This is a genomic window from Rickettsia tamurae (genome assembly GCF_000751075.1).
Taxonomy (GTDB): Bacteria; Pseudomonadota; Alphaproteobacteria; order Rickettsiales; family Rickettsiaceae; genus Rickettsia; species Rickettsia tamurae.
Genome location: NZ_CCMG01000014.1, coordinates 1 through 115,343 on the forward strand (window position 1 = coordinate 1; position 115,343 = coordinate 115,343).

The window sequence follows — 115,343 nt, forward strand, 5'->3', positions numbered from 1 at the left end:
TATTTACAGATAACCTCTTATACCGATAAAAATTTTTATTAGGTTTTATATCGATGAATAATCAAGGTAGAAGTATTTTAGCTTGGGCAGCACTTTTTGTTTTTGTAATATTACTTTTTAATGTTTTCCAATCTGACGGTTTACTTGGCGGAAGAAATAATATAACTTTCTCGGATTTTTTAACACGAGTTGATGAAAAGACCGTTAATTCGGTAAAAATTCAAGGTAGAGTAATTGAAGGCACTTCAAATGACGGCTCTACTTTTAACACTTATGCTCCTGATTATCCTGATTTAGTAAATCGTCTTAATAGCAATGACGTTAATATTGAAGTAGTGCCTCTTGAAACAAGAATGAATACCTTTTTAGGCTTTTTAATTTCTTGGTTTCCTATGCTTTTATTGATAGGTGTTTGGGTTTTTTTCATGCGTCAAATGCATGGAGGCGGGAAAGCCATGGGGTTTGGAAAATCTAAAGCTAGGTTGCTATCAGATAGAGGACCAAAAATTACCTTTAAAGATGTAGCAGGTATCGATGAAGCAAAAGAAGAATTAACTGAAATAGTAGATTTTTTAAGAGATCCAAGCAAGTTCCAAAAACTTGGCGGTAAAATACCGAAAGGCTGCTTACTTATAGGTCCTCCTGGAACCGGTAAGACACTTCTTGCTAAAGCAATTGCAGGTGAGGCTAATGTTCCGTTTTTTAGCATATCCGGCTCTGATTTTGTTGAAATGTTTGTAGGTGTCGGTGCAAGCCGTGTGCGTGACATGTTTGAACAGGGTAAACGTAATGCTCCTTGTATTATCTTTATCGATGAAATTGATGCGGTAGGTCGCCATAGAGGTATCGGTATGGGCGGCGGCAATGATGAACGTGAGCAAACCTTAAACCAAATGTTAGTCGAAATGGACGGATTTGAAGCAAACGAGGGAGTTGTGATCATTGCAGCTACAAACCGTCCTGATGTTCTTGATCGTGCATTACTACGTCCCGGTAGGTTTGATCGTCAAATTGCCGTTGCAAACCCCGATATAAACGGTCGTGAGCAAATTCTAAAAGTACATTTAAAGAAAATTAAATATAATAGTACGGTACTAGCACGAATTATTGCTAGAGGTACTCCGGGCTTTTCCGGTGCCGAACTTGCTAATTTAGTTAATGAAGCTGCTCTTATTGCTGCAAGGCTTGGTAAGAAAGAAGTAGATATGCATGATATGGAAGAGGCAAAAGATAAGGTGCTGATGGGAGTTGCACGTCGCTCTATTGCAATGTCGGAGAAAGAAAAAAGGTTGACTGCATATCATGAAGGAGGACATGCATTGGTTGGGCTTTATTGTCCTGCAGCATCGCCTATTCATAAGGCTACGATTATACCGCGCGGTAATGCTCTTGGGATGGTGCAAAGACTTCCTGAAACTGATGAATATTCTCAGAATCGTGAACAGATGGAATCATCTATAGCAGTTTATATGGCAGGAAGAGTAGCGGAGGAAATTATTTTCGGTAGAAATAAAGTTACCTCAGGCGCTTCGTCGGATATAAAAGGTGCAACTAATATTGCAAGAGCGATGGTTACAAAAGCAGGTTTAAGCGATTTAATAGGACCTATATTTCACGGTTCAAGTGGTGACGATATGTATGGTAGACAACCTAATAATGAAACCTCGGAAGCTACTGCAGAGTTAATCGATGCCGAAGTTAAAAGAATTATTACACAAGGATATGAATTTGCAAAAGATATTTTAACAAAACATATAGATCAACTTCATACCTTAGCAAATGCTTTAATTGAATATGAGACATTGTCCGGTCAGCAAATTAAAAATTTACTTAGCGGTAGAGCTTTAGATTCAGAAGAGGAAAATAAATTTCCTTTTAATGATTCATCTACTATAAAAATAGATAAAGAAAAATCACCTGGGAAAACAAAAACAACTAAAGCTAAAAAAGAGAGTACTTAAATGGCAGAGTTAAGATTACCGCCAAATTCAGTAGTAAAAAAAGGTAGAGAGCATAAAGAAAACGAGGAAATGCTAAAACCTCGTAAGATAAAGATTTATAGATATAATCCTGACCTCGACGAGAATCCTACTATCGATAGTTTTGAGATAGATTTAAGTAAAACCGGACCAATGGTTTTAGATGCTTTAATTAAAATCAAAAATGAAATCGATTCGACTCTAACATTTAGACGTTCTTGTCGAGAAGGAATTTGCGGTAGCTGTGCAATGAATATTGACGGTACAAATACTTTAGCATGCATAAAACCAATAGAAAATATATCAGGCGATATCAAAATCTATCCGCTTCCTCATATGAAAGTAGTGAAAGATTTAGTACCTGATATGTCGCATTTTTATGCACAATACGAATCTATAGAACCTTGGCTCAAAACCGATAGCCCTACTCCTTCAAACTCTGAAAGGTTACAGTCGATTAAAGACCGAGAAAAGCTTGATGGTTTATATGAGTGTATATTATGTGCTTGCTGCTCTACTTCCTGTCCTAGCTATTGGTGGAACGGTGATAAATATTTAGGTCCTACGATTTTACTACAAGCATATAGATGGATTGCCGATTCAAGGGATGATCATAACGGTGAACGTCTTGAAGCTTTAGAAGACCCGTTTAAGCTTTACCGTTGTCATACGATTATGAACTGTACTAAAACCTGTCCTAAAGGCTTAAATCCTGCTAAGGCTATAGGTAAAATAAAAAGTTTAATTGCAGAACGTCATGGCGTGTGATTCTTGGCGTTGTTGCATGGATCTAAAAATGCGTTCGGTGTCATACCGTGGCTTGACCACGGTATCAAGAAAAACAACTTAAAATGCTAAAATTTTAGTATTTTAAACTGGATCCCGCGATCAAGTAGCGGGATGACACCGGAAAAACTGATCCACGCAACAAAGCTGTGATTCTTAATTAATTATTTTTAAAAATGATAAAATAATGAAAAAAGCAATTATTTTCTGTTGGCTATTTCTTAGTTCGATATCTTGTACTTTTGCCGTTGATTGTAATAATGCCCTGACACAAGGTGATATGCATTATTGTGCCGATGAAGAATATAAGAAAGTTGATAAGGAACTAAATCAAATATACCAAGAAATATTAAAACATATTTCAGACAAACAAGAACAAGTTAATTTACTTAAAAAATCTCAAAACTTATAGATTAAGTACCGAGAAGCTGAGTGCGAATTTCAAAGCTTTGGGGTTTATGGCGGTTTTGTATATCCAATGATACTGCTTATGTGTTTTACAGAAAAAAACCGAAGAGCGTATCAAAGAATTTGAAGCCATGCTGAAATGTGAAGAAGGCGACTTAAGTTGTCCATTTATAATCAAGACTCAGAACCTAGATTAATTCATAATTTGTAATACTTTAAATAATGTTCCCATTTGTTTCGGTGATATTAGTCTTTCTAGCTGTCTTTCTATTATTTGTGCTTGCTCAGACATCTTTCCAAACTCTACTTCTAGAGGTAATTTATACGTCGATTCGATACTCGCATCCTCACGTACTAAAGTGTACGCTGCGGTGCTGCGTTTCGTGTCTCCTTTAAATTGCTCTCTATAAGCGAGTTTGGAAAGATGTCTATCATTAAGCTTGTCTTGCAATGTTTGCTTGCGTAATAAGATTCCGTTTTCTATTAAAAAATCTCGTTGCGATATTGTATCTATTACGTTTATTTTATTATTTTTAGCTACTGTTTTTAATGTATAAAAATCCACATGTGCCGATAAATCGGCCTCTCCAAGATTCTCAAGGATGGGACAATATTTATGATTTTTGACCGCTTGTAATGTTGGATTATATTGATATCTAGTTCTACCATTCGGAGCTATATCATAACCGTAATCTATTGTTAAGCAACTGCCGCTCTGTGTTTTTAGATGTTCAGCTATAAATTTTATAATTTCTATAGATTTATAAGATTCTTCAAGCACTGCTCCGGCTTTTGCTTCAATATGAGTTCTTAGTAAATATTCTTGTAATGGTTTATTAATGCTTATTTTGTCGTATTTAATTCTCCCATCTACCGGTTGCACCACAAATATTCTTTCATACCATAATTCCTTGACTTTAACATATTGCCTTATCGGCATAGCATCAAAGAATTCATTAGCTATTATTATAGTAGGTTTTTTGGGTATATCTTCTATAAATGATAGGTGTTTAATCGGTAAATCAATATCTTGTAAATTAGCCTTTTGATGAACAATAAAATTTTGATTAATTTCTATTAGTTCAATTGATAAAGCTTTATAAAATTCCGGTACTAATTTTGCAGTACGTAGTAAATCACGCATTAATAGACCTCGACCTGGACCAAGCTCAACCAAACTAAGACTTTTTGGGCAACCGATTCTTTGCCACTCTTTGATACACCATAAGCCGATAATTTCACCGAATAGCTGCGAAATTTCAGGAGCCGTAACAAAATCACCTTCGCTAGCCAAAGATTTTACTTGCTTATAATAGGAATTAGGATTTGATTGTAATACTTCCTGCATGAGAACATCGCAAGTAATATAACCGTTTTGATCAATTAATTGTCTTATTTTGGATTCGATTGACATATTAAATAACTTCCTAAAAGTAACATAGGTACAGATAAGATTTGTCCCATAGTTAAGCTATCTAAAATAAACCCGATTTGTATGTCTGGTTCTCTAAATATTTCAACAGCGATTCGGAAAAGAGCGTAAAATGTTAAAAATAGTCCTGAGTTTAAACCGCACTTTTTAAGAGTTTTGTGCTTAAATGTTGCATATGCTAGGATAAAAAATAATACTAAACCTTCAAAAAAAGCTTCATATAACTGACTAGGATGTCTTGGCATCAAATCACTATTCGGAAAAATCATACCAAAAGAAGAATTCGTAATACGTCCGTATAGTTCGCTGTTAATAAAATTAGCGATTCTACCTAAAAATAATCCGATAGGTACTACAGGGGCTGTTATATCCGTGAGACTTAAAAAATTAATTTTATATTTTCGGCAAAACAAATAAGCAGCAATAATCACCCCTAAAGCTCCGCCATGGAAAGACATACCGCCTTCATAAGTTTTTAAGATATCTATTGGATTTGAAAAATATCTAGAAGGGTTATATAATAAAACAAACCCTAGTCTGCCTCCGACTATTATGCCTATAACGGCATAAGTAATGAAATCTTCTAGATTTTTTTTGGTAATTTGAGGCTTAAATTTTTCTATAATTTTGTTTGCATAGAACCAGCCTAGCAAAATTCCTACTACATATGAAAGAGAATACCAAGAGACAGCAAGTGGACCTATAGAGAAAATAATTGGATTGATATTAGGAGATGTCATAGATAAATAAGTTATTTAATTCATTTAATGTCTGAGTTACGGAAAATTACGTAAGTAATTGACGAGGCAATCCAGTTTTTTATTATTTTTATGGGTTGCCGCAGTTGCTTCGTGGCTTCGCAATGATAGTATCTATATTTGGTTAGCAATACTAAATTCTTTTGAGTTAAAATTATTGATAAAAATAAAATTTTTAGTAATAATAAAAAAGATTTATATTTTATAATAATAATGATAGGTAAAATATGCAATATTTAATGGATCTATATCATACCTCAAGTACTGAGTTAGTATTATTGTTTGTTATGTTAGTATCTCTTATACCGGTGATATTTCTAATTAAAAGATTAATTTTTATTCCTGTAAAAAATTATTTAACTAGACATCATTATGATGATTATGAAAGGATACTAAAAAAATATCCTATATTTCGTTATTTATTACACACTTTATTAGCAATTTACTTTGTATGTTGGGGAAATATTTTCCATCCTACTTCTTTTAAAGCACATATATTACTAGGAATCAAAGATACTATAGTAATCTTATATACTAGTATATCCGTGACGATGTTATTATTAACGCTTATAGATGCTTTTGCAGATCTGTATCACAATAGGATCAAAGCCGTTACAAAAAATGCACCGCTTAGCTTATATTTTCAAATATTAAAAATTATTGTCATAGTTATTGCAGCAATGGTAACTATTTCATATATATTAAATATTTCACTTAGTACATTCTTAACAAGCTTAGGTGCAGCCGCAGCTCTTTTAACATTTATTTTCAAAGATACCGTTTTAGGATTACTTGCAAGCTTGCAACTAACTACTCAAGAAATTATTAATATTGGAGACTGGGTACGTATAGGCGAAATTGAAGGAACAGTTGAAAAAATTACTATTTCTGTAGTAACAATTAGGAATTTTGACCAATCTATTTCTACAGTTCCTACTTACAGCATTTTAAATTCTAACGTAACTAATTATAGAGGAATTAGTGAATCAGGAGCAAGAAGGGTAAAGAGAGTATTTAATATTAATATGGCAACTATTAACTTCTGTGATGCTACTATTTTAAAAGAACTAAAAAAATCTCCTTATATATCAAAGGATGTAATAGATAAAATCACTCTTGATAAAGAAGAGAAAGATTTAACTAATATTAAACTATTCAAATTATATATTCAGGAATATCTAAAAAATAATCCGGCAGTTTATACCGAAGGGTTTACTTTTCTAGTAAGACAGCTTGAACCTACGATTAATGGGTTGCCTATAGAAATATATCTCTTCGTTAAAGAAGTGAATTTAGTAGGTTATGAAAATATACAGGATAATATTTCTGAACATTTAATTTCTATACTTCCTGAATTTAAATTAAAAATATTTCAGAATGTGGGAGTGGTATAATATATCCGAAGTAAAATGAAAAGTAGTAAAAATAAAAAAATAAATTAAATTTGTATCCAAGATGAAGGGCGACTTCCATCTTGGATATTCACTACTTTTGAAAGAAAAGAAGTATATATACTACTTGATTATTTTCTCTAAATGCTTTAAAACTTAAAGCTTTAAAAATATGAAAATTTAAGACCTAGGAATGAATGATAATATAATTAATTTAATAGCCGCTATTATACTGTCTTTAAGTATAATCTTCGGTTGGCAGTATTTTGTTGTAAAACCTGAACAAAAAAAACAGCAACAGCAAATAGCAGTGCAGAAAGCAGAAAATTTAAAGAAACAACAGTTAAAAGCTTTAGTAGAACCTGCAACTGATATTGTTGTTCAAGAAGAAAGTCAAGTACAGCGTATTAAAATAGAATCTGAATCACTCACCGGTTCTATTTCATTAAAAGGACTTAGATTTGACGATTTAATATTAAAGAAATATAAACAAGATTTATCTAAAAATAGTCCTGAAGTGAGATTATTTTCACCGGCTAATACAGAAAATGCATATTTTGCTGAAATTGGTTTAGTTAGTAATTTATCTAGTGTAAAACTCCCTAACAACGATACTATATGGAATAGTGATAGTGAAATATTAAGCCCTGAAAAACCCGTTAATTTATTTTGGGTTAATGAAGACGGAGTTAAATTTTTAGTTACTATTACTGTCGATGAAAACTATTTATTTACTATAGAGCAAACCATAGTTAATAATAGTGATAAAGAACTTCCTGTCCAATCTTACGGTTTAATAAACCGTAAATATATTGCTGTAGAGAAAGCGGTAAATATATTACATCAAGGACCTATCGGGTGTATAGACGAGAATCTTAAAGAATATTCATATGATGATATTAAAGATAAAAAAAGCGAAAAATTTGCTGCAGGTAAGGTCGATTGGATAGGAATTACTGATAAATATTGGTTATCTTCCTTGATTCCGGATAAATCAAGTAATTACAGCTCGAATTTTAATTATGCTCTTAAGCAAGGGGCTGAAAGATATCAGGTAGATTTTATTTCACCGGTACAAATAATAAAGCCCGGCGAAAATTTTTCTATTAAAAGCAGAATTTTTACTGGAGCAAAAAAAGTAGATTTGCTTGATAAATATGAAAAGCAATATGATATCAAATTATTTGATAGAGCTATTGATTTCGGCTGGTTTTATATAATTACCAAACCGGTTTTCTACGCCATGAATTTTTTCTATGGCTATGTCGGTAATTTCGGTGTTAGTATATTAATTGTTACGGTTATAATTAAGCTATTAATGTTTACTTTAGCCAATAAGTCTTATCGTTCGATGAAAAAAATGAAAAATTTACAGCCGGAAATCGATAGGATAAAAAATTTATACAGTGATGATAAGGCACGTTTAAATCAAGAAATTATGGCTTTATATAAAAAAGAAAAAGTAAATCCGGTAGCAGGTTGTTTACCTATACTTTTTCAAATTCCAGTATTTTTCTCCATCTATAAAGTATTGTATGTAACTATTGAAATGCGGCAAGCACCGTTTTACGGCTGGATTAAAGACTTATCTGCACCTGACCCTACTACTATTTTTAATTTATTCGGCTTATTACCGTTCTCGCCGCCGTCATTTTTAATGATTGGAGCATGGCCTATTTTAATGGCTATTACTATGTTCTTACAGCAAAAAATGAGTCCTGAACCTGCGGATCCGATGCAAGCTCAAGTAATGAAATTTATGCCGCTAATTTTTTTATTTATGTTTAGTAGTTTTCCTGTGGGACTTTTAATATATTGGTCTTGGAATAATATTCTATCCATAATTCAACAATATTATATTAATAAATTTAATTAATTAATGAGAATAGATAAAAATTTACCTAATTATCTAACTATTGCTCGAATAATGGTAATTCCGGTTATTATACTGGCATTTTATATAAATAATTCACTTGCACGTAAACTTGGGGCATTATTATTTGTTTTAGCTAGTATTACGGATTTTTTTGACGGTTATATTGCAAGAAAATATAATTTAGTTACAAGTTTTGGCAAGATGTTTGATCCTATAGCAGATAAGTTACTAGTAGGTTGCGTTATTATAATGCTACTAAAAAAGGATAACGTAGATGAGATACCTTGCTTATTAATTTTAGCACGAGAATTTTTAGTTAGCGGTCTTCGGGAATTTTTGGCTATAGTAAAGGTTAGTGTGCCTGTATCGAGACTTGCTAAGGTAAAAACGTTTTTACAAATGTTTGCTTTATCGATATTGATACTAGGCTCAAAAGGTTCAGGAATTATTTATTTAGATATAGTAGGGGAAATAATTTTATGGATTGCCGCTTTTTTAACAATCATTACGGGCTATTCTTATTTTAAAGCATGTAAGAAATATTTTTAAATAGGAGAATTTTATGATATATGTAAAATGTATAATTTTAGGTTTTATTATGGTGTCTAGTTTAAATCTTTACGCTGCTAACAATGATATAATTGCCGATAAGAAAGTTGTAAAGGTAGAAGTAAGTAATGAACATTTAAAAACATTAAATGAAGCTTCTACTCTTTTAATTAGTTGTGTAGATTTTAGATTAATAGACGAAACAGATAAATTAATGAAGCAATTAGGATTAGAAGATAATTTTGATAAAGTATCACTACCGGGTGCATCGCTTGCCCTTGTTAACGACAAATATACTTATTGGGGAAAAACAATAGAAGATACTATCGAGATTTTACAAGAATTACATAACATCAAACAAATTGTTTTTCTTGATCATAGAGAATGTGGAGCTTATAAAATACTTATAGGTCAGGAACAGCTAAATACCAAGGAAAAAGAAACGGCAGCCCATGCAGAAATTTTAAACAAAGCCCGTGATATAATAAAAGAAAAATTTCCCCAATTAAAAGTTTATACTTTTTTAATGGGTCTTGATGGTGTAGTAGAGCAAATTTATGAAGATGTAATTCCTAGCTAAAAGCAGCTTTGTTGCATGGCTCTGATGTCATTCCTGCGAAAGCAGGAATCCAGAAAAAAAAAGTATAAATATAGCAAATTTTTAAAATTAAAAGCTCGATTTATCTCGCTTTATGCTGGATTCCTGCTTTCGCAGGAATGACGTCAAGTAGATTTTTCGATCCATGCAACAACACCTGCAGTCGCTCGCAATGACAATTTTGGAGTCACGCAACAACGCTGAGAAAAATAATTTATTTTGTATCTTTGTTCTTATTATCATTAGAATCAGCAGTATTATTCTTTTGGTCGTTTTCTGCCGGTAGTTTAGAGATAGATAGTTTTTGTTTATATTTTTGTTGCTTTGCTAAAAAATTTTGAGCCTCTTTGGAAAGGCTGTTATATAGTTCACGTTTCTTCTTATTAATATCGACTATTTCTACTCTATATTTTTGTACTTCCTTCCGTACTTCCGGTTTTATAGTACCGGCGTAAGCAGAAAAATCATCTATAATTTTTTGTGTTGTAACATCGTTAGTTTTTGCACCGTCTTTTTTGGAGCCGTCAGAAGTTGTACTATTGGCAAAGCAGCTTGTACTAAGTAAAATAGCTATTCCAAATATTATTTTTTTTATCATATAAACCTTAAGCCTTATTCTTGATAAGTAGACCATTTTTAAGTCTAATAGTCAATAGACTTCTTTTGGAACTCTGCTTCTAGGGGTAATTTGTACGTCAATTCGGTACTCCCATCCTCACGTACTTTTTTGTACGCTGCGGTGCGAAGTGAAGTGTTTCCTCCAAATTCCTCCCTATAAGCGAGTTCGAAAAGAAGTCTAATATATAATAGAAATTATATGTATTTTCTATTTGTATTTTATTGTTTGGTGAGTATAAATATACTAGGTTCTGTGAAGGAAAATTAAATTAATCTATTTTTGCTATTTTTTGCTGTAAATCATAAGATTTTTTTAAAATAGGAACAACTATTACTGCAAAAATCTTATTAATTTTCGCTAAAAAATATCTGAAAATATAATTTAATTTTCCTTCACAGAACCTAGTAGTTGGGAATAAATATAAAATTATGAAAAATATACAATATTATAATAATAATGCTCAAGAGTTTTATAACAGAACAATCAATGCAGATTTATCTGATAACTATAAAGCATTTACTAGCTATTTACCTGAAAAAGCTCATATTTTAGATGCAGGTTGCGGAGTTGGCCGTGAATACAAAATATTTTTTAAGTCAAGGATATCAAGTTACCGCTTTTGACGGCTCAACCGAAATGGTCAAATTAGCCACAAAAGAAACCGGAATAGATGTACTGTACTCAACTTTTCAAGATATCAATTTTAAGAAGTCGTTTGATGGAGTTTGGGCTCAAGCAACTCTCCTTCATGTACCTTATAATGAAACAATCAATGTTTATAAAAAAATTCATGCTGCATTAAAGCCGGAAGGGATTTTTTATGCTTCTTACGGATACGGTTCAGATATTATACAACGTGATGATCGCGATTTTTACAATATGAATGAAGATACAATAAAACCTTATTTTAACGGGCTTTTTGAGGTAGTTAAAATATGGATGGAAAAGAGTAAGAGATTCTCTCCAAGTAAAGAAGCATTATGGTTAAATTTTATTGTAAAAAAAAGTAAAACAATATGATCAGATTAGTTTATTTATTTCTCACTTTAATAATCAGTTTTAAAATATACGCTAAGGAATATAAAGGCTTAACCTATAATCGTTATGAAAAAGATAAGCATGTTATTCATGTGTTAACTATTGATCCTAAGAATTTTGGGCTAAAACTAGTTAAAGCACATAATCAGGTTATAGGCAGAGAAACAGTAGATGCTATAGCACACCGCACTAATGCAGTTGCATTAATGGCGGATTCTTTGAAATCGCCGGTAGCGATGACGGCAGACCAAGCCTTACTTTAATGATTGACGGCAAGCTATTTAGTCTTAGAACAACTACAAAGCTTGTTAATCATAGATCAAAATAATATCCAAATTACCAAAGCATCAGTAAAAATTTCAGTAGAAATAGGTGATAAATCGATTATTCCAAATCAAGTGAATTATTTTTCAAATCCAAAAGATATTACTTTCTATAATGATGTTTGGGCGTCCTCCACATTAATGCCGTATGCTAACAAAGAAATTTTGATTGACCGGAATTTTATTGTTACGGAAATAAGCAAGCATGGTGATAATCAAATTCCGCAAAAAGGCTTTATATTGTCCTTTCCACAAGAAATAAGTTTACCGGTAGTAAATATAAATGATTCCGTAAAGCTAAATTTAGAATTTATCGATAAAGACGGTAAGCCTATAAATTCAAGCAAAACCGCTTCAGTAGTAACCGGTATTCCGTTGTTGGTTCAAAACGGTAAAAATGTTATAGATAATCCAAAGCAAAATGATTCGGCTCATGCTCGTACCGCTCTAGGGGTGCGTAATGACGGTACTATAGTGATAGTTGTAGTAGAACAGATATATAAGCAGCATATAAAAGACATTAAGTTTGAACAAGTTAGATCAATTCTACGAAAAGAAAAAGGTATAACTTTTGAAAAATTAACAATTCCCGAAGCGTTAAAAATTCTAGAAAAACATCTTGTTAATGATACTGTGATAGGGCTAACTAAAACAGAACTTGCAGATTATATGTTAAGCCTTGGATGTGAACCAGCAATCAATTTAGATGGCGGCGGCTCTTCCACGCTATTTATGGACGAAAAAATTATAAATAATGTTACAGGTGATGAAGATGAAGCTTTAGGCGAATACAATACGCCCTGTATCTGATGTAATAGTTATTATACCAAATAATATAGAATAAATTTACGCTGCCTTAGCATGGAACGATGTCATTCCTGCGAAGGCAGGGATCCAGTAACTAAAAGATACAAATATATTTAATTTTTCATATTAAAAACTCAAATAATTTCGCTTTTTTCTGGATTCCCGCTTTTAGTTGGAATGACATACTAAAATTTTAGCTAGAATGATATTTGAGATTTAGAGAACTCTAAGATTTTATATTTTCCTGCTCCATAACTTTTTTACGCATTTCTAAATATTCTTCTTTAGTCATTATTTTTTTTGGGAGCTACATAATCTAAAAATACTTTTCCATTTGGATGATCGATTTCATGTTGGATAACTCTTGCTAAAAATCCTTCTGCGATACCTTGAATTTGATTTCCATTTATATCATATGCGTGATAATGAATTTTCTTGAATCTTGCTACCGGTCCTGTAGCATTTTCAATAGAAAAGCACCCCTCGTAATCTTCATGTTTATCAATACCTATCGGTTTATATGAGGGGTTAATCCAAATAGTTTTAGGCATTGTATCCTTAAGGTCAGGACGCTATTTTTTTAACTCTTCATTTTCATGTACTGCAAATATTATTATACATTTTGATATACCTATTTGCGGTGCAGCAAGCCCTGCACAATTTTCTTCTTGATCATATTTCTTTTCTAAAATAGATATATCACGTAAATCTTCTGAAGATAACGGAAAGTTTAAAGTTTTTGCCTTTATTCTAATAGTTTTATCCTCTGAACTATTTAAGGTTTGAAGTTCAAAGTTACATATTGCGGTAATGAAATATTGTTTTCATTTTTCATATTACTTTTACAACCTGTTATAAAAATTATAGCAGTTAATAATAGAGCTGTTTTTAATTTGGACATATATTTTATTATAATAATTTATAAATAGAAAATTATAGATAGAAATTAAAATCAAGTAAATAAATTGTCATATTTCTTTTACGCATCCTATAGTTAATAATTTTATTTAATTTCTTTTGAGAAAAAATCAATAGGTTTGACTTTTCTAACATATTCTAGTACAATGTTTATCTTCAAAATAAATAGAAAAATTTAATTTATGAGTACTCCCAAAAGTGACAATTATCTCTCGGAACTAAGAAAGGTAATTTGGCCTATAGAAAGATATGAAAATAAGAAGTTTCTTCCTATGGCGTTTATGATGTTCTGTATTTTATTAAACTACTCAACGCTTCGTTCAATTAAAGACGGGTTTGTAGTAACGGATATAGGGGCAGAAGCAATAAGTTTCTTAAAAACATATATAGTACTACCTTCTGCCGTAATCGCTATGGTAATTTATGTTAAGCTCTGCGATATTTTAAAGCAAGAAAACGTGTTTTATGTTATTACTTCATTTTTCTTAGGGTATTTTGCATTATTTGCATTTGTTCTTTACCCCTACCCTGATTTAGTTCATCCTGATCCTGAAACCATAGAATCTTTAAGTTTAGCTTACCCTAATTTCAAATGGTTTATAAGAATAGTTGGGAAATGGAGTTTTGCATCTTTTTATACTATGGCAGAGCTTTGGGGAACAATGATGCTTAGTTTATTATTTTGGCAATTTGCTAACCAAATTACTAAAACCGATGAAGCTAAACGTTTTTACTCAATGTTTGGTTTACTTGCTAATTTAGCATTGCCTGTAACATCCGTAATTATTGGATATTTCTTGCATGAAAAAACTCAAATAGTTGCAGAACATCTAAAATTTGTGCCTTTATTTGTTATAATGATAACAAGTAGCTTTTTGGTAATATTAACATATAGATGGATGAATAAAAACGTTCTAACCGATCCTAGACTTTATGATCCGGCATTAGTAAAAGAAAAGAAAGCTAAAGCTAAAATGTCATTAATAGACAGTTTTAAAATGATCTTTACTTCTAAGTATGTAGGTTATATTGCATTGTTACTTATTGCTTACGGTGTTTCAGTAAATTTAGTTGAAGGGGTTTGGAAATCCAAAGTAAAAGAATTATATCCGACGAAAGAGGCTTATACTATATATATGGGTAAGTTCCAATTTTATCAGGGTTGGGTTGCAATTGCTTTCATGCTTATAGGTAGTAATATTTTAAGAAAAGTATCATGGCTAACTGCAGCTATGATAACTCCATTAATGATGTTAATTACCGGTGTAGCATTTTTTGCATTTATCTTTTTTGATAGCGTTATTGCTATGCATTTAACAGGCATTCTTGCTTCGGGCCCTTTAGCACTTGCTGTTATGATCGGTATGATTCAAAATGTTTTAAGTAAAGGTGTAAAATATTCTTTATTTGATGCCACTAAAAACATGGCATATATTCCGCTTGATAAGGATTTACGAGTAAAAGGACAAGCTGCTGTTGAAGTTATTGGAGGAAGATTCGGTAAATCAGGCGGTGCTATTATTCAATCTACATTCTTTATTTTATTTCCTGCATTTGGTTTTGTAGAGGCAACTCCTTATTTTGCTTCTATATTCTTTGTAATAGTAATATTATGGATATATGCTGTTAAAGGTTTAAATAAAGAGTATCAAGTTTTGGTAAATAAAACTGAAAAATAGAATTCGTTAAAATTTAATATTATAAAAAAGCAAGTTTCTTAGAAGCTTGCTTTTTTTATAGTCGGAGAGTTTATAATATGACAAATACAAAACCCAAAATTAAAACTCCAAGATCGCCATATGTAAAAAAATATAATAGTTGGCGAATAAGGATTTTGTATTCTATTATTATAGGTTATGCGACTTTCTATTTTTGTCGTCAGAATTTTAATATAGCAACTCCTGCTATAAGAGAATATTTTGGGGTTACTAAAACACAAATTGGTTGGATATTAACTGCTTCATCTATTATGTATGGAGTCAGTAAAGCTTGTAACGGGTTTATTAGTGATAAAGTTAATGCTCGAATATTTATGATTTTGGGTCTTTTATTTGTCGGGATCATTACTATTCTAATAGGTTTTTCAGATTCTTTATGGCTTATAGGAATTTTATGGATAGCCAGTAACTGGTTTCAATCTATGGGTTGGCCTCCTGCAACAAAAATGCTTACTCACTGGTTTGCTTCAAAAGAACTTGGAACTAAATGGGCTATGGGTGCAACTTCTAATCAAATAGGTGGTGCCCTTGCTATGATAAGTTGCGGTTATTTAATCGATAAATTTGATTGGAGAGCTGCTTTTTTCGTTCCCGGTGTAGTTGCTTGTATAGTATCGCTTTTTTTATATAATAGGCTTCGTAATTCTCCAAAAGAAGTAGGTTTATCTACCGTAGAGGAATATAAAGAATATCCGCCTGAAGCTGTAGGGGATTATGAGAAGCTATTAACTCCCCAATTACTTAAAATGGTCTTTTGTAATAAGCTAATATGGTATGTTTGTTTAGCAAACATGTTTGTTTATATAATACGTTCCGGAGTAATTTATTGGGCTCCAACATTTTTAAAAGATTTACGTAATATAAGTCTTGCAAATGCAGGCTTACAAATCGGTTTATATGAAATGATAGGTATCCCAGGGGCATTAATAGCAGGTGTTTTATCTGATAAACTATTTCAAGGTCGTCGAGGTCCTGTTGCATCCATATGTATGGTATTGCTTAGCTTATTGTTAGTCTTGTTTTGGAAAATTCCTATTCAAAGTGAATTATTAAGTATAGTAATTCTTTCTTTAATAGGCTTTTTTGTTTCAGGACCTCAGCTCCTTGTAGGTATAGCAGCTGCTGATTTCAGTACCCGTCAAGCTGTCGGTACAGCTAATGGATTATCAGGGTTATTTGGTTATTTAGGAGCGGCTATTGCGGGAGTCGGCGTAGGATGGATTAGCGATAATTACGGTTGGAATGGGGTATTTATATTTTTCAGTATTTCTGCTCTTTTAGGAGGAGTATTATTTGCTTTAACATGGAATCGTTCAGCTAAAAAATAAATTTAATAATTATATAAAGGTTACAAAATGACAATACAATATACTTTTTCAATGATTAAGCCTGATGCTATCAAGAGGAACAAAATAGGACAAGTTAATACTTATTTGGAAAATGCAGGCTTAAAGATAGTAGCTCAGAAAATGAAATTTTTAACTAAATATGAAGCTGAGTGTTTCTACGATGAACATAGAGCAAGACCGTTTTTTAATAGCTTAGTTGAATATATTACTTCAGGAGCGGTAGTACTTCAAGTTCTTAAGGGGGAAGATGCTATAACTTTAAACCGCACCGTTATTGGTGTAACTAATCCTGCTGAAGCTGAAGCAGGAACTATTAGAAAAGATTTAGGCGAATCAATTGAGGCTAATAGTATTCATGGTTCAGATAGTGAAAATAGTGCGAAAAGAGAAATCGAATTTTTCTTTAACAAATCTGAAATTATAGAATAATTAATGCTAAAATATGACGTAATAGTTATAGGCGGTGGACATGCAGGCGTAGAAGCAGCAGCCGCTTCTGTACGTCTTGGAGTTCCTACTCTCTTAATTACGTTAAAACCGGAAAATTTAGGTGAAATGTCTTGTAATCCAGCAATCGGTGGAATTGCAAAAGGCACATTAGTTAAAGAAATCGATGCACTTGATGGGTTAATGGGTTATGTTATAGACCAAGCCGGTATACATTATAAAATGCTGAATGAGACTAGAGGACCGGCAGTTTGGGGACCTAGAGCTCAAGCTGATCGAAAGCTTTATAAAAAAGCGATGTATCAAATATTAACAAATTACCCTAATCTAGATATATTATATGGAAAAGTGGAAGATATAGAAATTAAATCTTCTAAAATTGAAGCGGTTATTTTAAATAACGGTAGCAAAATTCTTTGTCAAAAAATTATATTAACTACAGGTACTTTCCTATCAGGTCTTATTCATATTGGACAAAAAAAAATTCCTGCCGGTAGAGTAGATGAAGAGCCTTCGTATGGATTATCAAATACATTAAAACAAATAGGTTTTAAACTGGCTCGTTTAAAAACAGGTACACCGCCTCGAATTGACGGACGTACTATTGATTATAGTAAAACAATTTTACAACCCGGCGATAAAATTCCTCGTCCTTTTTCTGAATTAACAAATGTTGTTAATGTTCCTCAGATAAATTGTTTTATCACAAAAACAACCTCAGAAACTCATGATATTATACGTGAGAATCTTGATAAATCCGCAATGTATTCAGGGCAAATAGAAGGAATAGGACCGCGATATTGTCCTTCTATTGAAGATAAAATAGTCAGATTTAGTACAAAATCAGAACATCGTATATTTTTAGAACCTGAAGGGTTAGATGATTATACGATTTATCCAAACGGTATTTCTACTTCTTTGCCTGAAGATGTGCAACACAAATTAATCAAAACAATACCAGGATTAGAAAATGCAAAGGTTTTACGTCCAGGTTATGCTATAGAATATGATTATGTTGATCCACGTGAAATAAGTGTTACGCTAGAGACAAAAAAAATAGCTGGATTGTATTTTGCCGGGCAAATTAACGGTACTACAGGATATGAGGAAGCCGCAGGGCAAGGTATAATAGCCGGTATAAATGCTGCTTTAGCAGTAAAAGATCAAGCACCGTTTATGTTAACAAGAGCAAACAGTTATATTGGAGTAATGATTGACGATTTAACAACATTTGGTACTATAGAACCTTATCGTATGTTTACTTCTCGCTCAGAATATAGATTATCTTTAAGAGCAGATAACGCTGATTTACGTTTAACAGAATTAGGGATGAACATTGGAGTTGTATCAGAAAAACGTAAAAAAATATTCACAAAAAAATGTGAAGATATAGAAAAAACAAAATCATTATTAAATACCTTGTCTTTAACTACTAGTAAACTTGCTAAAATGGGTATACAGGTTGCACAGGATGGTACATATAAAACAGTATTAGACTTATTTAAAATACCTAATTTTAATGTTGAACAAGCTATTAAAATTTTTCCTATGCTTAAAGAAACGCAAAATAATAACATTTTGCAATTACTCTATATTGAAGCAAAATATGCTTCATATTTAACTAGACAACACGCAGATATTAATTTATTTCAAAGTGAAGAGGCACAGTTAATACCTAAAAATATTGACTATTTTAAAATACCAAGTATATCATTAGAGATACAGGAAAAACTTTCTTCCCATAAACCTGCTACTATTGGTGTAGCACGTCGAATTCCAGGGATTACACCTGCAGCAATTACGGCTATTATAATTTATTTAAAAACTAAATATAGTGATGGAAGTTCCACGTGAAATAATTGAAAAGTTAGAAATTTTTCAAAAGTTAGTTAAAAAATGGAATAAATCAATCAATCTTGTATCGGATAATAGTATACATAATTTTTGGCAACGCCATATATTAGACTCATTACAATTAATACAATATATTGATAATAAAGAAATACATTTAGTTGATATAGGAAGCGGTTCTGGTTTTCCTGGTGTAGTATTATCTATAGCAGGGGTAGCGAAAGTAAGTTTAATAGAAGCTGATTTACGTAAATGTATATTTTTAGAAAAAGCATCAAAGATATCAAATAATAACATACAAATAATCAATCAAAGAATAGAAAAAGTGGAAATAGATTGCAGTATATTAACTTGTAGAGCTTTCTCTAACTTAAATACAATATTTAATTGCATAAAAAATATTTCAGTACGAGAAAAATTTTTGTTATTAAAAGGAAAAAATTATTTAATTGAAATAGTAGAAGCTAAAGAAAGATGGTTATTTGATTATTTAATACATCAAAGTATTACTTGTGAAGAAGGGAAAATTCTAGAAGTTAATAATTTAACAAAAATTATATGAAAGTAATTGCTATTGTTAATCAAAAAGGAGGGGTAGCTAAAACTACAACTACTGTAAATTTAGCTACAGCTTTTGCTGCTGTAAATAAAAAAATTTTAGTTATAGATCTTGATCCTCAAGGGAATAGTAGTACCGGTTTTGGAATTAGTCAGCAACAACGCAAAAATACTATATACCAAGTATTAACAAATTTAATAGAATTGAAAGATGCAATAATTTCTACAGATATACCAAATTTAGAAATAATTACTTCAAACACTAATCTATCTGCGGCTGAATTAGATTTAACAGAATTAAAGGACCGAGAATATATTTTAATGAAGCTATTGGAAGAAATAAAAATATTATATGATTATATAATTATTGATTGCCCTCCTTCATTAAATTTATTAACGGTAAACGCTTTAGTTGCAAGCGATGAAGTGCTGATTCCAATGCAATGTGATTTTTATTCTTTAGAAGGATTAAGTCACTTGCTAAAAACAATTGAAATTATAGAGAAAAAATTAAATCCTAAGATAAAGATTGCAGGTATATTATTTACAATGTATGATAAGCGTAATCGTTTAACTGAGCAAGTGGAAGATGATGTTAGAAAATGCTTAGGAGAATTAGTATTTAAAACCGTTATTCCAAGAAATATTAAACTATCTGAGGCTCCTTCATATGGAAAACCGGCTATTGTATATGATTATAAATGTTCGGGAGCAGTTGCATATATAGAACTTACAAAAGAAATCTTAGAAAGATATGGCGAAAAATAAAGGATTAGGAAGAGGATTATCTTCATTACTTGGAGAAGAAGTTATTTCTATAGAATCAGAAATAATACAAATAATAAATATTGATAAAATAAGACCAAATGAGAATCAGCCTAGAAAAAACTTTGAATATGATAAAATAAAAGAATTAGCAGATTCTATATTGAATAATGGTTTATTACAGCCTATTATTGTTGATAATAATTTCCAAATTATAGCAGGAGAGCGGCGTTGGCGTGCATGTAAATTAGCAAAAGTTTTAGAGATACCAGTAATTATAAAAAATTTAGATGCTAGAGAGAGTATGGAAATAGCATTAATTGAGAACATACAAAGAGCTGATTTAACAGTTATGGAAGAAGCTCGTGGCTTTAAATATTTAGTAGAAAATTTTAATTATACGGCAGAAAAATTAGCTGAAAGGCTTGGTAAAAGTCGTAGTCATATAGCTAATTTATTAAGGCTTAATAATTTGCCGCAGTCTATTCAAGATAAAGTAAATGAAAATATACTAAGCATGGGGCAAGCTCGATGTTTAATAAATCACGAACATGCAGAAGTAATAGCCGATCATATTATAAATAATGATTTAAATGTACGTCAAACAGAAGAACTAGTAAGACAATGGTATAAGAATGAGTATACAAAATCCCCTAACAATAATAACAAAGTAGGAAAGCGTTTTTTAAAGGACAACGCTACGGATAATGATCTAGAATTATTAGTAAAAGCTTTATCAGAAAAATTTGGTATAAAAATAACAATAGAAAATTATCCATTAGGCGGAAAATTAATATTTCATTATAAAGATTTGGAAGAATTAGACTTGATAGTATTAAAATTAAATTAAAAAAACTGTTAAAATTAAAGTATATATACAGCATTTTATTTCTTAAGATAAATATCTAAACGAGAAAAACAATGATAGAAATTACAATGTCTGATTTTGAATTATATGAACATAGAGCAATAAATTCATACAATACAGTAGTAAATATATATCGGTGCAAAATAATAATATAAGGAAATAAGTAATTTATGTCATATCAATATGTTTATAAAATGGTTGGTTTAAGCAAAATTATAAATGGTAAACGAATTTTAAAAGAAACAAATTTATCATTTTTACCAAAAGCTAAAATCGGTATAATAGGTCCAAATGGAGCAGGCAAATCGACTTTATTAAAAATAATGGCAAGTATTGATAAAGAGTTTGAAGGTAAAGCAACAGCTAAAATTGGTATAAAAGTAGGATATTTACCTCAAGAACCGTATCTTGATGCTAGTAAAAATGTTTTTGATAATATCATAGAAGGTCTTCATGAAAAGAAAAAACTTATTGATGAATTTAATTATATAAGTAACAAATTTGCTGAAATCACTGATGAAGAAATGCAAAAGCTTTTTGATAAACAAGCAGAATTGCAAGAAAAAATAGACAATTGTGATGGATGGAATCTAGAACGTGAAATAGAGATCGCAATGCTTGCTTTACATTGCCCACCAAAAGAAGCAGATATTACAAAAATTTCCGGTGGAGAAAAAAGAAGAGTGGCTTTATGTAAATTGCTTTTAGAGAAACCTGATATGTTGTTACTTGATGAACCTACAAATCATTTGGATGCAGAATCAGTTTCTTGGCTTGAAGATTATTTAAAGCATTATGAGGGTACTGTAATAGTAATTACCCATGATCGTTATTTTTTAGATAATGTTACAGAATGGATATTAGAAATAGATCGTGGAAATTGTATACCGTGGAAATCAAATTATAGTTCTTGGCTTGAGCAGAAGCAAAAAAAATTAGCTTTAGAAAGTAAAGAAGACGATGATAGAAAAAAACAATTGAATCGTGAACTTGAATGGATTCGTCAAACTCCAAAAGCTAGACAATCAAAAAATAAAGCACGTATTACAGCATATCAAGAGTTATTAAATAAACAACAAGAACAAAAAACTGATCCTACTCAAATAATTATACCTAACGGACCTCGTTTAGGGGATCTTGTTATTGAAGCAGAACATATAGCTAAAAAATTTAATAATAAAATATTATTATCAGATTTTAGTTTTAAAGTTCCACGTGGAGCTATTGTAGGAATTATTGGACCGAATGGAGCAGGTAAGTCTACTTTGTTTAATATTATTACAGGTAAAATAATGCCAGATAGTGGTTCTATTAAAATTGGTCAAACGGTAAAATTAGGTTATGTTGATCAATCACGGGATCATTTAGATGATAATAAGACTATATGGGAAGAAATTTCAGAAGGTCTAGATGAATTACAACTTGGTAATAGAATAATTAAAAGTAGGGCTTATTGTGCAGCTTTTAATTTTAGAGGTGGTGATCAACAAAAAAAAGTTGGACAACTTTCAGGTGGAGAACGTAACAGAGTACATTTGGCAAAATTACTAAAAGAAGGAGCAAATGTTATATTATTAGATGAGCCGTCTAATGATTTAGATATTGATACGTTAAGAGCACTTGAAGATGCTATTTTAGACTTTGCAGGTTGTGTATTAGTGATTAGTCATGATAGGTGGTTTTTAGATAGAATAGCCACTCATATTATATCATATGATAAAGAAAATAATGCTACATGGTTTGAAGGAAATTATCAAGATTATCATGAATATATGCTAAGTACTAACGGGAAAAGTATTTTAAATCCAAAATATAAACATAAGAAATTAATATAAATATGTCTTTAACACAAATATTATTAATTTTGTTTGTAGGAATATTGGTAACAAAACCGCATGATATTTTTATAATTATTAAAGAATTTAAAAAAATAAAAGCGTATTTAATTAATATTAAGTCGTCTATTATAAAAAATATAGATGAACCGTTAGAAACAGAGCAGGTAAATTTTTATTTAAAAAAAATTATTAACCTAGAAGGTTATTATCATGGTAATTATGATTTAACGACAATAAAAGAAAAATATTATACGCTAATAATTAACAATGACTTAATAGAAAATGAATCAGCGCCTGATATAACAGAGAAACACTAATTCGTGCCTCAATTAATTAAATCTAAGAATTATGCAAAAAGTAGTAAAACTTAACAATATCAAAATAGGAAATGATTTACCGTTTGTTCTAATTGCAGGGCCTTGTCAGATTGAAGGAAAAGATCATGCGTTGTTTATGGCAGAAAAACTTGTTAAATTAACTAGCAAGCTTGAGATTCCGTTTATTTATAAATCTTCTTTTGATAAAGCTAATAGAACTTCCGTAAATGGGATTAGAGGACTTGGTATTGAGAAAGGTTTAGGAATTTTATCAAAAGTAAAATCTGAATTCGATTGTCCTATTGTTACTGATGTTCATTCAGAGAGTCAATGTACCGAAACAGCCGAAGTAGCAGATATTTTACAAATTCCGGCATTTTTATGTAGACAAACCGACTTGCTTCAAGCTGCAGCAAAAACAGGTAAAATAGTAAAAGTAAAAAAAGGACAGTTTCTAGCTCCGTGGGATATGAAAAATGTACAAACAAAACTAGAAGCTTTTGGAGTAAAGGATATATTATTTACAGAGCGAGGAGCGTGTTTTGGCTATAATAACTTGGTATCTGATATGCGTAGTCTTGCAATAATGGCAGAGTTAAATGTACCTGTAGTTTTTGATGCCACACATTCCGTTCAGCAACCGGGAGGACTAGGAGGTAGTACCGGCGGAGAAAGAAAATATGTAGAGTTACTTGCAAAGGCAGCAACTTCTGTAGGTATCGCTGGTATGTATATGGAAGTACATCAAGACCCCGATAACGCTCCAAGCGATGGTCCATGTATGATTAAGTTGGATAATCTAGAATCCATTCTTATCAAACTAAAAAAATATGATAAAATTACAAAAGAAAAATAACCTCAAATTTTACCTTTCAAAATATATATAAATATCCCCTATTAATTCAATTTTAAAATAGAAGTGATAATTTTTACAACATAAATAGAACTTTCTTATCCTCAGAATTCCATCAATTCACCTTTAAATCCTTGTTGTAAATTTACTTATTCAAAAAAATTTTTTAAGTAGTGTTAATATTTATTTATTCAACTTACGGAGCAAAAATGTTTTTATTTGGAGTAATATAAATTATTTTAGGTAAATATATATGTTTAATTGGTGGAAGTCCCAAACAGGAACGAGGTTTAAAAAATATAAATGATTTTTTGACGGAGTATTTTAATAATATTTTGGAACAAAAAAACACTCCAAACTTAACTGTTCTTGAAGAATGTAATATATTAATGAAATTACGTAATATTAATATTAAGGATATATTAACTTAGCGGGCTTGCAGAGTTTATCCACGTGGCTGCTTTGGATTTTAGTCTACCCCTTTATAACGGAAGATATACAATATATAGCAAATTATTTAAGGAATAATAAGACTATCGAGCGAGTATTTTGGGACAATTGCGGTATAAATGATAAGCAAATAAAAATTTTAGCCGAAGTGTTTAGACTTAACAAAACAATAACTAAACTTTCTTTAGTAAGTAATAAAGCAATAACTAATATCGGAATAAAAACTTTATTAGAGATAAAACATAATAATCAACATAAGCTAGCAGAATTAAAAATCTCTCCTAATTTTAATGATAATTCAGAATTTCAGCTCATTTCCGAAGTAGATATTTTAAATGAAAATTCTGTAAATGCATATTTAAAGAAAACAAAAGTTCAAAACATCGAAGATGAAATCGAAAATAAAAATTTGCAACCTCTTACAAATTTTTATGAACTGGAAAGACCGGTCATAAAGAACGGTAATAAGCTTTTAAAATGATTGCAGAAAGTCATAATGAAATTACTAAAACAGGAAATAATATAAATAAACTAATTGCGATGATAGGGATGAACGGAGTAGGTACCACTACTCTTAGTTGTTTTTTAAGCGGACAAAAATTAGAAGAAGATGAAGGCCGCTCTTCATATGTGAAAGAACCGGAATATGATGAAAAAATACATCATGAATCAGACAATGGATATAAGCGTGTTAATAATTTCTTTATATCTGATGATGAAGGTGGAATTAATATTATAGAATGTCCAGGGATTCATAATAAACCCATAGATACTATTCAAACAATTCTTAATTCATATATTTACTGGCAAATATTAGAATTAGCCGAAAAAGTTAAATTTTCAGTCGTAATTAGCGATAATAGTGTAAAGGGTGTTTTTGATTCTACATATAAACAATTTACTAATATTTTTAGAGACGGTAACGGTCAGTTAACTCTGGAAATTAAAGAACAATTAGAAGATGCTGTATCTTATATAATTTCTGTTGCTGATTATAAAAATGAAAGAGAGAAAAATACTAAGATTAAGGAAGAAAAAAGTAAACTCAGTAAGCTTTTGAAGAGTAAAAACTTAGATGAAGGACAAAAATTTATAATTACAGAGCTAGGAAAATCTGTAAATTTATTTAAAAAACCTAGCGGTGATACTAAATCTTTTTTAGAAACACTTGAGACCAAAGATTTTTTTATTGTTATATCTGCTATTTCGTTATTAATTAGAACAATCGCAAATAATGAAATACAAGTAGAGCGGGAAAAAATCTTTTCTTATATCGAGGCTATTTCTCAGAGTAAAAATGAAGAAGAAAAAAACACTAATTTACTATAATAGATGAACAGAAACACGCTAACTTGGATGCATTTGCTTCTTCTACCAAAGGTAAAGGAGATGTTCTACTTAATTCCGGTTCCGATGCAAATCCTCTTATAACTGAGGAACAAAAGAATCTTATAAATATTGCGTTGAAATTAGAGTTACAAGATATTTTGAGTAAAAAAAACTCATATGAGCCATTGATCATCAAACATGTAAAGAAACTGATAAACCTATGTGTAAGACCCTTTTCGGATACACTTAATATTAAGGACTTAAGTCAAGGTAAATGGGCTACAATAAAAGAAGTATATATAAAACCTCAAAAATCAGATGCAAATAAGATAATTTTACCGCAAGTTTTATCTAATCAAGTAAATGAAAATATTTTAACTATAGGTAAAATTATTATAAATTTTCTTCAAGTCAATAAGCATAACATAATAAGCCCGTTTATTTCTCTTGATTTACGCCAACCGTTAGATTCAGACACGTTCTCAAAAAATTATTCGTTAATTCAACCTTATTTGCCAAAAAAATATTAAATAAATCACCGGTACAAAAAACCAAAGAAACTTTTTTTCTGTTTTAAAAGAAATAGAAGAGCTTGAAGATACATATATTAAATATTCTAATGATCAGCTAAAAAATCCAAATGATCACCTAAATATGGTTTGTTCATTTTTAGAAACTATAAGAAAATTTTATAAGGCAGAAGATATAAAAGATAAAATTCATTTCCAAGGAATATTAGGTAACTATGTATATTTCTTAAATCAGCAATGGAAGGCTTTATCTTTTTGTAAAAAACTTTATCCGCAATCGCAAGATTTACAACCGCTGATGGGGGCAGTTGAAGAAGCAAAAAAATCTTAATTGAAGAAAATTTATTAGATAAAGCTATATTAGATATGAAATTAAAACCTTATCAGGTAACTGATAATGTAGAATCTAATAAAGAACAAAAAAAATATTATAAAGAAGCATTAGAATGGCTTGATAAACTTACGGGACCGCAAGCTGAGCATATTGTTATATCTATAAATGAAATAAAAGCCAATGCTCATTATTATTTAGGTATGATCTATGAAAATAGTAAATCGGAATTAGACTGGTTTAGAGCGATAAGAGAATATATTAATGCCCTAGAAATTGATAAAGATTTTAACTTTCTCTATGGTCATGATACCATTCCGTATATTTTTAGCAATATTTGTAAAAAAATAGGTGACTTATTTTTAACACTAGGGAAATGGTATAGAAGTAAAAATGAAAACGGAAGTGCTATAAAGTTAATTCATGAAGCAATGAAATATTTTAAAGTAAGTTTAAGTATAGCCGATATTGAGGAGAGTAGTAATATTCTTCATGAAATTTTTAGTATTTTAAAAAGTAAAAGAGAAACGAAAGCACATTATATATCTTTAGAAAAAGATCTTCATATATCTGTAGCAGAATTTTTGTTTAAATTAAATTTAATGTCAAAAGCAGGACTTGAATATTTGAGAGCTGCAAGTAGAGTTGACAAAAATGAGAAAGAAAAACAAGAATTAGTATCAAAGGCTTTAAAAGCTTTTGATACGGATATGGCAAAAAATACTGCTTTTATACGTGCAATGCTTGACAAAGGCAAAATAGAGGATCTTAGTATGTTTGCCAAGGAGGCCGACAGAACAAAATTTTTAAGTGATACACAGACTATAATAAATGATTTTATTCCACTGCCGGAGCCGCAAGCCAAGGGGTGGCCAAAAGTACAACAAAATCAAAATGAGCAATTGACTAATGAACAAAAAGAAGTAAACAAACAAAATGATACGCAGCCTCAAAAACAAGAAGAAGCTTTAATTCAGCCGCAGCAAAAGCATCAACAACAACCGCCGCTAACGAAAAGTACCCCGCTTCACACTATAGAAAATATACAAGAATCGGATTACTGGTATAGTGAAGATGATATAAAAAATATATTAGAAGCAAATATAGACAAAAATAAATTCTCTATAGTTACCCACGTTGATTTAACAAGCCCTGAACAAGTAAGAGATGCACTTAGAGAGGGAGTGCATGAGGATTTGAAGAACAAAGGTAAAGTTGTACTTATGCCGATTAATACAGGACATGGGCATTGGGTAAGTATGATGATTAGTAAAGATAATGATACAAATAAGATAATATTTACTTATAATGATCCTTTGGGCAGATTGTTAAATGATCGTCCTGACTTAGTAAAACTTATTACCGAGGTTTGCTCTGATGCAGAAATAATAGATTTAAAAACTCAACAACAAGAAGAAGGAAATACTTCGGACTGCGGGGTTTTTGTATGCGATGATTTAATAAGACAATCTCAAGGCCTTAAAATTCTCTCTACGGAGCAATGTAAAGGACAAGGACTAAATTTAAGAAAATCTCAAGCTGAAACATTAAAACAAAGTTTAATAGCTCAACAAGCCCAAGAACAACATTATTATATTAATGGAGATAGTGCTTCAGAAGAAGAGGAGGAAGAGAATAATAACGGCAATAATGAAGAAGTAATTCCTCCTCTTTATGGTGATAATGACGAAGTTGAGGTAGGTGGAGCAGCTATGCAACCTAATGATCAACATTAAAGTTTGATGTTACGAGGTCATTCCTGCTTTCGCGAGAATGACCTCGGCACTCTAATAACAATGCCCACTCGCAATACTTGGATTTACACCGAGAAAGAATTACCGCAGCCGCATTTTGCTTTAGCTTGCGGATTACTAACGTTGAAATATGAACTGCCTAGCTCTTCTATAAAATCAAGAGTACAATCCAGCATAAATTTTTGAGAGATAGAATCAATAATAATTGTAGCATTATGTTTAGTAATGACATAATCATCTTGCTCTATATTATCTTTTGAGACTAGTTCGTAATTATACATAAGTCCTGAGCAACCGCCGCTATCAACCGAAACTCGCAGTACTAAATTCTTATCTTTTTCTAGCTCTACTAACTCGCAAACCCGTTCAAAAGCTCTATCCGTAATTGTTATCGTCACTTAAAATTACCTTGTAAAAGTCTCATAAATTATATAGTATATCTTGATATTTTTCAAGTCGGTGTTGTTGTGTGGTTTAGAAATTGTCAAATTTGTCATACCGTGGCTTTACCACGGTATCCAGCGTAAAGCGAGATAAATCGAGCTTTTAGTTTTAAAAACTTGCTGTATTTGTATTTTTTAATTACTAGATACCGTGGTAAAGCCACGGTATGACAACCGGAAAACCAAAGTCACACAACAACGTCTTTCAAAATAAAGGATAACGATGCTTGCTTCATACGCTTCTGATCCTCTTAAAAGTAGGGGAAGATTATATAAGGAAATCCCGACCTCTTATAGAAACGAGTTTGAACGTGATCGTGATCGCATTATACATACTAATGCATTTAGGCGTTTGCAATATAAAACTCAAGTTTTTATTAATCACGAGGGAGATCATTACAGAAATAGGCTAACTCATTCTCTAGAGGTTTCGACTGTTGCACGTTCGGTTGCTAATACTTTAAATTTATCAAGTGATTTAGCTGAGACAATAGCACTTGCTCACGATCTTGGTCATACGCCTTTCGGTCATGCGGGAGAGAGAGCTTTAAATGAATGTATGAAAGAGTATAACGGTTTTTCTCATAATGCTCAATCTTTAAAGATACTAACATTACTTGAAAAAAGATATGCGGCTTATAATGGAGTAAATTTAACATGGGAAGTTTTAGAAGGAATCGTAAAACATAACGGTCCTATACTAGGTGAGATAAATGAATATATAGCAGAGTATAATAAGCAAAATGATTTAGAACTTAGTACTTATGCATCAGCAGAGGCTCAAATAGCAGCTCTTGCCGATGATATTAGCTATATTTCGCATGATTTGGAAGATAGTATCGGTGCTAAAATTATCGATTTTAATAGTCTTGCTGAACTTAAATATATTGATCAGCATGTTTTTGAACTCAAATCAAAATTTAAAAATATTAGTTCCTCATGTCTGATTTATGAGGTAGTACGTAAGCTAATACATGAGTTAATTACCGATTTATTATGGCAAACAAAAGAAAATTTAAATAAAGAAAAAATTACTAATATAGACAAAATACGTAACTTGAATTATCAGATAGTGGATTTTACAGAAAAAACTAATGAAAATATTAAGGAAACTAAAAAGTTTCTCCATAAGCGAGTTTATAAAAGTAATAAAATTACGGCCATCAGCCTTAAATGTACTAAAATCGTACAAGGTTTGTTTAAGGTTTATATGGATGATATTAATTTATTGCCGGTTAATTGGAAAATGCTAATAGACTCTAATGAAACATATAGTAAAGCTAGAGTTGTTGCTGATTATATAGCAGGGATGACTGACCGTTTTGCCATTCAGGAATATAATCAGCTTTGTTCGACTTCCTACATAACTTGCTTCTAAGGGTAATTTGTACGTCAATCCGGTACTCGCATCCTTACGTACTAAAGTGTACGCTGCGGTGCTGCGTTCCGTGTTTTCTTCAGATTCCTCCTTATTAGCAGACGTTTGCAAGAAGTCTATTCGCTGAATTTTAATAACATTTAATAATTATGAATATATTTAATCAATTGAAACAAGATATAATTGCGGCAAGTCAGCAATTATATAATAATCAAGAAATAGCAAATACTGCTACTATTGAAACACCGAAAGATAGTTTTAACGGTGATTTATCAAGTAATATTGCAATGATTATTGCAGCTAAAGAAAGTATTTCTCCTCGGGAAGTGGCTTTAAAGTTTAAAGAAGTCCTTATAACATTACCTTATATTGCAAGTATAGAAATAGCAGGACCGGGCTTTATTAATTTCACTATAAAAGCTGATAGTTGGCAGGCATCAATAAAAGATATTTTACAGCACGAAGAAAAATTTTTTGAAATTGATATAGATAAAAGCAGAAATATTAACATCGAGTATGTTTCGGCAAATCCCACCGGTCCAATGCATATAGGGCATGCTAGGGGTGCGGTATATGGTGATGTGTTAGCAAGGATTTTGCAAAAGGTAGGTTACTCCGTTACAAAAGAATATTATGTTAATGATGCAGGCTCACAAATAAATGATTTAGTTAGTACGGTATTATTACGTTATAAAGAGGCTTTAGGTGAGCAAATTACTATCCCTGCCGGGTTATATCCGGGAGAGTATTTAATTCCGCTCGGGCAAATTTTAGTGAAAGAATACGGCAATAAATTATTAACGATTAACGATGCTGAAAAGTTCAAAATAGTTAAAAATTTTGCCGTAGAAAAAATGCTTGATTTAAATAGAAAAGATTTAGCAGATTTAGGGATTAAACATGATATATTTTTCTCTGAGCAATCATTGCATGATAAAGGTGAGATAGAGAAAACAGTTAAACTACTGGAGCGTATGGGGCTAATTTATGAAGGTACGTTACCTGCCCCTAAAGGTAAAGTTCATGAGGAATGGGATAATAGAGTTCAAAAATTATTTAAATCTACTAAGTACGGTGATAGTCAAGATCGTCCTATAGAAAAAGCTGATAGAAGTTGGTCTTATTTTGCTTCCGATCTTGCATATGCTAAGGATAAAATAGAGCGGGGAGCGAATCACTTAATTTATGTACTTGGTGCCGATCATAGTGGATATGTTAAAAGAATTGAGGCAATAGTTAAGGCTCTAGGCAAAGAGCAGGTTAAAGTGGACGTTAAAATCTGTCAATTGGTTAATTTCGTTGAAAACGGTGTACCGGTTAAGATGTCAAAACGCCTTGGGAGCTTTGCTAGTGTGCAAGATGTAAATCATGAGGTGGGGAAAGATATTATAAGATTTATGATGTTAACAAGGCAAAATGATAAGCCGCTTGATTTTGATTTAGTAAAAGTGAAAGAACAATCAAGGGAAAATCCTATCTTTTACGTACAATATGCTCATGTGAGAACGATATCTATTTTATCAAAAGCTAGAGAATTAATGCCGGAATCTTATAATAGCTTTGAAGCAGGTAAGTATGATTTATCTTTATTATCGTCAGAAGAAGAAATTGAGATTATAAAACTTTTAGCTGCGTGGACAAAAACATTAGAAGCATCTGCAAAATATTTTGAACCACATCGCATCGCATTTTATTTAATAAATTTAGCTTCAAAATTTCATTCTATGTGGAATTTCGGTAAAGAAAATAGCGATTATAGATTTGTAATTGAGAGCAATAAAGAATTAACTCTAGCACGTCTTGCTCTTGCAAGTGCCATACAGAAAGTTATAGCTAGCGGTCTCGAAGTGATAGGTGTAGAACCAATGAACAAAATGTAGTTAGGTTTTCATCGTCATTGCGAGGAGGTATTGCTCGCGTGGATCGATAAAACCCATTGTGTCACCTCATGGCTTGACCACGGGGTCCAACATAAATCGAGATAAATCGAGCTTTTAGTTTTAAAATTTTACCTGTATTTAGATTTTTTATTACTGGACCCCGTGGTCAAGCCATGGGGTGACATCTCAAATATTTTATATATCATGATCAATAATATTTTTATTAAAATATTTCTAGTATTTTTAATATGTATATCCGCTATTTATTTTGGTTATCAATATTATCAGAATAGCAAGCCGGTAATTACTATTTATCCTGATGAGTTGCCTACAAAAATAAAACCGTCTATAATAGAAAATAACCAAATAGTAGCAGTACATAGTACGATATATGAAAATCTTATTGCTAAAGATACAAATATTAAAACCGTAAAATTGCTTCCTGATCCTGAGAAACCTATGAATATAGATTCTCGTAACCAAAGTCAAAGCGATGAATCTTTTGATGAAATATCCAACCTTATTGCATTAATAGAGCCAAGTAATAACGCCAAAAATGAAACTGATTTAAATATCATAAAGCTTGAAAAAGGAAGTAAGGATAAGGTTAGTAATGCTAAAAATTGTAAAAATAATGAAAGTTATAAAGTACAACTAGGTTCGGTAAAATCTGAAGCAGAAGCAATGCAAGAAGGGGAAAGAATAAAAAAGAAATTCCCAAAAATTCTTAAAAATGTTGTTATCACAACCAAAAAAGTTAAATATGAGGACGGCAAATTTTTCTATTTAATCTTAGCCGGTGATTATGGTAGTCTTAGTCAAGCCAAAGGGGTTTGTAAGAAACTAGCTTATAACAAACAGAGTTGTGTGTTAAAGTGATATTTTAGTGTCATACCGTGGCTTGGTCCACGGTATCCAGAAAAACAATAAAAAATACTAATGATATTAGTATTTTTACTAGATCCCGCGATCAAGTCGCGGGATGATAGTGGTGAAACTGATCCATGCAACAACGATTGCTTGCAATGACGATGACAATAAATAAAAAGCCCTTCAACATCAACAAATATTAAATAACTTATGAAAGAAGCTAAAATAGAAAATATTGACTTTGGTAATGCATTATCGGAGCGTTATCTTGCTTATGCGTTGTCAACGATTATGTCACGTTCGCTTCCTGACGTACGTGATGGACTCAAGCCTGTACATCGTAGGTTATTATACGCAATGCTACAGCTAAGGCTTGAGCCGAATTCCGGTTATAAGAAATGTGCAAGGGTGGTTGGTGACGTGATCGGTAAATATCACCCGCACGGTGATGTAGCAGTGTATGATACTTTGGTACGCCTTGCTCAGCACTTTTCATTACGTTATCCTTTAATTGACGGGCAGGGCAATTTCGGCTCTATCGACGGTGATAATGCAGCGGCTATGCGTTATACCGAATCACGTATGACGGAAATATGTACTTTATTAATGATAGACATCGATAAAGATACGGTAGATTTCCGCCCTACTTATGATGATTCCGATTTAGAACCGGTAATAATGCCGGCAAGTTTTCCGAATTTACTAGCTAATGGTTCTGAAGGGATAGCAGTCGGTATGGCAACCAATATACCGCCGCATAATTTACATGAGTTATGCGATGCTTTGGTGCATTTAATCGACCACCCGAAAGCTGAAATTAACGATATAATGAATTTCATTAAAGGTCCTGATTTTCCAACCGGCGGCATAATTATTGATAAAGCTGAAGTTATTAATGCTGCATATACTACTGGACGCGGTAGTCTTAGAGTAAGAAGCAGATGGGAAAAAGAGGAGCTAAGTTACGGTACATATCAGATAGTCGTAACCGAGATACCTTATCAGGTTCAGAAATCAAAACTTATAGAACAAATAGCGATATTACTAAAGGATAAAAAAATCCCGCTTGTTAGCAATATTAGAGATGAATCAACCGATATTATTAGATTAATTATCGAGCCTAGAGATCGTAGTTGTGATCCACAAATAGTTATGGAATCTCTATTCAAGCTAACGAATTTAGAAAGCCGCATTCAGTTAAATATGAATGTGATCGGCAGTAATAACGTGCCGAGAGTAATGAATATTTTAGAGGTTTTACAAGAGTTTTTAGCTCACAGACAAAATATTGTTACTCGGAGGGCAACTTATCTTTTAAACAAAATCAAACATCGTTTAGAAATTCTAGAAGGTCTGAGAATAGCTTATCTAAATCTTGATGAGATAATTAAAATCATTCGTGAAGAAGATGAACCGAAAGCGATAATGATGGAGCGGTTCAAGCTAACCGAAATACAGGTAGAAGCGATATTAAATACCCGTCTTCGCTCACTTCGTAAACTTGAAGAGCAGGAAATTATTAATGAGCATGGTAATTTGCAGAAGCAGCAAGCTATATTAGAAGAGATTTTAAATAATCCAAAAGAATTATGGAAAGTAGTAAAAAAGGAAATAAAAGCAGTACAAACAAAATTCGGATTAAATACGGTAATAGGAGCTAGACGTACAAGTTTTGAAGAAGTAACGCTTACGAATCAAGTAGTTGATATAACGGCGTTTATTACTAAAGAACCGATTACTATTATTTGTTCAAAAATGGGGTGGGTGCGTTCGTTAAAAGGTCATAACACCGATTTATCGACTATCAAATATAAAGAAGGTGATTCAGAAAAATTTATTTTAGAAGCTTACACGACTGATAAAATATTAATAGTTAGTTCAGAAGGCAGGTTTTTTACTTTGCTTGCCGATAATATTTCCAAAGGTAAAGGAACAGGAGAATCTATAAAGCTACTTGTGGATATAGGCAATAACGATATTACAAATATTTTAATCTATAAACCTGATCAGCTTTTATTACTCGCAAGTAGTGTAGGTAAGGGATTTTTGGTTAATTCAAACGAAGTAATGGCTCAAACAAAAACAGGAAAGCAAATTATGAATGTACCGGATGGTCATGCATGTATAGCTTGTTTACCTGTAAACGGGGATAGTATTGCTTGTACCGGTGAAAGTCGTAAATTACTGGTATTTAATATAGATGAAATACCTGAAATGAAAAAAGGGCAAGGTGTAACGCTGCAAAAATTTAAGAATGCAAAACTTCTAGATATTAAAATATTCAATAAAGAAGACGGATTAGGTTGGAATAACAATGGAAAAGTCAAACTTGAGAAAAACATTGTTGCATTTTTAGGAAAAAGAGGTAGTACCGGTAAATTACCTCCTATGGGCTTCCCAAAAAATAATAGATTTTCATCATAATTATAATAAAGATTGAGTGTATACAAAAAAATAGCATATTTTATATGGTTTGATACAAGCGAATTATTTATAAATTCGCTTGTACCGTTCTATTATTAAAAGTTTTTATAGGCTTTTAAATTCATCTTACCTATTTAAATTAATAGATGTTACTATCTCCTACTCCTATAACATCAACCTGATCATCATGATGACCTTCCTCTAACTGATAATATGTAAAATCTTCATTATTATTACCGAAAAGGTTATAAACACCAGTTAATAACTTATTACTATCTTTGAAAAATTGAATTATAGTAGAACAATCCTCTCTAATTGTATCTATTAAAGGTTTTCCGATAGCGGTAGCAGCAGCCATAAGTGCTGGTACCTTTTATTGCATCAAATTTGCTTATAACGTGGTTGGGGCTTGAAATTTTTTTTAAGGTAAAACCTATACTCATTAAATGAGGGATTGCAGTAATATATTTATCTATAATGTTACTTGTTTCCATCATGTTTTTAAATACACTTAATATAGGAGAGAAAAGATTTTCATTGTCCTCTGATGCTGGTTTTTCGATGTTCTGAGTTACATCTATCTTTATCTTTAGAGAATTATCCTGTTTCATATTAAAAAACTTCAATGCTGCCTCAAAATCCCCGCCTTTTGTATAGACTTTCTGAATATTTAAAGCATGTAATATTGTAAATATTTTTTTAAGTTGGAACTAGAAACAAAATTATATGCATCTTTAAATAATAATTTAGAAGCGGTTGCATATCTTGTAACTGCTTTTAATCCATTTACAAAGGAATATCCTGAGCTTGTAAATTGAGCATGATTCATAGTGTTACTCCTGTTTTAAAATAATAAGAATCATATATCGCATGATTACCATATATTATGGTTTGATTGCATCACAATATATGGTAATTAAAGAAAGTCAATATCTAAAAATAAAAAAGTAAAATATATAATTTCATTTAATTAATAGGCAGTATAGTACAAATTTTTCATGATTCGCCGATACTTATGTAATTTATGCTGTGTAGGCTCAACTTTAAATTCATCTTGACTGCAGCTTTTTAAGTAAATGAAGTACAAAGCTAAGTATAATTTGACAAGAATTAGAGAGCTGTAAGCTAGTAGAATGGTTTAAAGATTTAACAGAAGACAAGACTATTGCAACGATGGAACTATAAAATTTATTGATAGTTTAATTAAAAAAATGAAATAATCAAGGCATAAGATTGCTCTAAGCCTTGATTATAATAGTAATTAATTTGTAAATAATTAAAACTTAAGTTTTGTACCTATAAGAGCAACAGTACCTCGTGTTGTTTTACTAGGTGCTTCAGGGTAATATACAGGTTTACCTTTAGCTTGGAAATGAGAAATTTCAGCATATGGTAATAAACCAGGCATGATCTTATATTCAGTAGCGAGGCTTACAGCATCAACGGTGTTTTTATATTTTGAAGTTTTAAGATATTCAAGACTTGTTTTTATAGGTCCTTGTCCATAAGCAACTGCTCCATTGTAATAATAGGTATCACGACCGACTTTATAATATTCCTTAGCGGTTAAGCTTTTACCTAAATTACCGTAAGAAGCCCCACAAGAGAAATTACCGTAAGTAAATACAGCTCCAAGATTATATGCTTTTAAATTAGAAAGCTTATAAGTATTAAGCACTTGGATTGTAGTTCCTTCTCTTTTAGCATGAATAAGACGACGAGCAGGTTTACCGTATTCTCCAGTAACGGATAATTTTAAGTCTGCATCTTCACTAATTTCATGTTCATAAGTTAAGCCGGCAGAAAAAGCATCTCGAATATTCTGATTTATAGTCATAGTTTCGCCGTTTCCTAAGGTAACCGTTTTTATTCCAGTTTTAGAAACACTCATCCCGTTTCTTCCTGAACTTTCAAGCGTTAAATTATTTATATCTTTATTACCGCCTGTATTAGCAGTGTCCGGAGTATAAGAGATACCAGTTTGGAAGCCTTTCATTTTAGGCGTGAAAAAGTTGAGTCTTCTAGCTTTTTCAGTTTTTTCATTGATTTGATCAAAAGAGTTTGAGTATGATTCAAGATAAAAGCTAGCACTAGTATCAAAATCCGGTTTTAAACCTTTATATCTCATATACTGACCGTCAAGTAGAGCATATCTACACCATCCTCCGGTACCTGCGGTTACTTGAGAGCCGGCAACACGCAACTTAGCACTTGCATCGACAGGAGAGCCTAATTCTACTTTACCGTAACTAGTTTCAATAAAGATATGTGATCCGTTATAACTTGCAGAGGTTTTTGCTCTTGTAGTAGGCTGAAGCACTATTTTAGCACCTGCTATTACATCATTGATAGTTTTAGCAATAGTTGCCGCAAACGCTGCTTCCGTGTAAAACCCTAGCTTTTTCCTGTTATCAGTTACATTTTTATCAAATAAAATTAAATGATCCTGTTTAATATAACCGCTTTCAAATAAATAGAATCCCTCTAATTTTATTTCAGTATCAGAATTAGAAATAACAGGTGTTGGATTTTCTTCGGCAAGACCAGCCGATGCAAGGCAAATAATACTTGCAGCTAATAATAATTTTTTCACTTTAATAAAGTCCCTATAAACTTAAATAATAAAATTTACTAATACAAAATAAATTTTTAGTATTAATAAATATAAATCAACTATGTTAGAATATAATAATACTTTTCAGAATTGACAATAAAAAACTATTTTAATTTGTAATAATTTAAAGTATATAATGTTGTATTATTATCACTATCATTATTCAAGTAGTCTCAGACTTATAGTTTTAAAGAAAAATTTTGTATTGTAAATGATTATGAGTTATAATCATTAGTTTATTAATTAAATTAAGTTTTGATTATGGCTATAATGTCAGATAAGTGGATAAAAGAAGCTGTTATAAATCAAAGTATGATAAGGCCCTTTGCGGAAAAGCAGGTAAGAGTTCATAATAAAGAAAAGATTATTTCTTACGGTTTATCTTCTTACGGCTATGATGCTAGAGTATCTAATGAATTTAAAATATTCACCAATATAAATTCTACTACGGTTGATCCAAAAAATTTCAGTGAATATAATTTAGTTGATAGAGAGGTAGATGTGTGTATTATTCCACCTAATAGTTTTGCCCTTGGCAGAACTATAGAATATTTTAAAATACCGCGTGATGTATTAGTTATTTGTGTCGGCAAGTCCACTTATGCGAGATGCGGTATAATAGTAAATGTGACTCCGTTAGAACCGGAGTGGGAAGGACATGTAACTTTAGAGTTTTCTAATACTACTCCATTACCTGCTAAAATATATGCAAATGAAGGAGCTTGTCAGTTTTTATTTTTAAAAAGTGATCAAATTTGTGATACTTCATATGCCGATCGACAAGGAAAATATATGAAACAAGTAGGCGTAACTTTACCGTTAACATAACTTTTTTATGTAAGAGCCTGTTCGCGATCTTAATTTTAAAGCTAATTAAAATCTTTTTAGCTGCAAATTATAAGATTTTTTGAAATAAGAATACTATTCCTACAAAAATCTTATTAATTTTCGCTTAAAAACCTGTTTAATTATCAATCAAAATAAAATCGTGAACAGGCTCTAAAAAATTATATTAAATTTTTAATAAGGATTTTTATGAGTACAATAAACACCGATACTAATGAGGCAATGCCGCATATTTCCGTTAATGCACAGTATGTAAAAGATTTATCTCTTGAGAACCCTTCTGCCCCGTCTTCTCTTGCGTCTTTGGATCAACGCCCTCAAATTGATTTATCTCTAGATATAAATATTACTAATTTATCGGAAGAAAATTTCTATGAAGTAGAGTTAAATATCGAAGCAATTGCAAGAAATGAGAAATATAAATTATTTCAGATAGAATTAAAATATGCCGGAGTATTTAATTTAATTAATATTGATTCTGAACAACATCCGATTTTATTATCCGTTCATTGTCCGGCAATGATATTTCCATTTGCTAGAAAAATTATAGCTAGCTGTACTCAAGATGCAGGATTCCAGCCTTTAATGATTGATCCTATAGATTTTGGTGCCTTATATCATAAGAAAATGTCGGAGCATCAAAACTAAGAAAATCATTTAATTATTTAATAAATTTCGTTTTAAACGCCATGGTTTTTAAATCACAGATAGAGCTTAATAGTAAATATTTTACCAATTTGATTAAATATTCTTTACTTATGTTATTAATAAATGTATAAAGCACTAGATAAAAAATTATAATTTAGTTAACAATAATTAACTGTAATTAAATTATAGCACAATATAAAAATTGAATTTTATGGAGAAAAATAATGAGAGTTTTGTTAATTGAAGACGAGCCGGAAATGGCTAACTTAATTGAGCTAACTTTAGCTTCAGAAGGGATAGTTTGCGATAAAGCTTCAGTTGGTGTGGAAGGTTTAAGACTTGGTAAAGTCGGTGGTTATGATCTAGTGATTTTAGACCTTATGTTACCGGATATTAATGGTTTTGAGATATTACTAAGATTGCGTGCTGCCAAAATAAAAACTCCAATCTTAATTTTATCTAGCTTAACGGATACCGATCAAAAAATTACCGGTTTCTCTTCCGGAGCCGATGATTATCTAACCAAACCGTTTGTAAGAGAGGAATTAATTGCTAGAATTAAAGCTATAGTTAGACGTTCTAAAGGGCATGCAGCATCAGTATTTAGGTTTGATAAGGTTAGCGTAAACCTAGATACTAGAAGTGTAGAAGTTGACGGCAAAAAAGTACATTTGACGAACAAAGAATATGCTATTTTAGAGCTATTAATACTCCGAAGAGGAACTATCTTAACTAAAGAAATGTTCTTAAATCACTTATATAGTAGTGTTGACGAACCGGAAATGAAAATTATTGACGTATTTATTTGTAAACTTCGTAAAAAGTTAAGTGATGCTGCCGGCGGTAGAGATTATATCGACACAGTATGGGGACGCGGTTATATGCTAAAAGAATATGATGAATTACAACAAAAAGAAATTTTAGCACAAGGAGTATAATTAATGCCTTTATCGACTTCTTTACTTGGTAAAAAAAGTACTTATAAAGATAGTTATGATGCGACTTTATTATTTAAAATTCCACGTATAAATAATCGAAACGAACTTGGAATAAATAGTAATAATCTTCCGTTTTACGGGGTAGATGTTTGGAATACATATGAACTATCTTGCCTTAATAAGAACGGTAAGCCATGGGTTGGAGTAGGCACTTTTTATATACCGACGGATTCTGAAAATATAGTAGAATCAAAATCATTTAAATTATATCTAAATTCTTTTAATAACTTTGTTGTTGAATCAGTAGAAGAACTAGAAAGAATTATCTTACAGGATCTAAGTAATGTTACACACGCTAAAGTAACAGGACGTATATTTCCTATAAATACAAAAATAGAATTTGGTGTTCCAAGTGGTAAAAATGTCGATGATTTAGATATAGTATGCAATAATTACGGTCCACCCGATAATAGTTTAATTGAGTATGAAGATGTTTTAGTAGAAGAAGAGATTAATTCTAATTTACTAAAATCAAATTGCTTAGTAACAGGTCAACCGGATTGGGGTACAATCGTTATAAAATATAAAGGAAAAAAGTTAAAACATGATTCTTTCCTGAAATATCTAATATCTTTTAGAAATTGTAATGAGTTTGCAGAGCAGTGTGCCGAGCGTATTTTTACAGACATTAAAAACGCTATAAATCCTGATTTTCTTTCTATTTATATAGTATATACTAGGCGTGGAGGAATTGATATTTGTCCCTATCGTTCTACCGATAAAAGTTATACTTTACCTAGCGATAAACGACTTATTAGGCAATAATCACTTTTCTAATCCATAAAAAAATCCGTTTGCGAGAAAAGCATTGTCCGTGTGGATTGAAAAACGCATCTGTTGTCATTCCGTGGCTTGACACAGTGGATTTTACCGGTCCATCCAGCAATGTTCCGACTATATGGAATGACATAAACGAGCTACGCAATAACGCTGATTAAGGCGGATAACAATCAAAAAATAACTCACGTAAGCAAGCTTTTCGCAGGATAGAAGTTAGTATAATTTTATGATTCTTTTGTAGGATTTTGTGGAGGCTTTAGGCTTTCTACTATTTTATTCAGGTCTATTTGACTACAGATCCCCAGTAACACGGGATCACGAGGACGAATAGAATTCATATTCCAATGGCTACGGGTTCTAATAGCATCTATAGTAGTTTTAGTAGTACCTATTAATTTAATTATTTGATGGTCTTGGATGTTCGGATAATTAGACAATAACCAATATATAGCATCCGGTTTATCTTGACGTCTTGCTATAGGAGTGTATTTAGCACGCTGTTTTTTCTGATTTTTCATCAATTCATCAGCAGGGCTATATGAAATTTGTAAATTAGCATTAGGATCTTTACTGCAACGCTCAATTTCCTCTAAAGTTAACTGACCGTTTACAATTGGATTTAAACCTTTTATAGATTGTGCTACTTCATCGTCAGCCATGCCTTTTATTTCAAATTCATGAATACCGCAAAAATCGGCAATTTGTTTAAAAGTTAAAGAAGTATTTTCAATTAACCACATAGCCGTGGCTTTTGGCAGAAGCGGTAATGTTTTTTGCGAATTCATGATAATTGTTTTTTGGCTTAATTTAAGAAATTATAACAAATAGAGTTATTTAAGTCAATCTTCATTTAGAAACTTAACTATCTCCTCAACTACTTTCTTAGCATCGCCGAATAACATAAAAGTATTATCGTGATAAAATAGCTCATTTTCTATACCTGCATATCCTGATGCCATAGAGCGTTTAATAAACAAAATCGTACGTGCTTTTTCGACATCGAGTACCGGCATGCCGTAAATTGGACTATTCGGATCATTTTTAGCAGCAGGATTAGTTACGTCATTTGCCCCAATCACAAGCACTACATCAGTGGTAACGAAATCTCTATTAATTTCTTCAAGCTCAAGTACTTTCTCATAATCTATATTAGCTTCTGCAAGTAAAACATTCATATGTCCAGGCATTCTACCGGCTACCGGATGTACGGCAAAACGTACATTAATATCTGAACGTTCTAATATATCAACCATCTCTTTTATTATATGCTGAGACTGGGCTACTGCCATACCGTAACCAGGGACAATTATCACCGACGATGCATTAAGTAGTAAATGTGCCGCATCTTCAGGACAGCTTGTTTTTGCTATTTTATCGTCGTCTATATCCTTGTTAATTCCAGTAGGTGCAGGCAAAAACGCCCCAAAAATAACCTTAATTAATGAGCGATTCATCGCTTTGCACATTATATAGCTAAGTATAGCTCCGCTACTGCCGACCAATGCCCCGGTAATAATAAGTAGGCTATTACTAAGCGTAAAGCCGATACCTGCTGCTGCAAAGCCTGAATATGAGTTTAGCATCGATACTATAACCGGCATATCTGCACCGCCTACCGGTATTATTAGTAATACTCCGATTAACAGCGATAAAAAAACTATTAGATTAAATAAAAATATATTTTCTGAACGAATAAATAATATTATCAGAAGAACTAATATTATTGCTGTTAATAGGCATATATATTGCTGACCGTAGAATTTTAGTGGGTTACTTTTCATTAAGCCTTGTAGTTTTAGGAAAGCTATTACCGAGCCGCTAAAAGTTAATGCCCCTATAGAAACTCCAAGTGATATTTCTATTAGCGAATTAATAGGTAAACTTCCTGCTATTCCTATAGAAAAATTTTCAGGAGCAAGTATCGTAGCGTAAGCTACAAATACCGCAGCAAGACCAACGAAAGAGTGAAATCCAGCAACTAATTGAGGCATTGCCGTCATGGAGATTTTAAGTGCAATAATCCCTCCGATTATACCGCCTAATAATATAGTTGCTACAATGGGTAATTTATGAGTAAAATCTGGGAGGAAAAAAGTAACGCCGACTGCTATCACCATCCCCAAAATACCTATGGTACTGCCTAAACGTGCTTGCTTTTGTGAGGATAAGAATTTGAGTGATAGAATAAAGCAAACAGCCGCAACTAAGTATAATAACTGGATAATTTGTAGGGACATAGGTGAATTTATTTAATAATTTGGAAACGTCATTGCGAGCAGCCGTAGGCTGCGTGGCAATCTCATGAAATAATAATAAACTCCTGAGATTGCTTCGTCAATTACTTCGTAATTTCCTTGCAATGACGGCTCAGTTATCCATACAACAATGTCTCTTCGCAATGACGAGAGATTTTTAAAAAGTAAATCCTATACCTACGGAAACTATTAAAGGATTAAGTTTAACTTTAGAGGTCACGGTTTTATTACCTACTAAATTCGGTTTATACTCAAGTTTAGGATTTAAGAAAAATTGTCTTACGTCAATATTGATTAAAGTATCATCTTTAGCATAAAAATCTACACCTATTTGTCCTACGGCACCGTGTCCGTTTTTAATTTTAAGACCGGTAGCTTGCGTAAGCATATAAGAACCGTGATAACCTATACCTATATACGGTCTTATTCCACCGTAAGGAGCTATATGAAATTGTCCGGTAACTGTTGCAGGAATCATATAAATAGGTTTGTTTTTTCCTAGTTTGACATTATCAACGCCATAATTATGAGCAACGGCTGCAAGGGATGTATATTTAGTGCGTAAAACATTAAAGCCAAGCGATAATTCAGTAGCTAAATAATTATTAAAGAATATAGTAGTGGACGCATCACCTCCATAACCGTTTTTTGCAACTTCTCCTACTGAAACAGGTTGAGGAGAGGTAGGAGTAGGTAATCCTTTTTGCGTAGTACTTGAAAAAACACCACCTAGACGCATCTTGAAAACTAAACTTCCTTCATTTTCGTAATACGGTGTACTATCATAGTCAGGAGCAGAATCTACATCATCATACATGCTTTTAGCAAAACTATTAATACTTATGCTGGACACAAACAAAATTATCCCTAATTTTTTCACTATTCTTAACATATAATTATAACCTTTACTTGCTTAAAATTGATTACCGTATTATTATACAAAGTTTTTGTTTATATATTTATACCATTGTCATAAAAGATAGAATTCTTTTATGCTAAAAGTCAAGACATTTAAGTAAAATTATAGAAATTATTGGAGCATATTAATGAATGATGCATTAAAAACATATTTAACCGGTATAGGTTGGTTTTTACTTAGTTTAGTAAGTAGTAGTGCCAATGATGTAATGTCTAAATATCTTGGGACTCGTTTACATAGCTTTGAAGTAGCTTTTTTCCGCTTCTTTTTCAGTAGCATAGTTTTACTACCTTTTGTTGTTTATTACGGTAAAAATACCTTAAAAACAAGTCGTCCTTTTGTACATATATTAAGAGGGTTATTATTATTTTTCGGCATGACTTCTTGGACTTACGGTCTGACTATAGCTCCCGTTACTACTGCAACCGTTGTAAGTTTTTCTATTCCTTTATTTACTTTAATACTTGCCGTATTTTTTCTGAACGAAAATATTATTTGGCAAAGATGGGTAGTTACCGTAGTAGGATTTATAGGGCTTGTTGTTACGCTTAAACCGCATGCCGAGGATTTTAACCCCGAAATTTTGTATTTTGTATTAGCGGCTAGTTCATTTGCTATGCTTGACATTATTAATAAAAAATTCGTAATAAAAGAATCGATGATTAGCATGCTGTTTTATTCGGCAATAGTAACTGCTATAGTGTCGCTACCTGTAGCATCGCAGTATTGGCTAACCCCTAGTAGTTTTGAATTAGCTTTATTGTTTGTACTCGGTAGTAGCGGAAGCTTAATATTATTCTTCCTACTTAAAGCTTTTTCCATGGTAGATGCAACCGCTACCGCTCCTTATAGATATTTAGAGCTGGTGATTTCGGCAATAGCGGCATATTTCATATTTAACGAGTTTCCCGATAAAAGCACACTTTATGGAGCAGTAATAATAATTCCTGCCACCTTATTTATAATATACTCCGAAAAAAAAGCTATGAGTAGAAAACATGAATCGCAGTAAGCTAGTATTTTCAAGCGGTATCGCTAACACTTTTGAATGGTATGATTATGTATTATTCGGTTATTTTGCACCCATAATAGGAGCAAAATTTTTCCCGAATGATGATGCTAATACTTCTTTACTGCAAGCTTTTTTAGTCTTTGCTATAGGTTATTTGGCAAGACCGTTGGGTGGCATATTTTTTGGTGTTATCGGTGATAGATTTGGACGCAAAGTAGCCTTAACTAGTGCGTTATTTTGCATGTCTGCCCCAACCGTATTAATAGGAATATTACCAACTTACCATACTATCGGTATAACTGCGACTATATTAATGATTTGTGTACGAATTCTACAAGGATTATCAATGGGAGGAGCTTTGACCGGCTCTATTTCCTTTGTTATTGAGCATACTAGCCATAAACACCGAGGCTTCACCGGTAGTATTTCAATGTCTAGTATATGCTCCGGTTTATTGCTTGGTTCTTTTGTTTCTTATATAGTCAAGAATATTCTAACAGCTTCACAATTTGATAGTTTTGGCTGGAGAATACCTTTTTTACTTGGTTTTTTTATTCTTTTTGCAGCATTTTATATTAAAAAAAATACACACGAAACACCGAATTTTAAAAATCTAAGAGAGCAGAAAAAGATTTTACAATCACCGTTAAAAAAAGTCATTACCAATCATTGGTTTGATATATTAATCTCGATTTTTATCAATGCTCCCGGTTCGATAATATTCTATCTAACTACAATTTACTTGGTATCGTTTTTAAAAATCAGCCGCAACTTTACTGAAAATGAGGTAAATAGCCTCGCTAGCGTGTGTTACGTGATTATGATAGCCGTAACTTTATTAAGCGGTTATCTATCCGATATTATAGGTCGCAGGAAAATTTTCGTAATTAATCTGATAATAATTATTGTAACAACGCCGTTTTTACTTAATAATTTTGAGAACGGGGACTTCACAAGCGTAATTATCTCACAATTTATACTCGCTATACTTGCCGCTAGCTATATCGGTCCTGAACCGGCATTACAAGCAGAATTTTATCCTACAAATATACGTAACACTGCTCTCTCTATTTCATATAATACTGCTACAAGTATTTTTGGCGGTACTACGCCTCTTGTCTTTGAATATTTAGTACAAAAAACAGGGCATGTAACCTCGGCAGTTTATTATGTCATATTAAGCTGTATTTTTGCATTGATTGCCGTATCTTTTTACAAAAATAGAAGTTTAGATAAAATATGAAAAAAATTACAAAACCTGCAAACCTAGTTGAATTTAATGATAAAATTGTAGTCTTGACACCTAAGAGTTCTTACTATGGCAATGCTTACGAACACAAAATAACTAAAAAAGGATTAGTTTTTGCTAGTATCTCACAGGATAGAGTCACTCCAAAACTGTTGAAAAAATAACTAGTAACGAGGCAATTTCAAGGATATATATAGACTTATTCGGTACGTGCCATAGAGTTACTACGACTGTAACGACTGACCGACTACAGCAAGAAGAAAGCGGATCTTTAGAAATGAGACCTGCTTCTGCAAAAGAGATAGCCCAATTACAAAAGTTAGTACAAGATAATAAAATGATATTAGCATGCCAAACCAAAGAAAAAACACTAAAGATTTTAAGTGATTATTTACAGAAAGAATTTGGGATGCATGCTAATGAAACTACAGTAGCATCTTATGATGAGGTACATATAAGTGGAGCGAATGAAGAGCTAGAATAAGAGCTTTTTTGTAAATAGTAAACGAATTTCCAAAATTCTTCTTGATTTAATAACAAATATATGGCAAAAAGAGTTTGAAATAATCTTGCTACTATAGCTCAGGGGTGGAGCACTTCATTGGTAATGAAGAGGCCGGGGGTTCAATTCCCCCTAGTAGCACCACCACACATCCTAAGCTTTGTGAGTTTTTAACCTTTCTTGAAAAGCTCATATGCTAATTTTAGTCTAGTTTCTGTCAGATACTATTATAGTATTACGTTTATTTTATAAAGCTAAGTTGCAAATAATATAAAACTAATGTATGATTTACATTTAAAATACGGTAACGATTATTTTATTATATGATAGACATCCTTCTTTTTGTACATATTACTATTGCAATATTGCTAATTATAGTTATTCTGATGCAGCGTAGCGGATCGGATGGAATTAGTAGTATAAGTGGTGGTAATAATATGGGAGTAGTCAGTGCTAGAACAGTCGGTAATTTTCTTACTAAAAGCACTATAATACTTACAACATTATTTTTAATAAACGCAATAGTACTTGCTAACCTTTCCTCAAAAAAGAAATCTGATTTAGTTTCTAAGATTAATGAAATTGAAGAAAATCAAGCAGAAAATAGTTTACCTATAGCTAAATAGTTACAGCTTTATCTTAGTAATATCTCTAATACTTGTCATTGTCTACCTTTGTTTGCATTGTTGTGTGGATCGGTAAAATACACTGTGTCACCCCGTGGTTTGACCACGGGGTGACAGATAAAAGTACTGGATTCCCGCTTCTGCGGGAATGACATAACAGGATTCATGCAACAACACCTATGGATCAACGGAATGACATCAGAGAATTTAGTATAGTTTTCAGAACTCCCAATATATATTATTAGAGTACAGCAATATTTTTGCACCTAAAATAATTTTAAAAATGTCTATAGAATTTAATATAAAAGAAAAAATTTATATCATTTTATGTACGTTTTTTACAGTCCTTATTATAGTAGGAAACTTAATATATCAAAAATTTGTTTACCTTAATATTTTTAATTTTTATATTCTTGAATTATCTATAGGAGCAATTTTTTACCCGTTAACTTTTTTATTAACGGATTTAATAGCTGAGTTTTACGGTAAAGAAAGAGCCAATTTTTGTGTAAAGCTTGCTATTATTTTTAATATAGTAGTAGTTTTAATAATAAGTCTTATGGATAAATTGGAAGCTACTAATTGGTCTAATGTTGATAACATAACTTTTCATAAAGTCTTTGGTTTATACCATATATCTTTTTAGCATCAACTTTTGCCTGTTATATAGCTCAACTTGTTGATATTAATATCTATTTATGGATACGTAAAATTACTAAAGGTAAATATTTATGGGTAAGAAACAATTTTAGTACGGCAATTTCTTTATTTATCGATACTTTTATTGTAATTAGGATTATGAGCTTATTTAATATTTTTCCTTTTGACCAATTAGGTCATCTTGTACTTAATAGCTATTCATTTAAACTATTTTTTACCGTATTTAGTACACCGATATTCTATTTGGCAGTTTGGTTAATACGCTTATCTATCAAGAGATTTGATAAATAAGGATAAGATTCTCAAAAAACCCTATCCTCTATTTATTTTTACAAATTGATTTTTAGTTTAACAAGTCCTTGATGGCTTTGATATTTTCTATGAGTATAATAATTATACTCAAGTAGAACATTTATATTCTTTCTGCTCATAAGTATATTACTACCGATATTATATCCAAGCTTAGGTTGTTTTGGTATAATAATTGTTTCTTGTAATGTTTGTCCTTTAAAAGTCGCTTTTGCATTAACTTTTGTATTTTTATTATTGAAGTGGCGCTCAATATTACCGTACAAACTTGGTGTTAATACTATATTACTTGTGGTCGTTATAGGCTTAAACACTATTTTACCGCCAAGGCTACTTTCAAATAATTGATTTGATTTCTTTCGAATCATCAGATTTTCTATATCTACATTATATTCTTTATAGTTGCTAGCTCTTGAATAATCATATTTAAAACCGATATTAGGAATAAAATGTAAATCGTATTTTGTACGATATTTATAATTTAATGAAGTTTGAAAACTTAAATTATTGTTTTGATATTTTCCAATTATATTATTAATACTTTTAGATTTATTCTTAATATAATTATGACCGTAAGATGTTATAGTCTGCAACGAGAAACCTTTAATTAGTTCTTTTAGACCGTAAATGCTTAAAAGATGACCGTTAACTGCTGTTTTTCCTAGTTTTTTATTATATTTAATTTGGGATTCCAAACGGCTATAAGCTATTCCTATAACATCATGGCTATTGATGAATTCAGCATCGGCCCCGATAGTTACGCCGGTTGTACGACCTTGATATTTTGGAATATTTTTCCAAGTTTCTTGTTTGTTGATGCCGTATAAGCCGCTAATCCATACTCCTCTGTTTATACTAGCTTCTTCATCACCAGCCCCTATTGCAGCAACCTTTAATCTATCACTTAAAATATTATAATGAACAGGTTTGTGAAGAGTTGAAGTCGCCTTAACTAATATTGCTACTTTCCTACTGGTGTCATCAGATACCTGTTGTCTCTGTGTTGCCTCATCTTGTTCTGCAATTGCTTCAGTTTTGAATGACACATCGATAGCCTCATCTTGTTCTGCAATTGCTTCAGTTTTGAATGACACATCGATAGCTTCATCTTCGCTTTCTAAAGCTATATCTTTTTTTAATTCTTCGTTAGTGGTGCTATTGCTTTCTTCTAATTCTTCTTTATCAGTTTCATATCCTTTATCGTCTTCATCACTAGATCTTAATGCTAGAAGTGATTTTTTGTCATCTGATGATTTATCATTTTTGCTATCGTTAGAACTCAATAACCTCGGTGATAAAGCAGTTTTTGAATCAGGTTTCTCTGACTTTTTATTGCTATCTTCAGGTTGTGTATCATCCTTTGTTGAGGATTCGTCATTTGCATCTGTTTTTTTTGGTTGTAATAATCGTAATTGTTTCGGATCTAAATGTCCTAGTTTCTTTTCCTGGTTATTATTTTCTGATTGAACATTACTACCATATTTTTGTTCTAGTTCAGCAGACTCTGCTAGTAATTGTTCAACAAATAGAAACAATTCTTTATTTTTTGCTAACTCTAAAAGTTTGGATTTATAAATATTATGTACTTCTTGCCCTATTTCAGTTCTAGGACCTATAAAATCAGAGTTAGCAGTATTAAATGCCTCTTTTACCGCTTCTTCTGGATATTTTGTCAATTGCTGTGTATAAATATTATGTACTTCTTGTCCTATTTCAGTTCTAGGACCTATAAAATCAGAGTCAGCGGAAGTAAACGCCTCCGTTAATTTTTTGTTAAGTATAATATCATCTTCAACATATTTAATAAATTCTTTATCTTTTGTTAATTCCAAAAGTTTAGAAGTATAAATATTATGTATTTTTTGTCCTATTTCAGTTCTAGGACCTATAAAGCTAGAGTGCATAGTGTCGACTGCTTCTTGAATTTTTGCAAAATACTTATTATTTTGATGAACTTTAGATAAATTTTTTGAATGCTCAAATGCTACTGATTCCGCTATAGCTTTTTTAAACAAATTGGCATCAGAGTATTTTGCTTTATGTCCTACTGATTTTTGTCCTAATAAAGCAAATTCTTGATATCTTACAGCTATATCGGAGCTAAAGTTATAAGTTTTTGGAGTTGTTTTAAAAGTAGATGTACTTGCATTTAATTTAGTAATTCTACTTATCCAATCTTTAGTAATCCCTAAATTTGTTAGATAAGCTAATTCCAAATTTTTTGAACCAGGCGGTGGCGGTGGCGGTGGCGGTGGTGGTGGCATGTTTCCGGTATGGGTGTGTTTTTTAGCTTTTTCTTGCGAGTATTTTTCTTGCGAGTACTCTTTAAGAGCTTTTAATATTATAGGCATATTTAATTTATTAGCAAGAATTCTTACTTGTTCATTGCTCATGTCTGTAAATGAAGGCAAAGCTAATCTTAATTGATCTAAATTATTATTACCTTCTAGTTTGATAGTAGTAGCTTTTAAAAACTCTTTTAATAATTCGGGTTCTTTTTCCTTTACTATATCAATAAACTCATTTTGAGATAAATTTGCTGTAATTAATTCTTCAAATTTTATTGTGCTTAAAATAGCTGTTCTTAAATCATCAAGTTTAGCCTGTGCTTGATCAGCATTAATTGTTTTTCTTAAGTTTGTATCTTCTGTTATTAAAAAAGTAGCTTGTTGTGTTATAGTTAATATATTAGGGTCGTTAATTAACTCTTCGACGCTATTGCCAAATATATCTTGATCGAAGTTTTTTGCATTAGTATAGGCAAATTTTAATTTTTCAAACGGAGTTTGTTTGCTATTTAACTCTCTAATCAATTCTGATTTATTTAATTCAAGTTTAATAGGTCTCTTTAATTCTTCAGATATTTTACATGACGATAACAAAATACGGTTTACTGCATTATCAGTGTCTTCATTGAAAAGATTTTTAATTATTTCTTCGCTTGTTGTTGCTTTCTTACCATTTACGGTTATATCTTGTATATACGGGTCTTGAACAAGTTTGTTAAAAGCTTCTTTAGCTTTTTCTTCGATTTCAGGGGTTGAAATGCTAAATAAATTTACAAGAGTTTTCTCGTCAGCTCCTTGGTTGGCGTATGATTCTGTTAATATTTGACGTATAACATTTGTAAGATCAGCTCGTCTTTTTATAAGCTGGTCCTGTAAATCATCAGCTTTTTTACCTCCTGTCTCAGCTCTATATTCTGCATATAGTTTTGCATAAGCTGTCTCTGGCTTGCTTCTTTCTGTGCTGGTTGCACTGGAAGTTGTAGGTTGAAGTGACACTTTTGATTGAACAGTAGTATTACGAGTAAACTGAGTATATAATGAATGTATGTGAGGATATTCTGCTTGTAACTTATTTAAATCAAAATTGTTAGAGTTGCTACTAAAGCCTTGAGAATTTAAGGGAGGTGGTGGGGGTTGCATACTCCCATTTAGCGGTAGAGGTGGCGGATTCGGAATGCCACTTTGTGTTTGTTCTAAATTATTTGCGTTATTACCTACTGCTAACCCTAAAATTTTATTGGTTTCATTGCTTAGTACGTTACTATCGGATAATATTACTTTAATTACTGAATTTAATGTTTGTTTATTTACTTCTTTGGCTAGTTTAATCATATAGTCTTTAGTTAAACTATTTATTATTAGCCCTTTATTTTTTAGTTCTATATTTATTTTTTCTACTATTTCCGGTGTTAAAATATAGACGCTTTTTACAATATATGGTTGCATTCTGTTTTTTAACTCTAATTGCAGAGCTAAAAAGTTTTCTACTGCACTCTTATCTTTACTTGTTGCTAGTTTGATAAGATCTAATCGTGCCTTTTCTTCAAATTGACTATTAGATATATTTCGTGTCGCATAGTCTTTAATTCCTTCAGCAAATTTAGTTTTTTCTTCAGAAGAACTATTTTCTAATAATTTTTTTAGAATAGGTCTATTTTTAACGTCAATATTGGTATTGAAATCTAATTGTCCCTTATCGTTGCTAAATAATACCCTTTGAATAGTATCATCATTAAAATCACTTAAAATAGTAGTTACTGCTTCTTTTTTATAACTACTATCTACTTTAAGATTTAATGCTGCTATAGGATCTGTTTTAATAAGATTTGTAAATTCTTCAATATTTTCTTCTTGTTGTATTATTCTATTTATATTGTGTTGAGACTGCGTTAAATTACCCTTACTTTTTTTAGTATTAAAGTGAGTTTTAAAAGTACTTATAGGATCAAAAAAATATGGTTGTTTCTCTTCTCTACCCGTAGAAATCCACGAAGGTGTTTCTGTATTATTTGTACCTTGATTTGGCATATACCAATTATCACTTTTGGTCCCGCTCTTTTTTTGAGAGTGTCCGGCAGACGGTTTAGTAGTATCATTGTTGTTTAAAAGCTGGTTTGCATTTATTCCGGCTGTTATTTGCTGTATATAAGAATTTGCTTTTATTGTCCCTATCTTAAATTCTTCCTTTAATTCTGCAACTGTAGGGATAATATTATTATCTATATAATATGCTTTTTTATTAAGCATCATCTGAGTTGCTATTGATGCGATATAGTTTGTTGCCTCACCTTTATTAGCACCGAATTTCTGCTCTAGCTCTTTTTCTGTAGGAATACTATTGTCAGCTATATATTGTGGCTTTTCTTTGTCCATAACTTTAAGTCTTATTGACTTAATATAGCCGTCTCTATTATCATCACGAGATATACCAAACCTATTTGTTAACTCTTTTTCTATAGGAATATGGCTATCCGCTATATATTGTCCCTTTGCGTTTTCCATAATTTCAGTTCTTATTGACACAACAAAAGATTCTGCATCATCTTTATTCATGTTAAGAGCAGTCCTTACTTCTTTCATTTCAGGGATAATATTATTATCAACATAATGTTTGTATTTAATATCTCTGTTTATTGAGCTGATATATAGATCGATTACCGCTTTTTTGTCTTTTTCTGCATGACGTACCTTTTGATCTTTTTCTACATTATTGTCTATTTTGCTAGGGTCATAACTTATTCCAAGATTTGTTGCTGCTTCTATATCTGTAGGAACTACACCTTGATTAATATATTCTTGTTTTTTTGTATCAAAATCCTGTTGTTTTACTCTTTCGATGTATAATAAAATTTCAGCTCTTGCTTGTCTTGCTTTATATCTAGTATTATCTAAAAAGCTTGATAAATCTGTTTCCTTATACTTTATTCCTAGATCATCTTGTGCTTGAGTAAAACTAGGAACTAAATCTGCTTCTTGCCATTTTTTGATTTTTTCATTTGGAGTAAAATCTTTCCAAATATTTTGTTGCTGTTTTGAATTGTGCTTTTCCCATGCCGGTGTTTTACTAACTAAATCTTTGAAGCTTGCCGCTCTAGCACTTGTACTTAAAAAGCTACTAGTCAACAAACATGTTGATATGAAAAAAGTTAAAACATATTTTTTTAAGTGGGAATTTTGTAAATTCATTCAAACCTCGATTAGTTATTATTTTTTAAATATAAACGAGGCGGATCATATAATGTTTGTTAATTTATGTAAACTATTAATCATTAATTTTTATTAATTAATAAGAATTTAGCCAAAATGTGTTTAATATATCGCACGCTAATGTATACTCCGAATTTTAAACTTTTTTCAAAAGGAGTATGTAATACTATTTTTGAAAGGAATGTATTTCAGTTTTTGGTAAATAAAATATGCAAATTCAATTTCACTTATATAACACTCTTAGCCGTACTAAAGAGGTTTTTAATCCTCAAGATCAGGCTAACGTAAAAATGTATGTATGTGGACCGACTGTTTATGATAATCCTCATATAGGCAATAGTAGGTCGGTAGTAGTATATGATTTACTTTATCGTATAGTTATAAAAATATTCGGCAGTAGAGCAGTAAAGTATGTACGCAATATTACCGATGTTGACGATAAAATTATTGATAGAGCTGAACTACTTGGTATTACTATTAATGAGTTGACTGATAAAGTTACGCAAGAGTTTCATACAAATATGGCATATTTAGGTTGCATGCTACCGAGTATTGAGCCGAAAGCTACAGAGCATATTGATGTAATGATCGAAATAATAGAACGCTTAATAACAAAAGATCACGCATATATTGCTGATAATCATGTTTATTTTGATGTTTTATCAGCTCCAAATTATACGGAATTATCTAACCGAAATTTAGAAGAAATGTTTGAGGGAGTACGTGTAGAAAATAGTAAAACCAAAAAAAATCCACAGGATTTTGTATTATGGAAACCGGCAAAGCAAAATGAATCGGCAAATATGAATTTTGAAAGCCCTTGGGGACTTGGTCGCCCGGGATGGCATATTGAATGTTCAGCCATGAGCTACAAATATTTAGGTGAGAATTTTGATATTCACGGAGGCGGAGCAGATTTAATCTTTCCGCATCATACCAATGAGATTGCTCAAAGTAGATGTGCTTTTCCAAGTTCTACCTATGCTAAATACTGGATACATAACGGTTTTTTAACGGTTAATGGTGAGAAAATGAGTAAATCTCTTGGTAATTTTATTACCGTAAGGGATTTAATGGATAAACAAATTCAAGGAGAAGTAGTAAGGTTATTTTTATTAAGTAGTCATTATAGACGTCCCCTTGATTATAATGATAAAGCTATAGAAGATGCTAAGAAAACTTTAGATTATTGGTATAGAGCTATAGAAAATATTAATGTGCAGAAAATAGATTTACCTCATAATTTCATGCAAAGCTTACTTGATGATATGAATACGCCGCTTGCCATAAAAATAATTAATGACTACGCTAAAGGGGTATTTACTTCTACAACTGAAGAAGGAAGGCAGCTTAATGCCTCTGCTCTTATTACTTGTGCTAATTTTATTGGTTTAATGAATAAGACTTCACACGAGTGGTTTAATAGCGGTGTGGATGAACTCTATATAAATGAACTTGTAAATAAACGTTTAGAAGCAAAAAAACAAAAAAATTGGTTATTAGCCGATCAAATTCGAAGCCGTCTATTAGAACAACAGATAATTCTAGAAGATAAACCTGACGGTACTACTATTTGGCGAAAAGAATAAAAGCTTGTAAATTGCGCAATATGCGTATATAATCTGTAGGCTTGTAAGTCGTCATTGCGAGAAGGCGTTGCTACGTAGATCGTTTTTCCGTTGTCATCCACGCGACTTGATCGCGGGATCCAGTTAAAAATACTAATATTGTTAGTATTTTTAGTTGTTTTTTGGATCCCGTGGACAAGCCACGGTATGACACCGAATGGGTTTCCCAGTCCACTCAACAACACCGCTACGGTATGACACTTTGTAAGCAAAAAATTCACACGTAAGATATATGTTAGTTCATGTATGTCATGCCGTGGCTTGTCCACGGCATCCAGTTAAAAATACATTAGTATTTCTAGTTATTTATCTGGATACCGTGGACAAGCCACGGTATGACAGTCTTACGGAGGTATAAACTAACAATTAGGAGAATTTAAAAATGTCAAAAATACCATCTGTTAACATTAAAGAATTATTAGATGCGGGCGTGCATTTCGGTCACAAGACCTCACGCTGGAATCCTAAAATGGCATCTTATATATATGGTGAACGTGATGATGTTCATATAATCGATTTAAGACAAAGTGCCGCTTTAATGAGCGTTGCTTTGAATGCAATATATGAAACCGTAAAAAAAGACGGTAAAATATTATTTGTAAGTACTAAAATACAGGCAAGTGATATTATAGCGGAATATGCCGAGAAATGCGGGCAGTATTACGTAAATCATAGATGGCTTGGCGGTATGCTAACTAACTGGAAAACTATTGCGGGTTCAATAGAAAAACTAAATAAGTTAGAAAAAACCTTAGAAAGCGAAGAAGCCCTTATGGGTTATACTAAGAAAGAGATACTCGATATGAGCCGTAGGAAAGATAAGTTACTTCTATCTCTTGCCGGTATTAGAAATCTTAATTCTAAACCTGATCTTCTAGTAGTTATTGACACTAATAAAGAGCATATCGCAATTAATGAAGCGGTAAAGCTTAATGTTCCTATAGTTGCAGTAGTCGATACTAATTCTAATCCTGATAATGTGGATTATCCGATTCCGGGTAATGATGATTCTATAAGGTCAATAAGACTTTATTGTAGTTTATTTGCAGATGCGGCATTACAAGGACTTGAAGAATCAATGAAAGCTTCAGGAGTTGATATGGGGGCTATGCAGGAGCATACAGATAAGGCTTTAACTTCTAAAAATGTTTCTAAATTAAAACAAGCTAAAAAATTCTCTAAAACGAAAAATATTGATGGAGAGACAAATACAGAATTTGAGCAAGCATTAAATGATGCCGATGAAAATAAAAATTCTGATAATGCATAAATGTTGTTGCATGGATACCAGAGTCGTCATTGCGAGCGCAGCCGTAAGGCTGTGCGGCAATCTCATGAAATAATAACAAACTCCTGAGATTGCTTCGTCAATTATTTCATAATTTCCTCGCAATGACGATTAGGTGTCTACACAACCCAAGCCAAATATAATAATTAAGGAGAAAGTAAGGATGAGTGAAATAAATATAAGTGCTGCAGCGGTTAAAGAATTAAGAGAAAAAACCGGTGCAGGTATGATGGACTGCAAAAAAGCATTAATAGAAACCAGCGGTAATTTTGAAGAAGCTATTGATTTTCTGCGTAAGAAAGGTTTGGCTGCTGCTGCAAAGAAAGCCGGACGCATTGCTTCTGAAGGTTTAACGGTTGCAAAAGTTGATGGGCTTACCGGAGTGATAGTTGAAGTAAATTCCGAAACGGATTTTGTTGCTAGAAGTGAGCAGTTTCAGGATCTAGTTAAGGATATTGCAAATCTTGCAGTAATTGCAAAAACTATAGACACGCTAAAAACATCTAAAATGCAAAGCGGTAAATCAGTTGAAGAAGAGATTATAGAAAATATCGCTACAATCGGTGAAAATTTAACATTACGTCGTATGGATATATTAGAGATATCCGAAGGAGCAATCGGTTCGTACGTGCATAATGAAGTTGTACCGAATCTAGGAAAAATTTCCGTATTAGTAGGTCTTGCGTCTAACGCAAAAGATAAAGCAAAACTAGAAGCTTTAGCTAAACAAATTGCTGTTCATGTAGCAGGAAATAACCCGCAAAGTATAGATGATTCAAGCTTGGATCAAGCACTCGTAGAGCGTGAGAGAAAAGTATTTTTTGAGAAATCTAAAGAAGAAGGAAAGCCTGATAATATTATAGAAAAAATGGTAGAAGGTAGAATACGTAAATTCTTCTCTGAAGTTGTATTGCTTCAACAAAATTTCTTATTTGAGCCTAAACTTACCGTTGCGGAAGTAATTAAAAATGCTGAAAAAGAACTCGGTGCAGAAATTAAAATCGCCAAATTTATTAGATACGAACTTGGTGAAGGTATAGAACACGAAGAAAAAAACTTTGCCGATGAAGTAGCTGCTATTACGCAGGGTTAACGGTCTTGTTTTTTTCGTCATTGCGGGGAAAATTACGAAGTAATTGACAAAGCAATTTAGTTAAAAATGCTAATTTATTACATTTTTTGGATTGCCACGCTCCTTATAATCGCGGTGTTGTTGCATAGCTCGTTTTATGTCATTCCCGCATCCACGGGAATGACATCGAGTAGGTTTTTCGAGCCATGCAACAACGCTTATAGTCGCTCGCAATGACGATTTTAGATTCATGCAACAAAGCTCTACTTTTGTGGGGATGACATCAAGTACTTTTTGAATAACACCAACTCAGTTCTTCTTTACTCTCCTAAAAGTTCTATAGTAAATTCGCGATCGAGGTGATCTATATTTACACTACCTTCATTTTGTTGTACTAGTTTATTTAAATACTTATAGTATCCACTACTTACCGGTAAGAAATATAATTTACCTTTATAAACAGTTAAGGCTGGGTACCATTGGTTCTCAAAAATTATAGGAGTATTTGGTAACGATAACCATTTTAATTTTCCGTCTATATCATAACTTATCTTTAAATGAGAAAGATCCACATTTCTCCCCTATGAATCTTTTAAAACTAGCGAAATATCAAAAGTTTTTCCTGTATCTTGTGTAGTGTCAGGTAGAACAACGCTTCTAAATTCTTTAAACTTAAATACAAGATTATTGTTTAATCTTAAAGTCAAAGAAGTGTTAATGATCTCTTCCCACGCGATACCGCATGTATAACCATCTTCAAGTTTAAATTCTTTTGTAACAATCTTACGTTCAGTAGGTTCAGAAAATATAAATTTTTCTTTGCCGTCTCTAGTGAACTCGCTAGACAATCCTAGTACTTCTACTTTACCCGTAGTTAATTTATAAGCAGTCGAAAGAATTTTAGCACCGGTTTTTGCATTTTCTAAAATTTGTTTTTCTAATATTTTAACCTTTTCTCTTTTAGATCTAGGAGAAACTTGTTCAGTAGAATCTAAAGATTCGGTGGTACTAGTAGTACTGCAAGGAGAAGGATTTCTTGCTATATAGGTTGTTTTACTTTCGGGATCGGTACCTAAAACTTCTATTTTCCCTGTATTTATCTTATAAGCATTTACCAAAATTTTACTTCCAGTAGTTGTAACTTTTACCGCCCATCCCACTGCTTTATAGCATACATAATCGGTAATTATTATTACGGCTCCTAAAAATTCTCCATCTCCGCTATCAGATGACTTTCCGTATTTTTTAGCTCTTTTTCTTGCCTCAAGGTCATCTGTTGCCTGTTTATTTGCAATTCTGCATATGGTCTCCGGATCTTGCGTAAACATAATACCTCCTCCATGATTAAATAAGGCTTATTTAATCATATTGCAATTAGAAGTCAAATATTATTTTAGAAGTTCTATTTTTATTAACCGAATTCAGCTATCAAAGAAACTTTGTAATTACTTTTAAATATTCATCTAGGATTTTTTGGTTGTCCTCAACAAATTTTAAAGCATTTTCACTATAGGCTTTAAGTTCTAGAGAATTATTAGATCTAAGTAGATATGTTAGTTTGGTTAGTAAATCTTCACCGTTTTTGATTTGGATAGCTGCTTCATTTTGCAGTACGCCTTTAGCGATATTGGTGTTTTTATTCATATCGGGACCGAATATAATACAATTAGAGAAATATGCCGCTTCTAAAATATTATGCCCGCCTTGTTTAAAAGAACCGCCGATAAAAGAAATTGTAGCTACGGAAAAAAACAACCCCATTTCACTGAATCTATCAACTATATAAAGGTCATCGCTTAAAACAGGTAAATCATTTTGTGATTTAGTGGTAGCGGATAAATTATGTGACTTACAATTATCGATAATTGATTTAACTCGCTCAGGATGTCTTGGAATTAAGATAATATAGCAATCTAAAAACTGCTCTTTTAGGTTTTTGATTATAGGCAAAATTACTTCTTCATCTTCGGGGTGAGTGCTAGCAAATACCACGACTCGCCTATTTTCTAAATGTAAGCTTAATTTTGATAACTCTTCTTGATTGACCGGAAGTTTTTCATTAGCAAATTTAATATTGCCTAAATTAACTGCATCCGATACTCCAAGTTCATTGAATTTTTGTAAGTCACGCTCGCTTTGTGCGATAATTTTACTGAAATTTTTGAGAATAAGCTGAAAGAAGCTTTTTCTTTTTAGCCAAGCTTTAAACGATTTATCGGAAATACGAGCATTTACTAGCAGTAATTTACACTGCCTCGCTCCCTCATTAATAGTACACGGCCATAATTCCGATTCTATAAAAATACCTAAATTAGGTTGCCAATTTCTTAAAAATTTTCGAGTAAAAATAATATTATCTATCGGTAAAAATTGGTGAACTGCTATTTTAGGTAATTTGGCAGTTAATATTTTAGCGGAGCTGTTAGTCCAAGAAGTTACTAAAAAACGAACGTCAGGATAGCGTTTACTTATATTATATATTAATGTTAAAGCTGCCATAGATTCGCCGACGCTTGCTGCATGAATCCATATTAGACTTCTTGCATAACTTGCTTCTAAAGGTAATTTATACGTCGATCCGGTACTCGAATCCTCACGTACGCTTGTGTACGCTGCGATTCTGCGTTCCGTGTCTCCTTTAAATTCCTCTTTATTAGCTTTGTTATGCAAGAAGTCTAATGAATAGTCTTGTCTGCTTTTCCCGATAGCAAAACGTTCTTGGATGCGTCTTATATCTTCTTTACCTATTAATAAGCGGATAAGAATTATAATGAAATAAATAGGTAATAATATAAAGCTTAAAGCATAATATAATAGCATCATTTCTTTAAGCTCTCTGTTAAGCTTGCTAATTGTTTTTCAAGGCTTATATGGTTTTGTATTTTATCATTTGTGAGTTCTAAAGGTGAGCCAACTATGATTTTAATAGTACCAAACGGTAGGGGTATTATTAATTTATCCCAACTTTTTAGTCTAAAACATTTAGAGGTACTACTTACTATCGGAATAAGTTTTTTGTTATATCTATAGGCAATTTCAGTAATGCCGCTATTTACTTTATATACCGGTCCTTTAGGACCATCCGGCGTGACTATTATATTTGCACCTTGAGATAGCTTACCTATAATATTACGTAAAGCTCCAATTGGATTTTTATTAGTAGAACCTACTATAACTCTGCAACCGAATTTTCCTACTAGATCGTTTAAAATTTTTCCGTCTAAATGCGGGGATATTAAAGCATAGATATTTCTATGTCCTATAAACATAGCCGGACTTAAGGCGAGCATATTATGCCAAAATGCAAAGATTACACCTTGTTCGTTTAGGAATTTTTCCTTATTGCCGTTATCGTAAAATATAAATTTCTGCCTTGAAGTAAAGTAAACAAAACGCAAATACCAATATAGTAAAATAGTAATTATACTAAGTACGTATTTATTATTTTTTAAAAATTTTTTAAAAACTTTCCGCATTGATTACCTTATTTGTCATACCGTGGCTTGTCCACGGTATGACAATGAGAAAACTGAAGCCATACAACATAATCAACCTATAGAACTACAAGCTCTCTCAATTCTAATACAAGCCTCTTCTAGCTCTTCCATAGAAGTAGCATAAGAGATTCTAAAATATCCCTCTAAGCCGAAAGCAATACCGGGTACTACGGCAACTTTTGCTTCTTCAAGTAAATATTCGGCAAAATCATTACTATTTGCAATAATTTTTCCTGATTTAGTTTTATGCCCAAATATTTTATCGCATTTAACAAATAAGTAAAATGCCCCTTCCGGCTTATAGCACTCAAAATATTCTACTCTTTTCAAAATTGATAAAGCAAGATCACGCTTTTTTTGAAAATTTAAAGCATTAGGCTTTATATAATCTTGAGGACCGTTTAATGCTTCAATAGCAGCCATTTGACTTATTGAACAAGGGTTTGAAGTACTTTGCGACTGAATAATAGTCATTGCTTTAATCAAAGCTTTAGAGCCTGTACCGTAGCCTATACGCCAACCCGTCATAGAATAAGCTTTAGATACTCCGTTTACGGTAAATATTCTCTCTTTTAAATCAGGTGCTATTTGGGCTAATGTATAAAATTTAAAATCATCAAAAGTAATATGCTCGTAAATATCATCGGACATTAAGTTTACATGGGGATATTTTCTTAAAACTTTAGCAATATTTTCTAGTTCTTCAAAATTATAGCTTGCACCTGTCGGGTTACTAGGAGAGTTAATAATAAGCCACTTAGTTTTATCTGTAATTGAACGTTCTAAAGCTTCTGCACTTAATTTAAAGTTATTTTCAATTCCGCAATTTACAAAAACAGGTGTTCCTGTGCTAAGTGCAACCATATCAGGATACGAAACCCAATAGGGTGTCGGAATAATTACCTCATCCCTTTTGTCTAAAGATGCCATAAACAAATTATATATAACTTGCTTACCGCCGGTGCTTACTATTATTTCATCAAGTTCGTAATCTATATTATTTTCACGTTTGAATTTGTCTTTTATTGCTTGCTTTAAAAGAGGCATACCCTCAACGTTAGTATATTTAGTAAAGCCATCTTTAATCGCTTTAATCGCCGCTTCCTTAATATTGTCAGGCGTATCAAAATCAGGCTCACCGGCACCGAGTGCGATAATATCAACTCCCGCTTTTTTAAGTTCAAGAGTTTTTTTAACGACTGCAAGGGTCGGCGATGGCTTTATAGAACTTAGCCTCGTAGAAATAATTGACATAATTTGAGTCCGTATTAATGCATTAGGTGTTGTTGCATGGATACTAGAGTCGTCATTGCGAGCAGCCGTAGGCTGCGTGGCAATCTCATCAAATATCCTGAGATTGCTTCGTCAATTGCTATGCAATTTCCTCGCAATGACGTTTACCCTTTTGAGCCGCACAACAAGCTTTATTTATAAAAGCGATAATACAGCAATTTTAATCGCAATAAAATTATTTTATTTAAAAATTTATCAAGATATGCTTTATTATAGTAAGTAATATTAATTTAGTAATTAAACTATGCTCGGTAAAATAAAAGACAAAATCAAACATTATTGCTTAACTATAATAAATATACCAAATTTTATTAAGAATAAAATTTTAGAATTTAAGAATTATATAAGTGATTGTAAATATAAATTCTCTCATTTAGCCGAAACTAATTATCAGCTTGGACTTGATCATTTATATAGAGGTAATTTAAATGATGCATTGCTTAGGTTTAAACTAGTCGATAAATTTTTTAATCCTAATGATTCTAAAGTATATTATCAACTCGGATGGGTTTATTTTTTAAAAAATAATTACAGACAAGCTATAGAATATTTAGAAAAATCTAATGAAAAATATAAAGCTATATTTATAAATTTTTTGAAAAATTATAAGGATATTACTGAAATACCTCAAGAAATTTGGGGAAAATATCGTGATTTAACAGCACAATATTATCCTACTATTTTTAATAACGATAAAAATATCCATCTTCCGTATAGGTTTGTTAATGAAGCACTTAAGCAGATATCTGATTTACCGGATAATTACTCTATTTTGGAACTTGGAAGTAATATAGGGCTTGTAGGTTATGAAATACAAAAACGTTTTCCGGAAAGTTTTACTTTAACCGGTGTAGAAATTTCTACTTTAATGAATGATTTACAAGAAACATATTATCCGAACACTAAAATTTACGATCAAATATATAATATTGCTATAGATGAATTTTTAAAACAAAACACTAATAAATTTGATATTATTTTTAGTTTTTGCGGATTATCGTTTACTAACAATTTAATAGAATATTTTAATTTAATATACTCATCTCTTAGTAAACAAGGGTATTTTGCCCTTTGTTTACCGAATGCGGCGAAGACACAATTTTCAGTAAAACGTAAAGAATTTATTTTTAACTTGAATGAAATAAATAATATTTTGCAAAAAAATAATTTTACTATATTAACTTCGGAAGAAATAATACTAGCGGAAAACAATAAATATAGTACTATTGTTTGTAAGAAAACAGCATAAATCAATGAGAATATTAATTATATTATCCATTATTTTATGTTCATTATCGATAAGAGCTGATCTTGAATATGTTGATAATGACATATATAACTACAATGGTGGAAGAAATGAAAACGGTTGCTTGGAAGTTTATGATCCATACGAAAAATTTAACCGTAAAGTGTTTGCATTTAATTCTGTGTTAGATTATATAATATTGCGTCCTTTAGCGATAGGTTATAAAAACATCACGAATGATTACGTAAAAGCACGTGTTAATAGTTTCGTCAGTAATGTCGATACACCGCTTACGGCGGTAAATTACGGGCTTCAGTTAAATTACGATAAAACTATGAAAAGCGTTTGGCGGTTTCTCATTAACACGACGCTTGGCATAGGCGGTTTATTTGACGTAGCAGGTAAAGTAGGTTTGCCGTCTGATCGTCAAACTTTCGGTAGTACCCTCGCACATTATGGGGTTGCCCCAGGTCCTTATTTAGTATTGCCGATAATTGGTAGTACTAACGCAAGAGACATGACGGATTCGGTAATTACTAATTATGCTCTTAATCCATTAATGTACTACACTCATAATGATTTTGACTTAGGAGTACTGGCAGTTAGTAAAATAAACGATCGATATGTTGTGTTACCGTTTAGTGATTATGTGATGAAGAATTCTACCGATCCTTATGTGGCTATTAGATCAGCATTACATCGTGCTCGTGAAGCATCGGTTCAATATCCTGAAAATTTTAAATGTCCTAAACCCAAGAATTAATTAAATTAAAGAGGATTATATGCAAAAAATTATTACAGGTTTATTTCTATTAGTTATAACGTTTTCCGCTTATTCTAATGAAAAAGTGCCTGCCGGTTTGAACAGTTACGTTACTAATTTAGTAAATGAAGCTTCTAGTATATTAAACGATAGTAAGCTATCTGAGCGAGTAAAAATTGCTAAAGCACGTGAGTTAATGTCTCAGAACCTAGATTTTGATTGGATGGCTAAATATACATTAGGCAGAAATGGGATAAAAACTTTATCAGGTGGGCAGGTTCAGGAATTCATCAAAGTTTACTCTAAATATGTTACTAAATCTTATACTGATTTAATAAAAGATTATAAAGGTGAACAGCCTAAAATAGTAGGAGTTCGTCCTTTAAGCTCGACCGATTTTATGGTTGCTATGAATATCATTAGTAATAAAGAGCAAGACCCTATTAAAGTAGAATATCTTGTACGTGAAATGAAAGGAAACGGAAAAGACGTTTTTAAAGTTTCTGATATAATTACGGAAGGTGTAAGTCTTATTGGAGCTCAACAAGACGAGTTTACTGATACTTTAAAAAATCAAGGTTTTGAGGCACTAATACAAAAATTAGAAAGTCGTTCTTAAGCTTATTTCACTGTCATCTTAAATCGTCATTGCGAGGAAAATTTGGCGTTGTTGCATGGTTCGAAAAACCCACTCGGTGTCATGCTGTGGCTTGACCACGGTATCCAGAAAAACAATAAAAAATACTAATAATATTAGTATTTTTAACTGGATCCCGCGAACAAGTCGCGGGATGACAGAGGTGAAGCGAGCCATGCAACAATGCCTTCAGTCGCTCGCAATGACGTTAAACAACATAAATCACTCACATGAAAATCTTAGCAGGCAGTAGTAATAAGTTACTCGCATCTCGTTTAGCTATAGCATTAAATGTTAAATATATTGAGCCGAGAATTACCTATTTCAATGATTCCGAAATAAAAGTAGAAATTCAAGAATCGTTTCATAATGAAGATGTAATCATAGTACAATCCACATCAAAACCCGTTAATGATCGTTTAATTGAGCTGTTCTTGCTAGTAGATGCAGCAAAAAAAGCGGGAGCAAATCGAATAATTTTAGTAATGCCTTATTTCGGTTATGCAAGGTAAGATAATATAAATTTTCAAAATATAATTCCTGCTAAGTTAATAGCAGATTTTTTAGAGAAGCTCGGAGTAAACCATATAATTACTATTGATTTACATTCCGATAAAATAGAGAAATTTTTTAATATTCCTGTTTCTAATCTTGAACCTATAAATTTATATATCCCGTTTTTAAGAACTTATAGCAATTTCGTTATAGTTGCACCTGATAAAGGAAGTATCAATCGAGTTCAAAAAATTAGTAATTTACTAAATATAGATTCAGCTTATATAAACAAAGAAAGGGATATAAATAATAATTGCGAGATGATATCAATAACAGGTAATGTAGAGGGCAAAAATTGCATATTAATTGATGATATTTATAGATAGCGGTGAAACAATAGTAAAAGCAGCGAGATTTTTAAAAGAACATTCGGCTTTATCGGTTAGTGCTTTTATAACTCATGCAGTGCTTTCTGCCGGTTCTAAAAATTCGGTAATAGACCTCTTGGAGAACGAAGCTAATAGAGAGGAATTTGTAGGAAACACGGAACGCAGCACCGCAGCGTACACTTTAGTACGTGAGGATGCGAGTACCGGATTGACGTACAAATTACCTTTAGAAGCAAGTTATGCAAGAGGTCTAATAGACAATATTTTTATCACGGATACTATAGAAACAAGTGACTTATCTACAAAATTTCATATAATACCTGTGTTGCCTATCATCGTAAAAGAGTTAAGAAATATATTATGAGTTTATGTACTCTAGAAATAAATCTATCTGCAATAAAAAATAATTACCTTTTATTACAAGATATTTGCAAAACCTCATTAGTCGGTGCTGCCGTTAAAGCTAACGGTTACGGTCTTGGAGCAGTACAAATTTCTAAAGCTTTAATAGAAGAAAATTGTAGGCATTTTTTTTTAGCCTCAAGTGAAGAGGGAGTGAATTTACGCAAAGCTTTAGGAGTAGATGTTAATATTTTAGTGCTTAACGGCGTTTTTGAACATGATGCTTTAGAGCTGATAGAATATAATTTAACACCTGTTCTAAATAACTTAAAACAAATAGAAATTTGGCAAAAATTTAGTAATTTGAAAAACCGATTATTGCCTTGTTATTTACATTTTAACACAGGGATTAATCGCCTTGGATTAACTTATGATGAAATAGAGCAGTTAATTAATAATCGTGATTTATTAAAAGGGCTAGATTTACAATATATTATAAGCCATCTAGCTATATCCGAGGAAATAGATAATCCTTATAATCTAGAACAATTAAACAGATTTAAAGCTTATTTACGATATTTTCCAAACGTCAAAGCAAGCCTTGCTAATTCCGGCGGCATATTTTTAGGACAGGATTACCATTTTGATTTAGCAAGACCGGGGGCAGCCTTATACGGTCTTAACCCTGTAATGAAAAATCCTGTAAACTTAAAAGCTCCTATAATCCACTTACAGAATTTGACACTAGATAGCCATATCGGTTATAATATGACTTTTACAACTAAGCGTGATAGTGTCATTGCAACGTTACCGCTTGGTTATGCCGACGGGTATAGCTGTAACTTTAGTAATCAAGGCGAGGTGTTTATTAACGGTTGCAGCGTTCCTATAGTAGGGCGAATATCGATGGATTTGATAAATATCGATGTTACCGATCTACCACCGTCCGATATTTTTTTAGGGCAGGAAGCGGAAATTATCGGAAATCATTGCACGCCCGATAAAATAGCGAGTATTATAGGTACTATCGGGTATGAGGTATTAACTAGTCTCGGTAATAGATATAAGAGAATTTATAAGTAAGCGTCATGAGCTACGGAAATTACGAAATAATTGACGAAGCAATCTCAGGAATTTGTTATTATTTCATGAGATTGACACGCAGCCTATGGCTGCGGCTTTGTTGCATGGATCGTTTTATGTCATTCCCGCGTAGGCGGAAAAACTTGTTTTTATATGTTTATTTTATCAAATATGTAACTTCTATATCAATATTTGAAGTTATTTTTCTGGATCCCCGCCTATGCGGGGATGACATCGAGTAGGTTTTTCGATCCATGCAACAACGCCTACGGCTGCTCGCAATGACGATTTAGATAATAATTATAAAACAAAAAAATATACACAAATGTTATTAAATATAGCTAATTCGGTCGGTAAACGTACTATAAAGTTTGCACAAAGTGTAGGCAGTTTTTCTCTATTTAGCTTTGCTGCCGTTAGCAGTATCATAAGACCGCCTTTATATTTGAGTTTAATCATCAGACAATTATTATTTATCGGGTTTCACTCGCTTCCGGTTGTTGCGATGACAACTTTCTTCTCAGGGGCGGTACTTGCATTACAGAGCTATACTGGTTTTTCCCGTTTCTCAGCTGAAAGTTCCATTGCAACGGTAGTAGTATTGTCGCTGACTAGAGAGCTTGGACCTGTCTTAGCCGGACTAATGGTAGCGGGAAGAGTCGGGGCATCAATCGCCTCCGAAATAGCAACAATGAGAGTAACAGAGCAGGTAGATGCTTTATATACTTTATCTACCGATCCTATTAAATATTTAGTTTTTCCAAGAGTAATAGCAGCTATTATTACAATGCCTTTTCTTGTTTTAATCGGGGATATAATTGGTGTTATGGGCGGTTATTTGGTAGGGGTATATAAACTTGATTTTAATAGTGCAGCTTATTTAACCAGTACTTTTCAGTATTTGGAGCCGATTGACGTAATTTCCGGTCTTGTTAAAGCGGGAGTTTTTGGATTTATTATTTCTATAATAAGTTGCTATAGCGGCTATTATTCAGGTAAAGGGGCTAAGGGAGTTGGAAGAGCTACTACCTCGGCAGTAGTAAATTCTTCTATCCTTATCTTAATCAGTAATTATTTAATAACCGAATTATTTTTTAAAGTATAAATATGAGTGAAAAAGAAGAATTTAAAATTAAAATTCGGTCATTATATAAATCATTTGCTAATCATAAGGTGTTAGACGGAATAAATTTGGATGTAAAAAAGGGCAGTTCATTAGTTATTTTAGGTGGTTCCGGTAGCGGTAAATCCGTTCTAATTAAAAATATAGTAGGACTGATTAAACCTGATAAAGGTAAAATTTTTATTGATAATGTAGAAATCCAAGATATCTCAAGTAAACAAAAATTTGAGATTATGGACGGTATAGGTTTTTTATTCCAAGGTGGAGCATTATTTGACTCCTTAAATATACGTGATAATATTACTTTTGAGACTAAAAAATTATCTAAGAAGGAAAAAAACGACCTTGCCGGTGCAAAGCTTAATTCTGTCGGTTTGTCCCCTAGAATACTCGATCTTTACCCTTCCGAATTATCGGGAGGAATGCGAAAAAGAGTAGCCCTTGCTAGGGCTATTTGTAGTACACCGTCGATTTTATTCCTTGATGAACCGACCACAGGGCTTGATCCTATAATGGCAAATGTTATCAACGAATTAATTATAAAAATCCAAGAAGAGTTAGGGGCAACTACGATTACTATAACTCATGATATGATTAGTGCCGAAAAAATAGCTAAAGAAGTAGCTATGATTTATCAAGGAAAAATTAAATGGTACGGTAGTAAAGATGAAATGCGTAATAGTGATAATCCTTATTTAAAACAATTTATAAATGGATTAACTACCGGTCCTATAGAGGTATAAAATGTTTAAGAACTTATTATGTATAGTAATATTTCTAGGTACAAACCTAAATGTTTATGCTATAAATTCTAGCTCTTATACGACAGACGATATAATAAAAATAGTAATTATTCTTGGAATAGTTATTTTAATTTTTAGTCCTGCAAAATTCCGTATAATCGTTATCGGTACTATGTTAGGCTTGGCTTGTGCCTATTTTACATATAAATATATCATACCTATCTTTATTTCTTCACTAAATGGACCATAATTATCTCTTGACACTAGGGGAGTATTACTTTATATTTTTTATCTATTGTATATTTATAAGTTTTAAGGTATTTAGCTTATGTCTCGTAAGTGCGAACTCACAGGTGTGGGTGTTTTATACGGCAATAACGTATCACATTCTCAACGTAAAACTAGAAGACGTTTTGAGCCTAATTTAAGGTCAGTTAAGTTTACAAGTGATATAACAGCCGGGGAATATAGATTATCGGTTAATGCTAGATGTATTAGTTCAGTGGAAAAAGCTGGCGGTTTTGATGCATATATTCTAAAAGCCGATGATAATGTTTTATCAAGTAACGCTAGAGCTATTAAGAAAAAAATAATTCAGACTAAAACGGCAAAATCATTATGAAAAGCGGTATACATCCAGAATATAAAAAGTTTTTGATTAAAGTAGGAAGCGATGTTTTTGAAACAATGTCTACTCATCCTACAGGTGAAATTTTAATGGATGTTGATTTTAGAAAGCATCCGGCATGGAATAAAGATTCCGGAAATGTAGTAAATCAATCGAACAAAAGTGTTAGTGATTTCAATAAAAGATTCTCAGGTCTTTCTTTCGGTAGTAAGAAAGAAGCTAGCTAGGCTTTGTTTGTGGATAACAAATCATCATTGCGAGAAAATTGCATAGCAATTGACGAAGCAATCCAGTAAAAAATTCTGTAAATCAGAATTTTTTTATTATTTTTTCTGGATTGCCGTGTGGTCTACGGCTACTCGGTATCTACGCAAGAATGACACTAACAATATTCACATAGTATTGGATTAAGTCAAAATATAACACAGGTAAATCGTCAATTCTCAATTATTGCGGGGTGGAGCAGCTCGGTAGCTCGTCAGGCTCATAACCTGAAGGTCGTTGGTTCAAATCCAGCCCCCGCTACCATATTTTTTTAATGTCATTCTAGCTCACTTATAGCGTTATTGAAGTCTGCTGATGCCATTCTCTAACTCAGTGTTGTTGCATGGTTTGGTTTTCCTGTTATTGCGAGAAGAATTACGTAGTAATTCGACGAAGCAATTTAGTCAAAAATTCTGATTTACAGAATTTTTTTTATTATTTTGCTGGATTGCCACACTCCTCCACACTCCTTTTAGTCGCTCGTAAGGCATTGTTGCGTGGACCGGTAAAACCCACTGTGTCATCCCGTGGTCAAGCCACGGGGTGACAGAGGTGAAATTGAACCACGCAACAATGCCCGCTCGCAATGACGACTCGGTATTCACGCGGGCAATGCCTAATTACATCCAATACGAAAGCAAATTATGACTACTCAGAAAATAGTGCCTACAAAATCGACTGATAGCAGTAAGCTTTTTCGTCATCAAGCTAAATTTGTAGCCGGTGTTATGAATATAAATCAAATCCCCAATTTTTCATTGCCGGAAATTGTTTTTGTCGGTAAGTCAAATGTCGGCAAATCAAGCCTAATAAATACGATATGTAATAATAAAAATCTTGCTAAAGTTTCTAATACTCCGGGGCGTACTAGGCAAATCAATTTCTTTAACCTTGCAGATAAACTTATTATAGTTGATCTTCCCGGTTATGGTTTTGCTAATGTTCCTATATCAGTCAAAGAGCAGTGGGAAGTGTTAATTAGTTATTATTTACGAAATAGTCATAATTTAAGGTTAGTTAACTTATTGATTGATTCAAGAAGGGGTATAAAAGAAAACGATAAGAAAGTAGCTGAGCTATTATTTGCAAATAAAAGAGAATTTCAAATTATTTTCACAAAATCGGATAAAGTTACGGATCATAAAAACCTTAACGATGAAGCACAGAATTTTCTTGCAACTTTAAACTACTCATGTAATGTTATGTATGTAAGTAGTAGGAGTAAAGAAGGTGCAAGAGAACTTAAAGCTAGTTTGGTAAAATGCATCAAACCTCAAAAATAAAGAGGTAGATAGTATTTCTTCATTAAATAACATTGCTATAATTAAGAATATAATAAAGTGTAGTAGTGAGCTGAAGAGTCGAGCAATAGTTCTAAAATTACCTGCTACTATTATTATTGACGATAAATTATTTACGGCTTTTATTGAATCTGTTAGATTGCTTGAGATGTGCGGTGCTAAAATATATAATATATAGTACATGATCATATTGATTTACGAAGTTCCTCTTTAATATCACAAATAGATGAAAATTTTAGTCAAAAAATTAGTAAAATAAGCGACTATAGTTCTCTAAATGATCCTATTATTATGGAAATTTTATCCAGTTACGTTAACAAGCTTATAGTAACAAAGTTAAGTAGTATAGGTTGTTATGCAGTTGGTATTTCAGGTAAGGATGCTAATTTACTGCAAGCAAAAAAAATCAAAATTATCTCACCGAAAAATTGTAAATCATGAAGTGAGCCTATTATGATTAATCCGGAAATTTTATTAAATTTTGAAGATAATAATATTATACCCGTGATAGCACCGTTTGCGAGCGACGATCAGGAGAAAACACATTTATTAAATGTTAACTTAACGGTAGCAACAATTGCTTCTGCATTAAGTGCAGAACATTTAATATTGCCATATGAGATATTGCAGGTATCCGAGACGTTACCGTATAATATGAAAATACGAGATATTAACTTGTTGAAATCAATGTTAGATGATAGTAATAATTTCATCGAAGAAGAATTAATTAAGATAGCAGTTAATGCACTTGAAAATAATAACGGTTACGTACATTTTGTGAATAGTGAAGCACCGAATTCAATATTGTCAACTATGTTTGATATTAATATAAATTAATAGAGGTTTTTTATGGCAGGAGCATTAGCATCCGATCTTTTATTTGTAGGGTTAACTAGACCGCCGATGATATTTGGAGTAAGTATTAAGTTTGCTGCATTAAATATGATAATGACGATGATAGTATTTATTTGGAATAACGGTATTATGATTTTGTTCGTTGCAGCTGCTTTGCATTTGGTAGCTTATATTATATGTTTTAAAGAACCAAGATTCATAGAGCTATATTTAAATAAAATGTCAAGAACTAGCCAATGTCCTAATAAATTTTACTACGGAGCAAATTCGTATAATATTTGAGTTTTATGTCATTCCCGCGTGGATACCAAGTCGTCATTGCGAGCAGCCGTAGGCTGCGTGGCAATCCAGAAAAAATAATAAAAAAATTCTGTAAATCAGAATTTTTAACTGGATTGCTTCGTCAAAATTTGCAGTTTTTCCTCGCAATGACGACTTGGTATCCACGCGGGAATGACATAAAAAGAGGTATAACTGATAAAATAAATCAAAATAGTTAAATCAGGTGAGGTAATGAAGTTATTTAGAACTAGAGCAGCTAAAGAATTAAGGTCTAAACAAGAAAGACCCACTTCGCATTTTATTCCTTATAAATGTCATTGGGATAGTAATACTATTTTAACGAAAGATAATTCTTTATTACAAGTTATTAAAATAAACGGATTTTCTTTTGAAACTGCTGATGATGAAGATCTAGACATTAAAAAGAATATCAGAAATGCCTTACTTAAAAATATGGCTTCGGGAAATATCGTTATGTATTTCCATACTATTAGAAGACGTAAAGCAGTAATATTTGACGATACGGAATTTACTTATGATCCTACCATAAAAGTCCCTAATGATTTTATTGCTTATTTAGGTGCAGAATGGCGTAAGAAACATGCGGGTGCTAGGTCGTTTTTTAATGAATTATATGTTAGTATTTTATATAAGCCTGATACCGGCGGTGCTGCTATAGTTGAGTATTTTCTAAAGAAGCTTAGACAAAAATCTAATAAAACCGCTTGGGAAAATGACATGAAAGAGATGAAAGAAAATCTTCAAGAAATGTCAACTAGAGTGGTTAATACATTCAGAAGTTACGGAGCAAGATTACTTGGAGTTCGTCAAACGCAGTCAGGTAGTTATTGTGAAATTTTAGAATTCCTTTCATCTTTAATCAATTGCGGTGATTCACCAGGTCCTATAGCATTACCGCGTGGTACTATTGACGAATATTTACCGACTCATCGCTTATTTTTTGGTTCTCGTACTATTGAAGCAAGAAGTCCGCTTGGCAAGAAATATGCCGGAATAATCAGTATACTTGAATACGGTCCTAATACTTCGGCAGGAATTTTTGACGGATTCCTGCAAATGCCTTTTGAATTTGTCATGACTCAAAGCTTTATCTTTGCTAATAGAACAGTAGCGATCGGTAAAATGCAATTACAGCAAAATAGAATGATACAATCTGGTGATAAGGCTACTTCACAAATTGCTGAAATTAATACGGCCCTTGATATGGCCACTAGCGGTGATATCGGTTTTGGTGAGCATCATTTATCGCTTTTATGTTCCGCAAATAATATTAAAGCTTTGGAAGATATATTGTCAATGGCAGCAGTTGAGCTTTCTAATTCAGGAATTCAGCCGGTTAGAGAAAAAATTAACATGGAACCTAGCTATTGGGGACAGTTGCCGGGAAATATGGATTATATAGTGCGTAAATCCACTATAAATACTCTTAATATGGCTAGCTTTGCCTCACAACATAATTATCCGCTCGGTAAAATTAGAGATAACCATTGGGGAGAATATGTCACAGTACTTGATACTACTTCAGGTACGCCGTTTTATTTTAATTTCCATGTAAGGGATGTTGGACATACTCTAATTATCGGTCCAACCGGTGCCGGTAAAACAGTTCTTATGAATTTCTTATGTGCGGAAGCACAAAAATTCAAACCTCGTATGTTCTTTTTTGATAAAGATCGAGGAGCAGAAATATTTATACGTGCTTTAAACGGAGTTTATACAGTAATTGATCCGGGTTTAAAATGCAACTTTAACCCTTTACAGCTTGAAGATACTAGTGAGAATAGAACGTTTATTTTAGAGTGGCTTCGCGTGCTTGTAACTTCTAACGGTGAAAGTTTAACTGCACAAGATAATAAAATCTTATCTCAAGCGGTAAGCGGTAATTTTAGATTAGAAAAAAAAGACAGAAAGCTTAGTAATGTTATAGCATTTCTTGGTGTTGATACACCAAATAGTTTGGCAAGTAGGATTGCAATGTGGGTCGGTAAAGGTTCACACGCTAAGATATTTGACAATGAAATAGATGATATTGATTTACAAAAAGCAAGGGTATTCGGTTTTGATATGACTGAATTACTTAAAGATCCTATAAGCCTTGCACCGGTATTGTTATATATTTTCCATCGTATTAATATCTCTTTAGATGGGCAGAAAACTATGATAGTGCTTGATGAAGCATGGGCTTTAATCGATAATCCGGTATTTGCACCTAAGATCAAAGATTGGTTAAAAGTGTTGAGAAAATTAAATACTTTTGTTATATTTGCTACGCAGAGTGTTGAAGATGCCGCAAAAAGTAGAATTAGTGATACGTTGATTCAACAAACAGCTACGCAGATTTTTTTACCTAATTTGAAAGCTACGGATATTTATCGTAGTGCATTTATGTTAAGTCAGCGAGAATATATTTTAATTAAAACTACCGACCCTACTACACGTTATTTTTTAATAAAACAAGGAATAGATGCCGTAGTTGCAAAGGTTAGCTTAGATGGCATGGATAACATAATCAGTGTTTTATCTGGTAGAGTTGAGACTGTAATATTGCTCGATCAAATTAGAAAGAAACACGGCAATGATCCGGATAAATGGTTACCTATATTTTATGAAGCAGTTAAAACATTATAGATTCCTGTCTGTCATCCCACGGCTTGACTACGGGATCTTGTCTCACAGACTGTATCCTGAGATCACGTGGACAAACCATGGGATGACATTTTTACAATACGACGCAAGTAACTAGTTATGAAATTATTTCCTCGTAGTATGCTTATAACATTAGTACTAAGCTTTATCCTAAATTTAGGGCTAGTTACTAAAACTCATGCTAAAGATACTCTTGATGGCATTGTAGATGTTTTAAGCGGTTTAACTTGCGAAACTCAAGGCGTAGGTGATTTATTACGTAGTGAATTCTCTCATACATGTATTGTTGCTCCGTTCTTTACTTTTGCGGTAATGAATCTTGTTTCTCCCGTTTTATACATGAATACACTTTTAAAGCTTAAAATAAATGATAAAGATTTATTTAACGATAGTAAGTTTGGAAATTTTCCAGGAGGTCAATGTACTCGTGAAAACAGAATTGATCCTAAAAATCCGGAATTACGTTTTGCTTTATGTAGTAATGCTAAACTAATTGTAGCCAGGGCAACTGCCGTAGCAAAATCGGCACTTGCGATCGCTAAAGCCGTATTAACAGGGAGTGATCCTTGGGATGATATAAAAGAAGTGTGGAAAAATAATAAGAAAGATTATTATGTTCCATATAGCGGTAAGCCTGGTGATGACGGTTTTGCACTTGATTTAGGCTTCCCTGTAATATATTGGAAAGTTATTCAAGATAAAGATAGAATATGTGTTTCAACAAAAGGGTTTACAGGATACGTTCCCGTCGGCTGTAAATATATGAAAGAGCCGTTCCCGAAATCCATGTATAATAGCTTTATGGATGTAGCAGATAAGGATTTTATTGAAGATCCAAATGAAACGCCTACCGATCCTTTAGCCTTAGTTTCCTGTAGTGCGGCAGGCGACGGATGTTATCAAAAAGCTTATAATGCTTCAAAAACTGCAGTAGTCATGACTTCTCCTCTTATAGAATGTATGAGGCAAATGATTGCTAGATTACTAATTAGTAAAGATGTTTGTAGTTTTGATAATGTAAGCCAAGTGGTTAATTTGGCTTCAAGGCAAGATAGTGCATTATTTCAGTTCCAAGTAGGAATGTATAAAATAGTTACGGCTTTTCTAACTTTATATGTTATGTTTTTTGGCTTTAAACTATTACTTGCAGGTGAAGTACCGCCAAAAAGTGAGTATATAAATTTTATATTGAAAATGATATTCGTAACTTATTTTTCAATAGGAATTAATATAACCCCTGGTAATGGCTCTCCGTATGACCGGTTAGACGGTATGATTCAGTGGGCGTTTCCTTTCTTACTTGACGGTATAAACGGTTTAGCAAGTTGGGTTATGAATGCTGCTCCGTCCGGTTTATGTAAATTTAATAATCTTTCTTATGACGGTACCGTTTCTTATATTGCATTGTGGGATGCATTAGATTGTAGAGTAGCTCATTATTTAGGACTTGATATATTATCTACGTTACTTGTCGAAAATACTTATCGAAGCCATGATTTTTTAAATTTTGATTTCTTTAGTTTTAGTGCTCCACCATATATTTATTTGCTAATTCCGGCGATAATCTCCGGTAATATGATGTTGGTGTCACTCGCTCTTTCTTATCCGTTACTTGTGATTTCGGTTGCTGCCTTTATGGTTAATGCAACGATTATGTGTATGATATCTATAGTAATACTCGGTATTTTAGCTCCTCTTTTTGTACCTATGTTTTTATTCACATATACAAGAAATTATTTTGATAGCTGGGTTAAACTAATGATCTCGTTCTTGCTACAGCCTATGGTGGTAGTTACTTTTATGATCACGATGTTTTCGGTATATGATTATGGTTTCTACGGTAAATGTCAATATAAGAGCAAGTTAATTCACAATAGTATAGAAGACAAAATTCAAGGTGGTATTACCTCTAAGAGGGATGTTTTAATATTTTACATTAATAATGATTGGGATGATACGTTACAATATCCTGATAAGGATGCCGTAGAAAGTTGTCAAAATAGTTTAGGTTATATGTTAAATAACCCTATTACCACGGCATTTAACTTTGCAAAAGATAGTGTAAGTGAAATTGTCGATAGTAAACCGGGTGATACCCCTACCGATAAATTTCTTGCTAAATTCCAGTTTTTATCGGGAGTAGTTTTGAGTCCCGGAATGTTTTTCATGTCTCCAAAAGTGCTTTTTGAGAAAATTAAAAATATTTTGCTTGCGTTAGTTACGGCATGTTTTACATTGTATTTGATGTATAATTTTAGTAGTCAGCTAGCTGAATTTGCTGCAGATATGACGGAAGGAGTAGCTCTTAGTAATGTTACTATAAAACCGCAAGCAATATTTAAGGCAGCTATGGCAGTACTTGCTACTGCGGGTGCTGCAACTAAGGGGGGCGATCAGATAGCAAGTAGAGGAGGAGCAAGTGATTTAGAGGTAGGTAAAGGCGGACTATCAAATGATAATATTGCTGCAAGCGGAGGTACGTCGGCACCTGCGGTAACAACGCCGACAGCTTCGTCTTCTGTAGCAACTTCTAGCTCAAAAACTGTAAGTAGTGGAGCAAGATCAGATGTTGTTACTCCTCCTCCTGCTCCTACAGAAGCTGTTTCACCACCGCCTGCTAGTATTAGAACTTCTATTTCTACACCTGCACTGCAAAGTAATATTGAAGCTGAAAGTGTTGGAAAAATCATAAGAGATAATAATCAAGAAAGTAAAAAAGAGATTGATAATACTCCGCCTTTACAGGAAAAAGTTGACAATACAAGTAAAGGTACGGGAGTAATTGATTATAGTTTTAACTTAAAGGAACATGAAAATCCGACAGGAGTAAAGCAAATACGGGAAAATGCAGAGATTCGGGATAAACGTGCAGAAGTAGAGAAAGCACGGAACGAATTAGTAGCAAGCGGGGGAGGAAGAATAAGAGATCAGCAAGGTGAAGAAACATCGGAACGACGTGCGAATGTAGAAAAGAAATGGAATGAATTAGTCGATAGCGGTGTAGTAACTGAGATAAGAGAAAGGGATAATAGTGTAACTAATAAATTTGATAAATTAGCTGATGAACTTAATAAGTCAGAAAAAGCAAAGGTAGAAGAAAATAAAAATATAGAAAACGACAGAAAAGAAGATAATACTACTACGTCACCGCAAGAAAAAGTTGACAGTACAAGTAGGGGTTCAGGAGTAATTGATTATAGTTTTAACTTAAAGGAACATGAAAATCCGACAGGAGTAAAGCAGATACGAGAAAATGCAGAGATTCGAGATAAACGTGTAAAAGTAGACAAAGCATGGAATGAACTAGTAGCAAGCGGAGGAGGAAGAGTAAGAGAACAAGAAGGAGGAGAAGTATCAGAACGACGTGCAAATGCTGAAAAGGCATGGGATGAGTTAGTAAAAAGCGGCGTAGTAACAGAAAAAAAAGATAATAGTTCTAATGAAAACTCTTAAAACCTTAAAGATATTTATTATAGTTTATATAGCGTTTGTAAGCTTAGCTAGTTTTGCCGGCTTTGGAGAATCATGTTCTAGTTTACCGACTACTTCAGATGGGTATTTAGAAACGGACACGGCATATGGCTATATAATTCGTAATATTGATATGAAAGATCCGAGAGGTAATTGTAACTCAGTTGCGTCTAGTATAACGTTTTGTTTTAAAAATGTAGAAGGTAGTAGTAGTCCTTGTACCATGTATACTTTAAATGAAGGTGACTCTAAGAAGATTAGTGATTTAAGTACTGATAATAATCTTGATCTTGGAGCAAATCCTGTATTAAAGAATATCGTTTTAACGGTTAAAAAATGGGATAATGATCTATGTTTAGTTATGCCTACGTCAAGGGGACCGATGCCGGTAGCATGTAAATCTTTAAGTGCTACTTCGCCGCCTACTCCGCCTGATGGTGAAAATTGTAATATAGGAAAAAGTTGCTATACGGGAGCAAATTATAGTCAATCGTTAATTAATTTTTCCGGTCTTGCGGTTCAGTGTTTGAGCGAAACGCTTAATAAAATATTTTTTGCCGGAAATGGTTGTAGTTCTCAAGATCAAAATTCTAGGATAACTAATCTTGCTGCTTTTTCTACGTTTCAAGGTTATTTAAAGAGAATTATAGGTGCGGCACTAATTCTTTATACTATGTTTTTTGCCTTTAATATGGCTCTAAATAAAGAATATGCAAGTACTGAAAAAATAGCTCTTTTTGTAATAAAATTCTTATTCGTTGCTTATTTTTCTATCGGTCTTGGACCTTTAGATTTTAGTGGCGGTCAGCCGACAAAAGAAAACGGTATGTTAAAATATGGATTACCTCTTTTGACGGGAGCGGCACCGGACTTTGCACAGATGATCTTTAATGCAGCAGGTTCTAGAGGATTATGTCAATTTGATAATTCAAAGTATAAAGACGGTTATAAATTTTATGGTTTATGGGATGCTATTGATTGCCGTATAGGTTATTATCTTGGCTTGGATTTACTTTATAATATAGATAAGAATGGAGTTTTAGGGAATTCGATCGGCAATGGTCCCGGTGGTAATAATACACCTATACCTAATTTTGATCCTGATGGCAAAAATGACAGACCAAAAGATTTAAGTAAAGCAGGAGCACTGAGATTTTTTGCCGTTATGTTTGGATTCTTTATGGCCGGAAACGTTATTATACTTGCAGCAGGTTTAGTATTTTCTGTAATATTTTTATCTATACTTTTATATTTTATTACGCATTATTTAGTTTGCATGATTACTATTTACGTTATGACATATATTTCTCCTATATTCATTCCTATGGCTCTATTTACTCGTACAAAATCTTATTTTGACGGGTGGTTAAAAGTATGTATCTCATGTGCATTGCAGCCGGCAGTAATAGCAGGTTTTATAGCTTTATTAATAACTATGTATGATTCTGCAATATTTAAAAATTGTGAATTCCTTAGATATGATTATGAAAAAGGGGATATTAGATTTAGTACTTTTGAGTTAAGGCTTCCTGTCGGTGGGGCAGATAAATGTCAGGAAAGTTTTGGATATAAAATGTTACGATATTATGCGGGTGAAGGTTGGGAGGAGCATTTATTAATACTTTTCCCAATAAAATCAATTGTTAGAGATGTTGTATCTATTTTAGCGGAACTTTTGTGCGTATTAGTATTCTCGGTTATTTTTTATTATTTCTCTAAATCTATAGGGCGTTTTGCCGCTGATTTAACTAACGGTCCTAATATGGATGCAGTAACGGCAAGTCCAACTAAAATCGTTGATTTAGTAAAGAAAGGAGCAGCTTTCCTTAAGGATGCTGCTATGGCTTCGCAAGGTAAGCCGCCGGTAGGAGATAAGCCGGATGTTGGAGGTAAGCGTAAAGAGGGAGAGCAGCAAGGCGGGGATTCAGAAAGCGGTGCAGGCGGAGGTAAATGATAGAATATGCAGGGTAACTTATTAAAAGTTTTAGGAGTACTCGCTGTAGTAGCAACGTTAGTTTGCTTTATTTTTGCAGCACTTGGTATGATAGGAGCAGTAAAAGTCGGTGACGGCTGTTACATGAGATATGCTCCGGACGGTAAAGGAGGTTCGGATTCAATAACCAATACTATAATCCTTAATGCTAATGCTAATTATGTAAACACTTCTAAGATGTTGCCCGACGGCACAATTCAGTTTATTCCTGATCCTAATCGTTACGGTGAATGGTTAAATACTCAGGTACTAGTAGAAAACAGTCAACCGGTGAATTTACAAGTGGTCGGTCAGGTTAGTTTGTGTTTAGCTTATGTACCAAAAGACAATTTACAACGTACAGGGGCTGGATCTAATTTAGATGATAGTGGTAAAATGATTCCGATCCCTCGTATTACCGATGCAAATAATAAGCCTGTCTCTCTAATAATAGATGCAAGAAATAATGAATGGCGCAATATTGCCGAATTATACGCCAATGATAGAGTTTTAGTTTCCGTATCTCCTAATTTTGTCGGTACGGAGGCGACAGTTAATGATGCCTTTAAAGGTACTGCGATTACAAAAGATTGTTCACAAGGCAAAACTTCTTATGAGCCGATTTGTGGAAAATATTCTATTTATTCCGGTCAATATGTTAATGCTTGTGAATTGAAACAAAATTATTGGCAAGGTAATAAGCATAAGGAAAAATGTTATTGTGCTTTGGGATGTATTCATAAAGAAGCAGTTGCTAAGTGGTTATGTGATGGCGCTAATTCAGTTTTTCATTGTTGCATTGGTTTAATATGTGACTCCTTACCTGCTTGGATAAATCACTATGGCACAATGCCAGAATCTTATAAAGACGATGGTAGTTTTACCTTTAATTGGTCAGATAATTCAGATAATTTATTTATTGATTATTCAAATCTTCAATGTTCCATTAATGCTAATATTTTACCAAGTGGTCAATGTCCTGATAGTGTCGATAATCGTAGTCCTAAAGATAAAGATTATATTGGAGGTGTAAATTGTACTTCAGGAATATGTAACGAAGGAGATTTTCAAAAGCATCGGAGATTTTGGTATACGGCAGATGGTAAAGGAGGCAAAGGACCAACCGGATTAATATATCAAATGAATGATAAGGGTTCTGTAAGTCAAGCTTTGCCTTCTAATCTAGAATTTGCTAAGTTTGTTGCAGATTCAGATCAACCGCCTGAATATAAAGATAAAGACGGTAAATATATGTATAAAGTTATATATAATATACCTTTTAACAGCAATATTGAAAAAAGTTATTTACAATATAGACTTTGGTCTCCCACCTCACAAGATGCTAGTAAGAATACGGGAGGATACGTTTTAAATATTAAACAGACTAAATGTTATAGAGAGAACGGTAATAGTTTTAACGATACTTTTGATGATCGGGGACGAGTGCAATACATAATAGTAAAGCCTTCGGAAAACCCGAATACTAGCGGTAAAACCTATTCGCCTCAAGGAATTAACGTTGATAGTGAAGGTAAATATAACTTTAACGCAAATGAGGCGGGTTATATATGGATGAAAATTCTAAATGATCCTGGTAATAATTTAAGGGACTATAAAGATAGTGAAGGTAGCTATGAAGTACATTTCTCAACATCCTTAAAAGTAGGAAGTTTTACTATTAAAGTAATGAATCCGTTACTTCAGTTATTTAAAACTAAAGTGCAAGGGGCTGCTACTTCTATTTTTAAAAATATGGTATGTTATAAAGCTAATGATAGTTCGTCCTGTACTAACTTTTTTACCTATATTAAAGCAATTTTAATTCTGTATGTGATGACTTACGGAGCAATGTTCTTGCTTGGTTTTGCTAAGATAAACCAAAAAGAGCTAGTAATTAGAATAGCAAAAATCGGGGTAGTTAGTGGACTTATGAACGGTAATACCTTTGAATTTTTCAATAACTATCTTTTTGATGCAATTACCAATTTTTCAGACGCAATTATTGCTAATATGAGTGGATATAGTTTGTTTACTTCTACTAATACTATTTCTAATCCTTTCATGTTTTTAGATGCAGTAATGAGTAAAATATTTTTTAGTCAAACTTTTATCGCTCAATTACTTTCACTTCTTTCTCTTGGGCTTAGCGGTATTATATATTTTATAATTACTTTTATTGCGGTTGGTATAGTAATTATTACGGCACTTAGAGCTGTTGCCGTTTATATTATGGCATTTATGGCAACTTGTATATTAATCGGTATAGCCCCTTTATTTATTAGTTTCTTATTATTTGATTTTACTAGGTATTTATTTGATAATTGGGTGAGGTTTACGATCCGCTATATGATAGAACCGGTAGTTATGATGGCAGGTATTATAGTGCTAACACAGCTATTTACCATTTATCTAGATTTTGTTTTAGGTTATAGCGTTTGTTGGAAATGTGCTTTACCGATAAAAATTCCTTTTATCGGTACTATTTTACCTATTGCATTACTGAATGTACCAATCTTCTGTATTAATTGGTTTGCCCCTTGGGGGATGGATTATATGTCAGGTATGATGGGGGTGAATATGCAAAATATCGTAGCTTTAGTCATTATTGCTTACGGTATGTATGGTTACGTCGAATTTTCAGGACGTATGGTAGCAAAATTAACTAGTGCTGCTGGACCTTCGGCTACTGGAATTGGTGGTAAAATGTCTCATGATGCAGGACAAAAAGCATTAAGTCAAATAGGAATGGATGATAAAACAAGAAAAGGTATTACCGGCAGAGCGGAAGCACGATTGAAACAACGCAATAAGACATTAGATCAGGTTGAGAAAAATAGGAAAAATACGCCAAAAGAAGGGGGTGAGAAGACAAATGAAGAACCGCCTAAACCTGAAACACCGAAATAGAGGGCTGGAAGTGTCATACCGTGGCTTGACCACGGTATCCATCTTACAACGTATATTTTTTGACATTTTTACTGGATACCGTGGACAAGTTACGGTATGACGTGTTGGATAACAATTTAAAATTATGAAAATTCTTAAAAGTTTAGTTTTATTAGTTTTGTTTATGGCGATGCCAGCTAAAGCCGATGATGCTTTTTCATGGATGTCAACCAGTTTTGGCGGGTTAAAAAGCTTATTCGGTTGTTTAGAAGTGCCTGAATTTACAAGTTTTCAGGAGGGTAATATAGGAATTAGTTTATCTACAGCCGGAACTTGGCAATCAACAGGTAATACTGTTGAGAAAGGTAAATTGTTAAAAATAAATTGGTCTACTTCAGGTGTTACTCCTGAACCTAGAAAATATCTAGTATTATATAGAATTGATCCAAGGTTTAGTACGCCGCAAGTTTTTATTAAAACTTATAATTATTCTAAATTACAATTTGAAGCTTTAGGGTTTCCTCGTTTTGTTACGGACAATAACAGTGAAGCACCGGGGGCTATAACGCCTGATAAAGACCTTGATGCACTTTCATTTATTAAAATGTCTGATTTTGTTAAATATTTTAACTATTCTAACGGTAATTCAAGAATTGAAGTTAAGGCCGGCGATGTAGTAAATATTAGTTTAGTTGGTAAAGATAATTTTTTTAGCCCTAATACTCTAAAACTTCCTAATACCGTAGATAATATTTTAACACAGGAACTTGATAGTTCGATATTCGCTGCTTCTGCACTTTATACTCAAAGTAACCTTGGAAATTTTGATAATAGAATAATTTACTCTTCTGCAGAGCAGGTGTGTAATATGATAGATGAGGAAAGAAAAAGTGTATGTAGCGGCACGGGTACTGCTACAAAGTATAAAAATACCGATAATGGAGTAATAGTCGGTAAGCCTATGATAACGGGAGCGGTACAGAATTTCATGGACTTAATTAATTCTTGTCCTGCTAATGCCGGTATAAATACTAGCCCTGCTTGCTATTATGATCAAGGTAGAGGGATGATAATTAAAGTAGGCGGGCAGGTTATTAAGGGACGAGATCAGAGTTTTGTAAATTCAGGCAGCACTAAAAGTAGCTTTATATATTATCAAGCCACTATCGGCGGTACTATGGATTTTACTAGCGATTGGCAAGTTAATAACATGTTTAGTAATTCAGTTTTAATGAGTGATTGGAGTAATGGCAGATTTCCTGATTATAATAGTTTTGTAAACTATATAAATACTAGCGATTGGTCAGCCAATTTTTTATATTTCGGTCGTTATTCGATGATTGTTGAAATAGGTAACGGGACAAATTCAATTAATCCGGGTGATCAACAAAATATAAAGTTAGAATATTTAATAACATCTTATGGTGCGTTACCTGATTCATCTGTTCGTGGTACGCCGGTAGATTATAACTTTGCGACTGATGCACCGCAAGATGGATATTTATGGTTAAGGGTAGTAAATCCTAATAGTAATATACAAGGGGTAGTTAGTGTAAATTATGCTAATTATACTGGTACAACTTGGTTTTCTGATATAATATATAACGGTGCTATTAAACCTATTACCGATCAGTTTAGAACTTTTAGTCAAAATTTTTATATTAAGTTAGTTAAAAATTCTGCAGTGCAGAATATAGCTAAAGCTGCATTAACCCTTTATGTTACTATATTTGGGCTAATGTTCGTTGCAGGAGCATTAAAATTAACTGCCGTAGAAGTAATAACACGTATATGCAAAATAGCTATAGTAGCTTTTTTAATTAGAGAAGAAAGTTGGAGCTTCTTTAATACATACTTCTTTAGTGCATTTACTGACGGTATTGATTTCTTTGTAACTAACGTAGTAGGTGCTACAAGCTCTAGATCTAATATTTTTGGTTTTATTGATCCTATATTTGATAAATATACTAACGGTAGGATTTGGGGATTACTATTTATTGAATTATTACAAATACATAATGGTTTAGCATTTATCGCTATTATAACCATTTATTCACTTATTACTTATTTTAGAGCTATTTTAGAAGTTATAATAGGCTATGTTATTGCATTCATAGGGGTAACTGTTATGATTTCATTAGCACCGTTTTTCATAATATTAATGTTATTTGAAAAAACTAAAAGTTTATTTGATAATTGGATATCGACATTGCTTAGCTATGTAGTGCAGCCGACAATATTATTGATTTTCTTTTTATTGATAGATCAGGTTTTATCTGAGCAGCTTTTAAAAGTGGTAGTTAGAGCCTGTTGGGATACTCTTATACCGATAAAAATAGGGCTTGATTTAACAAATCTTGGTATTCCGATTAATTTCTCTTTTACATTACCGTTCTTACCAGGAATACCTTTCTATGTACCGGATGTTCCGGAAATTAGTAGCTCTAATATTCTAACGAACAACGCTAATACTTTCTTAGTATTATTTACTACGGCTTTATTATTTTATTCATATTGCTTGATGTCATATGGTTTAGTAACTTTTGTAAATGTAGTAGTCGGAATGCTTACAAATGTTACACCGGCACGAATATCAGGAAATTATCAAGAACGTTCTGATCCTGTGGGAGCTGTTATGCAGGATATAGGTTCGGTAACAAAACCGATTAAAAAGGCTGCAATGGCTCCGGCTAGAGTTTTCAAAGACAAGATAATTGATCAAAATTATAAAGCTAGAAAACCGGAAGGGGGTGGTGAATTTACAAATAAATTCCTTGCTGAGCGTAATGATGTGGAGAAAGAGGAAGGAGAGAGGAAAGAATAATTGTAAATATTTTCACCGTCATTTGCGAGGAAATTGCATAGCAATTGACGAAGCAATCTCAGGAATTTAGTACTGCTTCATGAGATTGCCACGCTCCCTACGGTCGCTCGCAATGACGTTGAAATTGAGACATATGGAAATAACACATAAAAAATAAATGAACAAAAATATTTTTATTACATTATTAATATCGCTATTGCTGCTTTCCGGTTGTACCGGCGATACTTGTATTGACCCTGATGATTTCGGTTTTATCAAATTCAATGTCTCTTCTAGATATGATCCGGAAGAAATTACTTCAAGACAGGAAGATGATCAGGTAGCACCATGGCGTGATAGTGCTTATAAAGTAAACGGCTATCCTTTAACAGTTGTGGTAAGACCGTGGAGTTATATACTTGGCGATAAAAATACTTCAGGTCAGTTATCTGCATGGTGTCCATGGTATGGTCAAAAAAATAACACAACTACTTTGGCTGCTTTTTGCGTTAAGCTACAACCGTGTACTTTTTGGGATAATGCTAGACTTGATATGTGTACTCCTAATCCCGCAAATCAAAATGATGCAATGATTAGTAATGCTCCATGTATAATGACAGACGGTGTCGGGCTTTATTTTCTTATTGCTGCTAAAAATACCGATCCTAATATTTCACCGGACTCACAGCGTAAACCGCAAGGTATAACTCAGCATTTAGGGGAGCTTACTTCGAGTGTAGGCTATGAATTTTATAGTATTAGTAGTACAGGACAATTCTTGAAAGCCGGCGGTATAAATTATCAATATAAAGGTGAAGATAAGTCAAAATATGCTCAATCTCCTCTTTATTTTAAGATTATAGATAAATTTTATGATGATAATAGCGGGCAATATAGATTAGTAATAAAGTCTGGAGTTACTGATACTAGACCCGATCCGCTACAATTTTTAACGGATTTAATAAAAGGAGTATTATTTGGTAAGGATGGGATTATAAAGAAAACTTATCAACAAATAATTGATACGTCGGGTTATAGGATGAGTGTCTCGGCTATTTTAACTCTATATATAATGTTTACGGGCTTTTCCTTTTTAATAGGTAATATAAACCTTACTCATGTCGAACTTATAGTTAGAATATTAAAAGTTAGTATAGTCTCAATATTATTAAGTACGGATAAAGCTTGGACATTTTTTCATGATTATTTATTCGTATTTTTTATTGATGGGGTTCAGCAAATACTGCAAATAATTAATGAAGCTTCGGCTACCGGTCCCGGTTCTCAAAGCTTGCTTGGGTTACTTATTTCTCCTCAAACTTTATCTAAATTATTTTCTTTACTATTTGTTGATTGGCTTGGTTTTATATATATCATTCTATATTTAATAGCTCTGTATTTTATTTTCTTTCTTATATTTAAAGCTACTATTATATATCTAACCGCTCTTATAACTATCGGTATGATTATAATTATGGGACCGATATTTATTTGTTTCATGTTGTTTAATATAACTCGTTCATTATTTGAGAATTGGTTAAGACAATTAATATCATACGCATTACAGCCTATAATTTTATTTGCCGGTATCGCTTTTATTTCAATGATCATCAGAACCGAAATATATTCAACGCTTGGTTTTGCGGTATGTAAACATGATTTTCCTAATTTAGGTCCGATAAATGAAATATTCGGTAGTTTTCTTGAGGATATAGATCCAAGCCTTGGTAATTCAATATTTTATTGGTGGTTTCCCGTACCAATGAAAGGCGGTATAAATAATTTCCACAAAGCAAAGATATTAGTTCCCGAAGATCATATAATAGTAGATGATTCTTGTAAGAATGACCCTGATAAATGTAAGCATTGTGCTGCGTACGAGTGTATAGATGAACGCTATATTGAATTACCGTTTTTAGATTTAGTTAAAGATGCAAAAAGGATTAGTAATTTTATAAACGGGAAATTTGTCCAACTTGATGGGATATTACTAATTTTTGTGTCTATTTATTTGCTAAGTAAATTTAACGATACTGCTATATCGACGGCACAATTTATTGCCGGTACTTCAGGTAATTTAACAGACATACAAAAAGTTAGTCAGCAATCTTATGAATCTGCAGCGAAGCAAATGAATAGACCTCTAAGTTATGTGGCTAAGACGGTAAGTGCACCTGTAACTACCCGTGTAAGTGCGAAGTTAGAAGAAACTAGTATGTTCTTTGCTAAAGGATTTGAGGGTATAATGATGGGAAGGCTTGAAAAGCAAGCTCTCGGTTCTTCAGCAAATAAAGCCGTACAAAATGAGGTTAAGAGAAAATACGGTATAGATTCTAAAGATGTAAAAATGAATGCTATTACTGATTATGAAAATGGTATTTCAGGATTATTAAAGAATTTACCTAAGGGGAATGAATTAAAAGCAAAAGAACTATCGCAAATGAAATTTACTCAGCTTCGAGATAAAATTGCTGCAAATAAATATGGAGTAAAAGATTACGCTGCTTTAAGTAAAGAACAAAAAGCTGAGCTTGATAAGTCATTAAAAGATGCTAACTTACGTGAACTCGCTAGTGATGCGAACTTTACTAGAGATTATCAAGATGCTTATAAGCATGCTCACCAAGAAATGTCAGGGCGAGGTGTTGGTCTGTTCGGTAAGAATATAGGAGTGCTTAGAGGTTGGCAAGAGATGGAGCATTGTGTTGATACAAAACGTAAATTAAAAGAAGAAAAGCGTGTAGGTATAGGCGAAAAAATATATGCAGGTTATACAGGAATAAAAAGAGGAGCTTTAACTGCAATAGTCGGTAAAGATTTACGCGATGCTTATGAGGGTAATCTAACCAGTGCCGAATGGCATGATTTTGAATATAACGATCCAAGGCTTAGAACTTATAGCGAAAAATTAAAAGATGATGAAAAAGCACGGGAACGTGAAGAGCTTCAAATGCATATTAATAAGGAGACGCTAGCTGCTCAAGCAGATATATTATCACCGGAATATCTAGCAAGACTAGAAAAAGCAGGTAGACAGAGTGATGTAGAATATTATCAAGAATTAGCTCAAAGAAAGCTTATTCATGAGGTGCGTGGTAGGTTATTTGAGGAAGGTGATCCGGTAATGATGGGCGATAGATTTATGCGTGAGAAAGCTACTGATTCTCAGATGCGGGATATGATAGATAACGCTCATAGAAAACATGCACAATTTATAGATGAAGATCGATATACCCGTCGTCAAGAGTATTATGATATTATGCACGAGAAAGCTCAGGAAAATTTAGAGCAAACTTATAAAGAGCTTAAAGATCATTTCAAAAGAGATGATATCAAGATCGAAGAAATGCCGGCATTAATAGCACAAAAAGTTAAAGATACCGCCGAGGGAGCTGAAATAGATCAAAAGATTATGGAAGAGCTTAATAACTTTAATGCTGATGTTAAAAATTATGAGTATAGTACTGAAGTATTAAATAAAATAGAGGATAGAAAGCAAGCCATTACCGATGAAGTCAATGCTCAGATCGATCAGATTAATAAATATAGAGAAAATGCAAAAATGCAAACCTATGTAAAGCCTATAGTAAACGAGGGTAGAAAGCTAAGAAAATTAGAAGATCATTTAAGAAATATGAAGTAGAAGAGTTGGTACTGCCTAAAAAGAATTGCTTGGGGTTATCCTAGTGCTTCGATGTCATTCCCGCGGAAGCGGGAATCCAGTTACTAAAAAGTATAAACACACTAAATTTTAAAATTAAAAGCTCGATTTATCTCGCTTTTTTCTGGATTCCGTGGACAAGCCAACGGAATGACATCGAATATATACTGTTGCGGTAATACTGCTTATAAATTTCCTATTAAAACGTTTCTTCAATTTTCCCTATATTAATTAAGCTATATATTAACTAATTATTATTAAGGGGTTTATGAAGAAACAACGTACTCCTCCAAAAGAAATCAACGATCCTGACTTTGATGAAGCAGCAAAGCATTTCATCGATCTATTACTTAGAGCCGACGGCTTTAAGCCTGTTAAAACTGCAGTAGTTCATCCGATCGATAAAGAATCATTACTCGGTGCAGTTAGAGCGGCACAATTTAATGTAATAAAACCGGTCTTGATTGGTCCGCAACATAAAATTGAATCAGTAGCAAAAGTTAATAATGTCGATCTTGAGGATTATCAAGTAATTAACGTTGAGCATAGCCACGAAGCAGTAAAAAAGCCGTAGAGCTTGCGAAGAAAAGAGAAGTTGCGGCTATTATGAAAGGGGCGCTTCATACTGATGAGCTTATGTCTGCGATAGTTCATAAGGAGAATGGACTACGTACCGAACGCCTATAAGCCATGCTTTCTTAATGGCTGTTGCTACCTTTCCAAAACCGTTCATTATTACCGATGCTGCTATTAATATTCGTCCTACTCTAGAAGATAAGCGTGATATAGTGCAGAATGCTATTGATTTAATGCATATGATCAAAGAAGATAAGCAGGTTAGAGTTGCGGTATTATCGGCAGTTGAGACGGTAACTTCTGCAATTCCTACAACCCTTGATGCTGCTGCTTTATCGAAAATGGCAGATAGAGGGCAAATTACGAATGCTATAGTTGACGGACCGCTTGCGTTTGATAATGCTATATCTTTATTTGCTGCAGAAGCAAAAGGTATTAGTTCTTCGGTTTCAGGAAATGCCGATATATTAGTAGTACCCGATCTTGAATCGGGTAATATGCTTGCAAAGCAGCTAAAATATTTGGGTCAAGCGGTTATGGCGGGTATCGTTCTTGGAGCCCGTGTGCCGATTATTTTAACAAGCAGAGCCGATCCTATGGATATGCGTGTTATTTCCTGTGTACTTGCTTCATTTATTTATAATCACGCTAAGGCGAAGCTACATATCCAAGCAGGTAAATAATATGAAAGATGTTATTTTAATAGCTAATGCCGGCTCATCTAGTTTAAAAATTTCTATTTTTGAAATTCAGAATAAAAAAGTTAAAGATAAAATTTATAATATTTATTTTAGAAAAAAATGATAATAAAATATTATTTCATATAAATAAAAAACAGGAACCTGCTACCTACATTAAAGATGATGCTATTGAAATGATGATTGATCTTTTTGAAGATTGGTGGAAAAAACAGGAGAATCTCAATTTAATTACAACCGGTTACCGTATTGTTCATGGCGGGAAAAATTTTAATAAACCGGTTATTGTTAATGAAAAAGTTAGCGAAGATTTAAGAGCATTAATACCTCTAAGCCCCTTGCATCAACCTTATAATTTGCAGGTACTGGATTTATTTCTTCAAAAGTATAAAGAAATCTCGCATATAGCATGTTTTGATACGTCGTTTCATTTTACCAATCCTCCTATTACAAAAGCTTTCGGTTTACCGAAAAAATATTATGATAAAGGGATAATTCGTTACGGTTTTCATGGGTTATCATATAAATATGTTAGCAGCCATTTTAAAGAAATGACAAAAGAAGATTTACCTACAAAGACTATTATAGCTCACTTAGGAAGCGGTAGTAGTCTATGTGCTATTAAAAATGGTCTTAGTCTAACAAGTTCCATGGGCTTTAGCGTACTTGACGGTGTTATGATGGGTACAAGGACAGGTAACCTTGATCCCGGAGTAGTGTTATATCTTATCGATCATGAGAAAATGACTACGAAAGAAATAACCGAGTTATTATATAAGAAATCGGGGTTACTCGGTATGTCCGGTGAAAGCTCTGATATGCGTACTTTGCTTGCCAGTAACTCACCTGATGCTAAATTTGCTATAGATTTATTCGTGTATCGCATTGTACTTGAAATAGGTAAGTTAACTGCTGCCCTTGAGGGGGGGCTTGATTGTCTAATTTTTATTGCCGGTGTCAGACAGAATTCCGCTGTAATACGTGAAATGATTGCTGAAAAACTTTTATGGCTAGGCATTAAAATAGATGATACAAAAAACCAAAAAAAACGAGTATATAATAAGCGCTGAAAGCAGTAAGGTTAAAGTTTTCGCTGTGCCGACAAACGAAGAGCTAATCATTGCTGAGGAAGTGATGAAGTTTTTATAACACAAATTGGTTAATTTTTAATTACTTCTACCTCTATTTTTCTTTATTAACTTTTTTTGAAATAAAACATATACAACTATAGATATATTTTTAACTTAAATTTTGAGGGAAGTTATGCCGGAAGATTTTGATAAAAAGAAAGCAGAAAAACAAATAAAGGATATTAAAAACAATAAGATAAATCCATATAATGATGCAATGAAGAAAGATTCTAGAGTGAATTTATGCAGAAGCAAGTTATAGCTAAAAACGCAGCAGCAGGTTATAAGGCAGCATTAAAAATAGAGCAGCAAGCAAAAGAAGCAGGTATTAGTTTAGATAAAGATGCTATGAGACGCTTAGAGAAAATAAAAAGTCGTTATATAGAAGCTACTAAGAAAGCAGAATTTCAGAAATTTTAAAGTGATCAAGCTCATAAAACGAATCAACAAAAAGCTGAAGCATTTAGGAGTGGTGCAACAGCTGCTGCTAAAAAACAAAGAAAAGAAGATTATAGGACAGGTGGGTGGGGTAAATAATTAAATTATAATTTTATTGCATTAATTGGTACTGGCTACTATTTTAAGCGTATGTCTATACTTCACGCTACAATCTTAACAGTTTTTCCTGAAATGTTTCCTGGGACTCTAGGGCATTCTTTAGCAGGGCAAGCACTGCATAAAAATATTTGGTCATATAATGTTATTAATATTCGGGATTTCGGTTTAACTAAGCATAAAAAAATTGATGATGAGGCTTACGGCGGTGGTGACGGGCTTATAATGCGTTCTGATGTTCTAGGCAGTAGCATAGATCATGCTTTATCTTTAAATCCTAATGCTGAAATTTACTATCCTTCACCTCGCGGTAGAGTCTTTACCCAAAGCTTTGCTAAAGAGATGTTAAAAAATAAAAACCTCATATTCTTATGTGGACGTTACGAAGGGATTGACGAACGTGTAATTGAAGAGTATAATATTAAAGAAATTAGTGTAGGCGACTACATTTTATCCGGCGGAGAAATACCTACCCTTACCATTCTCGATTGCTTAATTAGACTACTGCCAGGTGTTTTAATGAATCAAAATACCTTATCTTCCGAGTCTTTTGAAGAAGACGGGGAATTTAAGGGCGGGCTTGAATGCGGTCTATATACAAGACCTGAAATTTGGCGTGATCGAGCTGTACCGAGTGTTTTGTTATCCGGTAACCACAGGCTAATTAATGAATGGAAAAAAGAGCAATCACATATGATTACTAAATTACGCCGTCCGGAGTTACTTAAAGATTTATAGAGTTAAGGAGTTAAAAAAATGAATATTATTGACCGCTTTGAACAGGAAAATATTTCAAAGCTTACTGCAAGTAAAAAAATTCCTGATTTTGAAGCCGGCGATACAGTTAAAGTAACTGTTAAAATTATTGATAGATCGATTGAGAAAGACGGTAAGGAAAAACTAACAGAAAGATTCCAAGCTTATGAAGGTGTAGTTATTGCTAAAAGAAATCGTGGTATTACTTCATCTTTCTTAGTACGTAAAATTAGCCACGGTGAAGGTGTCGAAAGACGTTTTATTACTTACTCGCCGATAGTACACTCTATTGATGTAGTAAAATACGGGGTAGTTCGTCGTGCTAAACTTTATTATTTAAGAAATAGAAGCGGTAAGTCGGCTAGAATTAAAGAGAGACATATCCCTATTGCTAAAACTAAGGCAGCAAAAGCTTAATATATTCGTAGCTCTTATGTTATTCCTGCTTTCGTAGGAATAACATGGCATATGCTCCGAATGAAGAGAGGTATACGAAGATCAACTTCAAAAAGAGCAAGGAATCCACAAGGCGAGGATTGCAGCGTATACTTAATACGTGAGAACTGCAGCTCTTGTAGGATGACGTAGCCAATTTTTGAAGTTCATAGAGTATACAACTCAAATCCCTAAAGTATCTCTATAAAGTTCAAGCATAGCGTCCTGCTCGGCAAGTTTATCTTTATCCAATTTTTTTAGTTTCAATATAGATTTCATAGCTTTAACATCAAATCCATGTGAAGAAGCATCTTGGAAAATATCTTTTACTTCTTGAGATAAATCAGCTTTTTCCTGTTCTAATCTTTCTATTTTGCTTATATATTGTTCTAATTGTTCTTTTACTACTACTTCTGACATAAAAAATCATTTAACCTTTTTGAATTTACTATATAATACAAATATAACTTTTATTCAATAAAATATATAATAATGCAAATTTATCCTTTAAGACTTTTACCTAATAAAATCGATTTTGATTTTATGAATTTTAAAAAAGTCAGCTACACTTTCTCAATTATTTTATCACTCATTAGCTTTATTTGGATCGGTATATATAAATTTAATTTCGGTATTGATTTTGCCGGCGGTATAGTTATTGAAGTAAGGCTTGATCAAGCTCCTGATTTGCCAAAAATGCGTGGGGTTCTAGGCGAGCTTGGAATAGGTGAGGTGGTCTTACAGAATTTCGGTAGTGAGCGTGATTTATCGATTAGATTCGGTAGTAGTAGCGAAGAAAATCTCATGAAAAATATTGAGTTAATTAAAGCATCTTTGCAAAGTAATTTTCCGTATAAGTTTGAATATCGTAAGGTAGATTTTGTTGGTCCGCAGGTGGGTAGACAGCTAATAGAAGCAGGGGCTATGGCGATGTTGTTCTCTTTCTTAGCGATTATGGTTTATATTTGGATGCGTTTTGAGTGGTATTTCGGTCTTGGTATACTTATCGCCTTAGTGCATGACGTAATACTTGCTCTTGGGTTTATGAGTATGACAAAGCTTGATTTTAACTTAAGTACTATTGCTGCGGTGTTAACTATTATAGGTTATTCCGTTAATGATTCGGTAGTAATATACGATAGGATTAGAGAAAATTTACGTAAATATCATAAAAAAAATATCACGGAAATTATAAATTTAAGTATTAATGAGACTTTATCAAGAACTATTTTAACGGTAATTACCACGCTACTTGCCAATTTAGCCCTTATTCTTTTTGGCGGTGAGGCAATCCGTAGTTTTAGCGTACTTGTATTTTTTGGGATAATAGCCGGTACTTATTCCTCGATTTTTATCTCTGCTCCGATACTTACAATGTTTGTTAATAGGAAGTTTAATAAAAAAGTAATAGAAAGGTAATGAATCATCATTGCGAGCAGCCGTAGGCTGCGTGGCAATCTCAGGATTTTGGCACGAGATTGCTTCGTCAAAATTTTCAATTTTTCCTCGCAATGACGTTTTTAAGCCATAACGAGAATAGTTTATGCTAAAGGAAGAAGACAAAATTTTTACTAACCTACATGGGCAGCAAAGCCATGGTTTGAAATCTAGCAAGAAGCGAGGCGATTGGGAGAATACTAAAGCTTTGCTTGATAAAGGTAGAGATTTCATCATTGAAGAGATTAAGAAATCAGGGCTTAGAGGGCGAGGCGGTGCCGGATTTTCTACCGGTATGAAATGGTCGTTTATGCCCAAAAATTCAGAGAAGCCTTGCTATTTAGTAGTAAATGCTGACGAGTCTGAGCCTGGTACGTGTAAGGACCGTGATATATTAAGGTTTGAGCCGCATAAATTAATAGAAGGTTGTTTGCTTGCAAGCTTTGCTATAGGAGCGAATGATTGTTATATTTATATTAGAGGTGAGTTTTATAATGAAGCCTCTAATATTCAGCGTGCCTTAGATGAAGCTTATAAAGAAGGGTTAATAGGAAAGAATGCTTGCGGTTCGGGCTTCGATTGTAATATTTATTTACATCGTGGGGCAGGGGCTTATATTTGCGGTGAAGAAACTGCATTACTTGAAAGTTTAGAAGGCAAAAAAGGCATGCCACGGCTTAAGCCGCCTTTTCCTGCCGGCTTTGGGTTATATGGCTGCCCGACTACTATAAATAATGTTGAGTCTATTGCAGTAGTGCCAACCATTTTAAGACGAGGAGCTAGCTGGTTTGCTGGTATAGGTAAACCTAACAATACGGGAACTAAGATTTTCTGCATATCAGGGCATGTTAACAAGCCTTGTAATGTTGAAGAAGCAATGGGAATCTCGTTAAAAGAATTGATTGAGAAATATGCCGGCGGTGTTCGAGGCGGTTGGGATAACCTTAAAGCCATAATCCCGGGTGGTTCTTCCGTGCCTTTACTTCCTAAGTCATTATGTGAAGTAGATATGGATTTTGATAGTTTAAGAACCGCAGGTTCCGGACTTGGTACAGGCGGTATTATAGTTATGGATAAATCTACCGATATTATTTATGCAATAGCAAGGCTTAGTAAATTTTACATGCATGAATCATGCGGGCAATGTACTCCTTGCCGTGAGGGTACGGGTTGGATGTGGCGAGTTATGATGCGGCTAGTTAAAGGTAATGCCAAAAAATCTGAGATAGACGAACTCCTTAACGTTACGAAAGAAATAGAGGGGCATACTATCTGTGCTTTAGGTGATGCGGCAGCTTGGCCGATTCAAGGGCTGATACGCCATTTTAGAAGCGAGATTGAGGAAAAGAGTTATAGCGTGGCTTGACTTTATCGTCATTGCGAGCGGGTCTTGTTGCGTGGATACCCAAACCGTCATGAGCTACGTAGGCGTTGTTGCATGGATCAATTTCACCTCTGTCATCCCGCGACTTGATCGCGGGATCCAGTTAAAAATACTAAAATTATTAGTATTTTTTATTGTTTTTCTGGATACCGTGGTCAAGCCACGGCATGACACCGAATGCGTTTTTCGATCCACGCAACAATACCACGCAGGAATGACATCGGCAACTCTGCAGTAATAGTCTTCCACGAGAACGACATAGGTAAGAGCCATGTAACAAATATTATTTATAAATAATTAAGAGATTATGCAAACAGATAATACAAAATCAAACACTAATAAAACAGCTAAGCAAGAGTGGGGGTCTTTTGCTTTTGTAATATGCATCGCTTTACTTATTAGAATACTTATTATGGAGCCGTTTACCGTTCCGACCGGTTCTATGAAGGCAACCATACTTGAGAATGACTATATATTTTCTACGAAATATAGTTATGGTTATAGTAATTATTCTTTATCTTTTTTTGATTTTATTCCTCTTTTTAAAGGGCGAATATTTGCTCGTGAACCGGAGCGTGGCGATATTGTAGTTTTTCGTCCGCCTAACGATATGAGTGTTAGATATATAAAACGTTTAATAGGGCTACCCGGCGATAAAATTCAATTGATTGATGATGTAATATATATTAACGATAAAAAAATAGAACGCACGGAAGTTGGAACTTATATAAGCGAAGAGGGAATAAAATATTTGAAGTTTAAAGAAACACTGCCAAACGGTAGAACATATTTTTCTTATAAGCTTGCTCCTATTTTTGGCGTTATATATAATGATAGATACGGTAATACGGATGTTTTTTATGTACCTGAAGGGAAATATTTCTTTTTAGGGGATAATAGAGATCAGTCAAATGATAGTAGAGTAAATCTTGGATTTGTACCGTTTGAAAATTTTATTGCTAAAGCACAATTTATTTGGTTCTCAACAAAAATAACTTGGTGGGATAATGATATAGGAGTTATTAATCTAGTACTAAAGTTAAAGCCATGGATTGAATCTGTTAGGTTAAATCAAATTTTCAGAAATCTTTATAACACGGATGAGTAATGGAATCATTTGAGAAGTTAGAAAAGCTACTTAGCTATAGTTTCAAAAATAAAGAGCTTTTAATAGAGGCGTTGAGTCACCCGTCTTTAAGGCAGCATCACGAGTACAAGGATGATAAAGATTATGAACGATTAGAGTTTCTAGGTGATGCCGTATTAAATTTAGTAATCACGGAAATTTTATTTAAGAATTTTGCAAATTATAATGAGGGAAATTTAGCTAAAATTAGATCATATTTAGTTTGCAAAGAAACAATATGTATGGTTGGGGCTAAGCTTGCTTTAAAAGATTATATAATTATGACTCATGGGGAAGAAGTAGCAGGCGGGCGTGATAATCCTAATAATATAGAAAATGCTACGGAAGCTTTGATTGCATCTATATATCTTGATAGTGATATTGAAACAACCCATAATATTATCGGGAAATTATGGGAAGAATTTATAAAAGTTCAGAATTTAACGGATTATGACCCAAAAACTGCTTTACAAGAATGGGCTCAAGCTAGTGATCATCACCTACCTATATACCGTCTGATAAAAAGAGAAGGAGCCGCCCATTCATCGACTTTTACGGTTCTTGTAAAAGTAAAAGATTATGAACAAACAGGCGCTGGTCACTCGATAAAAGAAGCAGAGAAAAACGCAGCACGAAGTTTATTGCATAGACTTAAAAATGACTAATAGACATCTTTCCAAACCAACTTATAGAGAGGAATTTAAAGGAGACACGGAATGCAGCACCGCAGCGTACACACTAGTATGTGAGGATGCGAGTACTGGGTCGACGTCTAAATTACCTCTAGAAGTGAAGTTTGGGAAGATGTCTAATCAGAAAACGGTATCGGTTTGTATAATCGGACGACCAAATAGCGGGAAGTCGACTTTGTTAAACAGAATAATCGGTGAGAAGCTTTCAATCGTTACCCCAAAAGTTCAAACGACTAGGTCAATTATTACCGGTATTATTACCTTAAAAGATACGCAGGTAATTTTATACGATACGCCCGGTATATTTGAGCCGAAAGGAACGCTTGAGAAGGCGATGGTCAGATGTGCTTGGTCTAGTTTGCATAGTGCGGATTTAGTTTTGTTAATTATTGATAGTTTAAAACCGTTTGATGATGTAACGCATAATATTTTAGATAAGCTTCGCTCACTTAATATTGTTCCGATATTTTTATTGAACAAAATAGACATCGAATCAAAATATCTAAATGACATTAAAGCTTTTTTAACGGAAAATCATCCTGATAGCTTGCTTTTTCCTATATCTGCTTTATCGGGCAAAAATATTGATGGATTACTTGAATATATAACAAGTAAGGCAAAAATTTCTCCTTGGCTTTATGCGGAAGACGACATAACGGATTTACCTATGCGTTTTATTGCAGCAGAAATTACAAGAGGGCAGTTATTTTTAAATTTGCAGCAAGAACTCCCTTATAAATTAACCGTACAAACCGAAAAGTGGGAAGAGCTTAAAGACAAATCCGTAAAGATTAATCAAGTTATAGTAGTCTCAAGAGAGAGTTACAAAACTATAATACTCGGTAAAAACGGTTCTAAAATTAAAGAGATAGGAGCAAAATCCCGAATGCAAATGGAGAGGTTTTTTGGATCTCCTGTTCATTTATTTTTGTTCGTTAAGGTGCGTGAGTTGTGGGAAAATAATCAAGAATTTTATCAATATATGAAGATATAAAGCTGTCACCCTGTGGCTTGACCACGGGGTCCAGTATTTTTAAAATTATTTTATGGACCCCGTGGTCAAGCCACGGAGTGACACGGTATATGTAATCATGATAGTACTTGGGATTGATCCGGCACTTGGGAGTCTTGGATGGGCAGTAGTTGCAAAAGAGACCGCAAAGTTGAAATATTTAGCTAGCGGTATTATTAAAACAAATAGTAAGGATGAAATTCATCATAGACTTGCTTTTATTAATAGTACATTAGAAAAAGTAATATTAGAATATCAACCAAATATGGCAGCGATTGAAGAAACATTTGTTAATACTAATAGCGTGACTTCTTTAAAACTTGGATATGCTAGAGGGGCGATAATGTCGCTGATCGGTAGATATAATTTAGGCTTACGAGAATTTAAGCCGAATACGGTAAAAAAAACCGTAACAGGATATGGGCATGCAGAGAAAGACCAAATTTTGCATATGATAAAGCTTTTGCTGCCTGGCACTTCCTTAATTACCAATTCCGATGAAGCTGACGCTGTAGCGATTGCCTATACCTGCTTAGTTACAAAAAATTATTAAAATGAATCCAATAATAATATTAGTTGCCCCGCAAATGGGTGAGAATATCGGTGCTACTGCAAGAGCAATAAAGAATTTTGGCTTAAATGAGCTTAGAATCGTAGCTCCAAGAGACGGCTGGCCTAATGAGCAAGCACGTAGTAATGCAGTCGGAGCGGTTAATATTATAGATAATGCAAAAGTTTATGATAGCCTTGAAGATAGCATTAAAGACCTCGAATATTTATATGCTACTACTTGCATTAAAAGGGCTATGAATAAAGATTATGTATTTTCACAAAATTTGCCTTTAGATTATCCAAATTCTGCAAAAGTTGGGATAATGTTCGGGCGGGAAAATAATGGGCTTAGCAATGAAGAGATTTCACTTGCCAATAAGATTATCACTATTAACACAACTGAATTTAGCTCATTAAATATTGCTCAAGCGGTGATTATAATATGCTATGAGTTATTTCGTAATTCTACGCCCAGAGAGGATGTACATAACATTCAAAAATTAGCTACTAAAGAAGAAATAGAGCATTTTTTAGTAAATTTATTCGGCAAACTCGATAAAGCCGGATTCTTCAAGGCTCCCGACAAAAAACCTGCTATGCAACAAAATATCACTAATATATTTACACGTATAAATAGTCTCTCTTCCCCTGAAGTCCAAACGCTGCAAGGTATCATAAAATCGTTAAACCTAAAGATTTAATAATTTCAGCTACTCTTTCTGCTTCATTTAAGGGTTTGTAGCTATATTCTTCTAAAGCAATAACCGACTTATCAAAAATTCTTGCTATCTTCTGTTCTACTAACTGCTTTATAAAAATCTTATGCTTTGAAGAATTAAAGTTTGGTGGGCAGAATATATAAAGAGGTTTACCGCTTGAAGCTGCTTCACTGCACATTGAGATTGAGTCGGCCGTAGAGATTATATATTTTGCTTTGGCGAGCATAGCTATATAAAGATTATAGCCTGCGTCTTCGTTCGGGTCATAAATAATTGTGGAAGACGGCATATTATTTTTAATAATTGATTTTACAGTTTGTGGTGTACGTCTACTAAAACTAATGAGGAAAGGTATTTGTTGATTAGTATATATTTTATTTAATAATGAAGAAAATAAAACTGCTTCATCTTCATTGAAATTAAATTTTTTATTATTCCCACCGATTATCACTGCAATAAACTGTTTAAGATTAGGATAATGTTTTTGCAGTTCTAGATTCGCAGCAACAAACTTATCGGTTATGTTGTTGATGGCTCCATTGATGGGGATGATTGTCATTCCGTGACTTGATCGCGGAATCCAGTCTTCTTTAATTTTTTTTTGGATACCGTGGTCAAGCCACGGTATGACATTTTGGCTATTACTTAAATCATGATAAGGCAGAATAACGGCATTAAATGCATCATAAGGCAAAGAGGGCTGCATTATTTGTATTAACTTGATATCTTTAAATTTCTTTTTTAAATAAAATGCTAGTACTGCCGTTCTTCTTCCGGCGGTAATTATCATATCAGGTAAAGGCTTTGCCATAATATTTTGCAATAGCTCACTTTTTATATGAATAGGATAATATTTTAGTAAAAAGTTCGGTAGCTTAGCTAAGCAATTATATTCAAGCTTAATTGTGGTATATTCTTCTGTTAATTTTTCAGCAAGTGCAATAGCCTGATGGGTGTTGCCTGTTCTATCATCTGCCAATACGTGTATTTTCATCGTAAATACTTCTCTAAAGGTAATGTTAATAAGTTTGTTAGAGGCAGTGATTTATCGCAAGCATCGGCTATCTGCGGTGTGATCGGGATTTGAGCGATTAGTGGTATATTATATTTTTGCGATAAATACCCGCCGCTATTATTTTTAAGCATATAGCTCATATTCTCAATTATTCCCAAAATAGGTAAATTTAGTTTTTGATATAAATCTATAGAACGTATTACGTCTATTTCTGATATTTTTTGCGGCGTAGTTACGATTATTACGCTGTCTAAATGATAATTTTCTAGCATACTTAAATGAATATCACCTATCCCCGGCGGCATATCGATAATTAGATAATCTAAATTATCCCATTTTGTTACCGATAATAATTGATAGATAGTTTTGCTCGCCATAGGACCACGCCAAATAATTGCCGAGTGGTCTTTAACGAAGAAGCCTATAGACATAATTTCGATGCTTTGAGCAAGTACCGGTATTATTCGTCCATCTTTCGTTTTCGGTACTTCGTTAATGCCGAATATATGCGGAATTGACGGACCGTAAATATCCGCATCTACTATTCCGACTCGGTAATTTTCTAGACTTAACTGCTGAGCAATAAGAGCTGATATTGTAGATTTTCCGACTCCGCCTTTGCCTGACGCTACTAAGATAATTTTTTTTACGTTTTCTATAAAATGTTTTGGTTTTTGAACTTTTTTCTCCATCGGTTTACTTTCGGTGAAAACAATTGTTATTTTATTTACTTCCGAAATCTCGTTAAGTTTATTAATTGCCTTAAGTCTAATTTCCTCGGCTTCTAACTTGTTTTTACCTGATATATCTATGGAGAAACCGATATTATTCCCCTTAATTATAATATCCGATATAACTTCATTTAAAAAAGTACCGTCTTTAAAGGTAATATTCTGAATTTTATCTATAATTTGTCGTTGGTGTAAATTCGCCATAATTAAATTTCCTTTTTAAAGCTGTTTAAGCTCGTAACTTGACGTTATATACTATAATATATATAATCACTTAAATCCTCATACTTTTTGTAAAACTCTACTTCTAGAGGTAATTTGTACGTCAATCCGGTACTCACATCTTCACGTACTTTTTTGTACGCTGCGGTGCTGCGTTTCGTGTTTCCTTCAAATTCCTCTCTATAAGCGAATTTTACAAGAAGTATTTTAAAATAATATAAAACAACAAAGCAAATGCTTAATAAAAAATATATCTCGATTTTAAAAAAATCCCCATGGAAAGATTTTGATTCTAATAAAGAATATAACATATTCACAAGACCGCGTAAAAATCAATTTAATTTTGATAAATTTCAATTCCAGTTTAATTTCAATGCTAAAACAATAATTTTAGCTGTTGTTGCGATGGTTGCTTTATGGTTTACTTCGGGTATTTATGAAATAAAAGAAGGTGAAGAAGCAGCAGTAATAAGGTTTGGGCGTTTTGTGCGTAAGGGTTCCCCCGGGCTTAATTATCATTTACCGGCTCCTTTTGAAAAGATAATAGTTGAGAAAGTGAAGCAATCACGCCGGATTGAGATTGGTTATCGTACAAATAGCTCTCTGCGTAGCGGTGGTGATAATACTAAAAATATTGCCGGTGAAAGTATAATGCTTACCGGTGATGAAAATATCGTTGCTTTAAATTGTGACGTAATGTGGCATATTAATAATCTTGAAGATTTTATTTTTAATGTACAAAGACCTGAAGAAACAGTAAAAGCAACAGTAGAAAGTGCCGTTAGGGAAGTAATAGGCAATACTCCTATTTCTTGGGTATTATCCGATCGAAAGCAAGAAATTACTTATAAAATAGAAAAATTAGCCCAGAAGATACTGGATAGTTACAATGCTGGTGTGATGATTGAGAAAGTACAATTATTAAAAGCCGAGCCGCCTGCCGAAGTAATAGACGCTTATAGAGACGTGCAAACTTCAAAAGCAGATAAAGAGAAAGAAATAAATCAAGCTCAAGCCTATAATAATAAGATTTTACCGGAAGCTAGAGGAGCAGCTGCAAAGATTATACAAGAAGCAGAAGGTTATAGAGAAGAAGTTATATCAAAAGCAGAAGGTTATAGCCAAAGATTTAATGCTATTTATAAACAATATGCTACAGGTAGGCAAGTAACTAGAGATAGATTATATTTAGAAGCAGTCGAAGAGATATTAAGCGGTTCAAATAAAACGATTATTAATAATGCACTACTGCCGCACATGGCCATAAAACCGTAGGGTACTATGTCATTCCCGCGAAATTGTCATACCGTGGCTTAACCACGGTATCCAGAAAAAAATTAAAAAAGACTGGATCCCGCGATCAAGTCGCGGGATGACATTATAACAGCATAGAATACAAAAAAACAACAAGGAATATTAAATGCAACAAAAGATTTATTATATAATTTTTACAATTGTTTTTGGGCTGATACTGATTTCTAGCTCCTTATTTTCAGTTGACCAACGCCAATCTGCTGTAGTATTCCAGTTTGGTGAGGCAGTTAGAACTATAGAAAATCCAGGGCTAAATATTAAAATCCCGTTTATTCAAAATGTTGAATTTTTTGATAAGCGTCTTTTAGATGTTGAGGTTGAGGCAAAAGAATTAACGGCTGCTGACGGTAAGCGAGTTATTGTTGATGCTTACGCCAAATTTCAAATTAATAATCCCGTAATGTTTTATAAAACGGTACATGATTATCAAGGCGTGAAAATTAGGTTAACTCGTAATCTTGAATCATCAATGCGTAAGGTGATAGGTAAAATCTCGCTAAGTAGCCTTTTAAGTCAGGAACGTAGTAACGTAATGTTAAATATCTTAAATCAAGTGGACGGAGAAGCTAAAAGCTTTGGTATTGACGTTGTAGATGTTAGAATTTTAAGAGCAGACTTACCGAAAGAAAATAGTGCGGCTATTTATCGTCGTATGCAAACGGCACGTGAAAAGGAAGCAACCCAAATTAGAGCGGAAGGGCAAGAAGAAAGCGTGCGTATTCGTTCAAAAGCAGATAAAGAAAGTAAAATAATAATTGCTAAAGCTTATCGAGATGCACAAATTATTAAAGGTGACGGCGATGAGAAAGCGGCAAAAATATATAATTCTGCTTATTCAGTCGACCCGGAATTTTATAAATTTTATAGATCACTTTTAGTATATAAAAATTCTTTAAAGAAAGAGGATACTAATTTTGTAATTTCACCGGATGCTGAAGTTTTAAAATATCTAAATCTAACTAAGTAGTATACTCGTTTAATTTGAAAAATTGGCTACGTTGTTTTATATTTTTTGATCCTTACGTAGGATTAACTATGCTGCGGTCAAAAAGTATAAAACGCCTTGCTCTTTTCCAAGTTAAACTTCGTCTATCTACTTTTTATTTACTTGGAGTATATGGTTAATCTGAAAATAGTTCTTGTTATAATAGTTTTAATATCAAGTAACGTTGTTCTAGCAAAAGAAAATAATAAGTATTTAAAAGTAGCAGATCAAGAAGAGAATGAGTTTACGGAAATAAATTCTGCTCCTTTAAAAGTAAGTGAAGCCACCCGTTATAGCTTTGCCGATATAGTTGAACCGTTAATTCCTGCAGTCGTTAATATTTCAACAATAGAATATGTTAATAGTAAATCGGAAAATGCCGAGAAAGATCCTCTGCAAGAAAAAAAAACTTTAAATTTCATTAATGATTTTTTAGAAAAGCTTAATATACCGTTGAATTTAGAAGAGGTCGATCAAACTCCTAAAAGCGTTCCGCTTGGTTCAGGATTTATTATTGAACCTAACGGCTTAATAGTGACAAACTATCATGTAATTGCAAATGTTGAGAAAATTAATATAAAACTTGCAGATAATACCGAATTATCGGCTAAATTAATAGGTAGCGATACTAAAACCGATTTAGCTCTCTTAAAAATAGATAGCGAGGAATCTCTACCTTTTGTTGAGTTTGGAGATTCAAATGATGCAAGAGTAGGAGATTGGGTTATTGCAATCGGTAATCCGTTCGGTAATCTAGGAGGTACGGTGACAAGCGGTATTATATCCTCTAAAGGGCGGGATATCGATATAGATACGGACAATATAGTCGATAATTTTATTCAAACGGATGCTGCAATTAATAACGGTAATTCCGGTGGTCCTATGTTTAATTTGGATCAGAAAGTAATTGGCGTAAATACGGCAATTTTTTCACCGCTCGGTACTAATATAGGTATCGGTTTTGCAATACCGTCAAATACTGCAAAGCCTATAATCGAACGTCTTAAGAAAGATGGAAAAGTAAGTAGAGGACGCCTTGGAGTAACAATACAAGATTTAACCGAGGAAATTTCTGAAGGGCTAGGACTTAAAGATACTAGGGGGGTGTTAGTAGCTAAAGTACAAGAAGACGGTCCAGGTGATAAAGCAGGAATTAAAACAGGTGATATAATAATAGAGTTTGCAGATATACCGGTTAAAAATACTAAAAGATTACGTGTAATTATTGCAGATGCTCCTATTGATCAGGAAGTAAAAGTAAAAATACTTCGCGATAAAAAAGAGCTTGAATTACCTATTAAAATTACTTCGGATAATGAAGAGGTTACCAAAGATTCTACAGAAGAGACCAATAAGGAAGAAATAACAAACAAAGAAGAAAATAATTTATCTATTACTAAAAATAATATTACTTTTAGTAATTTGACTGAAGAACTAAGACAAAAATATACTATTCCTCAAGATAAAATGGGAATAGTTATAACCAATATTGATGAAGAAGAAAGTCGCTTCAAAATTGGCGATCTGATAACCAATATTAATCAGGAAAGCATAGACGATATAAGTAAGCTAGAAGAATTATATGAAAATGCTAAAAAATCAGATAAGCAAAATATTTTGCTCTTGATTGAAAGGGGTAATACAAGTGTGTTCGTGCCGTTATTGGTGCTGTGATTAAATGTTATACCGTGGCTTGACCACGGTATCCAGTCTTTTTAAATTTTTAACTAGATACCGTGGTCAAGCCACGGTATGACACCTAAATAATTATGAATGAAAAAATAGCAATTTTAAGTGCATATAGTTTTGTTAATATAGAAGAGCCGGCGAATTTAATACCAAAGCTTTTGCTTATCGGTAAAAAAAAATATGTTAGAGGTACTATTTTATTAGCTAATGAAGGTTTTAACGGTTCTTTTTCAGGTTCATATGAAAATGTAAATCTTGTACTTGAAGAACTAATAAAGCTAACCGGCCCCAAAGATGTTAACGTTAAAATAAATTATAGTGATGTTCATCCTTTTCAGAAGCTGAAAGTAAGGCTTAAGAAAGAGATTGTAGCGATGAATGTTGAAAATTTGAATGTTGATTTGTTTAAAGGCGAATATATAGAGCCGAAAGATTGGGATGAATTTATCACAAAACAAGATGTTATAGTAATAGATACTCGTAATGATTATGAAGTAGAGGTCGGTACATTTAAATCAGCAATTAATCCTAATATCAAAACATTTAAACAATTTCCTGCTTGGGTTCAGCAGAATCAAGAATTGCTCAAAGGTAAGAAAATTGCTATGGTTTGTACAGGTGGTATTAGGTGTGAAAAATCCACCAGCTTACTTAAAAGCATAGGTTATGATGAAGTATATCATCTAAAAGGCGGTATATTGCAGTATTTAGAAGATACACAAAACAAGAATAATTTATGGCAAGGTGAATGTTTCGTCTTTGATGATAGGAGAGCAGTAGCAGATGATTTATCACCCGCAGAAGGGCATTGGTTGCAGACTCGTTTAATTTGAAAAATTGGCTACGTTGTTTTATACTTTTTGATCCTCACGTAGGATTAACTACGCTGCGGTCAAAAAGTATAAAACGCCTTGCTCTTTTCCAAATTAAACTTCGTCTGCCTTCATCCAATTTTTTATTATATTAAATAGCTATGACTAAAACCAAACAAGAAATTTATAATAAGCGTCCAACTTCGCCGCATTTAACTATATATAAGCCGCAAATAAGTTCTAATTTGTCGATTTTGCATCGTATGACCGGTGTAGCTCTATTTTTTGCAGTATCGATTTTGGCATGGTGGTTGATCCTTAGTAAATATGACAATAATTATTTACAACTTGCTAATTGCTGCATTATAAAAATATGCTTAGTAGCTGCTAGTTATGCTTGGTTTTATCATTTATGTAACGGCATTAGGCATTTATTTTGGGATATTGGTTACGGTTTTTCTATAAAAGCAGTTAATATCACCGGTTGGTGTGTAGTTGTATGTTCTATATTATTAACTATGTTGCTATGGGTATAAAAATATAAATAATCTTCGGTGTCATACCGCGACTTGATCGCGGTATCCAAAAAATAACTTAATAAAATGAAAGAATATTATGTTTATATACTTTCTAATAAATGTAACGGTAGTCTATATATAGGCGTTACTTTATTATAAAACGTATTTGGCAACATAAGCAGAAGATAAGAAAAGGTTTTACTACAAAATACGATATAGATAAACTAGTTTATTTTGAACAATTTAATGATGTTAATCTTGCAATTGGACGTGAAAAACGTCTAAAGGAATACAAGAGGAAATGGAAGCTAGATTTAATTAACTCTAGTAATCCAAGTTGGCATGATTTATATGAAGATTTTTTAAAATAAATTATGCTTTAGTAGTAATAAGTTTTTTTGGATACCGCGATCAAGTCGCGGTATGACAACTTAACGAAAAAAATATGTTTAGAGAAAATTAATGGTATATGATTTTAAAGCAGAAATTGTAAAAGCAAAAAATAGCGGTTCTGCTAAAAGTGGTTCTCATCATTGGTTATTGCAAAGAGCAACGGGGATTATATTAGCTTTATGTTCTATATGGTTAATATATTTTACGTTAACCAACAAAAATAATGACATAAATATTATTATGTGGGAGTTTAAAAAGCCTTTTAACGTAGTAGCATTGTTAATTACGGTGGCTATTTCGTTATATCATGCAATGCTTGGTATGCGTGTAGTGGTTGAGGATTATGTAAGTTGTCACAAATTACGTAATACATTGATTATAATAGTGCAATTATTTTGCATTGTGACTATTGCAGCTTTTGTAGTAGCGATGTTTTATAGGGGATAAAAATTGTCATACCGCGGCTTGACCGCGGTATCCAGAAAACAATTTATAGCATTATTGTGTATTGAATTACTGGACCCCGTGGTCAAGCCACGGGGTGACAGGGGTAGACAATTCACGTATCAAAATAGTAAAAAATTAATTTAATGACCAAAGCATATAATATCATTCATCATAAATTTGACGTAGTAGTTGTAGGTGCGGGCGGAGCAGGTCTTCGTTCTGCATTCGGTATGGCTAAAGAAGGGCTAAATACCGCCTGTATAACTAAGCTATTTCCAACCCGTAGTCATACTGTGGCTGCTCAGGGCGGAATTAGTGCGGCTCTTGGGAATATGGGCGAAGATGATTGGCGTTGGCATATGTATGATACGGTAAAAGGTTCTGATTGGTTAGGCGATCAGGATGCCATCGAGTATATGTGCAAAAACGCTCCCGATGCGATTTTAGAGCTTGAGCATTGCGGTGTACCTTTTTCAAGAACCGAAGAAGGAAAAATTTATCAGCGTCCTTTTGGCGGTATGACTACGGAGTACGGTAAAGGAAAAGCAGCTCAGCGTACATGTGCTGCGGCAGATCGTACGGGGCATGCCATACTTCATACTTTATATCAACAGTCACTAAAACATAAAGTGCAGTTTTTTGTTGAGTATTTTGCTATTGATTTATTGATGGAAGATGGTGAATGTAGAGGTGTAGTTGCGTGGAATTTAGATGATGGTAGTCTGCATTGTTTTAGAGCTCATGATGTAGTGCTTGCAACGGGCGGATACGGGCGTGCTTATTTTTCGGCGACGTCTGCTCACACTTGTACGGGTGACGGGGGCGGTATGGCGATTAGAGCCGGTCTTCCACTGCAAGATATGGAATTTGTACAGTTCCATCCGACCGGTATATATTCGGCGGGCTGCCTTATTACCGAGGGAGCAAGAGGTGAAGGGGGATATCTCGTTAATGCAAACGGAGAGCGTTTTATGGAGCGTTACGCTCCTGCTGCAAAGGATTTAGCTTCAAGAGACGTAGTTTCAAGAGCAATGACCATCGAGATTCGTGAAGGGCGAGGAGTCGGCGAGCATAAAGATCATGTATTTTTGCATTTAAATCATTTATCGCCTGAAATTTTACATAGCCGTTTGCCCGGTATCTCTGAGACGGCTAAAATTTTTGCCGGTGTGGATGTCACTAAGGAGCCGATACCGGTACTTCCTACGGTACATTATAATATGGGCGGGATACCGACTAATTACCACGGTCAAGTCATAATCAAAGACGGTACGAATCATAATAGCGTAGTAAAGGGACTCATGGCAATCGGTGAAGCGGCTTGCGTATCGGTACACGGTGCTAATAGGTTAGGATCAAATTCTTTGCTTGATTTAGTAGTGTTCGGTAGAAGCTCTGCATTAAAAGCGGCAGAGCTTATTAAGCCTGCGAGTCCTCATAGGCCTTTAAAAGAAGAAAGCCTTGAAAAGGTTATTAATAGATTCGATAAAATACGTCACGCTAACGGTAATATTTTAGTTGCAGATTTAAGGCTTAAAATGCAAAGAACTATGCAAAGCCATGCTTCGGTATTTAGAACTCAAGAGGTACTAGATGAAGGAGCAGGAATGATTAGCGAAATAAGAAGCGGCTATAAAGATATAAAAATTAACGATAAATCTTTGATTTGGAATAGTGATTTAGTCGAAGCATTAGAACTAGATAATCTACTTGATCAAGCTTTGGTTACGGTATATTCAGCAGCTGCAAGAAAAGAAAGCAGAGGAGCTCATGCACGTGAAGATTATCCTGATCGTAATGATGGAGATTGGATGAAACATACTCTTAGCTCTATCGATGAAGCGGGTAAAGTAGTTCTTGATTATAAACCTGTAACATTAACTACTTTAACCGATGAAATCAGTGCAATTCCACCGGCAAAAAGAGTGTATTAATTAATGTTCTTATGTCATTCCTGCGAAAGCAGGAATCTAGAAACCTTTAATGTCATCCCGCGATTTAATCGCGGGATCCAAAAATCCTTATTTTTCTAGATCCCGCGGTCAAGCCGCGGTATGACAAGAAAAAAATATATATTAAAAATGTTTGAGTATTTAACAAAATTCTATCCAAAAATCCTTTTTATTGTAGAGGGAACTTTGGTAACTTTAAAATATAGCGTTATTGCCGTTATATTCGGTTTAGTAATAGGGATGCTGCTCGCTATTTGTAAGGTAAATAAAAATCGTGCTTTAAGGTTTTTTGCAAATTTCTATACTTCTATTTTCAGAGGTACTCCTTTATTAATTCAATTAAGTATTATTTATTTTGCATCGCCGTATATAATAGTGGTTAAATTTAGCGTGTTTACGGCAGGTGCTATTTCTTTTTCTCTTAATTCGGGAGCGTATGTTTCCGAAGTAATCAGGGCGGGGATTAATGCGGTTGATAAAGGGCAGTTTGAAGCGGCTGAAGCTCTTGCTATTCCAAAGTTTTTAATAATGAAAGATATAATCCTGCCGCAAGCAGTTAAAAATATTTTTCCGTCATTAGTAAATGAGCTTGTAAATTTGATTAAAGAATCAGCCATTATTTCTATGCTTGGAGAAATGGATTTAATGCGTAGAGCACAAATTGTATCAATTGAAACATATAATTATTTTTTTCCAATGCTTATTGCTGCGTGCTGTTATTATATTTTAGTGATGTTAATCAGCTTTATAGCAAAAATAATTGAGAAAAAAATGATTGTTAATTAAAACATACTTGCTTTTATGGAAAAAGTAATTATAATTTAAATTTAGTGTAATTTACAAATTCTTATAATTTGTATTTAGAAATGATTTAAAATAAAGGGTGGAAGTATTTTTCCACCCTTTAATTATCGTATATATAAGTTTTTTTGGAGTATTTTTTTTAATGCCGACATATAATCAATTAGTACGTTTTGGGAGAAAGTCAAAAACTCGTAAGACCAAGTCTCCTGCCTTAGAATCTAATCCTTTTAAAAGCGGTGTTTGCCTAGTTGTAAAAACCGTTACCCCTAAAAAGCCTAACTCTGCACTTCGTAAGATCGCAACGGTACGTTTAAGTAATAAAAGAACCGTAAATGCATATATTCCTGGTGAAAAGCATAGTGTAAAGGAGCATGATAGGGTATTAGTAAGAGGCGGTCAGGTTCCTGATCTTCCGGGGGTGAAATATCATATCGTACTCGGTGCTTATGATATTGCCGGAGTTAAAGGACGTAAGCAAGGTCGTTCACGTTACGGTGCTCCTCGTAAACAAGTTGCAGTTACAAAAAAATAAATTATTAGTTAGAGAGAAAAAATAAAATGTCACGTCGTCATGCCGCGGAAAAGCGAGTAATTTTACCTGATATGAAATATAACAGTATTTTATTGTCAAGATTTATCAATAATATTATGAAAGAAGGGAAGAAAGCCATTGCAGAGAAAATTGTTTATTCAGCCTTTAATAAAATTGAAAAGAAGCATAGAGTTGATCCGTATCAAACCTTTAATAATGCTATGCATAACGTGAAGCCGCATTTAGAAGTAACTTCGGTTAGGGTTGGAGGAGCTAATTATCAAGTTCCGACGCATGTTGATGAAAGAAGAGGATATGCTCTTGCTAGCCGTTGGATTATTAATGCTGCGTCAAAACGTTCTGAAAAAATGATGATTGATAAACTTGCCGAAGAGCTGTTTGAAGCTTCTAATAATAGAGGCGTCGCCATTAAGAAGAAAGAAGATACTCATAAAATGGCTGAAGCTAATAAAGCTTTCTCTCATTTTAGCCCTAAAAAAATGAAATAAGGTAGGGTATAATGAGTAAAATAAATAAACTTGAGCATATTCGTAATATCGGTATATGTGCCCACATTGATGCCGGTAAAACCACAACTACCGAACGTATTTTATATTATACCGGTAAATCGCATAAAATAGGTGAAGTTCATGAGGGCGGTGCTACCATGGACTGGATGGAACAAGAGCAAGAACGCGGTATAACCATTACCTCAGCTGCTACTACTTGTAGATGGCAAGATAAAATAATTAATATTATTGATACTCCTGGGCACGTTGACTTTACTATCGAAGTAGAGCGTTCGCTTCGTGTTCTTGACGGTGCGGTTGCAGTATTTGACGGTGTAGCAGGTGTTGAACCGCAGTCAGAAACGGTTTGGAGGCAAGCAGATAAATATAATGTTCCTAGAATGTGTTTTGTCAATAAAATGGACAGAATGGGAGCAGATTTTTATAGATGCGTTGAAATGATCAAAGATCGTTTAGGAGCAAAACCGCTTGTTATTCAGTTGCCTGTAGGGATTGAAGAAAATTTTAAAGGTATAATTGATCTTGTTAAAATGAAAGCAGTGATTTGGAAAGATGAATCACTTGGAGCTGAGTATTTTGAAGAAGATATACCTGCCGATATGAAAGATAAAGTTGAAGAATATCGTGCTAAATTACTTGATATGGTTGTTGAGTTAGATGATCATGTTATGGAAAAATATTTATCAGGTGAAGAAGTAACAGAAGAAGAGATTAAAAGATTAATCAGAAAAGGTACTATTTCAGCAGCATTTTATCCGGTTTTATGCGGTAGTGCTTTTAAAAATAAGGGAGTACAGCCTTTACTTGATGCCGTAGTAGATTTCCTACCTTCGCCTATTGATATAGGTATAGTAAAAGGTATGGAAGTAAGTACCGGTGAAGAAAAAGATTTCCCTATTTCGGTAACTGAGCCTTTTGCAGCTTTAGCATTTAAAATTATGAATGACCCGTTTGTTGGTTCATTAACTTTTATTAGAATATATTCAGGTAAAATTACTTCAGGAACAACTGTTATTAATACCGTAAAGAATAAAAGAGAAAAAATCGGTAGAATGCTATTAATGCATGCTAATAATCGTGAAGACGTAAAAGAAGCATCAGCAGGTGATATAGTAGCTTTAGCAGGTCTTAAAGATACTACCACCGGTGATACATTATCCGATATTGATAAGCAAGTAATCTTAGAAAGAATGGAATTTCCGGAGCCGGTAATTGAGCTTGCGGTAGAACCTAAATCAACAGCCGATCAAGAAAAAATGGGCTTAGCACTTTCTCGTTTAGCAGCAGAAGATCCATCATTTAGAGTTTCAACTGATCATGAAACAGGACAAACAGTGATAAAAGGAATGGGAGAACTCCATTTAGAAATTATCATTGATCGTATGAGAAGAGAGTTTAAGGTTGAAGCAAATATCGGAGCTCCTCAAGTAGCATATCGTGAAACTATAACAAGAGCTTGCGAAATTGATTATACCCATAAGAAACAATCCGGCGGTGCAGGACAATTTGCTCGTGTAAAAATTATTTTTGAGCCTCTAAAAGAGGTAAAAGATCTAAAAGATGAAGATAAAAATAAAACTTTTGTCTTTG

At 33.0% G+C, this 115,343-nt stretch carries 113 protein-coding genes, 2 tRNA genes and 9 pseudogenes (1 of these 124 running past the window's edge); 95 read left to right on the forward strand and 29 right to left on the reverse strand.

Annotated features, from left to right (window positions below; genetic code table 11):
- Window positions 1–53 precede the first annotated feature (53 nt).
- From ftsH to MB29_RS12850, 3 genes are all read left to right on the forward strand, one after another.
- Window positions 54–1,961 (forward strand): ATP-dependent zinc metalloprotease FtsH, encoded by a 1,908-nt coding sequence (gene ftsH / locus MB29_RS04645; RefSeq protein WP_032139259.1) that lies wholly within the window; start codon window positions 54–56, stop codon window positions 1,959–1,961.
- Window positions 1,962–2,747: a succinate dehydrogenase iron-sulfur subunit gene (locus MB29_RS04650; protein ID WP_032139260.1), complete on the forward strand. Its 786-nt coding sequence runs from the start codon at window positions 1,962–1,964 to the stop codon at window positions 2,745–2,747. It begins immediately after the preceding gene.
- A gap of 205 nt (window positions 2,748–2,952) precedes the next feature.
- Window positions 2,953–3,177, forward strand: a complete 225-nt coding sequence (locus MB29_RS12850) for a lysozyme inhibitor LprI family protein (RefSeq protein ID WP_233418949.1) — start codon at window positions 2,953–2,955, stop codon at window positions 3,175–3,177.
- Between the two features lie 189 nt (window positions 3,178–3,366).
- Here MB29_RS12850 and MB29_RS04660 read toward each other — a convergent pair whose 3' ends face one another.
- Both MB29_RS04660 and lgt read right to left on the reverse strand, forming a co-directional pair.
- Window positions 3,367–4,587 (reverse strand): class I SAM-dependent methyltransferase, encoded by a 1,221-nt coding sequence (locus MB29_RS04660; RefSeq protein WP_032139261.1) that lies wholly within the window; start codon window positions 4,585–4,587, stop codon window positions 3,367–3,369.
- The gene (gene lgt / locus MB29_RS04665) at window positions 4,566–5,345 is read right to left on the reverse strand and encodes a prolipoprotein diacylglyceryl transferase (RefSeq protein ID WP_032139262.1); all 780 of its coding nucleotides are present in this window, start codon (window positions 5,343–5,345) and stop codon (window positions 4,566–4,568) included. The genes MB29_RS04660 and lgt overlap by 22 nt, the downstream gene beginning before the upstream one ends.
- 245 nt (window positions 5,346–5,590) lie before the next feature.
- Here lgt and MB29_RS04670 point away from each other — a divergent pair, with 245 nt between their 5' ends.
- The 4 genes from MB29_RS04670 (at window position 5,591) to MB29_RS04685 (ending at window position 9,759) form a co-directional block, all read left to right on the forward strand.
- Window positions 5,591–6,757: a mechanosensitive ion channel family protein gene (locus tag MB29_RS04670; protein ID WP_032139263.1), complete on the forward strand. Its 1,167-nt coding sequence runs from the start codon at window positions 5,591–5,593 to the stop codon at window positions 6,755–6,757.
- A 190-nt stretch (window positions 6,758–6,947) separates the two neighbouring features.
- A complete protein-coding gene (gene yidC / locus MB29_RS04675; protein WP_032139264.1) occupies window positions 6,948–8,630 on the forward strand; it encodes a membrane protein insertase YidC in 1,683 nt (560 codons plus the stop codon).
- Window positions 8,631–8,633: 3 nt separating this feature from the next.
- The gene (gene pgsA, locus MB29_RS04680; RefSeq protein WP_032139265.1) at window positions 8,634–9,179 is read left to right on the forward strand and encodes a CDP-diacylglycerol--glycerol-3-phosphate 3-phosphatidyltransferase; all 546 of its coding nucleotides are present in this window, start codon (window positions 8,634–8,636) and stop codon (window positions 9,177–9,179) included.
- Window positions 9,180–9,192: 13 nt separating this feature from the next.
- Complete coding sequence (locus tag MB29_RS04685) at window positions 9,193–9,759, forward strand: carbonic anhydrase (protein ID WP_032139266.1); 567 nt, start codon at window positions 9,193–9,195, stop codon at window positions 9,757–9,759.
- Window positions 9,760–9,991: 232 nt separating this feature from the next.
- Here MB29_RS04685 and MB29_RS04690 read toward each other — a convergent pair whose 3' ends face one another.
- Window positions 9,992–10,375 carry a hypothetical protein gene (locus MB29_RS04690; RefSeq protein ID WP_032139267.1) on the reverse strand — a complete coding sequence of 128 codons (384 nt, stop codon included), beginning with the start codon at window positions 10,373–10,375 and terminating at the stop codon, window positions 9,992–9,994.
- A gap of 449 nt (window positions 10,376–10,824) precedes the next feature.
- On the opposite strand from MB29_RS04690, the gene MB29_RS11625 reads away from it, so the two are divergent.
- The 4 genes from MB29_RS11625 to MB29_RS10325 are packed head-to-tail and all read left to right on the forward strand — an operon-like array spanning window position 10,825 to window position 12,567.
- The gene (locus tag MB29_RS11625) at window positions 10,825–11,019 is read left to right on the forward strand and encodes a methyltransferase domain-containing protein (RefSeq protein ID WP_215426252.1); all 195 of its coding nucleotides are present in this window, start codon (window positions 10,825–10,827) and stop codon (window positions 11,017–11,019) included.
- Window positions 10,970–11,416, forward strand: a complete 447-nt coding sequence (locus MB29_RS04695) for a class I SAM-dependent methyltransferase (RefSeq protein ID WP_233418950.1) — start codon at window positions 10,970–10,972, stop codon at window positions 11,414–11,416. The genes MB29_RS11625 and MB29_RS04695 overlap by 50 nt, the downstream gene beginning before the upstream one ends.
- Window positions 11,413–11,697, forward strand: a complete 285-nt coding sequence (locus MB29_RS12855) for a hypothetical protein (protein WP_032139268.1) — start codon at window positions 11,413–11,415, stop codon at window positions 11,695–11,697. Before MB29_RS04695 ends, MB29_RS12855 begins: the two co-directional genes overlap by 4 nt.
- A gap of 3 nt (window positions 11,698–11,700) precedes the next feature.
- Entirely contained in the window at window positions 11,701–12,567 is an 867-nt protein-coding gene (locus MB29_RS10325; RefSeq protein WP_233418951.1) for a phosphodiester glycosidase family protein, read from the forward strand.
- Window positions 12,568–12,790: 223 nt separating this feature from the next.
- Here MB29_RS10325 and MB29_RS10330 read toward each other — a convergent pair.
- A pseudogene (locus MB29_RS10330) lies at window positions 12,791–13,465 on the reverse strand (peptide deformylase).
- A gap of 199 nt (window positions 13,466–13,664) precedes the next feature.
- On the opposite strand from MB29_RS10330, the gene tlc1 reads away from it, so the two are divergent.
- The 15 genes from tlc1 to MB29_RS12865 all read left to right on the forward strand — a co-directional run bounded on the left by tlc1 (window position 13,665) and on the right by MB29_RS12865 (window position 28,422).
- Window positions 13,665–15,161 carry an ATP/ADP exchange transporter Tlc1 gene (tlc1, locus tag MB29_RS04720; protein WP_032139269.1) on the forward strand — a complete coding sequence of 499 codons (1,497 nt, stop codon included), beginning with the start codon at window positions 13,665–13,667 and terminating at the stop codon, window positions 15,159–15,161.
- 77 nt (window positions 15,162–15,238) lie between these two features.
- Window positions 15,239–16,528 (forward strand): MFS transporter, encoded by a 1,290-nt coding sequence (locus tag MB29_RS04725; protein WP_032139270.1) that lies wholly within the window; start codon window positions 15,239–15,241, stop codon window positions 16,526–16,528.
- A gap of 27 nt (window positions 16,529–16,555) precedes the next feature.
- Window positions 16,556–16,978 carry a nucleoside-diphosphate kinase gene (gene ndk, locus MB29_RS04730; protein ID WP_032139271.1) on the forward strand — a complete coding sequence of 141 codons (423 nt, stop codon included), beginning with the start codon at window positions 16,556–16,558 and terminating at the stop codon, window positions 16,976–16,978.
- A 3-nt stretch (window positions 16,979–16,981) separates the two neighbouring features.
- The gene (mnmG, locus tag MB29_RS04735; RefSeq protein ID WP_032139272.1) at window positions 16,982–18,850 is read left to right on the forward strand and encodes a tRNA uridine-5-carboxymethylaminomethyl(34) synthesis enzyme MnmG; all 1,869 of its coding nucleotides are present in this window, start codon (window positions 16,982–16,984) and stop codon (window positions 18,848–18,850) included.
- Entirely contained in the window at window positions 18,834–19,409 is a 576-nt protein-coding gene (rsmG, locus tag MB29_RS04740) for a 16S rRNA (guanine(527)-N(7))-methyltransferase RsmG (protein WP_215426237.1), read from the forward strand. Before mnmG ends, rsmG begins: the two co-directional genes overlap by 17 nt.
- Window positions 19,406–20,173, forward strand: coding sequence for a ParA family protein (locus tag MB29_RS04745; protein WP_032139274.1), 768 nt, complete (start codon window positions 19,406–19,408; stop codon window positions 20,171–20,173). The genes rsmG and MB29_RS04745 overlap by 4 nt, the downstream gene beginning before the upstream one ends.
- A complete protein-coding gene (locus MB29_RS04750; RefSeq protein ID WP_032139275.1) occupies window positions 20,160–21,020 on the forward strand; it encodes a ParB/RepB/Spo0J family partition protein in 861 nt (286 codons plus the stop codon). Before MB29_RS04745 ends, MB29_RS04750 begins: the two co-directional genes overlap by 14 nt.
- Before the next feature lie 188 nt (window positions 21,021–21,208).
- Window positions 21,209–22,873, forward strand: coding sequence for an energy-dependent translational throttle protein EttA (ettA, locus tag MB29_RS04755; protein ID WP_032139276.1), 1,665 nt, complete (start codon window positions 21,209–21,211; stop codon window positions 22,871–22,873).
- Window positions 22,874–22,875: 2 nt separating this feature from the next.
- A complete protein-coding gene (locus MB29_RS04760; protein ID WP_008579523.1) occupies window positions 22,876–23,193 on the forward strand; it encodes a DUF2672 domain-containing protein in 318 nt (105 codons plus the stop codon).
- Between the two features lie 31 nt (window positions 23,194–23,224).
- A complete protein-coding gene (kdsA, locus tag MB29_RS04765; protein ID WP_032139277.1) occupies window positions 23,225–24,049 on the forward strand; it encodes a 3-deoxy-8-phosphooctulonate synthase in 825 nt (274 codons plus the stop codon).
- 433 nt (window positions 24,050–24,482) lie between these two features.
- The gene (locus tag MB29_RS04770; protein WP_032139278.1) at window positions 24,483–24,977 is read left to right on the forward strand and encodes a leucine-rich repeat domain-containing protein; all 495 of its coding nucleotides are present in this window, start codon (window positions 24,483–24,485) and stop codon (window positions 24,975–24,977) included.
- A complete protein-coding gene (locus MB29_RS04775; protein ID WP_032139279.1) occupies window positions 24,974–25,825 on the forward strand; it encodes a hypothetical protein in 852 nt (283 codons plus the stop codon). Before MB29_RS04770 ends, MB29_RS04775 begins: the two co-directional genes overlap by 4 nt.
- A 23-nt stretch (window positions 25,826–25,848) precedes the next feature.
- A complete protein-coding gene (locus MB29_RS12860; RefSeq protein WP_233418952.1) occupies window positions 25,849–26,355 on the forward strand; it encodes a hypothetical protein in 507 nt (168 codons plus the stop codon).
- Window positions 26,356–26,479: 124 nt separating this feature from the next.
- Window positions 26,480–26,686, forward strand: coding sequence for a hypothetical protein (locus tag MB29_RS04785; protein WP_032139280.1), 207 nt, complete (start codon window positions 26,480–26,482; stop codon window positions 26,684–26,686).
- A gap of 35 nt (window positions 26,687–26,721) precedes the next feature.
- A complete protein-coding gene (locus MB29_RS12865) occupies window positions 26,722–28,422 on the forward strand; it encodes a Ulp1 family isopeptidase (RefSeq protein WP_233418953.1) in 1,701 nt (566 codons plus the stop codon).
- 83 nt (window positions 28,423–28,505) lie between these two features.
- Here the strand turns inward: MB29_RS12865 and MB29_RS04805 are convergent, their stop codons facing one another.
- On the reverse strand, window positions 28,506–28,838 hold the full coding sequence (locus MB29_RS04805; protein WP_032139281.1) for an iron-sulfur cluster assembly accessory protein: 333 nt from the start codon (window positions 28,836–28,838) through the stop codon (window positions 28,506–28,508).
- A 268-nt stretch (window positions 28,839–29,106) separates the two neighbouring features.
- On the opposite strand from MB29_RS04805, the gene MB29_RS04810 reads away from it, so the two are divergent.
- The gene (locus MB29_RS04810) at window positions 29,107–30,261 is read left to right on the forward strand and encodes a deoxyguanosinetriphosphate triphosphohydrolase (protein ID WP_008579536.1); all 1,155 of its coding nucleotides are present in this window, start codon (window positions 29,107–29,109) and stop codon (window positions 30,259–30,261) included.
- Here the strand turns inward: MB29_RS04810 and MB29_RS14225 are convergent.
- Window positions 30,247–30,396 (reverse strand): annotated as a pseudogene (locus MB29_RS14225) (palindromic element RPE1 domain-containing protein); the annotation flags it as partial. The gene MB29_RS04810 and the pseudogene MB29_RS14225 sit on opposite strands and share 15 nt — an antisense overlap.
- 14 nt (window positions 30,397–30,410) lie before the next feature.
- On the opposite strand from MB29_RS14225, the gene argS reads away from it, so the two are divergent.
- The 3 genes from argS (at window position 30,411) to parC (ending at window position 35,435) form a co-directional block, all read left to right on the forward strand.
- Window positions 30,411–32,141: an arginine--tRNA ligase gene (gene argS, locus MB29_RS04815; RefSeq protein ID WP_032139282.1), complete on the forward strand. Its 1,731-nt coding sequence runs from the start codon at window positions 30,411–30,413 to the stop codon at window positions 32,139–32,141.
- Window positions 32,142–32,345: 204 nt separating this feature from the next.
- Window positions 32,346–33,020 carry an SPOR domain-containing protein gene (locus tag MB29_RS04820; protein ID WP_032139283.1) on the forward strand — a complete coding sequence of 225 codons (675 nt, stop codon included), beginning with the start codon at window positions 32,346–32,348 and terminating at the stop codon, window positions 33,018–33,020.
- Window positions 33,021–33,221: 201 nt separating this feature from the next.
- Window positions 33,222–35,435 carry a DNA topoisomerase IV subunit A gene (gene parC / locus MB29_RS04825; protein WP_032139284.1) on the forward strand — a complete coding sequence of 738 codons (2,214 nt, stop codon included), beginning with the start codon at window positions 33,222–33,224 and terminating at the stop codon, window positions 35,433–35,435.
- Window positions 35,436–35,574: 139 nt separating this feature from the next.
- Here parC and MB29_RS12870 read toward each other — a convergent pair whose 3' ends face one another.
- The 3 genes from MB29_RS12870 to MB29_RS04835 form a co-directional block, all read right to left on the reverse strand.
- Window positions 35,575–35,793, reverse strand: coding sequence for a hypothetical protein (locus MB29_RS12870; RefSeq protein WP_233418954.1), 219 nt, complete (start codon window positions 35,791–35,793; stop codon window positions 35,575–35,577).
- 312 nt (window positions 35,794–36,105) lie between these two features.
- Window positions 36,106–36,264, reverse strand: a complete 159-nt coding sequence (locus MB29_RS11650; protein ID WP_192810783.1) for a hypothetical protein — start codon at window positions 36,262–36,264, stop codon at window positions 36,106–36,108.
- Between the two features lie 447 nt (window positions 36,265–36,711).
- Window positions 36,712–38,028: a porin gene (locus tag MB29_RS04835; protein WP_032139285.1), complete on the reverse strand. Its 1,317-nt coding sequence runs from the start codon at window positions 38,026–38,028 to the stop codon at window positions 36,712–36,714.
- A 282-nt stretch (window positions 38,029–38,310) separates the two neighbouring features.
- Between MB29_RS04835 and dcd the strand changes: the two genes are divergently transcribed.
- The 4 genes from dcd (at window position 38,311) to queF (ending at window position 41,306) form a co-directional block, all read left to right on the forward strand.
- Complete coding sequence (dcd, locus tag MB29_RS04840) at window positions 38,311–38,877, forward strand: dCTP deaminase (protein ID WP_010420471.1); 567 nt, start codon at window positions 38,311–38,313, stop codon at window positions 38,875–38,877.
- A 207-nt stretch (window positions 38,878–39,084) separates the two neighbouring features.
- A complete protein-coding gene (gene secB / locus MB29_RS04845; protein ID WP_032139286.1) occupies window positions 39,085–39,543 on the forward strand; it encodes a protein-export chaperone SecB in 459 nt (152 codons plus the stop codon).
- 224 nt (window positions 39,544–39,767) lie between these two features.
- The gene (gene ctrA, locus MB29_RS04850; protein ID WP_032139287.1) at window positions 39,768–40,481 is read left to right on the forward strand and encodes a response regulator transcription factor CtrA; all 714 of its coding nucleotides are present in this window, start codon (window positions 39,768–39,770) and stop codon (window positions 40,479–40,481) included.
- 3 nt (window positions 40,482–40,484) lie between these two features.
- The gene (queF, locus tag MB29_RS04855; RefSeq protein WP_032139288.1) at window positions 40,485–41,306 is read left to right on the forward strand and encodes an NADPH-dependent 7-cyano-7-deazaguanine reductase QueF; all 822 of its coding nucleotides are present in this window, start codon (window positions 40,485–40,487) and stop codon (window positions 41,304–41,306) included.
- Window positions 41,307–41,545: 239 nt separating this feature from the next.
- Here the strand turns inward: queF and MB29_RS04860 are convergent, their stop codons facing one another.
- The 3 genes from MB29_RS04860 to MB29_RS04870 all read right to left on the reverse strand — a co-directional run bounded on the left by MB29_RS04860 (window position 41,546) and on the right by MB29_RS04870 (window position 44,468).
- The gene (locus MB29_RS04860; protein ID WP_032139289.1) at window positions 41,546–42,106 is read right to left on the reverse strand and encodes a cell cycle transcriptional regulator TrcR; all 561 of its coding nucleotides are present in this window, start codon (window positions 42,104–42,106) and stop codon (window positions 41,546–41,548) included.
- Window positions 42,107–42,160: 54 nt separating this feature from the next.
- Entirely contained in the window at window positions 42,161–43,558 is a 1,398-nt protein-coding gene (locus MB29_RS04865; protein WP_032139290.1) for an NAD(P)(+) transhydrogenase (Re/Si-specific) subunit beta, read from the reverse strand.
- A gap of 175 nt (window positions 43,559–43,733) precedes the next feature.
- Window positions 43,734–44,468 (reverse strand): OmpW family outer membrane protein, encoded by a 735-nt coding sequence (locus MB29_RS04870; protein ID WP_032139291.1) that lies wholly within the window; start codon window positions 44,466–44,468, stop codon window positions 43,734–43,736.
- 154 nt (window positions 44,469–44,622) lie between these two features.
- Between MB29_RS04870 and MB29_RS04875 the strand changes: the two genes are divergently transcribed.
- From MB29_RS04875 to secG, 5 genes are all read left to right on the forward strand, one after another.
- The gene (locus MB29_RS04875; protein ID WP_032139292.1) at window positions 44,623–45,507 is read left to right on the forward strand and encodes a DMT family transporter; all 885 of its coding nucleotides are present in this window, start codon (window positions 44,623–44,625) and stop codon (window positions 45,505–45,507) included.
- Window positions 45,494–46,750 carry an MFS transporter gene (locus MB29_RS04880; protein WP_032139293.1) on the forward strand — a complete coding sequence of 419 codons (1,257 nt, stop codon included), beginning with the start codon at window positions 45,494–45,496 and terminating at the stop codon, window positions 46,748–46,750. The genes MB29_RS04875 and MB29_RS04880 overlap by 14 nt, the downstream gene beginning before the upstream one ends.
- A gap of 283 nt (window positions 46,751–47,033) precedes the next feature.
- A complete protein-coding gene (locus tag MB29_RS04885; RefSeq protein WP_032139294.1) occupies window positions 47,034–47,240 on the forward strand; it encodes a hypothetical protein in 207 nt (68 codons plus the stop codon).
- A gap of 87 nt (window positions 47,241–47,327) precedes the next feature.
- Window positions 47,328–47,402 (forward strand) — tRNA-Thr (locus tag MB29_RS04890).
- 179 nt (window positions 47,403–47,581) lie between these two features.
- Window positions 47,582–47,884, forward strand: coding sequence for a preprotein translocase subunit SecG (gene secG / locus MB29_RS04895; protein ID WP_032139295.1), 303 nt, complete (start codon window positions 47,582–47,584; stop codon window positions 47,882–47,884).
- A 35-nt stretch (window positions 47,885–47,919) separates the two neighbouring features.
- Here the strand turns inward: secG and MB29_RS13465 are convergent, their stop codons facing one another.
- Window positions 47,920–48,051, reverse strand: coding sequence for a hypothetical protein (locus tag MB29_RS13465; RefSeq protein ID WP_267881746.1), 132 nt, complete (start codon window positions 48,049–48,051; stop codon window positions 47,920–47,922).
- A gap of 116 nt (window positions 48,052–48,167) precedes the next feature.
- Here MB29_RS13465 and MB29_RS08580 point away from each other — a divergent pair.
- A pseudogene (locus MB29_RS08580) lies at window positions 48,168–48,835 on the forward strand (queuosine precursor transporter).
- Between the two features lie 38 nt (window positions 48,836–48,873).
- Here MB29_RS08580 and MB29_RS04905 read toward each other — a convergent pair.
- A complete protein-coding gene (locus MB29_RS04905) occupies window positions 48,874–54,327 on the reverse strand; it encodes an autotransporter domain-containing protein (RefSeq protein ID WP_032139296.1) in 5,454 nt (1,817 codons plus the stop codon).
- A 230-nt stretch (window positions 54,328–54,557) separates the two neighbouring features.
- Here MB29_RS04905 and cysS point away from each other — a divergent pair, with 230 nt between their 5' ends.
- On the forward strand, window positions 54,558–55,937 hold the full coding sequence (gene cysS, locus MB29_RS04910; RefSeq protein WP_032139297.1) for a cysteine--tRNA ligase: 1,380 nt from the start codon (window positions 54,558–54,560) through the stop codon (window positions 55,935–55,937).
- A gap of 70 nt (window positions 55,938–56,007) precedes the next feature.
- Here cysS and MB29_RS14475 read toward each other — a convergent pair whose 3' ends face one another.
- Window positions 56,008–56,151, reverse strand: a complete 144-nt coding sequence (locus MB29_RS14475; protein ID WP_233418964.1) for a hypothetical protein — start codon at window positions 56,149–56,151, stop codon at window positions 56,008–56,010.
- 207 nt (window positions 56,152–56,358) lie between these two features.
- Between MB29_RS14475 and rpsB the strand changes: the two genes are divergently transcribed.
- The gene (rpsB, locus tag MB29_RS04915) at window positions 56,359–57,246 is read left to right on the forward strand and encodes a 30S ribosomal protein S2 (protein ID WP_032139298.1); all 888 of its coding nucleotides are present in this window, start codon (window positions 56,359–56,361) and stop codon (window positions 57,244–57,246) included.
- 181 nt (window positions 57,247–57,427) lie between these two features.
- Complete coding sequence (gene tsf, locus MB29_RS04920) at window positions 57,428–58,357, forward strand: translation elongation factor Ts (RefSeq protein WP_032139299.1); 930 nt, start codon at window positions 57,428–57,430, stop codon at window positions 58,355–58,357.
- Window positions 58,358–58,367: 10 nt separating this feature from the next.
- Here the strand turns inward: tsf and MB29_RS14240 are convergent.
- The 7 genes and pseudogenes from MB29_RS14240 to MB29_RS04945 all read right to left on the reverse strand — a co-directional run.
- Window positions 58,368–58,460: pseudogene (locus MB29_RS14240) on the reverse strand (lytic transglycosylase domain-containing protein); the annotation flags it as partial.
- Window positions 58,427–58,588 (reverse strand): hypothetical protein, encoded by a 162-nt coding sequence (locus MB29_RS11660; protein WP_215426253.1) that lies wholly within the window; start codon window positions 58,586–58,588, stop codon window positions 58,427–58,429. The gene MB29_RS11660 and the pseudogene MB29_RS14240, both read right to left, overlap by 34 nt.
- A gap of 68 nt (window positions 58,589–58,656) precedes the next feature.
- On the reverse strand, window positions 58,657–58,908 hold the full coding sequence (locus MB29_RS12880) for a hypothetical protein (RefSeq protein ID WP_032139300.1): 252 nt from the start codon (window positions 58,906–58,908) through the stop codon (window positions 58,657–58,659).
- 9 nt (window positions 58,909–58,917) lie between these two features.
- Complete coding sequence (locus tag MB29_RS12885) at window positions 58,918–59,664, reverse strand: hypothetical protein (protein WP_233418955.1); 747 nt, start codon at window positions 59,662–59,664, stop codon at window positions 58,918–58,920.
- Between the two features lie 100 nt (window positions 59,665–59,764).
- Window positions 59,765–61,159: a lipid IV(A) 3-deoxy-D-manno-octulosonic acid transferase gene (gene waaA, locus MB29_RS04935; protein WP_032139301.1), complete on the reverse strand. Its 1,395-nt coding sequence runs from the start codon at window positions 61,157–61,159 to the stop codon at window positions 59,765–59,767.
- Window positions 61,156–61,812 (reverse strand): lysophospholipid acyltransferase family protein, encoded by a 657-nt coding sequence (locus MB29_RS04940; protein WP_032139302.1) that lies wholly within the window; start codon window positions 61,810–61,812, stop codon window positions 61,156–61,158. Before MB29_RS04940 ends, waaA begins: the two co-directional genes overlap by 4 nt.
- A 72-nt stretch (window positions 61,813–61,884) precedes the next feature.
- Window positions 61,885–63,087: a pyridoxal phosphate-dependent aminotransferase gene (locus MB29_RS04945; RefSeq protein ID WP_032139303.1), complete on the reverse strand. Its 1,203-nt coding sequence runs from the start codon at window positions 63,085–63,087 to the stop codon at window positions 61,885–61,887.
- Between the two features lie 36 nt (window positions 63,088–63,123).
- Between MB29_RS04945 and MB29_RS11665 the strand changes: the two genes are divergently transcribed.
- From MB29_RS11665 to MB29_RS05005, 15 genes and pseudogenes are all read left to right on the forward strand, one after another.
- Complete coding sequence (locus tag MB29_RS11665) at window positions 63,124–63,267, forward strand: hypothetical protein (protein WP_215426239.1); 144 nt, start codon at window positions 63,124–63,126, stop codon at window positions 63,265–63,267.
- 103 nt (window positions 63,268–63,370) lie between these two features.
- A complete protein-coding gene (locus tag MB29_RS04950; protein WP_032139304.1) occupies window positions 63,371–64,375 on the forward strand; it encodes a methyltransferase domain-containing protein in 1,005 nt (334 codons plus the stop codon).
- 4 nt (window positions 64,376–64,379) lie between these two features.
- On the forward strand, window positions 64,380–65,135 hold the full coding sequence (locus MB29_RS04955) for an MlaA family lipoprotein (RefSeq protein WP_032139388.1): 756 nt from the start codon (window positions 64,380–64,382) through the stop codon (window positions 65,133–65,135).
- 19 nt (window positions 65,136–65,154) lie between these two features.
- The gene (locus tag MB29_RS04960) at window positions 65,155–65,754 is read left to right on the forward strand and encodes an MlaC/ttg2D family ABC transporter substrate-binding protein (protein ID WP_032139305.1); all 600 of its coding nucleotides are present in this window, start codon (window positions 65,155–65,157) and stop codon (window positions 65,752–65,754) included.
- 55 nt (window positions 65,755–65,809) lie between these two features.
- The gene (locus tag MB29_RS11670; protein WP_215426254.1) at window positions 65,810–66,025 is read left to right on the forward strand and encodes a hypothetical protein; all 216 of its coding nucleotides are present in this window, start codon (window positions 65,810–65,812) and stop codon (window positions 66,023–66,025) included.
- Window positions 66,003–66,284 (forward strand): ribose-phosphate pyrophosphokinase-like domain-containing protein, encoded by a 282-nt coding sequence (locus MB29_RS12890; protein WP_233418956.1) that lies wholly within the window; start codon window positions 66,003–66,005, stop codon window positions 66,282–66,284. Before MB29_RS11670 ends, MB29_RS12890 begins: the two co-directional genes overlap by 23 nt.
- Before the next feature lie 78 nt (window positions 66,285–66,362).
- The gene (locus MB29_RS12895) at window positions 66,363–66,653 is read left to right on the forward strand and encodes a phosphoribosyltransferase family protein (protein ID WP_233418962.1); all 291 of its coding nucleotides are present in this window, start codon (window positions 66,363–66,365) and stop codon (window positions 66,651–66,653) included.
- Between the two features lie 79 nt (window positions 66,654–66,732).
- Window positions 66,733–66,936: pseudogene (locus MB29_RS12900) on the forward strand (palindromic element RPE1 domain-containing protein); the annotation flags it as partial.
- Window positions 66,937–67,016: 80 nt separating this feature from the next.
- Window positions 67,017–68,081 carry an alanine racemase gene (locus MB29_RS04975; protein ID WP_032139306.1) on the forward strand — a complete coding sequence of 355 codons (1,065 nt, stop codon included), beginning with the start codon at window positions 67,017–67,019 and terminating at the stop codon, window positions 68,079–68,081.
- A 325-nt stretch (window positions 68,082–68,406) separates the two neighbouring features.
- Complete coding sequence (locus tag MB29_RS04980) at window positions 68,407–69,186, forward strand: MlaE family ABC transporter permease (RefSeq protein ID WP_032139307.1); 780 nt, start codon at window positions 68,407–68,409, stop codon at window positions 69,184–69,186.
- A gap of 2 nt (window positions 69,187–69,188) precedes the next feature.
- A complete protein-coding gene (locus MB29_RS04985; protein WP_032139308.1) occupies window positions 69,189–69,947 on the forward strand; it encodes an ABC transporter ATP-binding protein in 759 nt (252 codons plus the stop codon).
- A 1-nt stretch (window position 69,948) separates the two neighbouring features.
- The gene (locus tag MB29_RS04990; RefSeq protein ID WP_032139309.1) at window positions 69,949–70,197 is read left to right on the forward strand and encodes a DUF5510 family protein; all 249 of its coding nucleotides are present in this window, start codon (window positions 69,949–69,951) and stop codon (window positions 70,195–70,197) included.
- A 78-nt stretch (window positions 70,198–70,275) separates the two neighbouring features.
- The gene (gene rpmB / locus MB29_RS04995; RefSeq protein WP_004996729.1) at window positions 70,276–70,569 is read left to right on the forward strand and encodes a 50S ribosomal protein L28; all 294 of its coding nucleotides are present in this window, start codon (window positions 70,276–70,278) and stop codon (window positions 70,567–70,569) included.
- A complete protein-coding gene (rpmE, locus tag MB29_RS05000; protein ID WP_004996719.1) occupies window positions 70,566–70,802 on the forward strand; it encodes a 50S ribosomal protein L31 in 237 nt (78 codons plus the stop codon). The genes rpmB and rpmE overlap by 4 nt, the downstream gene beginning before the upstream one ends.
- 224 nt (window positions 70,803–71,026) lie before the next feature.
- Window positions 71,027–71,103 (forward strand) — tRNA-Met (locus MB29_RS05005).
- A 140-nt stretch (window positions 71,104–71,243) separates the two neighbouring features.
- Here the strand turns inward: MB29_RS05005 and MB29_RS11675 are convergent.
- Window positions 71,244–71,444, reverse strand: coding sequence for a hypothetical protein (locus MB29_RS11675; protein WP_215426240.1), 201 nt, complete (start codon window positions 71,442–71,444; stop codon window positions 71,244–71,246).
- 39 nt (window positions 71,445–71,483) lie between these two features.
- Here MB29_RS11675 and yihA point away from each other — a divergent pair, with 39 nt between their 5' ends.
- The 18 genes and pseudogenes from yihA (at window position 71,484) to rplS (ending at window position 94,869) form a co-directional block, all read left to right on the forward strand.
- Window positions 71,484–72,122 carry a ribosome biogenesis GTP-binding protein YihA/YsxC gene (gene yihA, locus MB29_RS05010; protein WP_032139310.1) on the forward strand — a complete coding sequence of 213 codons (639 nt, stop codon included), beginning with the start codon at window positions 71,484–71,486 and terminating at the stop codon, window positions 72,120–72,122.
- A gap of 309 nt (window positions 72,123–72,431) precedes the next feature.
- Window positions 72,432–72,581, forward strand: coding sequence for a hypothetical protein (locus MB29_RS12905; RefSeq protein WP_233418957.1), 150 nt, complete (start codon window positions 72,432–72,434; stop codon window positions 72,579–72,581).
- Between the two features lie 12 nt (window positions 72,582–72,593).
- Window positions 72,594–72,977: an amino acid kinase family protein gene (locus MB29_RS12910; protein ID WP_233418958.1), complete on the forward strand. Its 384-nt coding sequence runs from the start codon at window positions 72,594–72,596 to the stop codon at window positions 72,975–72,977.
- Window positions 72,978–72,989: 12 nt separating this feature from the next.
- Window positions 72,990–73,277 (forward strand): type IV secretion system protein VirB3, encoded by a 288-nt coding sequence (locus MB29_RS05020; protein WP_032139311.1) that lies wholly within the window; start codon window positions 72,990–72,992, stop codon window positions 73,275–73,277.
- A complete protein-coding gene (locus MB29_RS11680; protein WP_215426255.1) occupies window positions 73,274–73,495 on the forward strand; it encodes a hypothetical protein in 222 nt (73 codons plus the stop codon). The genes MB29_RS05020 and MB29_RS11680 overlap by 4 nt, the downstream gene beginning before the upstream one ends.
- Window positions 73,496–73,508: 13 nt before the next feature.
- Window positions 73,509–75,926, forward strand: coding sequence for a VirB4 family type IV secretion/conjugal transfer ATPase (locus MB29_RS05025; RefSeq protein ID WP_032139312.1), 2,418 nt, complete (start codon window positions 73,509–73,511; stop codon window positions 75,924–75,926).
- 117 nt (window positions 75,927–76,043) lie between these two features.
- Window positions 76,044–79,397, forward strand: a complete 3,354-nt coding sequence (locus tag MB29_RS05030; RefSeq protein WP_032139313.1) for a TrbL/VirB6 family protein — start codon at window positions 76,044–76,046, stop codon at window positions 79,395–79,397.
- On the forward strand, window positions 79,384–81,369 hold the full coding sequence (locus tag MB29_RS05035) for a TrbL/VirB6 family protein (RefSeq protein WP_032139314.1): 1,986 nt from the start codon (window positions 79,384–79,386) through the stop codon (window positions 81,367–81,369). Before MB29_RS05030 ends, MB29_RS05035 begins: the two co-directional genes overlap by 14 nt.
- 6 nt (window positions 81,370–81,375) lie before the next feature.
- Complete coding sequence (locus tag MB29_RS05040) at window positions 81,376–84,294, forward strand: TrbL/VirB6 family protein (protein WP_032139315.1); 2,919 nt, start codon at window positions 81,376–81,378, stop codon at window positions 84,292–84,294.
- Window positions 84,260–84,394, forward strand: a complete 135-nt coding sequence (locus tag MB29_RS13470) for a hypothetical protein (RefSeq protein WP_267881747.1) — start codon at window positions 84,260–84,262, stop codon at window positions 84,392–84,394. The genes MB29_RS05040 and MB29_RS13470 overlap by 35 nt, the downstream gene beginning before the upstream one ends.
- 24 nt (window positions 84,395–84,418) lie before the next feature.
- Window positions 84,419–87,097: a TrbL/VirB6 family protein gene (locus MB29_RS05045; protein WP_032139316.1), complete on the forward strand. Its 2,679-nt coding sequence runs from the start codon at window positions 84,419–84,421 to the stop codon at window positions 87,095–87,097.
- A 157-nt stretch (window positions 87,098–87,254) separates the two neighbouring features.
- The gene (locus MB29_RS05050) at window positions 87,255–90,719 is read left to right on the forward strand and encodes a TrbL/VirB6 family protein (protein WP_032139317.1); all 3,465 of its coding nucleotides are present in this window, start codon (window positions 87,255–87,257) and stop codon (window positions 90,717–90,719) included.
- 304 nt (window positions 90,720–91,023) lie between these two features.
- A pseudogene (locus MB29_RS08595) lies at window positions 91,024–91,996 on the forward strand (phosphate acetyltransferase); the annotation flags it as partial.
- 1 nt (window position 91,997) lies between these two features.
- Window positions 91,998–93,160: pseudogene (locus MB29_RS08600) on the forward strand (acetate/propionate family kinase).
- Window positions 93,161–93,274: 114 nt separating this feature from the next.
- Window positions 93,275–93,403 carry a hypothetical protein gene (locus tag MB29_RS13475; RefSeq protein ID WP_023507302.1) on the forward strand — a complete coding sequence of 43 codons (129 nt, stop codon included), beginning with the start codon at window positions 93,275–93,277 and terminating at the stop codon, window positions 93,401–93,403.
- Window positions 93,385–93,561 carry a hypothetical protein gene (locus MB29_RS11685; protein WP_215426241.1) on the forward strand — a complete coding sequence of 59 codons (177 nt, stop codon included), beginning with the start codon at window positions 93,385–93,387 and terminating at the stop codon, window positions 93,559–93,561. Before MB29_RS13475 ends, MB29_RS11685 begins: the two co-directional genes overlap by 19 nt.
- 168 nt (window positions 93,562–93,729) lie before the next feature.
- Window positions 93,730–94,434 (forward strand): tRNA (guanosine(37)-N1)-methyltransferase TrmD, encoded by a 705-nt coding sequence (gene trmD / locus MB29_RS05075; protein ID WP_032139318.1) that lies wholly within the window; start codon window positions 93,730–93,732, stop codon window positions 94,432–94,434.
- A gap of 18 nt (window positions 94,435–94,452) precedes the next feature.
- Window positions 94,453–94,869, forward strand: coding sequence for a 50S ribosomal protein L19 (rplS, locus tag MB29_RS05080; RefSeq protein ID WP_032139319.1), 417 nt, complete (start codon window positions 94,453–94,455; stop codon window positions 94,867–94,869).
- 201 nt (window positions 94,870–95,070) lie between these two features.
- Here the strand turns inward: rplS and MB29_RS05085 are convergent, their stop codons facing one another.
- Complete coding sequence (locus tag MB29_RS05085) at window positions 95,071–95,307, reverse strand: DUF2312 domain-containing protein (protein WP_004996682.1); 237 nt, start codon at window positions 95,305–95,307, stop codon at window positions 95,071–95,073.
- 72 nt (window positions 95,308–95,379) lie between these two features.
- On the opposite strand from MB29_RS05085, the gene secF reads away from it, so the two are divergent.
- Window positions 95,380–96,306, forward strand: a complete 927-nt coding sequence (gene secF / locus MB29_RS05090; protein WP_032139320.1) for a protein translocase subunit SecF — start codon at window positions 95,380–95,382, stop codon at window positions 96,304–96,306.
- A 124-nt stretch (window positions 96,307–96,430) separates the two neighbouring features.
- The gene (gene nuoF, locus MB29_RS05095; RefSeq protein ID WP_032139321.1) at window positions 96,431–97,690 is read left to right on the forward strand and encodes an NADH-quinone oxidoreductase subunit NuoF; all 1,260 of its coding nucleotides are present in this window, start codon (window positions 96,431–96,433) and stop codon (window positions 97,688–97,690) included.
- A gap of 54 nt (window positions 97,691–97,744) precedes the next feature.
- Here the strand turns inward: nuoF and MB29_RS10365 are convergent, their stop codons facing one another.
- Window positions 97,745–97,903, reverse strand: a complete 159-nt coding sequence (locus MB29_RS10365) for a hypothetical protein (RefSeq protein WP_215426256.1) — start codon at window positions 97,901–97,903, stop codon at window positions 97,745–97,747.
- A 112-nt stretch (window positions 97,904–98,015) separates the two neighbouring features.
- Here MB29_RS10365 and lepB point away from each other — a divergent pair, with 112 nt between their 5' ends.
- The 5 genes from lepB to MB29_RS05120 all read left to right on the forward strand — a co-directional run bounded on the left by lepB (window position 98,016) and on the right by MB29_RS05120 (window position 101,791).
- A complete protein-coding gene (lepB, locus tag MB29_RS05100) occupies window positions 98,016–98,816 on the forward strand; it encodes a signal peptidase I (RefSeq protein ID WP_008581015.1) in 801 nt (266 codons plus the stop codon).
- Entirely contained in the window at window positions 98,816–99,499 is a 684-nt protein-coding gene (gene rnc, locus MB29_RS05105) for a ribonuclease III (protein WP_032139322.1), read from the forward strand. The genes lepB and rnc overlap by 1 nt, the downstream gene beginning before the upstream one ends.
- Complete coding sequence (gene era / locus MB29_RS05110) at window positions 99,492–100,520, forward strand: GTPase Era (RefSeq protein ID WP_084686887.1); 1,029 nt, start codon at window positions 99,492–99,494, stop codon at window positions 100,518–100,520. Before rnc ends, era begins: the two co-directional genes overlap by 8 nt.
- 97 nt (window positions 100,521–100,617) lie before the next feature.
- A complete protein-coding gene (gene ruvC, locus MB29_RS05115; protein WP_032139323.1) occupies window positions 100,618–101,091 on the forward strand; it encodes a crossover junction endodeoxyribonuclease RuvC in 474 nt (157 codons plus the stop codon).
- A gap of 1 nt (window position 101,092) precedes the next feature.
- Window positions 101,093–101,791: an RNA methyltransferase gene (locus tag MB29_RS05120; RefSeq protein ID WP_023507494.1), complete on the forward strand. Its 699-nt coding sequence runs from the start codon at window positions 101,093–101,095 to the stop codon at window positions 101,789–101,791.
- On the opposite strand, the gene MB29_RS14480 is transcribed toward MB29_RS05120, so the two are convergent.
- The 3 genes and pseudogenes from MB29_RS14480 to MB29_RS12915 form a co-directional block, all read right to left on the reverse strand.
- On the reverse strand, window positions 101,763–102,803 hold the full coding sequence (locus tag MB29_RS14480) for a mitochondrial fission ELM1 family protein (RefSeq protein WP_032139324.1): 1,041 nt from the start codon (window positions 102,801–102,803) through the stop codon (window positions 101,763–101,765). The genes MB29_RS05120 and MB29_RS14480 overlap by 29 nt on opposite strands.
- Complete coding sequence (locus MB29_RS05130; RefSeq protein ID WP_032139325.1) at window positions 102,800–103,759, reverse strand: Mrp/NBP35 family ATP-binding protein; 960 nt, start codon at window positions 103,757–103,759, stop codon at window positions 102,800–102,802. Before MB29_RS05130 ends, MB29_RS14480 begins: the two co-directional genes overlap by 4 nt.
- A 77-nt stretch (window positions 103,760–103,836) precedes the next feature.
- Window positions 103,837–103,977, reverse strand: a pseudogene (locus MB29_RS12915) (palindromic element RPE1 domain-containing protein); the annotation flags it as partial.
- Between the two features lie 34 nt (window positions 103,978–104,011).
- On the opposite strand from MB29_RS12915, the gene hflK reads away from it, so the two are divergent.
- Complete coding sequence (gene hflK, locus MB29_RS05135; protein WP_032139326.1) at window positions 104,012–105,052, forward strand: FtsH protease activity modulator HflK; 1,041 nt, start codon at window positions 104,012–104,014, stop codon at window positions 105,050–105,052.
- Between the two features lie 9 nt (window positions 105,053–105,061).
- Here hflK and MB29_RS14485 read toward each other — a convergent pair whose 3' ends face one another.
- Window positions 105,062–105,187: a hypothetical protein gene (locus MB29_RS14485; protein ID WP_267881753.1), complete on the reverse strand. Its 126-nt coding sequence runs from the start codon at window positions 105,185–105,187 to the stop codon at window positions 105,062–105,064.
- A gap of 10 nt (window positions 105,188–105,197) precedes the next feature.
- Here MB29_RS14485 and hflC point away from each other — a divergent pair, with 10 nt between their 5' ends.
- The 11 genes and pseudogenes from hflC to fusA all read left to right on the forward strand — a co-directional run.
- Window positions 105,198–106,058, forward strand: coding sequence for a protease modulator HflC (gene hflC, locus MB29_RS05140; RefSeq protein ID WP_032139327.1), 861 nt, complete (start codon window positions 105,198–105,200; stop codon window positions 106,056–106,058).
- Between the two features lie 150 nt (window positions 106,059–106,208).
- On the forward strand, window positions 106,209–107,750 hold the full coding sequence (locus tag MB29_RS05145) for a Do family serine endopeptidase (protein ID WP_032139328.1): 1,542 nt from the start codon (window positions 106,209–106,211) through the stop codon (window positions 107,748–107,750).
- A gap of 95 nt (window positions 107,751–107,845) precedes the next feature.
- Window positions 107,846–108,598, forward strand: a complete 753-nt coding sequence (gene trhO / locus MB29_RS05150; RefSeq protein WP_032139329.1) for an oxygen-dependent tRNA uridine(34) hydroxylase TrhO — start codon at window positions 107,846–107,848, stop codon at window positions 108,596–108,598.
- A 140-nt stretch (window positions 108,599–108,738) separates the two neighbouring features.
- Window positions 108,739–109,113, forward strand: coding sequence for a succinate dehydrogenase, cytochrome b556 subunit (gene sdhC, locus MB29_RS05155; protein WP_032139330.1), 375 nt, complete (start codon window positions 108,739–108,741; stop codon window positions 109,111–109,113).
- Window positions 109,114–109,179: 66 nt separating this feature from the next.
- Window positions 109,180–109,466 (forward strand): annotated as a pseudogene (locus tag MB29_RS12920) (GIY-YIG nuclease family protein).
- Between the two features lie 91 nt (window positions 109,467–109,557).
- A complete protein-coding gene (gene sdhD, locus MB29_RS05160; RefSeq protein WP_032139331.1) occupies window positions 109,558–109,935 on the forward strand; it encodes a succinate dehydrogenase, hydrophobic membrane anchor protein in 378 nt (125 codons plus the stop codon).
- A gap of 143 nt (window positions 109,936–110,078) precedes the next feature.
- Entirely contained in the window at window positions 110,079–111,869 is a 1,791-nt protein-coding gene (gene sdhA / locus MB29_RS05165) for a succinate dehydrogenase flavoprotein subunit (protein ID WP_032139332.1), read from the forward strand.
- A gap of 147 nt (window positions 111,870–112,016) precedes the next feature.
- The gene (locus MB29_RS05170; protein WP_008579660.1) at window positions 112,017–112,673 is read left to right on the forward strand and encodes an amino acid ABC transporter permease; all 657 of its coding nucleotides are present in this window, start codon (window positions 112,017–112,019) and stop codon (window positions 112,671–112,673) included.
- Window positions 112,674–112,833: 160 nt separating this feature from the next.
- A complete protein-coding gene (gene rpsL / locus MB29_RS05175; RefSeq protein WP_004996647.1) occupies window positions 112,834–113,223 on the forward strand; it encodes a 30S ribosomal protein S12 in 390 nt (129 codons plus the stop codon).
- A 26-nt stretch (window positions 113,224–113,249) separates the two neighbouring features.
- Window positions 113,250–113,732, forward strand: a complete 483-nt coding sequence (gene rpsG / locus MB29_RS05180) for a 30S ribosomal protein S7 (protein ID WP_032139333.1) — start codon at window positions 113,250–113,252, stop codon at window positions 113,730–113,732.
- An 11-nt stretch (window positions 113,733–113,743) separates the two neighbouring features.
- On the forward strand, window positions 113,744–115,343 hold the 5' portion of the coding sequence (gene fusA, locus MB29_RS05185) for an elongation factor G (RefSeq protein WP_032139334.1). It continues 500 nt past the right edge of the window; only the first 1,600 of its 2,100 coding nucleotides appear in the window; it begins with the start codon at window positions 113,744–113,746; its stop codon lies beyond the right edge, outside the window.

Excerpts from the sequence above, each read along its gene's own strand:
- ftsH (WP_032139259.1), top strand. The coding sequence starts at position 54 with ATGAATAATCAAGGTAGAAGTATTTTAGCTTGGGCAGCACTTTTTGTT.
- MB29_RS04650 (WP_032139260.1), top strand. The coding sequence starts at position 1,962 with ATGGCAGAGTTAAGATTACCGCCAAATTCAGTAGTAAAAAAAGGTAGA.
- MB29_RS12850 (WP_233418949.1), top strand. The coding sequence starts at position 2,953 with ATGAAAAAAGCAATTATTTTCTGTTGGCTATTTCTTAGTTCGATATCT.
- MB29_RS04660 (WP_032139261.1), bottom strand. The coding sequence starts at position 4,587 with ATGTCAATCGAATCCAAAATAAGACAATTAATTGATCAAAACGGTTAT.
- lgt (WP_032139262.1), bottom strand. The coding sequence starts at position 5,345 with ATGACATCTCCTAATATCAATCCAATTATTTTCTCTATAGGTCCACTT.
- MB29_RS04670 (WP_032139263.1), top strand. The coding sequence starts at position 5,591 with ATGCAATATTTAATGGATCTATATCATACCTCAAGTACTGAGTTAGTA.
- yidC (WP_032139264.1), top strand. The coding sequence starts at position 6,948 with ATGAATGATAATATAATTAATTTAATAGCCGCTATTATACTGTCTTTA.
- pgsA (WP_032139265.1), top strand. The coding sequence starts at position 8,634 with ATGAGAATAGATAAAAATTTACCTAATTATCTAACTATTGCTCGAATA.
- MB29_RS04685 (WP_032139266.1), top strand. The coding sequence starts at position 9,193 with ATGATATATGTAAAATGTATAATTTTAGGTTTTATTATGGTGTCTAGT.
- MB29_RS04690 (WP_032139267.1), bottom strand. The coding sequence starts at position 10,375 with ATGATAAAAAAAATAATATTTGGAATAGCTATTTTACTTAGTACAAGC.
- MB29_RS11625 (WP_215426252.1), top strand. The coding sequence starts at position 10,825 with ATGAAAAATATACAATATTATAATAATAATGCTCAAGAGTTTTATAAC.
- MB29_RS12855 (WP_032139268.1), top strand. The coding sequence starts at position 11,413 with ATGATCAGATTAGTTTATTTATTTCTCACTTTAATAATCAGTTTTAAA.
- tlc1 (WP_032139269.1), top strand. The coding sequence starts at position 13,665 with ATGAGTACTCCCAAAAGTGACAATTATCTCTCGGAACTAAGAAAGGTA.
- MB29_RS04725 (WP_032139270.1), top strand. The coding sequence starts at position 15,239 with ATGACAAATACAAAACCCAAAATTAAAACTCCAAGATCGCCATATGTA.
- ndk (WP_032139271.1), top strand. The coding sequence starts at position 16,556 with ATGACAATACAATATACTTTTTCAATGATTAAGCCTGATGCTATCAAG.
- mnmG (WP_032139272.1), top strand. The coding sequence starts at position 16,982 with ATGCTAAAATATGACGTAATAGTTATAGGCGGTGGACATGCAGGCGTA.
- rsmG (WP_215426237.1), top strand. The coding sequence starts at position 18,834 with ATGGAAGTTCCACGTGAAATAATTGAAAAGTTAGAAATTTTTCAAAAG.
- MB29_RS04745 (WP_032139274.1), top strand. The coding sequence starts at position 19,406 with ATGAAAGTAATTGCTATTGTTAATCAAAAAGGAGGGGTAGCTAAAACT.
- MB29_RS04750 (WP_032139275.1), top strand. The coding sequence starts at position 20,160 with ATGGCGAAAAATAAAGGATTAGGAAGAGGATTATCTTCATTACTTGGA.
- ettA (WP_032139276.1), top strand. The coding sequence starts at position 21,209 with ATGTCATATCAATATGTTTATAAAATGGTTGGTTTAAGCAAAATTATA.
- MB29_RS04760 (WP_008579523.1), top strand. The coding sequence starts at position 22,876 with ATGTCTTTAACACAAATATTATTAATTTTGTTTGTAGGAATATTGGTA.
- kdsA (WP_032139277.1), top strand. The coding sequence starts at position 23,225 with ATGCAAAAAGTAGTAAAACTTAACAATATCAAAATAGGAAATGATTTA.
- MB29_RS04775 (WP_032139279.1), top strand. The coding sequence starts at position 24,974 with ATGATTGCAGAAAGTCATAATGAAATTACTAAAACAGGAAATAATATA.
- MB29_RS04785 (WP_032139280.1), top strand. The coding sequence starts at position 26,480 with ATGGTTTGTTCATTTTTAGAAACTATAAGAAAATTTTATAAGGCAGAA.
- MB29_RS12865 (WP_233418953.1), top strand. The coding sequence starts at position 26,722 with ATGAAATTAAAACCTTATCAGGTAACTGATAATGTAGAATCTAATAAA.
- MB29_RS04810 (WP_008579536.1), top strand. The coding sequence starts at position 29,107 with ATGCTTGCTTCATACGCTTCTGATCCTCTTAAAAGTAGGGGAAGATTA.
- argS (WP_032139282.1), top strand. The coding sequence starts at position 30,411 with ATGAATATATTTAATCAATTGAAACAAGATATAATTGCGGCAAGTCAG.
- MB29_RS04820 (WP_032139283.1), top strand. The coding sequence starts at position 32,346 with ATGATCAATAATATTTTTATTAAAATATTTCTAGTATTTTTAATATGT.
- parC (WP_032139284.1), top strand. The coding sequence starts at position 33,222 with ATGAAAGAAGCTAAAATAGAAAATATTGACTTTGGTAATGCATTATCG.
- MB29_RS12870 (WP_233418954.1), bottom strand. The coding sequence starts at position 35,793 with ATGGCTGCTGCTACCGCTATCGGAAAACCTTTAATAGATACAATTAGA.
- MB29_RS11650 (WP_192810783.1), bottom strand. The coding sequence starts at position 36,264 with ATGAATCATGCTCAATTTACAAGCTCAGGATATTCCTTTGTAAATGGA.
- dcd (WP_010420471.1), top strand. The coding sequence starts at position 38,311 with ATGGCTATAATGTCAGATAAGTGGATAAAAGAAGCTGTTATAAATCAA.
- secB (WP_032139286.1), top strand. The coding sequence starts at position 39,085 with ATGAGTACAATAAACACCGATACTAATGAGGCAATGCCGCATATTTCC.
- ctrA (WP_032139287.1), top strand. The coding sequence starts at position 39,768 with ATGAGAGTTTTGTTAATTGAAGACGAGCCGGAAATGGCTAACTTAATT.
- queF (WP_032139288.1), top strand. The coding sequence starts at position 40,485 with ATGCCTTTATCGACTTCTTTACTTGGTAAAAAAAGTACTTATAAAGAT.
- MB29_RS04860 (WP_032139289.1), bottom strand. The coding sequence starts at position 42,106 with ATGAATTCGCAAAAAACATTACCGCTTCTGCCAAAAGCCACGGCTATG.
- MB29_RS04865 (WP_032139290.1), bottom strand. The coding sequence starts at position 43,558 with ATGTCCCTACAAATTATCCAGTTATTATACTTAGTTGCGGCTGTTTGC.
- MB29_RS04870 (WP_032139291.1), bottom strand. The coding sequence starts at position 44,468 with ATGTTAAGAATAGTGAAAAAATTAGGGATAATTTTGTTTGTGTCCAGC.
- MB29_RS04875 (WP_032139292.1), top strand. The coding sequence starts at position 44,623 with ATGAATGATGCATTAAAAACATATTTAACCGGTATAGGTTGGTTTTTA.
- MB29_RS04880 (WP_032139293.1), top strand. The coding sequence starts at position 45,494 with ATGAATCGCAGTAAGCTAGTATTTTCAAGCGGTATCGCTAACACTTTT.
- MB29_RS04885 (WP_032139294.1), top strand. The coding sequence starts at position 47,034 with ATGAGACCTGCTTCTGCAAAAGAGATAGCCCAATTACAAAAGTTAGTA.
- secG (WP_032139295.1), top strand. The coding sequence starts at position 47,582 with ATGATAGACATCCTTCTTTTTGTACATATTACTATTGCAATATTGCTA.
- MB29_RS13465 (WP_267881746.1), bottom strand. The coding sequence starts at position 48,051 with ATGAATCCTGTTATGTCATTCCCGCAGAAGCGGGAATCCAGTACTTTT.
- MB29_RS04905 (WP_032139296.1), bottom strand. The coding sequence starts at position 54,327 with ATGAATTTACAAAATTCCCACTTAAAAAAATATGTTTTAACTTTTTTC.
- cysS (WP_032139297.1), top strand. The coding sequence starts at position 54,558 with ATGCAAATTCAATTTCACTTATATAACACTCTTAGCCGTACTAAAGAG.
- rpsB (WP_032139298.1), top strand. The coding sequence starts at position 56,359 with ATGTCAAAAATACCATCTGTTAACATTAAAGAATTATTAGATGCGGGC.
- tsf (WP_032139299.1), top strand. The coding sequence starts at position 57,428 with ATGAGTGAAATAAATATAAGTGCTGCAGCGGTTAAAGAATTAAGAGAA.
- MB29_RS11660 (WP_215426253.1), bottom strand. The coding sequence starts at position 58,588 with ATGAATCTAAAATCGTCATTGCGAGCGACTATAAGCGTTGTTGCATGG.
- MB29_RS12885 (WP_233418955.1), bottom strand. The coding sequence starts at position 59,664 with ATGTTTACGCAAGATCCGGAGACCATATGCAGAATTGCAAATAAACAG.
- waaA (WP_032139301.1), bottom strand. The coding sequence starts at position 61,159 with ATGATGCTATTATATTATGCTTTAAGCTTTATATTATTACCTATTTAT.
- MB29_RS04940 (WP_032139302.1), bottom strand. The coding sequence starts at position 61,812 with ATGCGGAAAGTTTTTAAAAAATTTTTAAAAAATAATAAATACGTACTT.
- MB29_RS04945 (WP_032139303.1), bottom strand. The coding sequence starts at position 63,087 with ATGTCAATTATTTCTACGAGGCTAAGTTCTATAAAGCCATCGCCGACC.
- MB29_RS11665 (WP_215426239.1), top strand. The coding sequence starts at position 63,124 with ATGGATACTAGAGTCGTCATTGCGAGCAGCCGTAGGCTGCGTGGCAAT.
- MB29_RS04950 (WP_032139304.1), top strand. The coding sequence starts at position 63,371 with ATGCTCGGTAAAATAAAAGACAAAATCAAACATTATTGCTTAACTATA.
- MB29_RS04955 (WP_032139388.1), top strand. The coding sequence starts at position 64,380 with ATGAGAATATTAATTATATTATCCATTATTTTATGTTCATTATCGATA.
- MB29_RS04960 (WP_032139305.1), top strand. The coding sequence starts at position 65,155 with ATGCAAAAAATTATTACAGGTTTATTTCTATTAGTTATAACGTTTTCC.
- MB29_RS11670 (WP_215426254.1), top strand. The coding sequence starts at position 65,810 with ATGGTTCGAAAAACCCACTCGGTGTCATGCTGTGGCTTGACCACGGTA.
- MB29_RS12890 (WP_233418956.1), top strand. The coding sequence starts at position 66,003 with ATGAAAATCTTAGCAGGCAGTAGTAATAAGTTACTCGCATCTCGTTTA.
- MB29_RS04975 (WP_032139306.1), top strand. The coding sequence starts at position 67,017 with ATGAGTTTATGTACTCTAGAAATAAATCTATCTGCAATAAAAAATAAT.
- MB29_RS04980 (WP_032139307.1), top strand. The coding sequence starts at position 68,407 with ATGTTATTAAATATAGCTAATTCGGTCGGTAAACGTACTATAAAGTTT.
- MB29_RS04985 (WP_032139308.1), top strand. The coding sequence starts at position 69,189 with ATGAGTGAAAAAGAAGAATTTAAAATTAAAATTCGGTCATTATATAAA.
- MB29_RS04990 (WP_032139309.1), top strand. The coding sequence starts at position 69,949 with ATGTTTAAGAACTTATTATGTATAGTAATATTTCTAGGTACAAACCTA.
- rpmB (WP_004996729.1), top strand. The coding sequence starts at position 70,276 with ATGTCTCGTAAGTGCGAACTCACAGGTGTGGGTGTTTTATACGGCAAT.
- rpmE (WP_004996719.1), top strand. The coding sequence starts at position 70,566 with ATGAAAAGCGGTATACATCCAGAATATAAAAAGTTTTTGATTAAAGTA.
- yihA (WP_032139310.1), top strand. The coding sequence starts at position 71,484 with ATGACTACTCAGAAAATAGTGCCTACAAAATCGACTGATAGCAGTAAG.
- MB29_RS12905 (WP_233418957.1), top strand. The coding sequence starts at position 72,432 with ATGGAAATTTTATCCAGTTACGTTAACAAGCTTATAGTAACAAAGTTA.
- MB29_RS12910 (WP_233418958.1), top strand. The coding sequence starts at position 72,594 with ATGATTAATCCGGAAATTTTATTAAATTTTGAAGATAATAATATTATA.
- MB29_RS05020 (WP_032139311.1), top strand. The coding sequence starts at position 72,990 with ATGGCAGGAGCATTAGCATCCGATCTTTTATTTGTAGGGTTAACTAGA.
- MB29_RS05025 (WP_032139312.1), top strand. The coding sequence starts at position 73,509 with ATGAAGTTATTTAGAACTAGAGCAGCTAAAGAATTAAGGTCTAAACAA.
- MB29_RS05030 (WP_032139313.1), top strand. The coding sequence starts at position 76,044 with ATGAAATTATTTCCTCGTAGTATGCTTATAACATTAGTACTAAGCTTT.
- MB29_RS05035 (WP_032139314.1), top strand. The coding sequence starts at position 79,384 with ATGAAAACTCTTAAAACCTTAAAGATATTTATTATAGTTTATATAGCG.
- MB29_RS05040 (WP_032139315.1), top strand. The coding sequence starts at position 81,376 with ATGCAGGGTAACTTATTAAAAGTTTTAGGAGTACTCGCTGTAGTAGCA.
- MB29_RS13470 (WP_267881747.1), top strand. The coding sequence starts at position 84,260 with ATGAAGAACCGCCTAAACCTGAAACACCGAAATAGAGGGCTGGAAGTG.
- MB29_RS05045 (WP_032139316.1), top strand. The coding sequence starts at position 84,419 with ATGAAAATTCTTAAAAGTTTAGTTTTATTAGTTTTGTTTATGGCGATG.
- MB29_RS05050 (WP_032139317.1), top strand. The coding sequence starts at position 87,255 with ATGAACAAAAATATTTTTATTACATTATTAATATCGCTATTGCTGCTT.
- MB29_RS13475 (WP_023507302.1), top strand. The coding sequence starts at position 93,275 with ATGCCGGAAGATTTTGATAAAAAGAAAGCAGAAAAACAAATAAAGGAT.
- MB29_RS11685 (WP_215426241.1), top strand. The coding sequence starts at position 93,385 with ATGCAGAAGCAAGTTATAGCTAAAAACGCAGCAGCAGGTTATAAGGCA.
- trmD (WP_032139318.1), top strand. The coding sequence starts at position 93,730 with ATGTCTATACTTCACGCTACAATCTTAACAGTTTTTCCTGAAATGTTT.
- rplS (WP_032139319.1), top strand. The coding sequence starts at position 94,453 with ATGAATATTATTGACCGCTTTGAACAGGAAAATATTTCAAAGCTTACT.
- MB29_RS05085 (WP_004996682.1), bottom strand. The coding sequence starts at position 95,307 with ATGTCAGAAGTAGTAGTAAAAGAACAATTAGAACAATATATAAGCAAA.
- secF (WP_032139320.1), top strand. The coding sequence starts at position 95,380 with ATGCAAATTTATCCTTTAAGACTTTTACCTAATAAAATCGATTTTGAT.
- nuoF (WP_032139321.1), top strand. The coding sequence starts at position 96,431 with ATGCTAAAGGAAGAAGACAAAATTTTTACTAACCTACATGGGCAGCAA.
- lepB (WP_008581015.1), top strand. The coding sequence starts at position 98,016 with ATGCAAACAGATAATACAAAATCAAACACTAATAAAACAGCTAAGCAA.
- rnc (WP_032139322.1), top strand. The coding sequence starts at position 98,816 with ATGGAATCATTTGAGAAGTTAGAAAAGCTACTTAGCTATAGTTTCAAA.
- era (WP_084686887.1), top strand. The coding sequence starts at position 99,492 with ATGACTAATAGACATCTTTCCAAACCAACTTATAGAGAGGAATTTAAA.
- ruvC (WP_032139323.1), top strand. The coding sequence starts at position 100,618 with ATGATAGTACTTGGGATTGATCCGGCACTTGGGAGTCTTGGATGGGCA.
- MB29_RS05120 (WP_023507494.1), top strand. The coding sequence starts at position 101,093 with ATGAATCCAATAATAATATTAGTTGCCCCGCAAATGGGTGAGAATATC.
- MB29_RS14480 (WP_032139324.1), bottom strand. The coding sequence starts at position 102,803 with ATGAAAATACACGTATTGGCAGATGATAGAACAGGCAACACCCATCAG.
- MB29_RS05130 (WP_032139325.1), bottom strand. The coding sequence starts at position 103,759 with ATGGCGAATTTACACCAACGACAAATTATAGATAAAATTCAGAATATT.
- hflK (WP_032139326.1), top strand. The coding sequence starts at position 104,012 with ATGCTTAATAAAAAATATATCTCGATTTTAAAAAAATCCCCATGGAAA.
- hflC (WP_032139327.1), top strand. The coding sequence starts at position 105,198 with ATGCAACAAAAGATTTATTATATAATTTTTACAATTGTTTTTGGGCTG.
- MB29_RS05145 (WP_032139328.1), top strand. The coding sequence starts at position 106,209 with ATGGTTAATCTGAAAATAGTTCTTGTTATAATAGTTTTAATATCAAGT.
- trhO (WP_032139329.1), top strand. The coding sequence starts at position 107,846 with ATGAATGAAAAAATAGCAATTTTAAGTGCATATAGTTTTGTTAATATA.
- sdhC (WP_032139330.1), top strand. The coding sequence starts at position 108,739 with ATGACTAAAACCAAACAAGAAATTTATAATAAGCGTCCAACTTCGCCG.
- sdhD (WP_032139331.1), top strand. The coding sequence starts at position 109,558 with ATGGTATATGATTTTAAAGCAGAAATTGTAAAAGCAAAAAATAGCGGT.
- sdhA (WP_032139332.1), top strand. The coding sequence starts at position 110,079 with ATGACCAAAGCATATAATATCATTCATCATAAATTTGACGTAGTAGTT.
- MB29_RS05170 (WP_008579660.1), top strand. The coding sequence starts at position 112,017 with ATGTTTGAGTATTTAACAAAATTCTATCCAAAAATCCTTTTTATTGTA.
- rpsL (WP_004996647.1), top strand. The coding sequence starts at position 112,834 with ATGCCGACATATAATCAATTAGTACGTTTTGGGAGAAAGTCAAAAACT.
- rpsG (WP_032139333.1), top strand. The coding sequence starts at position 113,250 with ATGTCACGTCGTCATGCCGCGGAAAAGCGAGTAATTTTACCTGATATG.